A 113495-nucleotide genomic window follows, 5' to 3' on the forward strand; every position below is an offset into this window, starting at 1 on the left:
CGGCTATCTCGAAACTCTGACGGCCTATCTGGTCTCGCCGGCCTACCGCACCATCCCGGCGCTGCTGCTGCTCGTGTTCGTGATGTACATCCGGCCCCAGGGCCTGCTGGGGAGACGCTGAGATGTCCACCTTCTTCACCTCGCGCCTGTTCTTCATCTCGCTCGCGCTCGTCGTCATCGCGGCAACCTTGCCGCTCTACGTCTCCGGATATGTGCTCGGCCTGCTCACCGTTGCCTTCTATTTCGGCGTGTTCGCGATGGCCTGGGACCTTCTGTTCGGTTTTGCCGGCGAAGTGAACTTCGGGCCCACCTTCCTGATCGGCGTCGGCGCCTACACAGCCGGGATCCTGAATGCGCAGTTCGGCTGGTCGGTTTATGCCTGCATCGTGCTTGGCGCGCTCGCCTCGGTGATCGCCGGTCTCCTACTGGCGCTGCCTGCGCTGCGCGTGCGCGGGCCCTATTTCGGCCTGACCACCCTGGTCGCGGTGCTGATGCTGCAGAATTTCATCGTGGTGTTCGCCGATCTCACCGGCGGCGAGATCGGTCTCACCATCCCCGACGTCATCAGCATCGATGCCGGCACCAACTACTGGATCGCGCTCGGCTTCATGACGATCTCCGCGGCCATCCTCTACGGCCTGTCGCAATCGCCGATCGGCCTCGTGCTGCAGGCCAGCGGCCAGGATCCGGTGCAGGCCGGCGCGCTCGGCTTCAACATCGTCAAGCACAAGCTCGCCGCCTTCGTCGTCAGCGCGTTCTTCTCGGGGCTGTCGGGTGCTCTGCTGGTGTTCTATTTCGGCACCGCCTCGGTCGGCACCGTCGTCGACGTCGCGGTCGGCGTGAACGTGATCGTCTCCGCCGTGCTCGGCGGCCGCCGCACGGTGCTGGGCGCGGCACTCGGCGCGATCTTCCTGATCGTCGCCGGCGAATTCTTGAGGCCGACAGGTGAGCTCGCGACCTTCATCGTCTCGGCGGTCGCGCTTCTGGTCGTGCTGTTCTTCCCTGGCGGCTTCCTCGGAGCGGCCCTCTCGCGCGAGGCCCGCACGTGATGGATATGAGGCTTTCAAACCGGGCCGTGCTCGAAGTCCGCGGCCTGACCAAACGATTTGGTGGCCTGACGGCCGTGAAGAATCTCGGCTTCGAGGTCAATGGCGGCGAGATCTTCGGCCTGATCGGGCCGAACGGCTCGGGCAAGTCGACGGCGATGAAGAGCGTGATGGGGATCGAGCGCCCGACGTCGGGCGAGGTGATCTTCGAGGGCGAGAACGTCGCCGGCCTGCCCGCGCATAAGATCGCGCGGAAGGGCTTTGGCATGGTGTTCCAGCACTCGCGGCCGCTGAACCGGCAGACGGTGCTGGAGAATATCCTGGTCGCGCTGCTGCCGGACAGCCTGTTCATGCTGTTCCCGGACAGGGCGCTGGTCGAGCGCGCCAAATGGATCGCCGAGCGCGTCGGGCTCGGTAATGTGATGAACCGCCACCCGCCGACGTTGCCCTTCGCCGACCTCCGCCGGCTCGAGCTCGCCAAGGCGATCGCGCGTGATCCAAAGGTCGTGCTGGTGGACGAGCCCTTCGCCGGGCTGACGCGCGCCGAGGTCGAGATGTTCTCGAACCTGATCCGCAGCTTCCGCGACGAGGGTCGCGCGGTGATGCTGGTCGACCACAACGTCAAGAGCGTGGCCGCTCTCGTCGACCGGGTGCTCGCGATGTATCTTGGCGAGGAGATCGTCACCGGCAGGGCTGACGAGGTCATGAAGAATGCGACCGTGCGCAGGGTCTATCTCGGCGGCGCCATCGAGACCCATGCGCGGCCCGAGACCAGCTTCAAGGACAAGGTGCCGCTGCTCCAGGTCGAGAATGTCAGCGTGTTCTACGGCAAAGCCCAGGCGCTGGAGAACGTCTCGATCCACGTCCACGAGGGCGAGTTCGTTTCCGTGGTCGGCCTCAACGGCGCCGGCAAGACGACGCTATTCAACACCATCTCAGGCTTCCTCCCCTATAGCGGCGAGATCGTGCGCGGTGGCGAGAAGCTGCGCGGAACGAGCCCGGCGAAGATCGCGCGCAGCGGCCTCGTTCACTGCCCGGAATCGCGCGAGCTGTTCGGCGAGATGAGCGTTCGCGAGAACCTCGACCTCGGTGGTCAGCATCTCTCCGACGAGAAGCGCGCCGCGCAGCTTGCCTGGCTGTTCGAGCTGTTCCCGATCCTGAAGGAGCGCCAGGGCCAGCTCGCGCAAACTCTGTCCGGCGGCGAGCAGCAAATGCTCGCCATTGGCCGCGCGCTGATGATGCAGCCGCAGATCCTGATCCTGGACGAGCCGACGCTGGGTCTTGCCCCCGTCATTCTCGAGTTACTCTCCAAGGCGCTGACGAAGCTGCGGCAGACCACGGCTATCACGGTGCTGCTGGGCGAGCAGAACGTGACCTTCGCGCTGCCACATGCCGACCGCGTCTATGTGCTGGAGCATGCAAGGATCGTCTGGGAGGGTGATCCCGGTCGCTTCGCGGCGGAGGCCGGCGCCGATTTTCTTTGAGTGCGTCAACATCAACAAGAACACGGAAAGGGAAACGACCATGCAATCCTCAGTTCTCGGCAGCAGCTTGCTCGCCTCCGCGCTGGCGCTGTGCCTCGCCGCACCCGCCTACGCGCAGTCGAACGGTCCCATCAAGATCGGCGTCATCGCCGAGGTCCAGTCGATCGCCGGCGCGGCGACGCCAGGCGGCGCGCAGATCGCTGCCGACGAGATCAACGCCAAGGGCGGCATCCTCGGCCGCAAGGTCGAGATCGTCACCTACGACAACAAGAGCTCGTCGGCGGACTCCGTGCGCGCCTTCCAGCGCGCGGTGAGCGAGGACAAGGTGTCCGCGGTGATCGCAAGCTACATCAGCGAGGTCGTGCTGGCGCTGGAGCCGTGGGCCGCGCGGCTGAAGATGCCGCTGATCACGCCAGGCGCCGCCTCGAACGAGATCACCAAGGCGATCCACAATGATTACGAGAAGAACAAGTACACATTCCACGGCTATCTGACCTCGGCCGCGCAGGCCCAGCTCGTCTGCGACGCCGCCAAGGACCTCCTCGTCGACAAGCTCAAGTTCAAGACCGTCGCGATCATGAGCGAGGACGCGGCCTGGACCAAGCCGCTCGACGTCGGCTACGAGGCCTGCCTGCCCAAGGCGGGTCTCAAGGTCGTCGAGCACGTCCGCTTCTCGCCTGATACCACCGACTTCACGCCGATCTTCAACAACATCGAGAGCAAGAAGCCCGACGTGATCGTCACCGGCATCTCGCATGTCGGCGTGCAGCCGACCGTGCAGTGGAAGAACCAGCAGGTACCGATCCCGATGTTCGGCATCAGCGCGCAGGCGTTGAGCCCGACCTTCTGGAAGGACACCAATGGTGCCGCCGACGGCATCCCCTCCCTTGCGGTGGCGACGCCGGACGTTGCGGTGACCTCGAAGACGAAGCCGTTCGCTGCGGCGTTCAAGGCGAAGTACGGCAATCCCCCGGCCTATACGGGCTACACTGCCTATGACGAGGTCTACATCATCACCGACGCGATCAAGCGCGCCGGCTCGACCGACCCCGACAAAATGGTCGCCGAGCTGGAGAAGACCGACTACGAGGGCACGATCGGCCAGATCCAGTTCTACGGCAAGAACGACGAGTTCACCCACGGCATCAAGTCCGGCCCCGGCACCGTCACCGGCCTCGTGTTCCAGTGGCAGGACTCCAAGCAGGTCGTGGTCTGGCCCGAGAGGATCGCCGAAGGCAAGATGAAGTTTCCAAACTTCGTGAAGCTGTCCCAGTAGTCGGCTCGCCGATGTCGGCCCATCGCTTCCCGGGGAGCGGTGGGCCGTTTCGTTGTCTTTCGCAGCTGCGTTGTGGCGGCGCCCATCGACCTTGGGCGATGTTGACTTTACGCATTCCCCTCCCAATACTTCGAAAAAAACCACCAATCGTAAGATGGTTTTGAGGGAGGATAGGATGTCGACTTCACGCAGGCAGCTGCTGAAGAGCTCGGCGGCTGCCGCCGCCGCACTCAGCCTCGATTGGACACGGGCCCAGGCGCAAGCCGAGACTCTACGCATCGGCCTGATCTACGACCTCACCGGCCCCTTCGCCGCGGGCGGCTCGGTCGCTTCGTCGATCGGCGCACAGATCGCGATCGATCTCGTCAACGAGAAAGGCGGTATCGGCGGCAAATACAAGATTGCTCCGGTCGCCGCGGATTCCCAGAGCAAACCCGACGTTGCGATCAACGAGGCCGAACGGCTGATCAGCCAGGAGAAGATCGACATCCTCAACGGTGTCTATGCGAGCTCGCATGCGGTGCCGCTCGCGGCCAAGGTCGAGCAGCAGAAGAAGATCCTCTGGATCACGACCGCGGTCTCGACCGCCGTGTTCAAGGATAAGAACCTGCAATACGTGTTTCGCGCGCAGATCCATTCGGATCAGTACGGGCAGGCCTTTGCAAGCTTCATCAACGAGCATGCGAAAGCCAAGCTCGGCATCGACCCGAAGGAGGTCAAGGTCGCGCTGATCCACGAGGACGGCCCCTACGGCGTCGGCGTCGCCACGGCCGACGAAGCCTATGCCAAGCAGGCCGGCATCCCGGTGGTGCTGCGCGAGGGCTATTCGGCATCGGCGCCGGACCTCTCGGTGCTCGTCACGAAGATCAAGCGCGCCAAGGCCGACGTGATCTCGCATGCCGGCTACAACCCTGATATCACCCTGTTCCTGCGCCAGGCGCGCGAGAGCGGCCTGCGCTTCAAGATGCTGTTCGGCGCCGGTGCCGGCTACAGCCAGCTCGACAAGCTGCGCGCCACCTTCGGGGCCGATATCGACAATTTCTGCAACATCGATCCGGTGCCGGCGCAACTGCTCGACCCCGCCAAGCTCGCGCCGGGCATGGGCGATCTGATCAACGCCATGGTCACGCGCTACAAGGCCAAGACCGGTGCGACCGACGTGCCGCCACACTGCTCGATGGGCTTCAACCAGACCTGGGTGCTGCTCAACAACGTGCTGCCGGTCGCCAAGGAGAAGTACGGCAGCTTCGAGCCCGAGGCCATCCGCAAAGCGGCGCTCGACGTCGACATCCCCGTCGGCGGTACCATCCAGGGCTATGGCGTGAAGTTCTTCCCGCCGGGCACGCCGCTCTCCGGCCAGAACGAACGCTCGACACCGGTGGTGATGCAGAATGCCGGCGAGCACATCTCGGTGGTGTGGCCGACCAATATCCGCACACAGGACCCGGTATTCCCGCTGCCGAAGGGATCGACCTACGCGGCGTAAGGCAGGCTGCGGCGACAAGCTTTGCCCTGCCCTGGAGGGGAGGGCAAGAGAAGCGCACCACTACAACACCACCCTTCGTCCCGCCTCCGCCGCCCAATAGCCGGCGTAGTTCACCTTGATCGTCTCATAGGCCAGCGCGAGGTCGGCGAGCGGCTGGCGCCCGGTCACGACGCATTCCATGAAATCCTGGATCTCCTGCAAGTACCCGCGCGTCCATTCCTCCTCGAGACAGACATACTGCCAGCCGGTCTTGCGATCGACTTTTTCGGTGATGTAGACGCCGGCGAGCTTTTCATCGCTGGTCTGGTAGCTCATCAGATGGGTGTTCGGCGTGATGTTGGCGAACAGCGAGCCGCCGCTCGTATAGGTCTCGATCAGGTTGCGCACGCCGCCCATGATCATGTCGCCGGAGAACACGGTGGCCTTGGTGCCGTCGGAGAAGGTCGCGGTGAGCGTGCCCCAGTCCTCGACATCGATGGGATTGGCTTTGATGTAGCTGCGCTCTTCGGGCTTGAGGCCGGCGGTGACGTTGCCGACATCGCCGGTGACGCTGGCGACGCGGATGGTCTCGCTGCGCGCCTTCGCTTCGACCTGCTTGAGATACAGTACGGCCGAGAGCGGATGGCAGCCCATCCGGATCAGCGAGCCGCCGCCGGTCATCGCCCATTGCGCGGCATGGGCGGCGTGCGAGCCGGAATGGCTCTCCTCGCCCTTCATGAACAGGATCTTGTCCTTGGTCGCCTTGATGATCTCCGCGGTCTTGGTCACCGCCGGCGCGTAGATCCAGTCCTCGGCATACATGAACAGCTTTCCTGTCCGCTCGATCGCGGCGCGCGTCGCGTCCATCTCTTCCAGCACGCGCTCATACATCAGCGCCTTCGGCACGTGCCTGCCGATGGGCTGCTCGTCGCCCTCGCGGCCGAAATAGCCGGCGAAGGGCTTTTCGCAGATTACATGCTTGCCGGCCTGCATCGCGCCGACGATCATCCCGGCATGGAGATTGGGCGGCGTGCAGATGTCGATGACGTCGAGATCGACGTCCGCGATCAGATCGGCGAAGTTGCGATGGACGCGCGGGATGTTGTGTCGAACAGCGAATTCAACAACGTGGTCGCCACGCGCCGCAACCGCCGCAACCTCGACGTCCACGCCATAGACGCGGCGGAAAGCATGCATGTGCAGCTCCGACACGAAGCCGCAGCCGACGAGTCCTACCCTGATCCTGGCCATGGTGCCCCCTTGCTTTGGGCGGCACTATAGCGCGCTCAGAAGCCTATTCCACCGAGACCCGCACCACTCCCGCGCTCATCATGCCGAGCGCGCGGGCGGCCGGCACCGAGAGATCGACGATCCGCCCGCGGATGAAGGGACCGCGATCGTTGACGCGGCACTGGATCGTGCGTCCGCTATAGGACACCTTGAGCACGCTGCCGAACGGGCGCGTGCGATGGGCGCAGGTCAGCTCGCCGCCTCTGCCGGCCTTGCTGTACCCGTAGTACGAAGCAAGCCCGCTTTCGGCGTGGGCAACAGAAAAGGCAAAAAGCAAAAAGCTGGCCAGAGATAGCAATAGCGTCATCTGCGCTTGCACGGCACCCTCCCGGTTACCCTGCCTGGCGCTGCAAACGTCGCTTTGTTCCCTCAGGTTCCGGGAACCCTGCCGGGAAGTGCCCCGCGGGGGATCACACTTTGTTACTGCCGGTGAAACACCAACGTGCGGACCTCGATGCTTTCGCGCGGCGCTGCATCTGCCGGCGTGGTCGGATCGACGAACGCGGTATGCGGCCCGAAGCGGGTGCGGCCGTCGGTTGCGGAATCGTAGCACTTCAGCAGCAGCGCCTCGTCCGGCGTCATCTCCGGGAAATAGAACCAGCGGTGGTTCGGATTGTATCTCACCGAATAGATCTCGCCGCGACGGTTGGGATAGATCAGGTCAGAGGCGACGAGATCGTCGGGAGCGACCGTCGTGCCGTCGGCCATCGCGAGCGGGGAATCGCGCAAGGGGCCGCGGATCGGCCGCCAGAGATTGATCACCTGCACACGGCCCTTCAGCAGCTCCTCGGCCTCGTCAGGCAGATGCTCGCGCACGCGATTGACGCCGGAGACGGCGGTCTGGTCGACATGAACGCGCGTCGCCGGCTGGCGCGGGCCGGCGTCTCGGATATCCGCAGCACCCTCGACACGCTTGCGCACGGTGTGGTCGAAGATGAAGGCCCGATCCGCCTTCAGCGTAGCACGCAGGAATGCCTCCACGGCGGGATAATAGACCGCCCTCACCTCTTCGTCGTTGTAGAAATCCTTCACCTGGGTCGGGTGACGCACCAGCGCAAAGCCTTCACGATCGAGCGAGAAATTCTGCGCAATCAGCCGCCCGTCGAAGATCGGCACCTGATGCGGCTCAGGCAGCGACGTGCTCTTGGGCTCGCCGGGCGGCGGGTCGAAGGCGTAGGTACGCGGCTTGCCCGATGTCGGCGCGAGATAGTTGAGTTCGGCAGTGACGAAGGGAAGCGATTCGATTTTCGTTTCTTGCAGGCCCATGGCCAGTCTCCCGATGTGGTCGTCGGATTGATTTTTGCGGGAGTTCACCGCGTCGCAAGAGGTGCGATGCAAATAGCAATGAGGCTGCTGTCGCGAGCGCTATATACAGGAGGATTGTTTCGAGGAACGCGATTGGGCTGGAAGTTGTCTTCCCGCTTCACGGATGCTCGAGCGCTTGAGAGGTCTCGTGCCCCGACGCAGCGCATCACCAAGTGGTGCGCTGCTGAGCCGGGGCCCATCTAACCGGACGCAATCTGTGCGCCATGGGTCCCGAGCCTGCGCAGCAGCGTTTCACGCTGCAGCGCGTCCGGGACACGAGAGTGTGCGTAGAGGCTACAACCCCGCCTTCGCGATCGCGCCCGCGAAGGAGCGATCGACGATCTCGGCTGCATCGAGCTTCTGCTTGATCAGGCCCCAGCGGAAATAGAGGTCGATCGTGCTTTGCTCGTCCGCGACCACGCCGTCGTCGATTGGGGCGATCCGGATCTTGGCCCGCGACAACCAGTTCTGCGGCACGGCGGTCGGGATGTTCATCAGCCTGCCCCAGGTCGCGGCGTAGCTATCGACGTTGCTCAGCGACCAGGCCCGCGCTGCGGTGAGACGTCGAACGAAGTCGGCCAACTCCCCTCGCTTGTCGCGGATCGCGTCTGGCCGCGCCACCTGAAAACTCAGACCCGGCGTCAGGCCCTCTGAGGTGATGATCCGCCGCGATTTGAACAGCACCTCCTCCTGGCTGACATAGGGCTCCCAGGTTGACCACGCATCAACGGAGCCTTGCATGTAGGCAATCTTGGCGTCCGAGGGCGCCAGGAATGCGATCTGCACGTCGCTCGCAATCCAGCCGTTCTTCTCCAGCGCGGCGAGGATCAGCTGATGGCCGATCGAGCCGCGGCCGGTGGCGATCTTCTTGCCGCGCAGATCGGCGAAACTCCTGATCGGTGAGTTCTCCGGCACGATGATCGCGAGGCCCTCGCGCGTCTGCCGGATGGCGGCGATCGCCTTGACCGGCGCGCCGGAGGCGGCGGCAAAGGTGAAGGGCGCGTCACCGACGAGGCCCGTCTCGATTGCACCGGCGCTGAGCGCCTCGAGCAGTGGAGCTGCCGCCGGAAACTCCCGCCACTCGATCTTGTAGGGAACGTCCTTGAGCACGCCGGCCGCCTCCATCACGGCCTGTGCATTGCCCTTCTGGTCGCCCACACGCAGGGTGGTTTGTGCCGCCGTCAGCCCGAACGAACCGAGCAGCAGCGCGCAGGCCAGCATGAGGCGGATCATTCCGCAGCCTCGCCGCGAACGGCCTGACGCTTGGCAATCAGCTCGCGCGTCAGCGGGATCAGCTCACGGCCATATTCGATGGCGTCGAGCAGCGGGTCGAAGCCTCGAATCAGGAAATGTCTGATGCCGAGATCGTAATAGTCGCCGAAGACTTCGGCGACCTGCTCGGGGGTACCGACCAGCGCGGTTGTGTTGCTGTTGGCGCCGGTGAGTTTTGCGATCTCGGTCCAGAGCCGCTTGTCGATGCGGCTGCCCTGGTCGGCGAGCGCGAGAAGGCGCCGCGCACCGGCAGTGGCATGGCCGTCCGCGGGCTTGCGGTAGCCGGTCTTGTCCTGGAGCGCGGTGGCGCGCGTCAGAATCTCCTCGGCCTTCTCCCAGGCCTGCTTTTCAGTCGGGGCAATGATCGGCCGCACCGACAAGCTGAAGCGCGGCGTCGGCCGGCCCTGCCTCACCGCGGCGTTATGGACGCGCGAGGTCACATCGCGCACCTGCGCGTAGGATTCGCCCCACAGCGCAAAAGTGTCGGCGTGCTTGCCGGCGACGTCGATCGCCGCATCCGAGGCTCCGCCGAAATAGACGCGGATGCCTTCGGGACGATACGGCTTCACCTGCGAGAAGGCGTTCTCGACCTGGTAGTACTTGCCCTTGTAGGTGAATGGCCTGTCGCTTGTCCATTCCAGCTTGAGCACGTCGAGAAACTCGGAGGTCCGCGCGTATCGCTCGTCCTTGTCGTCGAGCGTGTTGCCGTCCTGCCGGAGTTCGGTGGCATTGCCGCCGGTGATGACATGGATCGCGACCCTGCCGCGAGAGAACTGATCGAGCACGGCGAACTGCCGCGCCAGCAGCGTCGGCGCGGTGAAACCGGGCCGCTGCGCGATCAGCACGTTGAGGCGGCTGGTCGTGTTGAGCACGTGCTGGGCTACCTGGAGCGAATCGGGCGTCGTCGAATGAAACGCCAGCAGCGCACGATCGAAGCCGGCGTTCTCGTGCGCCTTCGCCACCGTCTCGATGTGGGTCGGGTTGAGAACCGGTCCTTCGCGGACGATGGTCTCGGACGAATTGTTGTTACTGATGAAGCCGATGAACTCGATCGACATGATCGTCTCCCTGTTGATGTCCTAGAGGCCCAGTGCAGCGCGGCCGAGGCCGACGCGCGTGGAATCGTCCTGTGGCGTGTGCACGCGACCGCACAGGACGTCGCGATAGTGCCGCTCCAGCGGATTAGTACGGCTGAGACCGTGATTGCCGGTTAGCGATAACGCGTCCTCGACCACGGCGACGGCATTGTTGGTCACCGTCAGCTTGACGGCATTGGATTCGCCGGCGCAAAGCTCGACGCCCTCGTCGACATCGCGGGCGAACGTGTCGATCAGCCGCGCATTGACCGCGAGCCGCGCCTCGATCGCGCCAAGAGTCTCCTGCGCGCGCGACAGTGTTGCGAGCGGCGCGCCCAGGCTGGCCGGCACGCGCTGTTTCAGGAATGTGATCAGCCAGTCGCGTGCGGCGCGGGCGACGCCGTCATAGATCGCGGCGACGAAGACGGCATGGACGGCCACCTGTGTAATGTCGGGCGCGCGCCAATCCGCCGGCTTGCGCACGTCGATCTCGGCGTCGCGCGGGATCACGACGTCCTCGAAGATCACGTCGTGGCTGCCGCTGGCGCGAAGGCCGTGGTGGTCCCAGGTTTCGACGATGCGTGTGCCCGGCAAGCCCGCCGGCACCAGGAACTGACCGACGCGCGGCTCGGCCTCGTCGGTCCGCGCCCAGACCAGGTACCATTTCAGGATCGGCGATCCCGTCGAATAGATCTTGTGGCCGGTCAGGCTCCAGCCGGTCTCGGTTCGACACACAATCGTCGCTGGCAGGCCGCCGCGCGCCGGTGAACCGAGCTCGGGCTCGACGCGCAGCGCGTTGATCAGAGCGAGGCCTTCCACGCTCTCGCGCGCAAGCTTGCGCGACAGCCGCGCCGGCCAGGTCGGGCTGCGTGCCATGACGAGATGATTGATGTAATGCATCGACAGCACCAGCGCGGTCGACGGATCGGCCTTGGCGAGAATGCCGAGCACGCGCGCGGCATATCGGGCGCCAGCACCGGCCCCGCCATGGACCGCTGGCACCGTCAGCGACAACAAGCCCGCCTCCGACAGCTCGCGAAAATTCTCGAAGGGAAAGCTGCCGGTGCGGTCGTGCTCGGCGGCGCGCGCGGCAAAGCTTGCCGCAAGCGTCTCGGCACGGGCGACGTAGTCGGGCTCGCTACGGACCGTGCGGTCCTCGGCTACGGACGTCACCATGTGGCATCCAACCCCAGCAAACCAAGGATCTGGCGACGCAGATCGGCCAGATACGGATCGCCGCGATGGCGCGGATATGGGCGGTCGACGCGGATGTCGGCCTTCACGCGCGCGGGACGATCGCTGAAGACGATGACCCGGTTGGCAAGCACCAGCGCCTCCTCGGCGTCGTGCGTCACCAGCAACGTCGTAAAGCCCTTGCGCTGCCAGAGCGAGACGAGCTCGGCCTGCATGGTGATGCGGGTCAGCGAGTCCAGCTTTCCCAGCGGCTCGTCGAGGATCAGGATCTTGGGATCATTGACCAGCGCCCGCGCGAGCGCGACGCGCTGCGCCATGCCGCCGGAGAGCTGGTGCGGGTAGGCCTTGCGGAAGGAGGACAGCCCGACGAGATCGAGCGCGGCATCGACGCGGTGACGCTGACTCCTGAGGATGCCCTGGGCCTCGAGCCCCAGCGCCACGTTGTCCCAGACCGACCGCCAGGGAAACAGGGTCGGATCCTGGAACACGACCACGCGCGAGGGATGTGGACTTCTGATACGGTCTTCGTCCTCCCGCAGCCTCCCCGCCTTAGGTTTGTCGAGTCCGGCAACGAGCCGCAGCAAGGTCGACTTGCCGCAGCCGGAGGGGCCGAGCAGCGCGACGAACTCGCCGGGCTCGACCGAGATGCTGACGTCGCTCAGCACCGGCAGCTCGGCACCGTCGATGTCGAAGGCATGGCTGACCTGCTCGATGTCGAGCGCCGCGCCGGCGGCCGGATGCGTGGCAATTTCGGCTAGAGCTGCGGCTACCATTTCACGGTCCCCTTCTGCCAGACCAGCAAGCGGTCGCGAATCGAAAACAGCAGTGTGATCGCGCCGGAGCAGAGCAGCGACATCACGATCAGCGCCGCATACATGTTGGCGTAGGCGGCCCAGCCCTGCGCCCATTGCAGGTACCAGCCGAGCCCGGCCTTGACACCGATCATCTCGGCGACGACGAGCACGGCAAAGGACGCGCCGAGCCCCATGAACAGGCCGACGAAGACGTGCGGCAATGCGGCGGGGATCGCGACCTTCAACACCAGGAAGGACGGCCTTGCGCCTAGTGTCCGCGCGACGTCGTAATAGGCGTTGCTGACGCTCGCGACGCCCGACCAGGTCAGCACGGTGACAGGAAAGCCCGTCGCCAGCGCGATCAGGAAGGTCGAGGCGCTCCAGCTCGACGGGAAAGTGAAAAAGGCGATCGGCAGCCAGGCGGTCGCCGGCAGCGGACCGATGAAGCGCAGGACCGGGTGCACCCAATAGCCGACCGCACGCGACCAGCCGATCGAGATGCCGGTCAGAAAGCCGATCGTCGCGCCGATCAGATAGCCGCCGAGTTGAAGTTTCACGGACGCAAAGACGCTGTCGAGCAGCTTTGGCAAGTCATCGGTGTAGACTTCGATGATCGCCTGCGGCGGCGGAAAGAACGGCAGCGGCAGCCAGGCGAACTTTGCGGTCGCGACCTCCCACACGGTCAGGAAGGCACCGAGCGCGACCAGCCACGGCGCCCGCTTGTGCAACGCCTTTCCCGCTGCCCCAAGATAGTCGACGCCGACGGTTCCGAACAGCGCGATCGCCGCGATGACGAAGGCGGCGATGCCGAGCGAATGCGTGCGCGACCAGTCGCCGACGTCCTCCCACCACAGGCAGGACAGGCCGAAAGCGATCCACGCGATGCTGGCGAGAACGCCGACGCCGGAGTCCCGGATCCAGATCGCCAGCAGCGGCGCGCGCGAAAGCCGCGGCGCGCCGGAGGCAAGGCCGTCAGACAGCGAATACGTCGACATAGATGCGCTCCGCGAATTTGGCGGTGTCGGTGCTTTGCTTGAAGACCTGCACGCTCTTGAGATCGTCGGCATAGGCCTTGAGCTCGCGCTTCAAAGTCTCGCCGACGGGATGATGGTGGTGGGTGTGGTAGCGCACCATGCCCTCGATATCGGCGAGCGTCGCCGCCTTCGGCGCGTAGGGCTGGAACGACTTCGCCGCGATCGTCGCATTCTGCGAGGTGAACATCGCGGCATCGAGCAGCGCCTGGGTAATGGCGCGCGCGACTTGAGGTTCTTCGCGCACGAGCGAGCCGCGCAGGCCCAGAATGCAACAGCTCTTCTCGCGGTACTCCCCGTCGAGATTGGAGGCGACCTCCTTGTACTGCGTGTCCTTGAGCCAGAGATAGGCGAGCGGGTCGGACGACAGGAACGCCTGCACCTCGCCCTTCTCCACGGCGACGTTGAGCAGATTGCCGGGATAGGCACGCCAGTCCACGTCCTTGACCGGATCGATACCGAGCTTCGCCAGCTGGATCGAGAAGAAATTCTTGTCGGGACCCGCGAGATCACCGACCGCAACGATCTTGCCCTTGAGGTCGGCGAGCTTGGCGACGCCGGAATCGGTGCGTGACAGCACGCGCATGCAGCCGCCGTGGGTGCCCGCGGCGATCTTGACGTCAAAGCCCTGTTCCAGCGGCTTCAGCCAGCGCAGCGCCATGCCGAGGCCGGCATCGCTCTTCCCTGTCGCGATCGCCTCGAGCAGCTGATCGGTCGAGCCGGAATAGTTGACGAGCTCGACGTCGAGATTGTGCTTCTGGAAGAAGCCGTGCTCGATGGCGACTGGCACCGGCGCGAGGCAGACCGCGCCGGCATTCCACGACAGTTTCAGCTTGCGCGGCGCGCCGGTGAGCGCGGGCGCGTCGGAGGCCGTACGGCACAGCGGAAACTCCGAGAAATCGACGCCGGGCGCGACGACGCGCGGTGCAAAGGCCTGTGCTGCACCAAAGGCGCCGAGCGGCGCGGCGAACGCCGCAGCCAACCCCGCCTGGAGCAAATGACGCCGGTCAAGGCTCGATTCTCCGCGCTCGCTATCTTTGTCCATCAGCCCCGCTCCTGAGTTGGCACAGCTCCGCCGTTTGCACAACGCATTGCGTTGCGCATGTTCCGTACGGAGATGCGTTGAGAGAATGTTCTTCGTCGGCGCTTCCTGCGCCGCGTTGATGCGATGCGCAAATCATGCGGCGTGCGAGCCGCATCGTCAATGAAATGGAATTTCGAATGTGACGCGAAGCGAAGTCATTCTCTCCATCGGCGCGAGCGGGAACGATGAAAGGATTTTCGCTGTAGCATCGTCATGCAAAGCGGATCACGACTCCATCGCTTGCTTCATCCGTACGCATTTTCCGCTACGCAAGCCGCGCGTTCTCGAAAGCCTCGCTTCGTTGAAAGGTCTTTGCCGATCGCGCACGCAATACGGTTGGCCATTTCATTGACGACGCATTGCGTGCTCATAGACTTGAACATCCCGCTGCATCATTCGCTCACACATCATGAGCCAAGCAACCAGACGGATCCCAATGAGCATCAACTCCCAAGACCATTCCATCACGCGCCGGCTTGCGGCCTCGCTGCTGGCCGCCGCCATCACCTTGGCGACGGCGGCTGCATCGATCGCCGACACCGTCGTGCTGCGCGTCGGCGACCAGAAGGGCGGCAACCGCTCGCTGCTCGAGATCTCCAGCTATGCGAAGGACCTGCCCTACAAGATCGAATGGTCGGAATTTCCCGCGGCCGCACCGATCCTGGAGGCGCTCAACGCCGGAGCGCTCGATGTCGGCTACACCGGCGATCTCTCGTTCCTCTCGGTCTATGCAGCGGGCGCGCCGATCAAGGCGATCGGCGGCACGCACTCGGACGCGAAGACGCAGGCCATCCTGGTGCGCCAGGATTCGCCGATCAGGTCGGCCGCCGACCTCAAGGGCAAACGCCTCGCCGGCACACGCGGCGGCTGGGGGCAGTTCCTGATCGACGCGACGCTGGAGAAGGCGCAGATCAGGCTCGAGGATGCGACCTTCGCGCCGCTCGGCCCCGTCGACGCAAAGATCGCGCTCGTCGCAGGCTCGATCGACGCCTGGGCGGTGTGGGAGCCCTACGTCTCGTTCGCGACATTGAAGGACAAGGCCCGCGTGATTGCCGACGGCGAGGGCCTGACGCCGACCATCACCTTCATCGTCGCCTCCGACCACGCCATCGCGACCAAGCGCGCGGCGGTGCAGGATCTCGTGCAGCGTTTGAACAAGGCGCGGCTATGGTCGCTCGATCACCTCGGCGAATACGCCAGGAACACGGCCGAGCTGACCAGGCTACCGGAGGACGTGCTGCTATCGGCCTACACCGCGCAGCGCACCAGCCCGATCGTGATCGACGATAAATTGGTGAAGGAGGTGCAGGAGGCCTCCGACCGCTCCACGCGTTACGGCATCCTGCCGAAGAAGCTCGACGTGAGCCAAGCCGTCGACCGCAGCTTCACGGCGGCGGCCGCGGGATCGAACTAAACGATATGACCTTTGAACTGAGCCGCGCGCTCGGTGCACCTCTCCCGCTTGCGGGAGAGGTCGCGGAGCGAAGCGACGCGGGTGAGGGCTCTCGACTCTTGGGGGTTCTCGCTAGAGGAAACACCCTCTCCCCGGCCCTCCCCCGCAAGCGGGGGAGGGAGCGCACCGTGTTCGCGGCAACAGGCAAATCCAACAAAGCAAAGGGCGGCCGAATGCGCGGGCTTCGCCTCAAGCCCGGCCCATTGCATCTCGCCGCGATCGTGCTCATGCATCTCGCATGCATGAGCTTGATCGTGTGGCTCTCGTTCTAGCCGCGGCGCTCACCAATATCTGTAATAGTGCCGGCGATAGACCCGGTACGGCCGGTAATAGCCATAGCTGTAATACGGGCGGTAGGGCCGATAGTATCGCGGATAGGCATAGCCCGGTCCGTAGCCATAGCCGTAATACGCGGGAGCATAACCATAGCCGTAGCCCGGATATCCGTAGCCGCCATAATACGGGCCGCCATAATAGCCATAGCCGTACGGCGCGCCGCTGGCGATGGCGCCGCCGATGATCGCGCCGGCGGCGAGACCACCAAGGGCAAATCCCCAGCCGCCACCGCGCCAATGCACCTGCGTGACATCGTCGCCGGCCGCTGCCTTCATCGTCGCAACGTTGGTCGGCATCGGGCCCGCCGCGGCCTGCCCGATTTGGCCTGCCATGACCACGCCGGCCAACGAGCAGGCAATTGCCGTCTTCCAGATCCTCATCGTCTTACTCCCTGTCTGACCTTTGGCTTGGAAAAGGATCGCAGCGTCATGATCGGGCATCCTTGCGCCAAGTCAAAGCCTTGAATTTCAAAGCCTGGAATTTGCGTGCACCGCACAAGACGCATGCCTCCGTTCTGATCAACCGGTGCTCGGCGAAGCTCGGCGACCGCGCCTCGTGCGACACCGGTGCGACGGCGCCTGAGGTCCGAACACCCGCAAAGCATTAAGCTTCCCGTGCTTTCGCAACCAACAACCACCTTCACGATTTACTATTCGTGCCATTACTATCGGTTCCAATGTGCGCGGCCGGGAGGCTTCTCGCGAGCGCCAGAGTTGTGGGAGGACGACATGAGTGCCGCGAGACCTGAGCCGCTTGCCCGTCAGGCACTGGCGTTCGTCCTGGCTGGCGGGCGCGGCAGCCGGCTCCTGGAACTGACCGACCGGCGCGCCAAGCCCGCAGTCTATTTCGGCGGCAAGTCCCGCATCATCGATTTCGCGCTGTCGAACGCGGTGAACTCGGGCATCCGCCGCATCGCGGTTGCAACCCAATACAAGGCGCACAGCCTGATCCGGCATCTCCAGATGGGCTGGAACTTCTTTCGCCCCGAACGCAACGAGAGCTTTGATATCCTTCCCGCCAGCCAGCGCGTCTCCGAGACCATGTGGTATGTCGGCACGGCCGACGCGGTGTACCAGAACATCGACATCATCGAATCCCACGCCTGTCGCTTCATCGTGGTGCTGGCCGGCGACCACATCTATAAGATGGACTACGAGGTGATGCTCCGCCAGCATGTCGAGAGCGGCGCCGACGTCACCGTCGGCTGCCTCGAGATGCCGCGGGCAGAATCCTCGGGCTTCGGCATCATGCATATCGACGAGAACGGCTGGATCCAGCAATTCCTGGAGAAACCGAAGGATCCGCCGCCGATGCCGGGCAAGCCGGACGTCTCGCTCGCCAGCATGGGCATCTACGTGTTCGACGCGAAATTCCTGTTCGACCAGCTCAAGCGCGACTCCGAAGACCCGAACTCGAACCACGATTTCGGCAAGGACATCATCCCCTACATCGTCAAGAACGGCCGCGCGATGGCGCACCAGTACTCGACCTCCTGCGTCCGCTCCGGCAGCGACACCCGCGCCTATTGGCGCGACGTCGGCACGGTCGACGCCTATTGGGCAGCCAATATCGACCTCACCGACGTCGTGCCCGAGCTCGACCTGTTCGATCGCGCCTGGCCGATCTGGTCTTATGCGGAGATCACGCCGCCGGCGAAATTCGTTCACGACGAGGAGAGCCGGCGCGGTCAGGCGGTGAGCTCGCTGGTCTCCGGCGGCTGCATCATCTCCGGTGCCTCGCTGCGCCGCTCGCTGCTGTTCACCGGCGTGCGCATCAACTCCTATGCCAATGTCGAGAACGCCGTGATCATGCCCTATGTGAATGTCGGTCGCGGTGCCCACTTGAGGAACGTCGTGATCGACCGCGGCGTCGAGATTCCGGAAGGCCTCGTCGTCGGCGAGGATCCCGAGTTCGACGGAAAGCGCTTCCGCACCACCGAGCAGGGCATCTCGCTGATCACCCAGCCGATGATCGACAGGCTCAATACATGACGCCTGTTCGCGTCCTCGCGGTCGCCTCTGAAGTCTATCCCCTCGTCAAGACCGGTGGCCTTGCGGATGTCGCCGGCGCGCTGCCGGTTGCGCTGAAGGCGCATGGCGTCGAGATGCGCACCTTGATGCCCGGCTATCCCGACGTGATGCGCCTGGTGTCGGGCGCGGAGGAACTCCGGCGCTGGCCGGACTATTTCGGCGGCCCCGGACGGCTGCTGGCAGGCTCGCATGACGGGCTCGATCTGTTCGTGCTCGACGTGCCGCATCTCTATGCCCGGCCCGGCAACCCCTATGTCACCCCCGAGGGCATCGACTGGCCCGACAATGGCGTGCGCTTCGCGGCGCTGTCGCGCATCGCCGCCGATATCGGCCACGGCCTCGTTACAGCGTTCGTGCCCGACATCGTGCACGCCCATGACTGGCAGGCCGGGCTGGCGCCGGCCTATCTGCACTATGACGATCGCCCGCGGCCAGGCACCGTGATGACCATTCACAACATGGCCTATCAGGGCAAGTTCGCTCCCGGGCTGATCGGATCAATCGGCCTGCCCTGGCACGCCTTCAACGCCAGCGAACTGGAATATTTCGGCGGCATCAGCTTCTTGAAGGCAGGCCTGCGATTCGCCGATCGCATCACCACGGTCTCGCCGACCTACGCGAAGGAAATCCAGAGCGACGAAGGCGGCATGGGGCTCGGCGGTCTGCTTCGTGAACGTTCCGGCGTCCTGAGCGGCATCCTCAACGGCATCGACATATCGGTGTGGAATCCGCAGGAAGATCCGCACATCGCATACCGCTTCGGCGCGGAGGACCTCTCGTCACGGGCCGCGAACAAGGCGGTGCTGCAGCAGCAGTTCAATCTCGATTCCTCCGACGAGGCGCCGCTGCTCGGCGTCATCAGCCGGCTGTCCTGGCAGAAGGGGCTCGATCTCCTGCTCGAGGCCATTCCGACCATTTTGCGCGAGGGCATGCAGCTCGCACTGCTCGGCAGCGGCGACCGCGATCTGCAGGATCGCTATCAGGCTGCGGCCCGCGCCAATCCCGGCCGGATCGGCGTCGTGATCGGCTACGACGAGATTCTGGCGCATCTGATCCAGGCCGGTTCGGACGCCCTCGTCGTTCCTTCGCGGTTCGAGCCGTGCGGCCTGACCCAGCTCTGCGCGCTGCGCTACGGCGCCGTGCCGATCGTCTCCCGGGTCGGCGGTCTCGAGGACACCATCGTCGATATCGGCGAGGCCGATGCGTCGGGCCACGACGCCACGGGATTCAAGTTCGGCCCGGTGACGGCGGATGCCCTCGCCGGCACGCTGCGCAAGGCCAACACCGTCTTCCACGACAAGCTGACCTGGCGCCGGCTGCAGCGAAGCGGCCTTGCGACCGACGTCTCCTGGCGCAATCGCGCCGGTGACTATGCCGCGCTCTATCGCCGCCTCATGACGGCCCGCGCGTGAGGCATGGCCGAATCCATGCTATAGAGCCGGGCATGGACCCCTTCGCGATCAAGCTGCTCGGCTTTGCCGCCGCAACCTGCACCACCGTCGCCTACGCGCCGCAGTTCATCAAGGTCTGGAAGACCCGCTCGGCGCGCGACATCTCGCTCGGCATGTTCCTGGTCATGGTGCTGGGCCTGGCGCTCTGGCTCGTCTACGGCCTGCTCTCCGGCGATGCGCCCCTCGTCGCCGCCAACGCCGTCACCATGCTGCTCGCCGGCGGCATCCTGTTCATGAAGCTGAAATACGGGTGAGGTCTTCCTCGCCTCTCCCCGCAGGCGGGGCGAGGGAAAGATCAGTCACCCGAACACATACGACGCCATCACCACGTTCGCGACCTCGTCGACGAAGACGCGGCGTCCGACGTCGCTGCCGGCAGCACCAGCCGCCACCATCAGCGGCAGCAGATGATCCTCGCGCGGATGTGCAAGACGCGCGCTCGGTGCATTCTCCCAGTCGACCAGCATCGCGTTGCGGCGCGCCGCATCCGGGCTGCTGATTGCCTCGTTCAGATAAGCCTCGAAATCATACGAGACGGGCCTGGACTCCGGCCGGTTGAAGCCGCGCATGTTATGATAGGTGAGCCCGCTGCCGATGATCAGGATGCCGGCGTCGCGCAGCGGAGCGATCGCCTGTCCCACTTTGATGTGCTCGGACGCATCGTAGCTCGATTTCAGCGACAGCAGCACGATCGGCATGTCGGCGTTCGGATACATCAGCCCGAGCGGGACGAAGGTGCCATGGTCAAAGCCCTGGTTGGAATCTTCGCGGCAATCGAGACCGGCGCGCGCGAGCTGCGCCTTCACCTCCGCGGCGAGCTCCGGCTTGCCGGGCGCCGGATATTTCAGGTGGTAGGTATGCTCGGGGAAACCGTAGTAGTCGTAGACCATCGGCGGATGCGGCGAGCTGGACACGGTGAAGGCATCGGCCTCCCAATGTCCGGTGATGACGAGCACGGCCTTCGGTCGCTCCGGGAGAAGCTGCGGCAGCCGGCCGAATTCCTGCGCAGTTTTCGCATATTGCACCCGCCTGTCCTCCATGAACGGCCAGGGACCGCCGCCGTGGGACAGGAAGAACGTCGGAAATCGAGTCATGGATGCCGGCTCGTCTGGTTCGCAACATGCGCGTGCATAGCCGCGCGATCAGGGCGAGCATAGGCAAACCTGCATGGTTAGCAAGCCGTTAACGATTTGCCGCTCAGAATCCCCGGCGTGGCCGAAGGAGTCGGCCTCAAGATAAGTGAGACGTGAGATGAGGAAGTTTGCGCTGGGGGACGTCGTCAACAGTGACAAGGGCCGCCGTGGTGTCGTCCGCGCCGCCTTCAAGTCCAGGGACGGCCAGCAGTTCTACGCCGTCGAGAAGGACGGCGCGATGGACTATCTGGAGGAAGACCGGCTGAGCCTGGCGCCGCGCGTCGAGCTCGCCGCGTAACTCCAACTCATTTCCTGCCCTCACCTGCGAGCCGGTCGAGACGCTCCGCCAGCGGATCGTCGTCGCTCGCGATGCGGTCGTTCGTGATCAGCAGCAGGCGATCGCCGCCCGCCGCGTCCCAGCGTGGCAGGTCGGGACCGTTGGGATCGCCGCTTCTCGCGAAATTGATCCAGTAGGCGCGCATGCGGCTCGCGACCGCGCGATCACGTCGAGACAGGATGCCTGCGCCGGGCACGCCTTCCGCACCGAAGATGAACTGCAACTCCCGCCCGCGGCCACCTTCCGGATCCGCGCGCCGAGCCTCCGGTACATAGACGAAGCGATAGCGAAACGCCGGCGCACCGCTCGCAACGTGCAGGCGAGCCAGCAATCGCGCCGGCTCCGAGAAGACCTTGTCGGTGTAGAACCTTGCCGCGAGATCCGAAGGTCTGGCAAGGTCCGGATAGAGCTTGCGCAGTTCGTCGCCGGCAATGCCGGACGAGGCAAGCTCCTCCTCGAGATCGGACTCATTGTCGAAGCCCGTCTCGTCGTCGTTGGAGCCGATGATCAGGGGAATGCGGCTTTGATGTCCGGCCGCGAAGCCCAGGGCGATATCCTCGGTCGCCAGACGCCCATCCATGATCGGCACGAAGCTGCGCGACGATTTCTCCAGCAATTGCTTTTCGGCGGCCAGCAGCCGCCGCGGCTCGGCTGCGCGCAAATCCGCCTCTCCTCCAAGCGCGGCCGCAAACTGCCGGCCCACCGCCTGCGCCTCTTGCACTGAGCGCAGGCGCGTCCGACCAGGCACCGATTGCAGAATGGCTTTCTGGAAGAGGTCGCGTGATTGCGCAGACAGCATCAGGAGCGCGATCGACGTCGCGCCTGCATCGCGGCCAAACAAAGTGACGTTATCGGGGTCGCCGCCGAAGGCCGCGATATTGTCGTGCACCCAATGCAGCGCGGCAATCTGGTCCATCAGGCCGTAATTTCCGCCGCTATCCGAAAGCGCGGGCTGAGCGAGCCAGCCGAGGGCGCCGAGGCGATAATTCACGGTGACCACGATGAGGCCCGCCTGCGCCAGCCTGGCGCCATCGAACAGCGGATCGCTGGCCGTGCCCGAGACGAAGGCGCCGCCATGGATGAACACCATCACCGGCAATGGGCCGTCGACCCCGAAAGGACGGAACACGTTCAGCGTCAAGCAATCCTCGCTCGAGTCCTGCAGCGACGGTTGAAGGCACGGCGCAGCATAATTGTAAGCGGTGCGCATTTCCGAGCTCTCGGTCGTCGGCTGCGGCGGGCGCCAGCGCAGCGCGCCGACCGGCGGCGCCGCGTAAGCCAGCCCCTTGAACGATGCCACCTCGCCTTCCACGGCCCCGAGCATCTGCCCTTCACGCGTCAGCGCGAATGGAAACTGTCCGACCGGCTGAGCCACAGCCGATGGTGCGCAGCACAGGACTGCGCAAGCCGCAACAAGTGCAAGCAAAGACCGCATCTTCGAAGATCTCGATGAAGGATCCCGGGCAGGTTATGTCCAGGGCCGTCAGCGAGGCAAGCCTTGCGCCCGCGCCTAGCTGCCTTTGCCCATCAACTCCGCCAGCGCGCGACGCGCAATGATGCCGAGCTCGCCGAGCGTGGAGTGGCCGGACTGCGCCGCGTCGATCAGGCGCTCGGCGATGAACCTGCGGCTGTCATGATCGCCGCCATGCGGCAATTGGCGGCACGTCTCCTCGAGGACGACGTCCATGTTCGCTTTGGTTCGCTCGCTCAACTCTGTCATGACGCCCGGTCGGTACGCGTGGCTTGTAAGCGCAAGCATACACGGACGGATACGCTCTGATTACCCCGGGCTATCACGGCCATTGTGCATCGCGGTGCGTGTGATGCCTCAAACATTCGCGCGGTCACGCTGCCGCCGCAAACGACCACCCTGGGATTGCATTTGCTCTAATGACAAGCTGAACCTGCGGCGATAGCCTGCCGGCAAAACAAAACATACGGGAGGAATACCATGCCTGACGCAATGGTTGTCACACGCGTCTCAGACGAGCGCGGAACCGCTCAGCAGGTCGACGTCGCCGTGGTCGGCGCCGGATTTGCCGGCCTCTATCTCTTGCACCGCCTGCGCAAGGCCGGCTTCTCCACGGTCGCCCTCGATGAAGCCGGCGATGTCGGCGGCACCTGGTACTGGAACCGTTACCCGGGGGCGCGCTGCGATATCCAGACCATCGACTACAGCTACAGCTTCGACCCGGAGCTCGAGACCGCCTGGACATGGTCGGAGAAATACGCGACCCAGCCCGAGATCCTGCGCTATCTCGGCTTCGTCGCCAACCGCTACGGTCTGAGGCGCGACATCCGTTTCAAGACCAAGGTCACCGAAGCCAGATGGGGCGATGCGTCCGAGCGCTGGCAGCTCACGACCGACAATGGCGCACCGGTCTCCTGCCGCTATTACATCATGGCCACCGGCTGCCTCTCCACGCCGAAGCCACCGGAGATCGACGGCGTCAAGGACTTCAAGGGCGAGGTCTATTTCACCGGCCGCTGGCCGCATGACGGCGTCAACCTCGCGGGAAAACGCGTCGCCGTGATCGGCACGGGTTCGTCAGCGATCCAGTCGATCCCGCTGATCGCCGAGCAGGCCGCACATCTCACCGTGTTCCAGCGCACGCCGAACTTCGCGTTGCCCGCGCATAACGGTCCGGCGCCGTCGGACCGCATGAGCCTGCTGCAGGGCGATCGCGCCGCCTATCGCGAGCAGGCACGCCAATCGATGGCTGGTGTGCCCTATCCTCAGCAGACGGTCGTGAGCTGGCAGCTCACCGATGCCGAGCGCCGCGCGCGGTTCGAGGAAGCATGGGGCAAGGGCGATCTCGTCTATATCCTCACGCAGCTCTGGGCCGACCAGGCCGTCGATCTCGATGGCAACAAGATCGTTCAGGACCTGATCCGCGAGAAGATCCGCGCCGCCGTCAAGGACCCCGAGACCGCTGCGGCGCTCACGCCGGACGATCATCCGTTCGGCGCAAAACGCCCCTGCCTCGACACCAACTATTACGCCACCTACAACCGGCCGAACGTCACGCTCGTCAATCTACGCCAGGAGCCGATCAAGGCGATCACCGCAGGCGGCATCACGACGGCCAGGCGCAGCATCGACCTCGACGTCATCGTGTTCGCGACCGGTTTCGACGCGATGACCGGCGCGATCCGCGCCGTGCACCCGATCACCGGGCGCGGCGGCAAGTCGCTCTCCGACCTGTGGGCGAAGGGACCCGAGACCTATCTCGGCCTCACGGTCGCGGGCTTCCCGAACTTCTTCATGATCACCGGCCCCGGCAGCCCGTCGGTGCTGTCGAACATGGCGGTGTCGATCGAGCAGCATGTCGACTGGGTCGTGGATCGCCTGGCCGCGCTGCGCGAGTCCGGCTTCACCACGATCGAGCCGACCGAGACGGCGCAGGCCGGCTGGGGCCGGCACATGGCGGACTGTTCGACGCTGACGCTGCACCGGCTCGCCAACACCTGGTACACGGGCGCCAACGTCCCCGGCAAGGTCCAGGGACTGATGCCCTATACCGGCGGCGTCGGCCCCTATCGCAGCATCTGCGACGAGGTGGTCAGCCGCGGCATGCTCGGCTTCAGGCTCACCGGACCCTACGTTGCTGCGCAATGCAATGACGGCGAGGTGGTACGGCTACAGCCGGACGTGCGGCTGGTGCTGAACCTGCTCGCATCGCTCAACCTGCCGCCGATCGAGTCGATGGGCGCCGAAGGCGCGCGCGCCTTCGTCAACGAGTTCAACAAGAGCCGCCCGGCAGGACGGCCGATCGGCGAGATCGTCGACGGCACCCTGCCCGGCGCCGACGGTCCGCTGCCCTATCGCGTCTACAAGCCGGCAACGCCCGGGCCGCATCCGGTCGTGGTCTATTTCCACGGCGGCGGCTGGGTGCTCGGCGACGAGCAGTCGGACGAGCCGTTCTGCCGCGACATGGTGCGGCGAACCGGCATGATGTTCGTCAGCGTCGGCTATCGCCACGCGCCGGAGCATCGCTTTCCGGCGGCCGCCGAAGACGGCTATGCGGCAACGCGCTGGATCGCCGAGCACGCCGGCGAGCTCGGCGGCAAACCTGGTGCGGTGCTGGTCGCGGGCTGGAGCGCCGGCGGCAACGTCGCAGCCGTCACCTGCCAGCTCGCGCGCGATCGTGGCGGGCCCGAAATCGCGGGCCAGCTCCTGATATGCCCGGTCACGGACTGCACCTTCGATCGCCCGTCCTACAACGACAATGCGACCGGCTATTTCCTGACGCGCTCGCTGATGTACTGGTTCTGGGACCTCTACTGCTCGCCGGCCGATCGCACCGATCCGCGCGTCTCGCCGCTGCGCGGGAAGGTCGAAAGGCTGCCACCGGCCTTCGTCGTCACCTGCGAGTTCGATCCGTTGCGCGACGAGGGCGTCGCCTATGCCGAGGCGATGGCCGCAGCCGGCGTTTCGGTCGGGCAGCTCAGGGCGCGCGGCCATTTCCACTCATCCTTCACCATGGTCGATGTGGTGATCACCGGGGTGCCAGGCCGGGTGCAGATGGCCGAAGCCTTGCGCCGCTTCGCCGGGCTCCCGCCGGAGGTCGGCCGCGGCGACGAGCACAGCAGCGGCCAGGCCAGCCTCAAAATCGCGGCGGCAGCGAGCTGATCGCGACGAGACGGGAACCTTTTCCCGGCTGCCGCGTTCAGCGCTTGTGACATTGAGATGCAGCGATAGATGTGGGCCCCGGCACGCAAGTCCGCGTGCTGGGGCGCTTCTTGCGTGAGGCGAGTGCGATGGGGGATGCGATTGCGCGTTCAAAGGTCGATTTTGGTGCGCTTGCGGTGCTGCATAAATGGCCGTCGCTTGCAAACCAGCGCCGGCCGGACCGGGAGTCGTACCAGATAAGCGAAGGCACCCTCGACGAGTGCATCTCGGCCTTCATGGAGAAGCCGGCGACCACCCGGCATCTCTACGAGATCCGGACGATGCCGCAGCCGCCACTCGTGACGGAGATCCTCTCGCCCGAGCACGTCACCGAGCTATCGCGGTTGAGAGAATTTCTCTGACGGCGCTTTGCAGGCACGCGCGCAGGAACCTTCATCCGGTCTTTCCCGTTGTCAGCGATCGGAAGCCAAGGCGTGAGCGCCTCAGATGCTAGAAGCTGGCATACTCTCACCTGTCGTGCCCTATGGTGCAGACCAGACTCTGTTCGTGGTGATCGATCGCCTCGACCGGGCGACCGAAATCCGCATTGAGCGGAGCGATCTCGAAACCACGATCGACGAACTCGTCGCCGGCTGCTTCAACGATCCCATCAAGGTGATTTCGTTCAACACGCTCGAGCATTGGATGAAGGACATCTCGGCCGATGTCGCTGGCGAGATAAAGGCGCGCTGCGACATCGACGGCGTGATGCTGCCCGATTATCTCAGCGACTTCGTCGAGAGCCATCCCTGAACCGCGCGCGGCCCCGATGATGTCGTCATCCTCGTGCATCGCCGGGATGACGCCGGGAAGAAGCTCCGCGCCGAACGACGTGGCGCAATGCGCTCAGGGCACGGTTTGGGGGGAACGATTGCCGTGGTGCTTGCCGGCGATGACCTCGATCTCGCGACGGCGTTCGCCCGCGAAGGTCAGGAGCTTTTCGATCGTCAGCGTATCCGTGATCCGTTTGGCGAGCCGCTCGGCGCGCGCAGCCTGATCTTCGAGATAGTGGATCGTGTTCAAGCGCCGCCTCCCCCAAAGCCCCGAATTGCGTGGGCAGCCATGGTGCTCGAGAAGCAGCTAACAGCGGGTTAAGCGCGTCGCGTTGGTCTCGATCAATCGCGCCCTATTGCACGACCTCGAGCCTGACATTGGTGATGCCCTTATCGACCATGCCGAGCGCCTCGGCCGCGGAAGGGGTGATGTCAACCACGCGCCCGCGAACATAGGGGCCGCGATCGTTGACCCTGACGGTGACGAAGCGGCCGGAGGAGGTATCGGTGACCCGCAGCTTGGTGCCGAACGGCAGGGTCGGATGCGCCGCGGTCAGCTCGTTCTTGTCGAACTTCTCGCCGCTCGCGGTTTCCGTATCCGAATAGAAGCTGGCGACGCCGTGCGAGGGGGTCTGCCTGGCGTCACGGTCCGGGGCACGCGCCCGGCTGATCGGGCGTGGATGCAGCGCCGCCACCCTGTGCGGCCGCTCGACCGCGACATGCCGGCTGGAACCGGCGAAATCGGCCTTCTGGCGACCGACCGGCGCTTGCGCGCAGGCGGCGAGCGATGCTGCGACGACGACGGCGAGCACCAGCCGGCATGAGGTTGCGAAGGAAATCCGGGCAGTTTCGGCACGTGCAATGCGAGACATGGTACGCCCTCCGAACAGCCGGATTTTCCGTCGGCAATGAGGGCAGAACCTTGTCGGAACAAAAGCGGCTCTGGGGCCGCGGCCGTTTCACGATCAGCTGTGATGATTCCACCACAGTGGCGTGTCCTGAATCGGAACCGAGCCGGCGCGCGAGGCGGCGAGATCAGGCGCTTTACCAGAGGCTGGCGAGCGCCAGACCGGATTGCGTTCTGGCGACGATCAACTGTCAGCCTAAGGCAAGATCCGGAAAAGTGCGCAGCTGTTTTCCGAAGAGATCATGCTTAAACAACAACCTAAGGCGTGATGACGATTCATCCTGATCGCATCGCGCTTTAGTGCCTCAGTATTGCGGCTCGTACATCTCCGACTGGACCAAAGCCTTCACGTCATTCGGTGCAGGTCCGTCTGCGAGCCCACGCTGATAGGCGACGTCGGCAACGGCCGCAGCGATGCGGACCGAGACCTCGCGGATGCGCGGCAGTGCCGGATAGAGACTGCCTTGCACGAGGTCCTCGTTGCCGACGCAATCGGCAAGCGTATGGGCCGCCGCCATGAACATCTCGTCGGTGACGAGGCGCGAGCCGCTGGCGATCACGCCGAGGCCGACGCCGGGAAAGATGTAGGAATTGTTGCCCTGGCGCGGCACAAAGGTGCGCCCGTTGAGCGTGACCGGATCATACGGACTGCCGCACGCAAACAGCGCGCGACCCTCGGTGTAGCGATAGGCATCCTCCGCCGAGCATTCGGCTTTCGACGTCGGGTTGGAAAGTGCGAACACGATCGGCCGCTCGTTGAGCTCGGCCATCGTCTTGAGCACGTCGGGCGTGAAGGCGCCGCCAACCGCAGCAACGCCGATGATCGCCGTCGGCTTCAGTGTCCTGATCGCGGTGAGGAAATCGGCGATCGGCGCCTGGTCGGTGTGGGCATAGCGGAGCTTGTGACCGGAGAGGCCCTCGCGGCCGCTGACGACGAGACCACGTGAATCCACCAGCCAGTTGCGGCGGAGCGCCTCGGCCTCGGTGGCGCCCTCCGCCATCATGGCGGACACCACGAGATCGGCGATGCCGGTCGCGGCCTCGCCCGCGCCGAGGAACAGGATGCGCTGATCCCTGAGCTTGCCGCCGGAAATGCGCAAGCCCGAGAACAGGCCTGCGAGCGCCACCGCCGCGGTGCCCTGGATGTCGTCGTTGAAGACGCAGGCTTCATCCCGGTACTTGTGCAGCAGCTTGAAGGCGGAGTGATTGGCGAAATCCTCGAACTGGATCAGCACGCCCGGAAACGTCTTTCGCGCAGCCTGTATGAACTCGTCGACGAAGCTGTCATAGGCCTCACCGGTCAGCCGCCGCTCGCGCAGGCCAATATAATACGGATCATTCAACAGCTCCTCGTTGTTCGTGCCGACATCGAGCACGATCGGCAGGCACAACTCGGGATGCACACCGGCGCAGGCCGAATAGAGCGAGAGTTTTCCGACCGGGATGCCCATGCCGTTGGCGCCGAGATCCCCGAGACCAAGAATGCGCTCGCCGTCGGTGACGACGATCAGCTTGGCCGGATAAGGCCAGTTCTTCAGAAGCTCCGCGATCTGGCCGCGATCGCGCGAGGAGATGAACATGCCGCGCGGCCGCTGGAAGATCAGGCCGTATTTCTGGCATGCAAGCCCGACCGTCGGCGTGTAGATGATCGGCTGAATCTCGTCGATATTGTCGACGACGACGCGGAAGAACAATGCCTCGTTGCGGTATGCAGCGCGTTCAACGCGACATATTTTTCGAGGTCGGTCGGAAGCGCGCGCAGGTTGGTGAGAACTCGCTCGGCCTGGGTCTGCATCGTCAGCACGCAAGGCGGCAAGAGGCCGCGCAGGCCGAGCGTCTCCCGCTCCGCTTCCGTGAAGGCAGTCCCCTTGTTGAGCAAGGGATCCGCAGCAGCGTCATGCCCTGCTGCGGATTGGACGATGTCGGTTGGGTAACGACCCGGGCAGGCCTATTCACGAATTCCCCCAAGGAGCTTGTAGTTGAATCGCGGACATTGTCGGCCAGCGCTCCATCCAGATCAAGGACGGAGAGGACTCGGGAATGGACTATGATCTCGCACCGCAGCGAGATTTTCGCGAACGGCTGGCAGTTGCGCTCGAAAAGGGTCAACGGCGCTGCTCCGGCTCAACGTCGGCCGCCTCCACGATCGGCCACCATTTCGCCGTCTCAACCTTCTGAAAAGTGGCCATGTTCTCGCACCTGGATGCAGACTGAATGCTGCCGCATCCGTAGAGGCAAGCGGGAAGTTTGGGAGACCTGCTTATCCAGCCGCCCGCCGCGGCGTCAGGCTGGCAGTGCTATCCGCCGGTGGCCCGATATGCATCAAGATGGTCTGGGTGGCGGATGCGACCTCGATACCGTTCTGCTGGAAGCGCAGCTTCATGCGCCGGTTGAATTCGCGCTGGACCGGCCAGCGACCGGCCTCGGTGCAGCGGATCTGGCCGACGATCGACACCATCGCGCCATCGACCTTGTCAATGCCCCACAGTTCGAGGTCGCCGCGGATTAGTGCGCGGAATTCCGGTTCGCGGCGCATCTCGTCGACGATATCCTTCAGCATCTGGCCGGCACGGTCTGTGTCCTCCTTGTAGGCGACGTTGACGCTGACGGAGGCGTTGCCGGCGCCGCGGCTGGCATTGGTGATGGTCGTGACCGCGCTGAACGGTACGATGTGCACGGCACCGTCACCGGCGCGCAGGCGGATGGTGCGGATCGAGACATTCTCGACCACGCCCGAGAGCCCCGAGACGCTGACATTGTCCCCGACCTGGACCGTGTTCTCCAGCAGTAGGAACAGGCCGGTGATGAGATCCTGCACCAGCTTTTGCGAACCGAAGCCGATCGCGATGCCGACGATGCCGGCGCCCGCGAGCAGCGGCGCGACATTGACGCCGATCTCGCTCAGCGCCGTGAGGCCGACGACGGTTGCGATCAGACAGAGCAGCGCCGTGCGCAGCATCGGCTGGAAGGTGCGCAGACGCGCGGCGCGGGCATAATGGCCGTCCCGGGACAGTGTATTGATCTGACGGTCCAGCAGCGCGTTGCTGGCTTCCCAGATCGCAGCTGCGATTAAGACGGCAAGGCCGATCGTCACCACGGCGGAGATCAGCCGGCTGCCGATCTGGCCGCCGTAAAACCAGACGATGGCGTCGACGCCCCAGACTTCGAGCACGGCGACGAAGCCGATGAAGGCGATCACCCCGGACACGATCTTGCGCAGCAGCGGCAGATAGCGGTTGGCGCGGATCTCGAGGCCAGGAAAGCGCTGCAGGATCTCCGGCTTGATGCGGAAGCCGCGGTCGATCAGGCTCAGCGTCACCATGATGACGACGCGCGTGACCAGCGCCACTGCGATGGTGCCGACGAAATATTGCAGCAGCAGCGAATAGCCGTTGCGGATGTTGAGCGCCCACACCGCCCATAGCGCAAGGTCCAGCGCGATGGCAAGATAATGCCAGCCGCCGGCGATCCGGTTGCGCAAACGGGCCGCAATCCCCTGCCGCTCGGCCGGCGCGCGAATGGCGTCGGCGACCTGGCGGCGGCATTGCAGGATGATGACGACGATGAAGAGGTGCACGATCAGCATCACCATGCGCAGCAGTGCGGCGTAGCCGGCGCGGTGCAGGCCGAGCAGCAGCGCCACGTTGGCAAAGGCGATGCCGGAGACACCAACGCCGACGATGCGGCGGGCCCAGATCTCGATATAGGCGGCGGTCTCGGCGCGCACCGGAAACAGGCCGAACGGCCCCGCCAGCGCCCGGACCATGCAGATGAGTCCGCGCGAGAACGCGTAGGCATTGATGACTGCGAGGATCACGAGGCGAACGGTCGTGGGCTCGCCGATCTCAGTCCCGAGCAGCGCCGTGGCAACGCCCACGAAGACGAACACGGGAAGCAGTTCAAGGACGATGCGGCCCAGCACGAAAGGCAGCCGCAGCAACAGCTGCCAAATCCGCGCGAGGCTGTGACGGCGCTTGTGCAGTTCCGGCTCGGGGGTGACTTCAACGACCGATGGCGGCGGATCGGCAATCGGCAGCGTCTGGGTTGGCAGGCGCGCCGTTTGTGGCACGCGCGCTTCCAGGAAGGCCACCGGACGCCGGATCAGGCGGAAGATCACCCATTCCGCGCAAAAGGCAGAACCGAACACCAGCGCCAGCTTCCAGGCGATCTCGATCAGGAGGTTGTAGGCGGCGGGATCGTTCGCGGTCCGCATGATCCAGTAGTAGAACGCCGGGAAGTGCGTGAGCGTCCGCGCCATGCCGGCGATCTGACCCGAGATCTCGCCGATCTCCTCCGACACCGTGAGCAGGAGCTGCGCACCGAGACCGTCGGCCGAGAGCGGGATCGGCGATTTTGGCTCGGGCGCGGGTTGCTGCGGACCGGACGCGTTGGCGATCGCGCGGAGCGTGTCGATCATCTGCGCGCGCTTCTTGTCGTCCTGAAGAGTTTCCAGCGCGCGCTTCGCCTCGTCGGGCGACAGTGGGGCAGCGCTATTTACCGCCAGCGGAGACGGCTCGGCACGGGCGCCGGAGAGAGATGGAATCGTGAGGAGGAGAGCGGCGAGGAGCGCCGCGGCCAGCTTATGCGACACGAGGATTCCCTGGAAATATGAATGCGCCAGCGGCGTCGGGGCCATCACCGACGAAGCACATACATCATGTCGGATTGCCGCTATTCGCCCCGACCCTGTGTCGGAAGTTGGCCTTTGAGGCGACATTCTCTTGGCATTTGCCGCAATGCAAGATCAGGAGCCGGCGTCGGCGAAACACCGCGCACGCAAGAACCTCCGCGCGCGCAAAGGCCTCTCCCGTCATTGCGAAACGACGGCGAGGAGGGGAAGCAAGGAATGTGATGAAGGCTCATCGCGGCGGCCTTCGTCACGGCCATCAGACGCGATCGGTGTGATGAGAAATACAGCGCCGGGAAGGTAGGGGCTTTGCCTCACTGATGCAGCCCGCTAAACCTTGTCCCGGCGTGCCGTTCGCGGTTTTTGCCGCTATGCGATAGTCCGAACGAGCTCCATCGCAATTAACGCGGCTGGATTTGCGGAGGTGGCGTCATAGACCTCCCCTTGCTCATGAGGTGGACGTTGCGTGTCGCTTGTTTGCGACCCTCGGCATGGTCCTCCTGCGACACAAAACTGTCAAGCGGGATCAAAGGCGCAAAGGATCACAATTGAACGCGCGAGTTCCTTGGACGGCCGCGCCCGATCGTGAGTTGCAGCACCTCGCAATCAGGAGCACTCGCGCGCCGGGCGAGGACATTGAGCGAGACAGCCGGCACGGTGACACCATGCCACTGTTTTGCCCGACGACGCAAACGGATTTCGCAAAATCCGCATCACGGATGATGGGCCCGATAAGCCATTGATCCCGCTATGCCCGGCTACTGTGCATGGGGTTGTTTTCGCGGTTTTGTCGATGGCCGGCCTAGAGAAACATCTCCGCGAGGTCGACCGTCGAGGCCTTTCCGATCTGGTCGAAGTTTCGCGCCAGCCAGCTTCGCGCCGCCGCGCGGCCCTCGTCGCGCAGGCGGCACAACAGGCTCCATTCGGGATGGAATTGCGTGGCCGTGCCGAGCTCCGACATCAACGCGTCGTTGCCGATCCAATGCATGTACATGCGGCTGTGCTTGTTGCTGTCGAGTTCGCCGTCGTCGATCAGCCGGGTGGCGAAAGCGATCGCGCGCATCTCGCGCATCAAGGACGAATTGAAGCTGATCTCGTTGATGCGGTGGAGGACGTCCGCGGCACTGGCCGGCAGCTCGTCGCGCCGGATCGCCGTCACCTGCACGATGACGACGTCGTGACTGCCCTTGCGGTAGATCAACGGATAGATCGCGGGATTGCCGAGATAGCCTCCGTCCCAGTAATGCTCGCCATCGATCTCGACGGCCTGGAAATAGGGCGGCAGGCAGGCTGAGGCGAGCACGGTTTCCGCCGTCAGCAGCGGGCTCTGGAACACCTTGATCTTGCCGGTGCGGACGTTGGTGGCGTTGAGAAACAGCTGCGGCGCCTCGGGCGAGGAATTGAGCCGGTCGAAATCGACCACGCGCTGCAGCAGCGCTCGGAGCGGATTGAAATGAAACGGATTGAGCAGGTTCGGCGGCAGCGTGTGTGTCAGCGTATGGATGAATGCGTGGACCGGATGATATTCCGGCGGCAGCTTCAGGGCCTGGATCCACTGGTTCAACGGCGACATCAGATCGTACGCCATGTCCATGCGCGACACTTCGTACCAGAATGCGCGCAGGCTCTCCCGCGCGGCCTCAGCGCCTCCATGCGCCATGCCGGAGGCCATCGCCACCGCATTCATCGCGCCGGCACTGGTCGCACTGATCGCCTCGATCGCGAGCCTGCCGTCCTCGAGCACCTGGTCGAGCACGCCCCACACGAAGGCGCCGTGCGCGCCGCCGCCCTGGAGCGCGAAGTTGACGTCCTTGCAGTTCGTGGTCCCGCTGGCTGTCACTTTGCTTGCTTCTTGCCTCCCGCCCCTTCTTTCTCCAGCGCCTGGCGCACCTGCTTGAACTCTTCCAGAGAGCCCCTGTCGGCGCTGGGGAAGCGCAAGTCGAGCTTTTCGAGCGCCGCGTTGATCACCGAGCCGATCACGACGCGGGCGAACCATTTGTGGTCGGCGGGCACGACGTACCAGGGCGCGTGGGGCGTCGCCGTGTGGCGGACGATGTCCTGATAGACCGCCTGGTAGCGCGGCCACAGCGCGCGCTCCTTGATGTCGTCCATCGAGAACTTCCACTGCTTGGCCGGATCCTCCAGCCGCTCGAGAAAGCGCTTGCGTTGCTCTTCTCTGGAGACGTTGAGGAAGAATTTCAGCACGACGGTGCCGTTGCGGCAGAGATAACGCTCGAAGGCCGAGATGTCCTCGAACCGCTCCTTCCAGATGTGCTTGGTCACGAGCTTTGGCGGCAGCTTCTCCTTGGCGAGAATCTCCGGATGCACGCGCGTCACCAGGCATTCCTCGTAGTGGGAGCGGTTAAAGATGCCGATACGCCCGCGCTCGGGCAGCGCGATCATATGGCGCCAGAGGAAATCATGGTCGAGCTCCTTGCTGCTCGGTGCCTTGAAGGCATGAACCTCGCAGCCCTGCGGATTGATGCCCTCGAAGATCGCCTTGATCGCAGAATCCTTGCCGCCGGCGTCCATCGCCTGGAACACGATCAGGAGCGACCAGCGGTCCTGCGCGTAAAGCTTCTCCTGAAACTCGATCAGCCGCTTCTTGTTCGAATCGAGGACCGTCTGCGCCTTCTCCTTGTCGAGATCGCCCCTCTCGTCGGTCTTGTGGTCCTTGAGGTGAAACTTGCCCGAACCATCGTGGCGGAATGGCGAGATGTAGCGGTCAAGTTCCTGGGCGAGCGATTTGGACGACTTCTTGTTCATGAGCGCGGGGCACCTTGCGTTGCGGCTTCAATCGGTCGAGCAAGCTACCAAGGATGCCCTTGGGAAGAAATATGATGAAAAGGACGAGCAGCACGCCGTAGACGAGGTTGTCCCAGCCGACCGCCTTGGTGCCGAAGCCGATGCGCAACGTCTCGGCCAGCAGAATGGTGATGATGGCGCCGACGGTCGGACCGAGCGAGACGAACAGGCCGCCGACGATGGCCGCGAACACCATCTGGAGCGATACCGCGATGCCGCTCACCGTGTCGGGCGTGATGAACATCTGGTACTGGCAGTAGATCGCGCCGGCAAGCGCCGTCATCAGCGCGCTGAGCAGCGTGATCTTCAGCTTCTCCGCAGTGACATCGACGCCGGCCGCAGCCGCGGCGTCCTCGTCCTCCGAGATCGCCTCCAGCGCATAGCGGGCCATGCTGCGATCGACCCAGTGCCAGACCACGATGCCGAAAAGCCAGATCCCGAGCGCGATCAGGTACCAGGTCGTCTTGTCGTCGAATTGCAGCGCCAGCAGCTTGTTGCCTGAGGTCCGGTTCGGCGTGTAGCCCAGCGAGCCGCCTGTGTAGTCGCGCGTCGCGGTGATGACCTGGAGCACGATGCCTGACAGCGCCAGCGTCACCAGCACGAAATAGTGGCCGGTGATGCGAAAGCGGAAACAGGGATAGCCGACGATCAGCGCCAGCGCGCCGGCCGCCACCATGCTGATGGGAATGCCGATCCAGGGCGACAGGCCGAGATGATTCCAGAGCAGCGCCGTGACATAGGCGCCGATCCCCATGAAGCCGCCATGGCCGAGCGAAACAAGGCCGAACCGGCCCATCATCGACCACGAGGTGTAGGCAAACGACCAGATCAGGATCAGCACCAGAATGTGCAGATGATAGGGATCGCGATAAACGAAGGGCAGCGCGACCAGCGCCGCCAAGCCTATTCCCCAGGCCGCAAGCCGCCCCTGCCCTATCATCGGCGCCTCACAAGCAGGCCCGCGGGCCGGATGAACATCATGACGATGAAGAAGGCAAAGGCGAGCACATAGCCCCATTCGAGATCGGAGAACAGGCCGCCGAGCGAGATGATCTCGGCGAAGACGAAGGCGGCGATGAAGCCGCCGATGAAATTGCCGAGGCCCCCAAGCACGCAGATCAGGAAGGTGATCGGCCCGAACGACAGGCCGAGGAACGGATGCACGTCATATTGCAGCACCAGGAGGCAGGCGGCGAGCCCGGCGAGCGCGCCGCCCAGCGCCGAGGTGATCAGATAGATCCGCCGGGTGTCGACGCCCATCAAGGCCATGATCTGCCGATCCTGGGAGATGGCGCGGATCGCAGTGCCGGTGAAGGTGCGCGTCATGAACAGATAGACGGCGACCATGCCGACCAGCGCGGCCACGAACGAGAGCAGTCGTGCGTAGCTGAAATTCATGTCGCCGAAGGCCAGCACCGGCAGGCGGATGCCCAGATTGCGGAAGTCGATGCCGAAGGCGACCGTGGCAAAGCTCTGCAGCACGAACAGCACCCCGCCGGTCGCGAGCAGCTGGTTTATCGGCGGCGCAGTCAGCAACGGCGCGATCACGAGATAGTGCAGCGCCGCGCCAAGCACCGCGACCAGCAGGATGGTGAGCGGCGCGGCGACGAAATAGCTGATCCCGTAGTACTGCACCATGAAATACATGCCATACATGCCGATCATCACGAGCTCGGCATAGCAGATCCACGTGACGTCGATGACGCCGAAGATCAGATTGAGACCTAGCGCGAGCAGCGCCAGCACGCCGCCGAGCAGGATGCCGTTGATCACGGCCTCCAACAGGTAGATGTCGAAAATGTCCAGGAATGCCTGCATGCCCGTCACACCCCGAGATACGCTTCCTTGACCGTGTCGCTCGCCAGCATCTCAGCCGAGGTGCCGGACGCCCTGATCGTGCCCGCCTCGATCAGATAGGCGCGGTCGACCACCTTCAGCACCTGCTGCACGTTCTGCTCGACGATCAGCACCGTCAGGCCGCTGGCGCGGATCCGTTTCACCAGCTCGAACACCTGCTGCACCACGACCGGCGCGAGCCCCGCCGAAGGCTCGTCGAGCAGCAGCAGCTTTGGATTGGACATCAGCGCACGACCGATCGCGCACATCTGCTGTTCGCCGCCGGACATGGTGCCCGCCATCTGGTGGCGGCGCTCCTTGAGGCGCGGAAACAGCTCGAACACGACTTCGAGCCGCTCGGCATAGTGCCCCCGCGCCTCTTTCATAAAGGCGCCAATCTTGAGATTGTCATCGACTGTGAGCTGCGGAAACAGCCGGCGGTTCTCCGGCACATGCGCGATGCCGAGGCTGACGATCTTGTGCGCCGGCGTCGCCACGACGTCGACACCTTCCATCCTGACTGACCCGCGCGAGGGACGGATCAGGCCGGAGATGACACGCATCAAGGTGGTCTTGCCCGCGCCGTTCGGGCCGATGACGCCGACCGCCTCGCCGGCCCTCACATCGAGGGCGACGTCGAACAGGGCCTGGAAGGTGCCGTATCCGGCATTGACGCCGCGAAGCTCCAGCATCGGCTACCCTCCCGCCCGGCGGCGCGCTTCGGCGGCCGCGGCCTGCGTGGTCTCGGCATCGGTGCCGAGATAGACCTCGATCACGCGCGGATCGCCGGCAACGGCACTGGGAAGCCCCTCAGAGATCTTCTCGCCGTGATCGAGCACCATGACGCGGTCGACGACGCGCATCAACACGCCCATGATGTGCTCGACCCAGATGATAGTGATGCCGAGCTCGTCGCGGATGTTGCGCAGCATGTCCGCGGCCTGATCCATCTCGGCCTCGTCGAGACCGCCGAGGCTCTCGTCGGCCAGCAGCAGCTTCGGCGCGGTGGCGAGCGCCTTGGCCAGCTCGAGCTTCTTCAGCCCTGCTGCGCCGAGCCCATCGACGCTGGCATGGCGATCGGTGGGCAGGCCGACCATGGCAAGCGAGCGCTCTGCCGCCTCTTCCGCCCTGGCGCGGCTGTGGCGGCCCTGGCCGTAGAAGCCGGCAAGCGCGACGTTCTCGAAAATGGTCAGGCGGCGGAAGGGGCGCGGAATCTGGAAGGTGCGGCCGATGCCGCTGTTGATGATCCGATGCGGCGCGAGGCCCGCGATCTCGTGGCCGCCGAACAGGATCGAGCCCGATGTCGGCGCCAGAGTGCCGGAGAGCATGTTGAAGATCGTGCTCTTGCCCGAACCGTTGGGGCCGATCAGGCCGAGGATCTCGCCCTCGTCGACCTTGAACGATACGTTGTTCACGGCGGTGAAGCCGCCGAACCGCTTCACCAGCCCGTTCACTTCCAGCACCGCCGCTCTCCGCCGCTACTGGTTGCTGTAGGTGGTGCCTTTCGGCAGCGGCAGCACCGCCTCGCGCTGCGCCTGGCTCTTGGGCCACACCACGTAGGATTTGTCGTCGACGTACTGGATCACGACGGGAAACGAGCGCTCGTTCTGGCCGGCGATTGGCGAGCCCTCGCCGTGGAATTTGACGCCAAAGCCGAGCATGGTGCCGCCTTCGGGTATGTCGGTGTCGAGTGCGGCCTTGCGCAGGGAGTCGGGATCTATGCCGCCATATTTCTTGATCGCTCGCGGCAGTACGTCGGTGAGGAATAGGTAGGTGTTGGACGCAGCCATGCCGACGTGAGCCGAACGTATGGCGACGCCCGGCTTGCGCTTGTCGAACTCCTCGCCAACCGCCTTGATGATCGGCGGAAGCTTCGGATCCATGCTCTTCTGGTTGGCGAGCCAGATCGAGATCGGATCGGTGTTGAAGAAGTAGTTTACATCGGCGCCCAGGCCTTCTTTCAGCTTCTCATAGACCCCGTAGCCGGCGCCATGTCCCACCAGTGCACCGAACTTCAGCCCTTGTTCGCGAGCTTGCCGGAGTAACAGAGTGATATCGGGATTGTAGCCGGTGTGGAAGATCACATCCGGCTTGGCCCGCTTCAGCTTGGTGACTAGCGCAGACAGATCCGGGGCCGTGGCCGAATATCCCTCCCTCAGCACGATGTTGAAGCCGGCCTTCTTGGCACCGGCTTCATTGCCTTTGGCGACGTCGACGCCGTAGGCGCCGTCCTCATGGATGATGGCGACCCGCAGGTCCTTCGGATCCTTGCCCAACTTTTCCTTCGTGTTCTGCGCGATGAAGTCCATCGTCATCATGCCGAACTGATCGCCGGAGGCCTGCGGCCGAAACACGTATTTGTAGTTCTTGTTCTCCAGCACCGCGGACGAAATGCAGGTCGTGATCCACATGAACTTCTTCAGCTGCTCGACGCGCGCTGCCACCGGCACGCACTGCGCCGAGGAAAAGAAGCCGAGCAGCATGTCGACCTTTTCCTGCTCGATCAAACGGATCGCTTCATTGATTGCGACGTCCGGCTTGCTCTGAGCATCGGCATAGATCGCCTCGATCTTGTAGCCCTCGACATCCCTAGCGCTGTACTGATCCAGCATGATTCTTGCGCCGGTATATTGCAGCTCCGAGCCGCCGCCGGCGAGCGGGCCGGTCAGATCATAGATGACACCGATCTTGATCTTCTTCTCCTGAGCCTGGGCGGACGCCGCCAGGCCCGTCGCGGCAATCGCGACCAACACCCCGCGTACCAAACGGATAGCCATGCGCAGGCGCATCAGAACCTCCCTGGACGATTGTGTATCGCAGTCTTGTTGCTTTTGCTTTTTGCCCATCACATGGGCTGGGCGCGGCGATGTCAAGCCTCGCGCATCAGCGCGACGCGAACTGGCGCTCGACGAAGGCCGTGACAAATCGCGGCATGGACGGCCTGAGATCACCCATGTCGCGCACGAGATGAATGGCCGACAATTCAGGCTCGTCGTCACGTGCGAGATTGGCTTCGATCCGGGCACGGGCCTCTTCGCCCGGCATGTCCAGGTTGAGGATCTGAATCATCGCAATCGCACGGCCGGAGACGACGCAGTGCCAGTCCGCCTCCGCCGCGTAGTCGTCGGCGGTCAGCCCGGTCTCTTCCGCGATCTCGCGGACGACGCTGCCGGGAACGTCGAGGGCGCCATCCCTGACGTCCCCGAGGTCGGGCGTGCCCGAAGGGAAATAGATGCGGCCGGCATTGGCAGTGTGCTGTGCCATCTCGCCCATGATGAAGGCGTTGTCGGTCGTGCGTAGCGCACCCATGCCGAAACCGTTGAACACGGCTGTATCGGGGAAGCCCCAGTCGCGCCAAGCGAGGAAGCTGGCGAAATCGGTCTCGAAATAGGTCGCGGCGAAATGGTTGCCCGTGAACACGGGATCGCGCCCAAGCAAGACACGGCCGTTCCAGATCTTCGGCCGCTCGCGCTGCTTTTCGGCGAAATGCGCCGCGATCTCGGCGCGCCGTTCCTCCGCGAACGGCCAAACGATCGGCCGCACCGCAAGTTCAAGCGTCGTGACGCGATGAATGACAGGTGACGTCATGACCGGGCGACTATCACGCCTTCGCGTCGGCTATTTGGCATTCCCCGTGGTCTTCTTGGCCTGATCGACGAATTTGTTGGTGAAGGTCTTGCTGACGTCGATCTTGGCGTTGGCGACCTCGGGCGAGCCGACGCTGAACACCGCGAGCACGGCGTCGGCGCCCTTCGGGTCCATCTTGCCGGTTTCCGAGAACATCGGGATCGTGTTCTTCAGCGCGGCGAGATAGAGGTCCTTGTTCTTGCCGACCGTCTCTTCCGGCATCTTCGCCATGATCTCCTCGGGGCTGTGCGAATGGATCCAGGCGAGCGTGGCGAGGATCGCATTGGTGAGCGCCTGCGTCTCCTTCTCGTGGCCGTTGATCCAGGCCGCGGTCGAATACAGCGCGCCCCCCGGGTATTCGCCGCCGAACGTCTCGAGCGTGTCCTTCTGGGTGCGGGTGTCCGAGAGGATGCGAAGATCCTTGTGGCTGCCCTGAAGCACGGTCACCGAAGGATCGAGCATCACGGCCGCATCGATCTGGCCCTGCTGCATGGCGGCAACCGCAGTGGCGCCAAGGCCGACGCCGATCACGGCGGTCCCGGCGGGATCGAGCCCGTTCTTCTTGAGCATATATTTGAGGAAGAAGTCGGTGGAGGAGCCGGGCGCGCTGACACCGACCTTCTTGCCTGCGAGATCCTTGACCGACTTGATATCATTGGTGCGCGAGGGCGCGACCACCAGCACGAGGCCGGGGTAACGGTCATAGACCACGAAGGACTGCAGCTCCTGCTTTTTGGCCGCGAGATTGACGCAATGGTCGAAATAGCCGGAGACCACGTCGGCGCTGCCGCCGAGCACGGCCTTCAGCGCGTCCGAGCCGCCCTTGAGGTCGACCAGCTCGACATTGAGGCCCGCCTTCTCGTATTCGCCGAGCTGCTTGGCCAGCACCGTGGGCAGGTAGCACAGGCAGGAGCCGCCGCCGACCGCGATGGTCACCTTGCTTTGCGCCGCGGCAAGCGAGGTGGTGAGCGTCAGCGCGAGCAGCGCGCCGGCGAGCCTGGCAATCGTATTCTTCATCGGTTTCCTCCGTTCGGCCGGCGGCACCATAGAGCAGCGGGATGGGCTTGAGAAGCACTCCTGGGTGGGCTGGCCGCCGGCCTTTCGACGCAATCGCATGCGGCAGACAAGAACGATTCCCGATGAGGAGGATCAAGACGCCGCCGAGGGCGCCTGACGACGTCACGTTGCCGAATTGAGGCCTCGCGATTAGGCTCGCGCCGACGCGCGGGCCCGTTTCGTGAATTTCGCCGCTAGATCGAGCGCGCCTGCTTCCGGATCTCGTTCGCGATCGGCCTGAGGGTGTCTGTCGGAAGCTGGCCGACGAGGGTATAGCCGAGGCCGTCATCTATCCAGGCAAAACCCGCGACGTTGCCGGACGACTGCGGCATCATCGGCGCATCCTGATTGCGGCTGCTCATCGGACGCGTCAGCACCACGAGGCGATCGCCGCGATCGTCGTCGTACATGAACATCGCGGCCGGACCGTGCGAGGTAGCGACCAGGCGCCCGCCCATCAGCCGATAGCCCGAGACGGAGAGGTCCGGTACCTTGACCGGCTGTCTCAGCCGGTTGGAGATCCATTGCGTGAGCTCTGCCCTGTCGGCCGCCCGTATCTCGACCGGGCGCACGCGATCCGGTGCGTAGACGCCATAAGTATAGGCTGCTTCATTGGCCAACGCGGATAGTCCGTTCGAACTGTCCTGCACTACGCTGCGCATCGTCCATCCGCCGAGGCCTCCGATACCTAGAAGCAACATCGCAGCGATTGCCCGCCACGCCCGCGGGGGACGGCGCTTCCGGCTCTCGATGATGTGCGACAGGTTCAATTCCGCGGGCAATGGCTCGTCGGCGATTGACGCGAGCGCGCCACGCAGCTGCTCGCGCTGGTTGGCGAAGTCCGCAACGCGGTTGGCGACATCCGGATGCTGGTCCAGATAGGATGCGACCTCGGCGCGACGCTCGGGCTCGAGCGCCTGGTCCACGTAGGCGTGGAGATCATCCTCCGTGATCGGCCGCTGGCTCATTTCAAGCTCCGCAATGCGACGACGTTCCTCGGCCCCACCGCATCCATCTCCTGCTGCAACCGCTCCCGTGCGCGCGACAGGCGCGACATCACGGTGCCCACCGGAACGCCGAGAACTTTCGCAGCATCCGCGTAGGAGAGATCCTCGACTGCGACCAGCAGCAAGACCGCCCGTTGCTCTTCCGGCAGCCGTGCAAGCTTGCTCAGGACGTCCCGGTAGATCAGTCTTTGTTCCTGCGCTGCCGCACTGACAAGCTCCTGCTCACCCGCATCGTCGATCGGCATATGCCTTCCCCGCGCCGTGGCTTGGCGGAATTGCGTGATCGCCAGATTGTGAAGGATGGTGAAGAGCCATGCGTGGACGCTGCCATCGCGCCGCTGATGCCAGCGGCTGACGGCGCGCTCCAGGCAGTCCTGGACCAGATCGTCAGCCGCCGCGCGATCGCGCATGAGCGCACGCGCATAGCGGCGGAGCGCGGGGATCAGCGGCTCGACCTGAACCAGCATATCCTTCATGACGCGCTCGGCCTCATCTCGGTTGATGCCTGCCGAACGTCATCGCGCCTCGATTTGAATGACGTCGCCCGGCATGGCCGCGTCGCCGGACGCAATCACCAGATATCGCTTGGCAGCCGCGGCAGACTGGTCGACGATCTGCCGGATCGGACCGGCCGCGTTGACGATGGCCGATCCGGCCGGATTGGTCATGAACGCCGCCAATGGCTGCAGCGGCCCGCTTCCATCGCCATGGTCCGCCAGCGCCAGCACATATTTCTGCCTGGGCTGAAGTCCCGTCACCGAAGCCTGCAGGACCTGTATCAGGCCCTGATCGAACAACGACACGCTGGTCGGCGCTTGGCCGCCCCCCGCATCACCCTTCGATACAAGCGCGAGATGAGCAACCTGGCCGGCAACCCCGAGAGCCTGCAGGTTTTTGCGGTCATCCGGGTCAGCCGCGGCGTTCGGGACATAGGCGATCGCCTGCGGCGCCTGGCCGATCGGAACGTTCGCGATTACCTTGTTGGTTGCCGTATCGATAGCCGCAAGCGCGTCGGCATTCTCCAGCCCGACATAGATGCGAGTCCCGTCGCCGGACGGCCACACACCGTGCGGAAGACTACCGACCGGGATCGTCGCGACCTGCGAGAAGTCGTCGGTTCGGAACACCTTCACTTCGTTCAGGCCACCGACAGTGACATAGGCAAACGTGCCCTTGGCCGTATGCGCGAAGTTGACGTGATTTGTGATCGGGCCGGTTTCAATGGTTTTGATCGCATTGAACGGCGGCCTTGCGTTGAACACTTGGGTCCGGCCCACGTCTTTCAGCGTGAACCACACTTGGTTCCCATCCGGCGTCGCCGCGATGTTCGGGCAGAATGGGCTCTCCTGCTTCACCCTCGCGATGATCTTGTGCTCGGCAACAGCGACCACGTCAGTCTCGGGATTGAAGGACGAGCAGATGTAGCCATACTTGCCGTCGGGTGAGAAAATCTGCATGCCGGGCCCGTTCGGGGTCGTGATGCGGGTCTTCTCCTTGAAGCTGGTCGGGTCGATGACCGAGATGTAGTTTTCGCCGCGAACGGTGACCCACACCTCCTTGCCGTCCGGCGTGTAGAACGCCTCGTGTGGCGACCTCCCGACGTAGGTCACGTGCTTGACCGCGTTGGTCGCGGTATCGATGAAACTCACGGAGTTCGAACCGATCGAGACCACGGCGAGCGTCTTGTGATCCGGCGAGAACCCCATGCCGTGCACGAGGACCTGGCCCTTGTAGAGCGGGCTAAAATTGCCGGGTTGCGGGTCGCCCAGCCGGATCACGCCGAGCAGCTTGTTGTCGACGGGGTCAGTGACCGAAACCGTATTCGAGAATTGTTCTGCGGCGTACACGCGGTCGTGGTGGCTGATCGGAATATCGGGGGCGGACAGCGCGCCCGGTGCCTGCCCCGCCCAAGCAGCGGATCCGCCCGCAAGCATCGTGGCGGCCAGGAAAATGCTTCTCACAACCCTGCATTTCGATGTGCTCATGTATGTCGCTCCTACTTCTTCATTCCGGCGGGCATATCCATCTGCATGCCCGAATGTTGATGAACGTTGGCCACCGGAGCGGATGCCGGTTGCGTCGGAGCAGGTGCGGTGTCCGAGGCCGGCTCGCCTAGGGCTAGCTTCATGGCCGCGATCTCCTGCATCTGATCGACAATGATTTCCTGAGCGATGCGCCGCAGCTGCTCGTTCTTGCCATAGCGCAATTCGATTACTGCCATGTCGATCGCGCCCTGATGATGCGGATTCATCATTGCGACGAAATCGCGATCGACGTCGCCGGTCGGCTTGACCGCCATGTCGTTCATCATCTTGGTCATAGCGGCTTCATTTTCTTCCAGAAATGCCCGCTCCTCCGTGCTCAGCGCGGCCGGCGGGCTGGCCGGATGGGACTCATGCGCGAACGCGAGCGGTGGCACAGCGAACGCGAGGAGAATGCGCGCGGCGAGGAACGCCGCGCCGAAGCCGGACCGGCGCCATCGACATCTGGCTGAGAGCGCCGCTACGGCGCAGCGAAACTGTGACGGGTACATCAAGAACTCCCATGCGGGTGGTCGCATGGGGGTTTGACGCGCGGCGGCGCCTTCTATTCCGGCCCGCCGATCACATAAATGTCAGCGCGCGACGAGGCGGCTTAACCACGCCCATCCGACGCGGTCGGCCGCCACACCAGCAGCCGCCGCTCCATCAGCGTGACGCCGAAGTCGATCAGGATGACGAAGGCCGAGAGCACGAACATGCCGGCGAACACGCCGGCAACGTCGAACACGCCCTCGGCCTGCTGGATCAGATAGCCGAGCCCCGCCGCCGATCCCAGATATTCGCCGACGACGGCGCCGACCACGGCGAAGCCGACCGAAGTATGCAGCGAGGAGAACATCCACGACAGGGCCGACGGCCAATACACGTGCTGCATCAGCTGCCGCTCGCTCATGCCGAGCATGCGACCGTTGTCGAGCACCGTGCGGCTGACCTCTTTCACGCCCTGGTAGACGTTGAAGAACACGATGAAGAACACCAGCGTCACGCCGAGCGCGACCTTGGACCAGATGCCGAGCCCGAGCCACAGCGCGAAGATCGGCGCCAGCACGACGCGCGGCAGTGCGTTGATCATCTTCACGTAGGGGTCGAACACCGCGGCGACCAGCGGCTGGCGCGCGAACCAGAAGCCGACCAGCACACCGCCAAGGGATCCGATCACGAAGGCGAGGATCGATTCCGCGAGCGTGATGCCGAGATGCTTCCAGATCACGCCGGAGGAAAACCACTTCACGATCTGGCTGAACACGTCGACAGGATTGGAGAAGAAGAACGGCGGCAACAGGATCTTGCCGAAGACCGGCACGGTGGCGAGCAATTGCCAGAGTGCGAGGCAAACGATGGCGACCAGGATCTGCAACGCCAGCAGCGTCACGCGCGACATCAGACCGCCTCCGCCGCCTGGGTGGATTGCGCGTAGCCCTTCATCACCTCATCCTTGAGCACGCTCCAGATCTCGCGATGGAGCGCATGAAACTCCTTGTCGAGCCGCACCTCGAAGATATCGCGCGGGCGCGGCAAGCTCACGCGCCAGTCGCCGATGATGCGCGAGGACGGCCCGGCCGACATGATCACGACACGGTCGGCGAGCGCGATCGCCTCTTCCAGATCGTGGGTGACGAACAGCACGGCCTTGCGGTCGGCGTTCCAGAGATCGAGCAGCAGGTTGCCCATGACCTGACGGGTCTGCGCATCGAGCGGCCCGAACGGCTCGTCCATCAAGAGGATCTTGGGATCGCGGATCAGCACCTGGGCCAGGGCGACGCGCTTGCGCTGGCCGCCGGAGAGCATGTGCGGATAGCGGCCCGCAAAGGCACCGAGGCCGACGGAGGTCAGCCATTTTTGCGCTTGCGGCAGCGCATCAGTGCGCGGCGTGCCCTTGATCTCGAGCCCGATCGCGACATTGTCCAGCGCGGTCTTCCAGGGGAACAGCGCGTCGGCCTGGAACAGGTAGCCGGCATCCCGGTTCAGCCCCGCCAGCGGCCGGTCGAAGATCCGGACGCTGCCGGCGGCGGGCTTGAGCAGCCCTGCCGCAACGTTGAGCAGCGTCGATTTCCCGCAGCCGGTCGGGCCGACGATGGCGACGAACTCGCCCTGGGCGACCATGAGATGAGCCTTCTCGACCGCCGTATAGACCCGCCCGTCCCCGAGGCGGAACGCGACCTTTGCATCTTCCAGCGCCACCGCCATGGGCGTCGTCATGTGCTTCCTCCGAATTCAAGCCGATGCCTTAGCCGCTCGCGCGGCCAAGTTCAATCAAGGGCCCAAGCGTGCTACGCATGAGGCCCGTCACCCCGCCCCTCAGAGGCAACCGAGCCGAGCGCACGTCTGATGTCGTCCAGTCCCATGATTGGCTATGCACACGCCACCAAGAGCTTCGGCTCCCTCAAGGCTCTGGACGATGTATCGATCGAGATCGCCGAGGGCGAGTTTGTGGCGATCGTCGGCGGCTCGGGTTCGGGCAAGACAACGCTGCTGCGGCTCGCCAATCGGCTGACCGAGGCCGACGGCGGCACCATCACCGTCGAGGGCGCGGACGTGAGAGACGTCGATCCGGTCGCGCTGCGGCGGCGGATCGGCTACGTCTTTCAGAGCGGCGGGCTGTTCCCGCATTTGAGCGTCGCCGACAATATCGGTATCACACCGAGACTGCTGGGTGTCTCGGCGGCGGATATCGCGGCGCGTGTCGACGAGCTGCTCGAGCTGGTGCAACTCGACCGTGCCGCGCATCGCGACCGTCTGCCGGAAGCGCTCTCCGGCGGCCAGCGTCAGCGCGTCGGCGTAGCGCGGGCGCTTGCCGCAAGGCCTCGCATCGTGCTGATGGACGAGCCGTTCGGCGCGCTCGATCCCCTCACCCGCGATGCGCTCGGCGACGACTATCGTTCGCTGCATCGCAAGCTCGGCCTGACCAGCGTGATGATTACTCATGACATGACGGAGGCTATCTTGCTCGCCGACCGCATCGCAGTGATGCGCAACGGACAGCTGCTCGCACAGGGCACGCCCAATGAGCTCGCCAAGAGCGGCGACGCCTACGTGCTTGAGCTGCTGCGCACGCCGCGGCGCCAGGCCGAGCGGCTGAATGCGCTGCTGCCGAAGAGCGGTGCGGCATGAGCCTCCTCGCCGATCCACGCTGGGGCGAGGCGCTGGCTCATCTGCCCGATTATCTCGGAAACCATGTGCGGGTGAGCCTTGCCGCACTGGCGCTCGGTCTCGCCGTCAGCCTGCCGCTGGCCATCCTCACGCGCAATCGCCCGGCGCCGCGCGGTCTCCTGCTCGCGTTCGCCAGCATCGTGCAGACCGTGCCTGGACTGGCGCTGCTTGCGCTGTTCTATCCGCTGCTGCTCGCGGCGGCCTCGGTCGCGCTGGCCTGGTTCGGCGTCTCCTTCTCCGCTTTCGGCTTCCTGCCGGCGATGCTGGCGCTGGCGCTCTATTCGATGCTGCCGGTGCTCCGCAACGGCATCACCGGGCTCAACGGCATCGATCCCGCGCTGATCGAAGCCGCCAAGGGCGTCGGCATGACCGGGCGTCAATCGCTTCTGATGGTCGAGCTGCCGCTGGCGCTGCCGGTGATGATGGCGGGCATCCGCACCGCCGCTGTGTGGGTGATCGGCACCGCGACGCTGTCGACGCCGATCGGGCAGACCAGCCTCGGCAATTACATCTTTGCCGGGCTCCAGACCCAGAACTGGGTTTTCGTGCTGTTCGGCTGCCTGGCCTCTGCCCTGCTCGCGCTCGCTGTCGATCAACTGCTCGGCCTGATCGAGAACGGCCTGCGTCGTCGCAGCGGTCTGCGCGCAGCGCTCGGCTGCGCCGGGATCGCGGCCCTCCTTGCTGCAACGCTGGTGCCGACGATGGGGCGCTCCTCGCAGGGCTACGTCGTCGGCGCCAAGACATTTGCCGAGCAATATGTGCTGTCGGCGCTGCTCAGGGACTGTCTCCAGGTCTCCGGCCTGTCCGCGACGGCGCGCTCGGGCCTCGGTTCGAGCGTGATCTTCGGGGCGCTGAAGGCCGGCGACATCGATCTCTATGTCGACTATTCCGGCACGCTTTGGGCCAACCAGCTGCATCGCACCGACATCAAGCCCCGCACCGAGTTGCTCGCGGAACTCAAGACGGCGCTCGCCAAGGACAACATCACCCTGCTCGGCGACCTCGGCTTCGAGAACGCCTATGCGCTGGTGATGCCGAGGAAGCGCGCCGAGGCGCTCGGCATCCGCACCATCACCGATCTCGCCGCACACGCATCGACGATGTCGATTGCCGGCGACTACGAATTCTTCTCGCGGCCCGAATGGGCGGCCCTGCAAAAGAATTACGGCCTTTCGTTCCGCGCCCAACGCCAGATGCAGCCGGATTTCATGTATGCGGCCGCTGCCAGCGGCGAGGTTGACGTGATCGCCGGCTACACCAGTGACGGCCTGATCGCGAAGTACGATCTCGTCGCACTCGACGATATCAGGCACGCCATTCCGCCCTACGACGCCATCCTGCTGCTCGCGCCGAAACGCGCCCGCGACGAGCGATTGCAGGCGGCGCTGCGGCCGCTGCTCGGCAAGATCGACATCGCCACCATGCGCGAAGCGAATTTGCGCGCCAGCGGCAACGACGCGAATTCGTCGCCGGATGTGGTGGCGAAGTGGCTGTGGGGCAAGGTGGGCAAGCAGTAGATTCGCGGCAAGCCCCGTCCTCCTGAGGTGCGAGCTGCGCGGTGCATAGCACCGTGCGGCGAGCCTCGAAGGATACGGCCGCGATGCAGCCGGGCCGTACATCCTTCGAGGCCTCCGCTACGCTCCGGCACTTCAGGATGACGGTAACAAAAAACTACAATCCCCTGATCATCCCCGCGTCGATCAGCAGCCGGTTCAGCCGCCGCGCCTCGGCGCCGTCCTTGCAGCCGTAGAAGATGCCCTTGCAGCGGACCATGATCTCCTTCTGCTCGGCGAAGGACGGGTCGAGCGGAATGCCGGCGGCTTCCTGGATCACCAGCGGCAGATAGGGGCCGTCGATCGTGTCCATCACGGCCGCGCTCTTCAGCGGCTCGAAATTGACGGCGTCGATCGCATAATAGGTCGCGTAGAGACGCGGATCGTAATTGTCCAGCTTCTTGCCGAGAGCGCCCTCGTCGAGCCCGGGCTCGAGGATCTGCGGTGCGAATTCCGGCTGGTGATCGCCGTAGCGCACGATCAGGAAGGGCTCGCCCGGAAAGTTCTTCTTCAGCCCGGCGACGAAGACCTTGTACTGCTCGGCGCTCATGGCCTGCCGGCGCAGATATTCGTCGATCGACGGCGCATTGCCCGGCGCGCGCCAGGTTGGCAGCAGGTCGGGGCGGAAGCGCGTCTCCCAGGGGAAATGATTGGCGCCGAGATAGATGAAGGTGAACAGCGGCTTGTTCGGCGGCTGCTGGCCCATCAGTTGGAGCGCCTCGTCGTAGAAGAAGCTGTCGGGTTCGACATCCTTCGCGCCGAGGTCTTTCGAATCGAGAAAGCGCTCGATGCCGGTCGTCATCTGGAAGCTGCGCGCGCCCATGAAGCCGCCATTGGCGGGATAGAGCGACAGCGTGTCGTAGCCACAGCGGCGCAGCGCCAGTGGCAGGCCGCGCTCAACCCGGCTCGATGCAATGCGCGTCACGAAATAGGCGAAGCGTCCGAACGAGCGCGACGAGAGCCCCGCGAGCACGTTGTATTCGGTGAACCAGCTCGGTCCGCCATTGCTCTCGGCCAGGAACGTGCGCTGCTTGCCGTCCCAGGACTTGAAGTGGCTGCCATAGCCCTGTGGCACCTTGATGCCCTGCGCCGTGCGGATGTCGAAGCTCGATTCATCATGGATCATGATGATGTTCGGCCGGCGGCCGGCCGGATGGCAGGCGTCGACCAGCGGCACGTTGAGCCGTTCACTGCTCGAAGCGGCCGCCTCCATGAGGCCGTACTGCGCGAAATCCGACACCGCGCTGACGCCCGAGCGGAAGAATTTCGAGAGATAGCCGTCGTCGTAATAGCTGCGCCAGGCTTCATCCGGATGGTAGAGCGAATACCCCACAAGCCCGGCGAGGCAGGCGAGCTTGCAGGCCAGCGCCGGCAGACGGCGGACGCGGAACGGGTCGAGCCACCATAGCGAATACATCAACGGCAGCGTGACCAGGCCGGCCAGAATCACCGACCAGCGCAAGTTCGGGAAGATCGTGAACAGGAACGCGACGGTGTCGCGGTCGATCATCATCAGGTCGATGAAGTTGACTGTCATCTGCACGACCGCGTGCTTGAGCTGTGACAGCAACACCAGCACGACGACCATGGTCAGCGACAGTGCGCCCGAGAGCGCCGGCCGCCGCAGCAGCGTGATCCAGAAGAAGTTCAGGGTACCCCAGGCGAGCGCAAAGGACAGGCGCGAGCCGAAATCGGTCTCGGTCTTGTACATCAGCGCGAGAGCAGCGAGATGCGGCGCTGCGACCGCGAGCAGGCGCCAGATGCCGAGCGCGGCGACGCTCGCCAGCACGGCGGTCGCGGCAGAAGGACCTGGATTGGGCGCGGACGCCATCGAAAATACGCTGAACTTCAAGTCCGGCCCTGTGACACGTCTGACCGGCCGGTCAGGGCGTCCGGCGCAGCCGGAAGCCTGCACCGTGTCATAAAACTGTAACGGAATGGTCAAGGACAGGCAACGCGCGGGGCGGCCCGGCCTTCGCTTAATGTTAGCGAGCGGCGAAGCTGCTACGGCTTGGCAACGCCTGCGACGAACAGGTCGAGCCCCTCGTGCGCCACCCGCTCGATTTCACGCTCCTCCAGGCGCCAACGCCATGGGCGAAATGGCTCGTGGTGGAGACGATATGGAGATGCGCGGGATCGCGCCGTGGCCCAGCGCCATCTCGAACTTGTCACGAAAGCGCCGCTGCGCCCCCTTCGCCACGGCCATCAGGGCGTCGCGCTTTTCGGGAGTGCCGCAACGGCGCTCCCGGCGACACTGCCGCCCGGCACGCGGCCTCACGGACGGAGATCTCTATTCCCTCCGCCGCGAGTTGCAGCGCAGCATCGAATCAGCACGCGGCAGCGGCAACACGGCCCCGATCAGGTGGCGCATCGGCTCCGGCGGGATCTGATGGCGTACCTTGGGACCCGCCGCGGTCAGCGCTCGATCACGATTTCGGCGATGCGCTCGGCCGGTATGCAGCGGCCTGGCCCTCAGTGGACGCGAGATGAGAATGCGGATGAAGAGCCGAATCCTTGCCCCCTGAAGACGCAGAGGTTTTGATGTTCGGAATGCAGGGAGAAAGTGAGACAAACGCCGCAATACCAAGAATGTGGTTTAAAAGTCGGTTCTTCGCGTTCAGGCTGCGCGTCAACCCGCGAAGAAATTGAACGAAGCAGCAATGCTTCGGGCGGGACAGAAAGAGCGAGACCACTGTTTGCGATCTCGCTCGATCATAGCCGCGAAGATTTAAGATTTGGTTTGGCGAGCAAGGTTGCGTTTCGTCCGTCATCCGGGGCGCGCTTTAGCGCGAACTCGGAATCTCGATCCACAACCTCTGGATTCCGGGTTGCGCTTCGCGCCCCCGGAATGACGGCGTAGCCGTCAGTTCTTGCTCTTGTCGACCAGCGCGCCCTTCTTGATCCAAGGCATCATGTCGCGCAGCTTGGCGCCGACTTCCTCGATCGGGTGCGCGGCGAGCTTGGCGCGGGTCGCCTTGAACGAGGTCTGGTTGACCTTGTTCTCGAGCATCCAGTCGCGCGCGAACTTGCCGCCCTGGATGTCGGCAAGAACCTTCCGCATCTCCTTCTTGGTCTCGTCGGTGATGATGCGCGGACCGGTGACGTACTCGCCGTATTCGGCGGTATTGGAGATCGAGTAGTTCATGTTGGCGATGCCGCCTTCATAGATCAGGTCGACGATCAGCTTCACTTCGTGCAGGCACTCGAAATAGGCCATCTCCGGCGCGTAGCCGGCTTCGACCAGGGTCTCGTAGCCGCCCTTGATCAGTTCGACCAGGCCGCCGCAGAGCACGACCTGCTCGCCGAACAGATCGGTCTCGCACTCTTCCTTGAAGGTGGTCTCGATGATGCCGGCGCGGCCGCCGCCGATGGCGGAGGCGTAGGACAGGCCGAGGTCATGGGCGTTGCCCGAGACGTCCTTGGCGATCGCGATCAGGCAGGGCACGCCGCCGCCGCGCTGATACTCCGAGCGCACGGTGTGGCCGGGGCCCTTCGGCGCGATCATCAGCACGTCGAGATCGGCGCGCGGATCGAGCAGGTTGAAGTGAACGTTGAGGCCGTGGGCGAACACGAGGGCCGCGCCCTTCTTCATGTTGTCGTGCAGGTGCTCGCGGTAGATGTCGCCCTGAAGCTCGTCCGGCGTCAGCATCATGACGAGGTCGGCCCATTTGGCGGCTTCGGCGACTTCCAGCACCTTGAAGCCGGCAGCTTCCGCCTTCTTGGCCGAGGCCGAACCCTTGCGCAGTGCAATGGCGACTTCCTTGACGCCGGAGTCCTTCAGGTTGAGCGCATGGGCGTGGCCCTGGCTGCCATAGCCGACGATGGCGACCTTCTTGCCCTTGATCAGGTTCAGGTCGGCGTCGCGATCGTAATAAACACGCATGGTCGTTTCCTCGTTCAGGGCCGAAATCGGCCAATGGTCAGTGTCCGAAGGGTGAAATTTGCGGATTTCGGGGGCTGTCTAGAGCATTTTCAGCCCTGAGGGAAACCCGTTTCTGCATGGAAATCCGCGACATCATGCATCCGTGAAAACGGGGTAGAGGGAAGCGAGCAGCAGGACCGCCATCAGGATATTGAAGGCGCGGACCAGCCGCTCGGAAGTCAGGACCGGCCGTAGCGCAGTGCCGAACAGGGCCCAGACCACGGTCGAGACCGTGCCGACGACGAGGCTGATCACGGTCTGGATGACGATGTTGAGCGGGAATTGGGCGATCGCGGCATAGGCGGTGATGGTGCCGATCACGATCACCCAGCCCTTGGCATTGATCCACTGGAACATGGCCGCACCCCAAAAGGTCATCGGGCCGCGAGCCTTCTCCTCGCCGGGCCTGGCCGGACCGGACAGCGCGATCACGGCGGCCAGGTAAATCAGGTAGGCGGCGCCGGCATATTTGAGGATGGTCTGGAGGATCGGATAGGCCAAGAACACGGTGCCGAGCCCGAGGCCGACGGCGGCGATCATGAAGGCGAAGCCGATGACGATGCCGACGATGTGCGGGATCGTGCGCCGGAAGCCGTAGGTCAGGCCGGAGGACAACAGCATGATGTTGTTCGGCCCCGGGGTGAAGTACATCACCACCATGAAGGCGAGGAAGGCGTAGAACAGCGAGTAGGTCATATTCGCCTCACGCAGTCTTCGGCACGACTTGCGGGCGCTTCGCCAGCACCATCACGGCGATGCCGCCGATCACGGTCAGCATGCCGGCGAGGCGCAGGGGTCCGAACCGCTCGCCGAACACGATGCTGGAGGCGGCCGAGCCGACGAACGGCACCAGCAGCGCGAACGGCACCACTTGCGCGGCGGGATAGTCGCGCAGCAGGCGGCCCCACAGCCAATAGGCGATGCTGGTGGAGATGCCGCCGAGCATCAGCACGCAGAGTGCTGACGTCAGCGACATGTGGGTCAGCGACGTCCAGGTCGGAGCCGGCCCATTGGCGATCAGCGCCAGCACGAGCAGCGGCGCCGCCGACGCGAGACATAGCCAGGCGAACAGGTCGAACATCGGCACGCCGCGGGCGCCGCGCAGCAGGAGATTTCCAAGGGCGAAGCTGAGCGGCGAGATCATCAGCACAGCGAATGCTGCGACGCTGAAATCATAGCCAACGGTGCCGCAGATCATCAGCAGGCCCGCCGCGGCAACGATGATACCCAGCGTCTGCAGCGGCGTCGGCCGCTCGCCGAATGCGAGCGCGGCAAAGCCGATGGTGAACAGCGCCTGGCTTTGCACCACGACGGAGGTCAAGCCCACCGGAACGCCATGGGCGATGCCATAGGCCTGGCTCAGGAACTGGCCGAGGAACAGCGTGAAGCTGATCGCGATCAGAAGCGACCAGGCAATCTTCGGCTTGCGAACGAACAGGCAGGGCACCGCGGCAATGGTGAATCGTAGTGCCGTCATCAACTCCGGCGACAGTTCGTCGAGCGCGATTCGGCTTGCCACGAAGGCAAGTCCCCAGATGATCGCCACCGTGACGGCAATGAGGATGTCGGCGGGCTTCATTATCGTTTCCGGTCCTGCCCGTTCGGACAGCCCTGTTTGTTGTTCTGGTCTAGCCTTGCTCGCCGGCTTTCGGTTTCCGCAGCAGATATGTGCCGTGCATCGGCGCGTGGTAATCGGCCGAGACCAGAGTGAAGCCGACGTCCGTCAGCATCCGCTCCATCACCCAGCCGAAGGTGGAATATTCGTCGCGCATGTGGGTCACCACGCCCTCGCGGGAAAAATCGTGGTTCTTGATCTGGAAATCGGCCCATTGCTCGACGTCACGCTCGACGGAGTCAGGCATCGACACATAGACGATGTCGCGCAAGTAAAAGCTCGCCCCCGGTTTCAGCGCGCGATAGATCCGCGACATCGCCACCGCCTTCCAGAAATCCGGCAAATGGTGCAGCGTGAACTCGCTGACGATCAGATCGTAGGACTCCGGGCGGTAGGCGAAGCTGAGCAGACCTGCCGACTGGGTACGCACCGGCGCCTTGCGGTCGCGGGCGTAGATCTCGGCGAGCGCGAGCATCGCCGGCGAGATGTCGATGGCGTCGACTTCCGCGCCCATCAGCGCGGCTTCGGTGGCGAGCACGCCGTTGCCGCAGCCGATATCGGCGATACGCCAGCCGCGCTGCACACCGAGCATTTTGAGCGCGGCGCGCGCCCGCAGATCGGCATCGTCATGGTTGTCGTAGATCGACGCCACCGCGGGCTCGATCCCCATCCGGTTCCGCTCGTTGTAGTACCAGTCGCGCGCCAGCATGGTTCACATCCCTTCAGGCCCGCGACCGATCGCGGCGACGCCGGTGCGCGACACCTCGACAAGGCCGAGCGGGCGCATCAGGTCGATAAATTGATTGATCTTGTCCGTATTGCCTGTGATCTCGAACACAAAGCTCTCGGTGGTGGCGTCGATCACGCGGGCGCGGAACGCATCCGCCAGCCTGAGCGCCTCGACCCGGTGCTCGCCCTGCCCGCGCACCTTCACCATCGCCAGCTCGCGCTCGATCGAACGCTTCGTCAAGGTCATGTCGACGACTCGGTAGACCGGAATCATGCGATCGAGCTGGTGCTTGATCTGCTCGATCACCATCGGCGTACCCGTGGTGACGATGGTGATGCGCGACAGATGCTTCTGGGCCTCGGTCTCCGAGACCGTGAGGCTCTCGATGTTGTAGCCGCGCCCCGAGAACAGGCCGATGACGCGGGCGAGCACGCCCGGCTCGTTCTGCACGAGCACCGCCAGCGTGTGCGTCTCGTTGGGATCGTGGCGGTCCTCGATGAAGTAGGCGGATGCGGGCTGGTTCATTGTCGTCCCCTCTTGACTCTCCATCACGCCATCGCTGGCGCGTCCGTCCCGACCCAACGGCGGAACAGATCGAAATCGATGTTGCCCCCGGACAGCACGAGACCGACGCGCTTGCCCGACAGTCTTGCCTTTTCCTGAAGTGCCGCAGCGAGCGCGGCAGCGCCGGCGCCCTCGGCGAGATTATGTGTATCGGTCCAGTAGGCGCGGATCGCTGCAGCGACTTCGTCGTCGGTGACCTGCACGATGCGCGAGGCGCCCCTGCGGATCAGGGCGAACGCATCCGGGTCTGGAATGCGCGTCGCCATGCCGTCTGCGAGCGTATTGCTGGTTTCGGTCGTGACGATCTTTCCGGCCGCGAACGACAGCGCGTAGGACGGCGCCTCGGTCGATTGCACACCGACGATCTCGATCTTCAGACCCAGCAGGTCGCGCGCCATGATACAGCCGGAGATGCCGGAGCCCTGCCCAATCGGCACGTAGAGGATGTCGAGGTCAGGTGCGGATCTGAACAACTCGAGCGCATAGGTCGCGACGCCGAGCACGAGATCCGGATGGAACGAAGGCACCATGTGCAGACCGGTAAACTGGGCGCGCCGCTGGGCCTCTTCGGCGGCCGCCTGGAAGTCGTCGCCATGCTCGACCAGTTCGGCACCAAACGCCTTCATGGCGCGGTTCTTCTCGACCGAATTGCCCCGCGGCACGTAGATCACGGCAGGAATGCCGTGACGAGCTGCGGCAAAGGCCAGGCTCTGGCCGTGATTGCCGCGCGTCGCCGAGATGATGCCGCGCGTATTCGGCCGCTCGCGCTTGAGCCGGTCGAGATAGACGAGGCCGCCGCGCACCTTGAACGCGCCGATCGGGGTATGGTTCTCGTGCTTGACCAGAACTTGCGTGCCGAGGCGTTCAGCGAGCAGCGGCCAGGCATGCGCCGGCGTTGCCGGCACGGCCTGCCCCACGATCGCACATGCGTGCTCGAGCTCGTTCAGGTCGAACATGGCTTCACACCAGCGCCTTGCCGCCGGCGAACGCCTTCGCCGTGGCTTCATCGTTCGCCTGCTCCGGCAACAGCATCTCGTTGTGCGCCTTGCCGGAGGGAATCATCGGGAAGCAGTTTTCCAGCGCGGCGACGCGGCAGTCGAACAGCACGGGGCGCTTGACCGAGATCATTTCCTTGATGGCGCCCTCGAGATCGACAGGCTTGTGCACTTGGAGGCCGACGGCGCCATAGGCTTCCGCGAGCTTGACGAAATCCGGCAGCGCTTCCGAATAGGAATGCGACAGGCGGTTGCCGTGCAGCAGCTGCTGCCACTGCCGCACCATGCCCATGTACTGGTTGTTCAGGATGAAGATCTTTATGGGCAGCTCGTACTGCACTGCCGTGGACATCTCCTGCATCGTCATCTGCACCGAGGCATCGCCCGCGATGTCGATGACGAGACTGTCGGGATGGGCAACCTGCACGCCGACCGCCGCCGGCAGGCCATAGCCCATGGTACCGAGACCGCCCGACGTCATCCAGCGATGCGGTTCCTCGAAGCCGTAGAACTGCGCCGCCCACATCTGATGCTGGCCGACCTCGGTCGTGATGTAGGTGTCCTTGCCGCGCGTCGCCTCGAACAGGCTCTGGATCGCGTGCTGCGGCAGGATAACGTCGTTGCTCTTTTTGTAGTAGAGCGAGTTGCGGGCGCGCCATTGCGCGATCTGCTGCCACCACGACTTGATGTCGGGCTTCTTCGCCTCCGCCTTGAACACCTGGAGGATGTCACCGAGGATGTTGCCGCAATCGCCGATGATCGGCACGTCGACGCGGATGTTCTTGTTGATCGAGGACGGGTCGATGTCGATGTGGATCTTCTTCGAGCCCGGCGAGAACGCATCGACGCGGCCGGTGATGCGGTCATCGAAGCGCGCACCGACGCAGAGCATGACGTCGCAATCATGCATCGTCATGTTCGCCTCGTAGGTGCCGTGCATGCCGAGCATGCCGAGCCAGTTCTTGCCCGACGCGGGATAGGCGCCGAGGCCCATCAACGTCGAGGTGATCGGAAAACCGGTAACCTCGACCAGTTCGCGCAGCAGCTTGGTCGCGTCGGGGCCGGAATTGATGACGCCGCCGCCACTGTAGATCACGGGACGCTTGGCATTGGCCAGCAGCGCCACGGCCTTGCGGATCTGCGTCGCATCGCCCTTCACGCGCGGCGCATAGGAGCGGTGCACGTCGGACTTGCGTGGCGGATGATAGGTGCCGGTTGCGAACTGCACGTCCTTGGGGACGTCGACCAGCACGGGACCCGGCCGGCCGGAGGTCGCCACGTAGAAGGCCTCATGCAGCACTTTCGCGAGATCGTTGACGTCGCGCACCAGCCAATTGTGCTTGGTGCAGGGACGGGTGATGCCGACAGTGTCGCATTCCTGGAAGGCGTCGTTGCCGATCAGATGGGTCGGCACTTGGCCGGAGATGCAGACCAGCGGGATCGAGTCCATCAGCGCGTCGGTGAGCGGCGTCACCATGTTGGTGGCGCCGGGACCGGAGGTCACCAGCGCAACGCCCGGCTTGCCGGTCGAACGCGCATAGCCCTCGGCGGCATGGCCTGCGCCCTGCTCGTGGCGGACCAGGATGTGCTGGACCTCGCTCTGCTGGAAGATCTCGTCATAGATCGGAAGCACGGCGCCGCCGGGATAGCCGAAAATGTCGGTCACGCCGTGATCGATGAGCGCGCGGACAATCATCGCGGCGCCGGTCATCTGGTTCGGGTCGTGGCTCTTGTCGCTCATTGGCTTGCTCCGGATGCGCTGTTGTCAGCGGCTTCGTTCGTGTCGGGTTCGGAAAATAAAAAAGGCCCCGAAGAGGGCCCATGCACACCGCCTGTCTTGTGGATGGCAGCTAGCCACCCCCGGCGGTGTGCCTGGGTACGACGGCGATAAGGAGTTTGGTAATAATGTTACGCATGGCAGGCGCTCGGCTTCCCAAAGGTTGCGCGAAACATAGCGGCCAAAGCCCGGATGTCAAGGCAATGCGGCCATTCCCACGCGATTTTGCCAGTGTAGCCCTGTTCCCCGGGTTCGGCGAGAGGTAAATTCGAGCCCCCGTCACAAATCCGCGTTAGTCGGAAGCCCAGCGCGCGTTCACGACCGCCGCGAGCCAACTCCTCGCCCCCTCCGGCCTGACCCATTCGAATTCCGGCAATTGGTGCCGGAACCAGGTGAATTGCCGCTTGGCGTAGTGGCGGGTGTCGGCACAGCCGATGTTGGCGGCCTCCTCCAGGCTGAGCTCGCCGCGCAGATGCCGGATCAGTGCCGGCACGCCATGAGCCTTCATCGCCGGCAGCAGCGGATCGAGGTGTCTGGCGGCGAGCCGCTCGACTTCGCTCAAAGCGCCGGCTCCTAGCATGGCGTCGAAGCGGGCATCGATGCGGGCGTAGAGCTCGTCCCGCTCAGGCGCGAGAAACAGCGCGCAAAAGCTGTCCTTCGGCAGCAGCGGTGGCTGTCCCTCCCGGTGCCAGTCGAGCAGTGAACGCCCGGTCGCCTCAATCACCTCGAGCGCGCGCGCAATCCGCGTGCGGTCGCGCAGGTTCAATCGCTCGGCTGCGGCCAGGTCGCGGCGCGCAAGTTCCGCGTGCAGCGCCTCGACGCCGTTCCGCTCCAGCCGTTCCCTCACGTCCTCCCGCACCTCGGCCGGGATTGGCGGCACCACGGAGAGGCCGGCCGTCAGAGCCTTGAAATAGAGCCCTGTGCCGCCGACGAAGACCGGCAGACGGCCTTGAGCCCTTGCTTCATCGAGCGCCTTCGCCGCGTCGCTGACCCAGGCGCCCGCCGAAAAATTCACGGCCGCATCGACATGGCCATAGAGGCGATGCGGCACGAGCGCCTCGTCCGCCGCTGGCGGCCGCGCCGTGATGATGCGGAGGTCGCGGTAGACCTGCATGGAATCGGCATTGATGACGATACCGCCGGTGGCGAGGGCAAGCTCGAGCGCCAGCGCCGACTTGCCGCTGGCGGTCGGGCCTGCGATAAGCACGGCCTTGCTTGAATGCCCCTCGCTCACGAAACCCTCAATGTCCCTCGTTGCCACGCTGATCTGCAACCCTGACAATCCCGCGCTCGACTCGACCGTCGTCGACGGCGCCCGCGCCGTGCTGCCACAGGCGGCGCCGGCGCACTGGCTGTTCGACGGGGTCGCGGTCGACATCCCCTTCGGCACCGACAGTAACCTCAGAGGCGACCGTCACGCCATCGAGCAACGGTTGCGCGAGCTCCGCGGCGACCTGCCCATCGATATCGTCGTGCAGCCAGTCGGCGCCCGGCGCAAGAAGCTTTTTCTCGCCGACATGGATTCCACCATGATCGGCCAGGAATGCATCGACGAGCTCGCCGATTTCGTCGGGGTGAAGGCGCATGTCGCCGCCATCACCGAGCGCGCGATGCGCGGCGAGATCGAGTTCGAGCCGGCGCTGCGCGAGCGCGTTGCGCTGCTCAAGGACCTGCCCACAAACGTGGTCGACGAGGTGCTGGCCAGGCGCATCACGCTGACGCAGGGCGGCAGAACACTGGTCGCGACCATGCGAGCGAACGGCGCTTACACCTGCCTCGTCTCCGGCGGATTCACGCTGTTCACGACCGCGATCGCCGCCAAGATCGGCTTCCAGGAGAACCGCGCCAACGAGCTCGTGGTGCGCGACGGCAAGTTCACCGGCGAGGTGAAGGAGCCGATCCTCGGCCGCGCGGCAAAGCTCGCGACGCTGGTGGACTTGATGGAGTCGTTCGATCTCGACGACATCGACTCGGTGGTGGTCGGCGACGGCGCCAACGATCTCGCGATGATTCAGGCGGCGGGGCTCGGCGTGGCCTATCATGCCAAGCCCGCGGTGGCCGCGGCCGCGGCGGCGCGGATCGATCACGGCGATCTCACCGCGCTGCTCTATGCGCAGGGGTATCGACGCGACGAGTTCGTCGAGGGCTGACACAATCGTCGTTCCGGGATGGTGCAAGCACCAGACCTCAGGTGCGCAATCGCGCACCAGGGAACCTCCAGATTCCGGGGTCGATGCTTCGCATCGCCCCGGAATGACGGATGCAGTTACTGCACACTCAGTGCGACGAAACGCAGCTCGCCGTCGCCGTTGGAGACCAGCAGCAGCACCGACTTCTTGCCGTCCTTCTTGAGCTGATCGACCCGCTTCTGGATGTCGGCGCCGCTCGACACCGCTTCCTGCGCGACCTCGACGATGACGTCACCGGCCGAGAGGCGCTTCTCGGCCGCGTCTGAATTGGCGTCGACATTGGTGACGACCACGCCCTTGACGCTGTCCTTGATCTTGTAGCGCGTGCGCAGATCCTTGTTGAGCGCTGCGAGGTCCAGGCCAAGCGCCTTCTGCGTCACCGGCTTCTCGGGCGCGGGCTCGTCGGTCTTCACCGCGGCCTGCACCTTTTCGGGGTCCTGGAGGCGGCCGAGCGTGACCTTCTTGGTCTCTTCCTGTCCCTTGCGGATGATGACGACGTCGACCTCCTTGCCGACCGCCGTGTCGGCGACGACACGGGACAGGTCCTTCGGATCCTTGACGTCCTTGCCGTCGAACTTGACGACGACGTCGCCGGGCTCGATGCCGGCGGGCTTGGCCGGGCCCTTGTCGTCGACGCCGGCGACCAGCGCACCGCGCGCCGGCTTGATGTTGAGACTCTCGGCGATCTCGTCAGTGACGCTCTGGATGCGCACCCCAAGCCAGCCGCGGCGCAGCTCGCCGAACTGGCGGAGCTGATCGACGACGCCCACCACCGTCTTCGACGGCACGGCGAAGCCGATGCCGATGGAGCCGCCGGATGGGGAGATGATCAGCGTGTTGACGCCGATGACGTCGCCGTCGAGGTTGAATAGCGGACCGCCGGAATTGCCGCGATTGATGGAGGCGTCGGTCTGGATATAGCTGTCGTACGGCCCTGAGGAGATGTCGCGGTTCTTGGCCGAGACGATGCCGGCCGTCACCGTGCCTCCGAGGCTGAAGGGATTGCCGATCGCGACCACCCAGTCGCCGAGGCGCAGCTTGTCGGAGTCGCCGAACTTGACCGCGACCAACGGCTTCGGCGGCTTGATCTTGAGCACGGCGAGATCGGTCTTCTTGTCGACGCCGACCAGCTCGGCCTTGATCTTGGTGCCGTCGTTGAGGATGACGTGAATCTCGTCGGCGTCCGCAATGACGTGGTTATTGGTGACGACGACGCCTGACGTATCGATGATGAAGCCGCTTCCGAGCGAGTTGGTCTTGCGTGGGGGGTTGTTGTCGCCGCCCTTGCTGCCGCCACCGGGGCCCCGGCGGTTCTTGAAGAAGTCGTCGAAGAACTCTTCGAACGGCGAGCCGGGCGGCAGTTGCGGCATGGTGTTGCTGCCGCCGCCGCCCTTGGCGTCGACCGTCTGGGACGTCGAGATGTTGACGACCGCGTCGATCACCTTCTCGGCGACGTCCGCGATGCCATCCGGTCCGCGCGCATGGGCCGGCGTGCCGAACGCGCTGAAAGCACTGACGGCGAGCGCGGCCAGCCCAATTCGCACACCAAGTCGCACGCAACGGCGCGAGCCGGACGGGGCAGTGGTGGCAGCGGTCATTGTGATCTCCAGACAAAGGGATTCGGCGCCAGACTGCGCTCGAAGGGGGGCACGACGCAAGCGCGGAGCTTAATGGCCTCAAGACCCCGACAATACGACGAAAACCAGTCTGTCGCCTTCACTTTGGCGTTGGCCTGATGCCCTAAATCGGGCGCCGGATAACCCAGATCAGGACCAGGCCGGCCACGGCCGAGCCGATCCCAACCGCCCGCAGGACGTTGTCCGGCGTAGCGATGGCGCTCTTCATGGCTTTGCGCATCCAGTTGGGACTGGCCGCGAACATCAAGCCTTCAAGCACGAACAGGATGCCTAGGCCGATGAGGAAGTCGGCGAACGCAATGGACCTCATCGGAATGGAACCTCCCGCTATACTGTTCTTGTCTGGACAAAGGGCGGCCAGACCGGCCGCCCTTGTCTAGCTTACGGCTTCGCCGGCGTCTCATTTGCCGTCTTGCCGGACGGATTACTGAAGTACCGGAAGAAATCCGAGTCCGGCCGCAGCAGGAAGCGGGTGTCGTTCGAACGAAGCCCGTTCTCGTAGGCCGTCATTGACCGGTAGAAGGCGAAGAAGTCGGCGTCCTTGCTGTAGGCTTCCGCAAACAGGCGGTTGCGCTCGGCATCGCCCGCACCGCGGGTCTGCTCGGCCTGCGAATTGGCCTCCGCGACGATGACGGTGGCCTCGCGGTCGGCCCTGGACTTGATCTCCTGCGCCTTCTGTCCACCCTGAGCACGGAACTCGGCGGCCTCGCGCTCACGCTCGGTCTTCATGCGCTGGTAGACCGCCTGGCTGTTCTGCTCCGGCAGGTCGGCACGGCGGATCCGGACGTCGACGACCTCGATGCCGTAGCCGTCGGCCTCGCGATCCAGCTGGTCGCGGATGCGCAGCATCAGCTTCTCGCGGTCGTCGCGCACCACGTTGATGAAGGTGACCTCGCCGAGCACGCGGCGCAACGCCGCGTTCAGGAGCGTGGTGAGCTGGATGTTGGCAGCCTGGATCGAGCCGATGCTCTGATAGAAACGCAGCGCATCCTTGATGCGGTAGCGCGCAAAGGCGTCGACGACGAGCCGCTTCTGGTCGGATGCGATCGCCTCCTGCGACGGATTCTCCAGATCGAGGATCCGCTTGTCGATGTTGATCACCGAATTCCACGGCGCCTTGAAATGCAGGCCGGGTGTGGTGACGACGTCGACGGGCCGGCCGAACTGGAGCACGATGGTCTGCTCGGTCTGCTGTACCGTGAACAGCGACATGTAGCCGACGATCAGGACCAGGAGCAGCCCGAGCAGAGCGACGAAACCTGTAACCGGAGACCTCATCGGCTGCCTCCGCTCGACTGCGGACCGGTGGTAGGCGGCCGCTTGGTCGTCAGTTCGGGAAGCGGCAGATAGGGCACGATTCCCTGCCCCGAGGCGCCGCCGTCATAGACGAGCTTGTCGGCGCCGCCGAGGACGCGCTCCATCGTTTCAAGATAGATCCGTTCACGCGTCACGTCGGGCGCCTTCCTGTATTCCTCGTAAACTTTCAGAAAGCGCGCGCTCTGGCCCTTGGCCTCTGCGACCGCCTGCTCCTTGTAGCCTTCGGCGGCCTGAAGGATCTGAGCTGCACGTCCGCGCGCCTGCGGCACCACCTGGTTGGCGTAGGTCTGCGCTTCGTTCTGCAACTGCTCGAGATTGGCGCGCGCCGCCTGCACGTCGCGGAAGGCGTCGATCACCTGCGCCGGCGGATCCACCTTCTGCATCTGCACCTGGCTGATCTGAATGCCCGCGCCGTAGCTGTCGAGGGTCCTCTGGATCAGTTCATGCACGTTCTGCTCGGTGACGTTCCGCGCGCCGGTCAGGATCGGCTGGATTTGCGAGCGGCCGATCACCTCGCGCATCGCGCTCTCGGCGACCGCCTTCACGGTGCCTTCGGGATTCTGGATGTTGAAGAGGAAATCGCCGACGCCGTCCGGCTTGATACGCCAGAGCACGGTGAAGTCGACGTCGACGATGTTCTCGTCGCCGGTCAGCATCAGGCTCTCTTCCGGCACGTCACGAACCGAGCGGCCGCGCCGCGCCGGATCGTCGATCAGCGTCATGCCGATGGAGATGGTGTTGACGCGCAGCGCCTTGGGCAGCAGCACTGTCTCGATTGGATAAGGCAGATGGTAGTTCAGGCCCGGCTGCACGGTGCGGACATGCTTGCCGAAGCGCAGCACGACGCCGAGCTCTTCGGACTGCACGCGGAAGAAGCCCGACAGCAGCCAGAATGCGACGATCAGCAGGATGATCAGCGTGATGCCGACGCCGGAGAAATAGCCGCCCGGCATGATCTGCTGGAGGCGGTCCTGGCCGCGCCGCAGAAGATCCTCCAGATCCGGCGGCCTCGGCCCGACCGGTTGCGGGCCGGAGCCCCATGGTCCCTTTGGACCCGAGCCCCATGGGCCACCGCCCTGATTCTTCCACGGCATTCGACGCTCTCCTCGGCAGGGTGGAATTGCCCCCGCCCGCTTTGTCCGGTCCGGCTTTATAGGGGACAGGCAGGTCCCTTACAACGCAGCCCGGGTCGTCTTCCGAGCTATGCTCGGGCACGAAAAAGTCAATGTAAACATTGGCGAATGCGGTTAATGGCCTGCCCGCCGACGATATGTCACATAGGAGAAGTCGGCGCTGTCGTCCGGTCCGGCAGGATGACGCATGCGCGCCGTCTCCTCCCACCCGGCCTTGTCGATGTCGAAATGCGTATCGCCTTCGGGCCGCGCATGCACTTCGGTGATTTCGAGACGATCGGCGCGATCGAGCCATTGCCGATAGATCTCGGCGCCGCCGATCACGGCGATCTCAGTGACCGAACGTCGCAGGGCATCGCCGCGCGCGACCGCCTCCGCATCCGCAGCCGACGTCGTGACGACGGCACCAGCGGCACGATAAGCCGCATCGCGCGTGATCACGATGTTGGTGCGGCCCGGCAGCGGCCGGCGCAGGGATTCGAATGTCTTGCGGCCCATGATCACCGGCTTGCCGATCGTGAGCGCCTTGAAGCGGGCCATGTCGGATTTCAATCGCCACGGGATGGCGCTGCCGGCGCCGATGACGCCGTTCTCCGCAATGGCAACGACGAAGACGATCTCCATCAGGGCGTGTTCCCGGCAAGCCGCGTCAGCGCAGGCCCGGTGACGCGGCACAGCGTCCAGTCGTCCATCATGACGGCGCCGAGCGACTTGTAGAACGCGATCGACGGCGCGTTCCAGTCGAGCACCGCCCATTGCAGGCGCGACCAGCCGTTCTCGATGCATTCCCTGGCGAGATAGACCAGCAGCGCCTTGCCGAGGCCCCTGCCCCGATGCGACGGCCGCACGTAGAGATCTTCGAGATAGATGCCGTGGCGGCCGCTGAAGGTGGAGAAATTCGCAAACCACACCGCGAAGCCGACCGGCTCACCGTTCCACTCGGCAATGGCGCAATAGAGTTGCGGTCTTTCGCCGAACAGCGCATCGGCGATATCAGCTTCGGACGCCTCCACCTCGTGCGACAGTTTCTCGTATTCAGCCAGCTCGCGGATGAAATCCAGAACGAGCCCGGCTTCGCCCGGGCGCACGCGGCGGATGTTGAGCGACATAGGCGCTAGACCGCGACTTCCGCCTTGATGTGCGGATGCGGATCGTAGCCGACGAGCTCGAAATCCTCGTATCGGAAGGAGAAGATGTCCTTCACATCAGGATTGATCCGCATCACCGGCAGCGGCCGCGGCGCGCGGGTGAGCTGGAGCCGCGCCTGCTCCAGATGGTTGGAATAGAGGTGGGTGTCGCCGAGCGAGTGCACGAAGTCGCCGGGCTTCAAGCCGGTGACTTGCGCCACCATCATGGTGAGCAGCGCATAGGAGGCGATGTTGAAGGGCACGCCGAGGAAGACGTCGGCCGAGCGCTGATAGAGCTGGCACGACAATTTCCCGTTCGCGACATAGAACTGGAACAGCAGGTGGCAGGGCGGTAGAGCCATCTTCTCGACGTCGGCCGGATTCCAGGCGGTGACGATCAGCCGACGGGAATCGGGAGTGCGCTTGATCATGTCGATGACATTGGCGATCTGGTCGATGCTGCGCCCGTCGGCGGTGGGCCAGGAGCGCCATTGATGGCCGTACACCGGGCCGAGATCGCCATTGGCGTCCGCCCACTCGTCCCAGATGGTGACGCCGTTGTCGCGCAGATATTTGATGTTGGTGTCGCCCTTCAGGAACCACAACAGCTCGTGCACGATCGCCTTCAGCGGCAGCCGCTTGGTGGTCAGCATCGGGAAGCCGTCGGAGAGATTGAAGCGCATCTGGTGGCCGAACACCGAGAGCGTGCCGGTGCCGGTCCGGTCGGTCTTCTCGGCGCCGTCTGAAAGAATCCGCTCGAGCAGGTCCTGATACTGGTGCATGTGCCAAAAACCTTAGGAAAGACGGCAACCTTTGGGGGAGGCGCCGAACTTAGCGGCCACCATCGCGCTGCAACAGCAGCGATTCGCTGCCTGTGGCGATTATACCCGGAAAAATGAGTGTTTCCGGCACAAACGACAAGGGCGGAACCTGCGCCCCGCCCTTCCCTACCTACTCGCTTGACCTTATCGCCTAAGTTGCCGGCTTGAGCACCGGGGTCCACTTCGCGATCTCGCCCTTGACGAGGGTGGCCAGTGATTCGGACGTCCGTTCGGCGGGACTTGGGATAACGCTGCCGAGCTCGAGCAACCGCTTGCGCACGGTCTCGTCATCGAGCGCCTTGACGGCCGCAGCGTTCAGGCTTGCCACGATCGCGGGCGAAGTTCCCTTGGGCGCGAATATCGCGTTCCAGGCCTGCGCCTGGAACTTCGGCAGGCCCGCTTCGGCCGTCGTCGGCACGTTCGGCAGCGACGGATTGCGCTCCGGCGTTGCGATTGCATAGGCCTTGATGGTGCCGGCGTTGATCTGCGGCACGGCGTTGACGATCTGGTCGCACATGTAATCGACCTGGCCCGCCACCAGCGCGTTCATCGCAGGTCCCGTGCCGTTGAAGGGCACGCCGACCGGCTTGATGTCGAGGATCGAGTGCAGCAATTCGCAGGAGACATGCGAAACCGAGCCGACGCCGGCATGCGCGGCGTTCACTTTCTCGGCGTTCGCCTTCACATAGGTGGCGAACTCATTCAGGTCCTTCGGCGGAAAGTCCTTGCGCGCGAGGATCAGGATCGGCGTGCCCGCGAGCAGCGCAATCGGCTCGAAGTCCTTCTCGGGATGGTAGGCGAGCTTCGGATAGAGCGGCACCGATGCGGCGTGCGTGCCCATATGCCCGGTGATCAGCGTATAGCCGTCATTGGCCGCGCGCGCGGCGCGCGTGGTCGCGGTTGTGCCGCCGGCACCGACGACGTTTTCGATGATGATGCTTTGCCCCAGCGTTTGCGCCATGTGCGAGGTGACGATGCGCGCGACGACATCGGTCGGCCCACCGGCCGCGAACGGCACGATCATGGTGATGCTGCGCGTCGGATAGGTCTGCGCCTCGGCCGGTGCAACCAAGGCGCCGAGCGAGGCGAGCGCTGCGGCACATGCGCCCGTGAGCGCGCGAATAAAGGTCATGTCGATCCCCTTGCGATCCCCTTGGTTATCCAAAAAAATGCCGGCCAAGAGGCCGGCATTTTCATTTCACGAAGCCGCCACACAAGTCGATTGGACTTCCGAATGCGGCGCGCCGACGCAGGACGTGGGTCGCCGTTGGGCGGCGACCTCAGTTCTCGGACTCGGTGAACACCTCGTCGCGCTTGGCGCGCAACGTCGGCAGCACCGTAAGAACAAGAAGGCCCGCTGCAACCGCCAGCAGCACCGCCGACAATGGACGCGTCAGGAACACGCTCCAGTCGCCGCGCGAGATCAGCAGCGCCCGGCGCAGGTTCTCTTCCATCAGCGGTCCGAGCACCATGCCGAGCAGCAGCGGCGCCGGCTCGAAATCGTGCTTGATCAGCCAATATCCGACCAGACCGAACACGCCTGCGAGGATGACGTCGACCGGCGCGTTGTTCACCGAATAGATGCCGATCGCGCAGAAGATCACGATCGAGGGGAACATGAGCCGGTACGGCACGCGCAGCAGCCGCACCCAGATGCCGACCAGCGGCAGGTTGATGATGATCAGCATCAGATTGCCGATCCACATCGAGGCGATCATGCCCCAGACGAGATCTGGCTGCTTCTGCATCACCTGTGGACCCGGCACGATGCCGTGAATAGTCATCGCGCCCACCATCAGCGCCATCACTGCGTTCGGCGGGATCCCGAGGGTGAGCAGCGGGATGAACGAGGTCTGTGCCGCGGCGTTGTTGGCGCTCTCCGGACCCGCGACGCCCTCGATCGCGCCGCGACCGAACCGCGACGGGTTCTTGGCCAGCTTCTTCTCGAGCGTATAGGCCGCAAACGACGCGATGACCGCGCCGCCGCCGGGGAGGATGCCGAGGATCGAGCCGAGCACGGTGCCGCGCAGGATCGGCGGCGTCGAGTCGGCCAGATCCTTCCTGGTCGGCATCAGGCCGGTGATCTTCTGCTGGACGAGGTCGCGGTTCATCTCGGCGCCATGGTCGAGATTGCGGATGATCTCGGCAAAACCGAACACACCCATCGCCACCGTCGCGAAGCCGAGACCGTCGGCGAGCTCGGGAATGTTGAAGGCCATGCGCGAGGCACCGGTCTCGATGTCCGAGCCGACCATCGACAGCAGCAGGCCGAATACGATCATGGCGATCGCCTTCAGCACCGAGCCTTTGGCCAGGACCACCGCGAATATCAGGCCGAGCACCATCAGCGAGAAATATTCGGCCGGGCCGAACGCCAGCGCGAGCTTCGTGAGCGGCGCGCCGAGGATGGCAATCAGGACGGTCGCGACGCAGCCGGCGAAGAACGAGCCGATCGCGGCGATCGCCAGCGCCGGGCCGGCGCGGCCCTGCTTGGCCATCTGGTGGCCGTCAATGGCGGTGACGACCGATGTCGCCTCACCGGGTATGTTGACGAGGATCGACGTGGTCGAACCGCCATATTGCGCGCCGTAATAGATGCCGGCGAGCATGATCAGCGCGCCGACCGGCGGCAGTCCGAAAGTGATCGGCAGCAGCATCGCGACCGTCGCAATGGTGCCGATGCCCGGGAGTACGCCGACCAGCGTGCCGACGAGGGCGCCGATCAGGCACATCAGGAGGTTGATCGGAGAGAACGCGACGGCGAAACCGTGAGCGAGGTTGGCAAAGATATCCATCACGCCCTCACTGGTTCAGGAAACGCGGGTACATCGGCATCGGCAGCCCGAGCACGTAGGGAAACAGGATGGCGCAACCGACCGTCAGGCAGGCGCCGACGATCACCGCTTCCAACCAGCGCGTCTCATGCGAGCCCGTCGCCGCGATCATGAAGCTCGAGAAGGCCGTTACCACGAGGCCGAGGGACCGGATCGACAGGGCGAAGAAGAGGATCGCGGCGACCACGAACAGCGGTCCCCGCCAGGAATAATGAGCCATCGCCGGCCCGTTGGTCAGAAGGCCGGTCAGGGCGATGCCGGCGGACAAGGCGACCAGCAGCCCGCCGAACATGCGCGGCGCGGTCCCTGCGCCGAAGGAGAAGCCCCGCATGCCCTGCAGATCGCTCGACGCCCACAGCGCGAACAGGGCGACGGCCATCAGGACGACGCCGCCGACATAATCCTGTGCCGATCGGATCGTCATGAACAGCGTCAGGATCGCCACGGCGAACAGCGGATAGGAATAGATCAGCGCCAGCAGCACCTCGGACGACATCTTCTTGGTGCCGCCGCCGAACGATCCGAATATGGCACTGGGCGCGCCGGCGAGCAGCGCCGTCGCGTGGCCGGTGACGACCGCCGCCGGGCCGCGGCCGGTGCCCCAGCCGAAGATCGTCCCGATCGACCAGATCAATTCGAAAATCTGCGGCGCAATCGCCAGCAGACAAAAGCCGAGCGCTACCTTGGTGTTTCGGGTAGCCGTCGCTGAGTGGCCCATCGTGTCGGCCATGCCTGTCTCCTCCGCGACCCGTAAGTCACGAGCACTGTTGTTTTAAATCCGCTGGAACTGGATCCCCCGCCCCGGATCACTGCCTAGCGATTTTCATTACACAATGCCAGCAAAACCCAACACGCCCCCGGCGAGCAGGAGCCACAGGGGATTGAAGCGCGAGACGGACGCCACCACGGCAACCATTGCGGTCAGAAGCAGTGCAGCAATGCTGCGATCGGTGGACTGGGCCAGGATCAGGGCACTCGCCGCCATCAAACCAATGGAGAGCGGAACCAATGCAGCCTGGATCAGGCCGGGCCAGCGCGATTGGCTCGGGCGATTCAGGAGCCGGCTGACAAAATAGGCAAGCAGTGCCGTCGGCAGGCACATCGCCAGCGTCGCCGCCAGCGCGCCGGGGATGCCCGCGACGGCATAGCCGATTAACGTCACGATAAGCACGTTCGGACCCGGCGAGAGCTGTGCGATCGCATAGGCGTCAGTGAACTGCTTGTCGGTCATCCAGTGATGGACTTCGACCGCAATGCGGTGCATCTCGGGCACCGCTGCCGCGGCCCCGCCGACGGCGAATAGCGACATCAGACCGAAGGTGGAGATCAGCGACCAGATCGGGCTGTGGCTGGTCATGCTGCTACTTTCCGTCGCAGGAAATAAGTGACGCACACACTGACGGGGATCGCGACCAGCAGCACCGCCTGGAGCGGCATGCGGAGCACGCCGATGGCGAGGAACACACCGAGCATCAGGATCGCCGCGAGGGGATCCGCGCGCTTGAGCAGCGGCGTCATCATGCGGAAGACCACCGCGATCAAGAGGCCGACCGCCGCGCATGAGATGCCGGCAAGGATTCGGCGCAGCACCTCGATATCGCCGAAACGGGCGTAGGCGATCGCCAGCGCCGTCATGATCAGCGTCGGCGGCAGCAACAGCCCGGCAAAGGCGGCAACGCCGCCGGCGATGCCGCGCAGCCGCGATCCAAACACCATCGACAGGTTGACGATGTTGGGCCCGGGCAAGAAGTGGCAGAGCGCAAAGGTCTCGTTGAACTCATCCGCCGTCATCCAACGGTGCTGCTCGACGAGCGCTCGCCGGGCGAACACCAGGACCCCACCGAAACCCGCCAGCGACATCCTGGCGAAGGCCAGAAACAACGCGACCAGGCTCGGCGGTGCGGTGGCGAGATCCGGCTCTTGGACAGCCGGTGCTGAATCCGAGGACATGTCAGGAGCTTAGAACGAGGGTCGCTCCGCGGCCAAGACGATCCGGAACCTATCCAAAGGGAACCGCAGCCAATCCGCTCGAAACCCCTGTTTTTCGAAAGCTTTGCGCCCTATATTGGGGATGCCGGTTCGCCGGCTATGGAAATAAACGGTCGTCGCAATAAACCATTCGGACCCGGGGGCGGTACCCGGCGCCTCCACCAAAGCCCACCATCGGGCTAGCCCGGAAGCGGGCTTTGGCGGGGGCGAAATAGGATCGACGAGGGCGTAAAGGGCGTACTTTTTCCCGGTATTGTTCCGCCGTTATCGGGCTACTGCAATAGTTGCCAACGACAACTTTGCTCCGGTTGCTCAGGCTGCGTAACGCAGTTTGAAAGACCACTCTAAAGTCCTAGCGGGTTAAGCTCCGCTAGGCGGGGTTCGGAGGCACCTGGCAACAGAAGCCTCCACTTTAACTCTTCGATTTCTTCCCCGGCGGGGACTCCTGCTCACCCGTCAGGCGCGGTACTATTGCGGCTTGGCGAGTCGGGGCCGGCAGGGTCCGGCTTCGGGGATGCAACAGGACCACCATGGCGACCGATCATATCCGATATGATGTACTGGCCCGCGACGCGCTGCGCGGCGTGCTGCGGAAGGTGCTGACCGATGCCGCGGCCCATGGCCTGCCGGGCGAGCACCATTTCTTCATCACCTTCGTGTCGAGGGCCGAGGGCGTGAAGCTGTCGCCGCGACTGCTCGCGCAATATCCGGAAGAGATGACGATCATCCTCCAGCACCAGTTCTGGGACCTGACCGTGCTCGAGGACCGTTTCGAGGTCGGCCTGTCCTTTGGCGGCATTCCGGAGCGGCTGGTGGTACCGTTCAGTGCGATCAAGAGCTTCCTCGATCCGTCCGTGAAGTTCGGCCTCCAGTTCGACACCTCCGACGTCGCCGAGGTCGCGCCCGAGAATTTGCCGGCGGCGCCCGCGCCATCGGCCGTATCAGTCCCGGCACCTGCCACGGAAGAGACAGAAGCCACCGACGAGCCGCCCCCGCCGAGCCAGGGCGGCGCCGAAGTCGTGCGGCTCGATCGTTTCCGCAAGAAATGATCTAGACTGGGCCCGAGCCCGTCGCACAGGGCCAAACTGCCTATATAGAGAAGCACATGAAAAGGCCGCGCGGCGTTTCGCGCGGCAGAATGGATGTGCTTATGGCCAAAACGACCGCCAAGACGACCCGCCCTTCACGCTCCGCGACCCGCATCGAAACCGACAGCTTTGGTCCCATCGAAGTCCCCGCCGACCGCTATTGGGGGGCCCAGACCGAACGCTCGCGCCAGAATTTTCGCATCGGCACCGATCGCATGCCGGTCTCGCTGGTGCATGCCCTCGGCATCGTCAAGCTCGCCGCCGCGCAGTCCAATCGCGAGCTCGGCCTGCTCGACCAGCGCCGCGCGGGCGCCATCATCCGTGCCGCGCGCGAGGTGATCGAGGGCGAGCTGGATGATCATTTTCCCCTCGTGGTGTGGCAGACCGGCTCCGGCACGCAGAGCAACATGAATCTCAACGAGGTGATCGCCAACCGTGCCAATGAGCTGCTCGGCGGCGAACTCGGCGCCAAGAAGCCGGTGCATCCCAACGACCATGTCAACATGAGCCAGTCGTCGAACGACTCGTTTCCCACCGCGATGCACATCGCGGCCGCGAGCCGCATCAATGCCGATCTCGTCCCCGCCCTCGGGGAATTGCTGCGTGCACTGCGCAAGAAGGAGAAGGAGTTCGCAAAGATCGTCAAGATCGGCCGCACCCACACCCAGGATGCAACGCCCCTGACGCTGGGCCAGGAATTTTCCGGTTATGCCGCGCAGGTCGAAAGCGGCATTGCCCGGCTCAAGGTCGCGGTGAAGGAGCTTTATCCGCTGGCGCAGGGCGGCACCGCCGTCGGCACCGGCCTCAACTCGAAGCCGCGCTTTGCAAAACTGTTCGCAAAGCATGTTGCCCGCATCACGAAGCTCCCGTTCACCAGCGCCGCCAACAAATTCGAGGCGCTGGCCTCGAACGACGCCTATGTGCTCGCGCACGGGGCCATCAATTCGGTCGCGACCGGCCTGTTCAAGATCGCCAACGACATCCGCCTGCTCGGCTCCGGCCCGCGTTCGGGTCTCGGCGAGCTGATCCTGCCGGAGAACGAGCCTGGCTCCTCGATCATGCCCGGCAAGGTCAATCCGACCCAGTGCGAGGCGATGACCATGGTGTGCTGCCAGGTGTTCGGCAATCACACCGCCATCACTGTCGCCGGCAGCCAGGGCCATTTCGAGCTCAACGTCTACAAGCCCGTGCTCGCCTACAACATGCTGCACTCGATCCGCCTGATGGCGGATGCCGCACGCTCCTTCACCGAACATTGCGTCAGCGGCATCCGCGCCGACGAAAAGCGCATAAGCGAGCTGATGCAACGCTCGCTGATGCTGGTGACGGCGCTGGCCCCGAAGATCGGCTATGACAACGCGGCAAAGGTCGCCAAGACGGCGCATGCCAACGGCACGACGCTCAGGGAGGAGGCGCTGCGGCTCGGCTTCGTCTCGGCCGACGAGTTCGACCGGCTGGTACGCCCCGAGAAGATGACCAGCCCGGGATAGATTTCCGAATTCCGATAGCCATCCGTAATGATACGGACCCTCGGGCCTCAGAAATATGCGGTTTTGGGGGAGGGATTTGATTACCGTCAATGTTGCGGCGGGGCGGTGTGTTACGCAGCTCTTCCGCCCTCGGGCGAAATTCATCGTTTGATGGCCCGTGGGGCCGATTGACGAGGACGAGCGAATGGCGATCAAGTCTTGCGGGGCGCAACGTGGCACCCTTTTTCTGAATGTTTCATCCTGCCTAGCGAGGATCTGCTGATGGAGACGCGGCATGGGGAACGTCATCAACCTGAATCGCTTCAGGAAGCGCGTCGAGCGGGAAGCCTCGGCGAAGCAGGCGGACGCCAACCGGGCGAAGTTCGGTCGCACGAAGGCGGACCGGTCGGCAGAGGAGAAGCGGGCGGACCAGGCCAAGGAGCATCTGGACCAGCACCGGATCGATCACGAGGAGCAGCCATGAAGTCGCCCGTCGTGAAACGGTCGATTGTCGTCGCCGGCCACAAGACCAGCGTCAGCTTGGAAGAGGCGTTCTGGAACGGCATGAAGGAGATCTCCGGCCTGCGCAACATGACGTTGTCCGAGCTGGTCGGCGAGATCGACAACAACCGCCAGCAAGGCAATCTGTCGTCGGCGATCCGTCTCTTCGTGCTTGACTACTTCAAGAGCCGCGCCATGGCGGCCCAGCCGGACAAGGTCCCGGCCCAGTAGCCCTCGGGGGGCGCCCGCGACGGCGCCCCGGCTGCAACACTTTAAAATCACTCTAAGGTGCAGTTTCCACGGGTGCGCGCGCTTGACCTCAATGCCCCGCGTTGAAAATACAGGGCATGACCGATACCACTGACACGCGTTCGCACATGCCGCTGGGTCTGGCCCAGCGGGGCTATACCGGCGTCATCCAGCACCTTTCCGCCAAGCAGGCGGGCTCGGCGCTCTCGGACGTCGAGCTCGAAAGCCGCCTGATCGAACTCGGCTTCGTCGAGGGCGCCCGGGTCGAGATCTTGCATGAGGGGCTGGTTGGGCGCGACCCGATCGCCGTGCGGGTCGACAGCATCACCATCGCGGTCCGCCGTCGCGAAGCCATGGCCATCATCGTCGCCTAGATCGCGACGGGACGCCTCATCCCGGGCCCCTGATCACATGGAACTCCCCCTGCTGCATCTCGCCCTGGTGGGCACGCCAAACAGCGGCAAGACCTCGCTGTTCAACGCCCTGACCGGCAGTCGGCAGAAGGTCGCGAATTATCCCGGCGTCACCGTCGAGCGTAAGGAAGGCTTCTTCGTCACCCCCCTGGGACGCCAGGTCTCGGTGGTCGACCTGCCCGGCACCTATTCACTGCGCGGCCGCAGCCCGGACGAGGAGATCACCCGCGACTTCGTGCTCGGCAAGGCCAGCGGCGAGACGGTGCCCGATCTCGTGCTCTGCGTCGCCGACTCCACCAATCTGCGCCTGACCATCCGCCTGCTGCTCGAGCTCAAGCGCACGGGACGGCCGATGATCCTCGTGCTCAACATGTTCGACATCGCGTCCCGCCGCGGCATCACTGTCGACGCGGAGCGGCTCGCCAAGGAGCTCGGCGTGCCCGTGGTCACCTCGATCGCTGTGCGCAAGGGCGGCACGGCCGATCTGCTCAAGCTGACCGATGAGATCTCGGCCAAGCTCGCCACTGAGTCGCAGGAGAACAGCTGGCGTGCGCTCAGCGTCAGCGAATTGCGCGCCACCCAGCGCGAGGCCGACCGCATCATCGCCAACTGTGTCAGCCTGCCTGCCAGGCCCGACACCTGGACCGCGCGGATCGACGCGATCGTGCTGCATCCGGTGGGCGGCCTCATCGTGCTCGCGCTGATCCTGTTCGTGATGTTCCAGGCGGTGTTCGCCTGGGCGCAGCCACTGATGGAGCTGCTCAACTCTGGCTTCGAAGCGCTGGGCGAATTCGTCCAGGCCACCCTGCCCGCCGGCCTGCTCCAGAGCTTCCTTCAGAACGGCGTGATCTCGGGCGTCGGCAGCGTCATCGTGTTCCTGCCGCAGATCATCATCATCTTCCTGTTCATCCTGCTCTTGGAAGATTTCGGCTACATGGCCCGCGCCGCGTTCCTGATGGACCGCATCATGGGCGGCGCAGGGCTGCACGGCCGCGCCTTCATTCCGCTGTTGTCGAGCTTTGCCTGCGCCATTCCCGGCATCATGGCGACGCGCGTGATCGACGACAAGCGCGACCGGCTGACCACGATCCTGATCGCGCCGCTGATGACCTGCTCGGCGCGCATTCCGGTCTACACGCTGATCATCTCCGCCTTCATCCCGGCAAGGGACGTCTGGGGCTTCATCAACCTCCAGGGCCTCGTGATGTTCGGCCTCTACGCCACCGGCATCGTCAGCGCGCTTGCCGTCTCGTTCCTGATCAAGTTCTTCATGCTGCGCGACTATGCGCCGGCGCCGTTCATGCTGGAGCTGCCGGACTACAAGATGCCGCGGCTGAAATCGATCGCGATCGGGGTCTACACCCGGGCCAAGATGTTCCTGCACCGCGCCGGCACCACGATCTTCTCGATGATGGTGCTGATCTGGTTCCTGGCCTCGTTCCCGCAGCCGCCCGCGGGCGCGACCGAGCCAGCCATCGATTTCAGCCTGGCTGCGATGATCGGCAAGGCGCTGGAGCCGCTGCTCGCCCCCGTCGGCTTCAACTGGCAGATCGCGGTCGCCCTGATCCCGGGCATGGCGGCGCGCGAAGTCGCGGTCGCAGCGCTCGGCACCGTCTACGCGATCGAGGGCGGCAAGGAAGCGGCCGAGCAGATCGGCCAGGTGCTGGCGACGAAATGGTCGCTGGCGACCGCGCTGTCGATGCTGGCCTGGTACATCTTCGCCCCGCAATGCGCCTCCACGCTGGCCGTCATCCGGCGCGAGACTGGCAGCTGGACCTGGATGGCCGCGACCTTCAGCTACATGCTGGTGCTGGCCTATACGGCGAGCCTCGTGACGTACAACGTCGCGGTGGCGCTCGGAGCGGGATAGGCCCTCGCCAGATCAAAAATGCGAAAACAACCCCATGCACAGTAGACGGGGGCTGTGAAATCAATGACCTACGGATTATCCTAAATTCACTTGCGCCGTCGAGGCTGAGCAAGAATTGGTTCGTTGGCGGTCCTAGGCCGTAGCGGATGGGGTGATTGCCAGCGGGGACTGAAATATTCGCCAGAAGGTCGCTAGAGCAACCTTTATGCCCTGCAGGAGGGCTGCGAGGGTGCATCGGCAAGGAGCAAGCGTCTTTGCGAGTGCGGCCAGAAACGTGTCGAACCCAAGGATGTTGAGCACGCGAGTGAAGTTGTAGCAAAGCGCCATCAGGCTCCACTCGCCGCGGACCTTGTCGAAGCCGCGGACCAGGAAATGACGATAGCCGGCACGGCATTTGAGCGTGCCAAACGGATGCTCGACGATGCCAGAGCGACGGCGCATCAGTTCGCCTGCGCCTTGCATCCGCGCGCGATGGCGTTCAAGAACGTCTTCATGCTCCCAGCGACCGATCGTCCGGTAGGCTGCGTTTGAGCCGAGGCAGCGGACCTTGAGCGGGCAGGTCCTGCAGATCACTCCACGCGCCGCGTAGCGGATCTCGATGCGGCCACTGGTGTTCTTTTGCCTGCTCTTCATCGGATGTAGCAGTTGGCCGGCGGGACAACGGTAGGTGTCGGATGCACCGTCATAGTCGAAATCCTTGAGGGCAAAGCGGCCTTCCTTCTCGAGCCGAGCGTTGCCCTCCGGCACCGGCACATAGGCCGTGATGCCATCGTCCTCGCAGGCCTTCAGCTCGAGACTGCTGTAATACCCCTCATCAGCCAGCGCCTGGAGGGACTTGACCTCAAGGGCCTTTTTTGCCGCGATGGCCATCGCATGCAGCTGGCCGACATCGCTGCTGTCGTTGACCACCTCGCTGGCGACAATGAGCTTGTGCTTGTCGTCGACGGCGGTCTGCACATTGTAGCCTGCGACCCCCTGGCCGCTCTTGACCAGAAGCCGGGCATCCGGATCGGTCAGGCACAGCTGCGTCTGGCCGCTCTCTTCCAGTCGAGCAAGATCAGCTTGTGCGCGCGAGCGCTTGGCCATCAGCGCCGCGACCTTCGCGCCGATGTCGCCGCTATCTCCGCCGCCGCCGTCGGGCCCATCCTTGCCCGGCTTCCTGGCTTCTGCGGCATCATTGTCCTCAAGGGACTTGCCGTAAGCCTCGATCTCCTGGTCAAGCTTTGCGATCTGATCGGCAAGCCTCTTGCGTGTAAAGACGCTGGCCTTGCTGGCGTCGCCATGGAAAAACGAGCCGTCAATCGCAACAACGCTGCCGCCGACGAGACCGAGTTCGCGCATCAGCAGCACGAAGCTGCGGTTGGCCTCCTTCAGAGCCGCCCAGTTCTCCTTGCGGAAGTTGGCGATCGTTCGATAACCCGGCTTCAATCCCTTCAGCAGCCAGATCAGTTCCAGATTGCGGCCAGCTTCCCGTTCCAACCGACGCGACGACCGGATTTGGTTGATGTAGCCGTAAAGGTACAGCTTCAGCAGATCGGCCGGATCGTACGGCGGCTGGCCGACCCCTTCGGCCTTGCGATCAGCGTGGCGAAAGCCGAGCTTGGCAAGGTCGAGGACGCCAACGAAGCTCTCGATCGCCCGGACCGGGTTGTCCGCCCCGACATAGTCCTCAACCCGCGCAGGAAGCAGACTGAGTTGTTCTCGGCTCTCGCCCGTCTTGAATGTGCGATTCGTCATGAACAGAATCGTACATCAACTCCCCAAAATGCCGAGTTCTTGCTCAGACTCGTCGGGCAAAACAGCGGCATAATGGCACCATCGGCCCGCTACGGCATGGCGACCTTCTCGAAATGCGTCCATCTGGCTCCATCGATCGCTTCGTCACCGAACGACTGACCGCCGAACGACTGCGCGAGGCCGATCTCGCAGATCTCGTCGCATTACATCTCGATCCCGAGGTGTCCCGTCATCTCGGCGGCGTGCGCTCGGCCGAGACAACGAAGAAATATCTCGACGTCAACATGGCGCATTGGGACCGGTATGGCTTTGGGCTGTGGGCGCTGCGAACGAGCGACGGGTCGTTCGCAGGGCGGGCGGGCCTCCGGCACATCCTGGTGGATGACATCGACGAGATCGAGATCGCCTACGCGTTCACGCGCGACCTCTGGGGCCAGGGACTTGCCGGTGAGATCGCGACCACGATGACGCGCATCGGACTGTCACAGCTCGCGCTAACGTCCGTCGTCGGCATCGTGCATGTCGGGAACGGTGCATCCCGCCGCGTGCTGGAGAAATCGAACTACCTTCCCGAGCGGAGCACGAACCGCCACGGCGAGGATGTCGTGATTTACCGCATCCGGCGCTGAGGGCTCCCAGGGGAGCTGGAAGCCGATACGATTGCTATTCTCGAAGCTGAGCCCGGGCAACGGCCCGCTTCGCAAAAAGACCTCGAGGGCCTGCTCAGCCGGCGCGGAGCCGAACGAGCGATCGCGGCAGTGAGGTGAGAAACAGCACGACGCAAACACAAAGCAGGACGATGTCCTTGAACAGGAACTCGCCGGTCAAATTCCACGCCATCGGATCGGATGACAGGCTCCATTTCACGACCCCGGGCGTCGTGAAGAAGAACGACCAGGTTGTCGCGAAGGTCACGATGCCCATGAACGAACCGAGCGCAGACAGGATCGGGCTGAATGCGCCGGCCGCGAGCAGCGCCGCAATCACGAACTCGGAAACACCAAGAAAATAGGCCTCTCCCCTCAAGCCGAACACCGACAGCCAGGAGATGAACGGACTGTTCGTGATGAACTGGGCGATGCCCTCTGCCGATTGGAGCGTGAACTTCTGCATTCCAAACGACACGAAGATGATCACCATGACCCAGCGAAGGATGGCAAGAGGACGATAAGAACCCTCGCCATTCTCGGCGACGTTGAATCCGTTCATGTGACGATTCTCCCGGCTACGCGTTCTTTGATTTGCGAACGAAACGTCCGCTGCAGGCTGTACGGCGGGGGCCCTGCCGCGTTACCGGTGGCACGGGGTTCCGCCGATCACAGCCGCGTGTAATGGGCGTCCCCGTACGAAAACCCTGCCGCGCAGGATGAGCTTGGTCCTACCCGTCCATGGAATATAAACAGGAGCACGATGGGCATCGTCGCTCTCCCGGGCCCGGCCAGTCACTGCGGGTCACTGCGTCCATTCTCCGATTCGCTCTCCGGCTCCGGGATCAGCACGGCCGGTTCGTCATAGCCTTTGCGGCTGCTGTAGAACACCAGCGCGTAGGATGGGTAGAGCGCGAGCGAAACCCATCATTAGCCACCGCGCCGAGCGGACGATGGGTTTCGCTTGCGCTCTACCCATCCTACGGGCTTTTTTACATTTGGACGCAAGGATGAGGCCACCCGGCGAGGCGGCCTCCGGCCGACCTTGGATCGATGTGCCTCAGCCTATCAAATCACTTGGCCAGCTACTTCTGGGCAACTACTTCGTGTAACCCTGGCTCGTACACCACCACATGGCGTCGGCCGAGGTCGAGCCATGCTCAATGACGTATTTTCGGCACGCTTCGTAATTGACGGCGTAACGCTTGGCACACGGGACCGGGGAAATGGTGCCCCCGCTCCAGGAACACTTGTATTGAGCATTGGCTGCCGGCATCGACAGGGTTACGACAGCGAGCCCGACGACGAGAAACGCGAAGGTCTTCATGACTATCTCTCCCAAATCCATGGATTAGCGAGTGATATCGCAAGTAGTACGATAGCATGCTTTCGATTGCGCGAGCTCGACGCATGCCCATTCGGGATCGAAGGGGTGCCTTGCGGAAATGCCGACTCTCACACCTAGGGCGTGGCCTTCGAAGGCGAGACGATGTTCTTCGCGCAGCGACGCGTGCTCTGGCAGGCCGGCGCCGGTCCACCGCTTCCTGCCGGGCCTGATCGAACGCGTTCTCGCCGGCAAGATCAAGCCGGCAAGGTGTTCGACCTGACGCTGCCGCGGTCGGAGGTAGCAAGGATACCGCGCCATGGACGAGCGGCGCGCGATCAAGAGCTTGATTACCGTGTGAAGGGGGACGACGCTCTGCACTCCGTCATCGCGAGCGCAGCGAAGCAATCCAGAATCTTTCCGAGGCGGCAATCTGGATTGCTTCGCTGCGCTCGCAATGACGGCGTGGGAGGCAGCCTACCTGAAATACCCCAGCACGAGATCGACATCCGAGCTGCCTGCGACCGTGCCGTTCAGCTCGGCGTCGATGACGCGACGGCAGGCTTCGACGGCGGCGTGGTCGCCGAGATCGTTGGCGGCTTCCAGCACGAGCCAGGCGGCGTCCACCGACGCCTTGTCCGGTGCTCCGCCGCCGAGATCGGCGGTGACGGCATTGCCCAGGTTCTTCTTGCGGACGGCGGTGCCGAATTGAGGCAACATTGCAAATACTCCCCTTCGAATTCCGGGATGATGCTCAGTACACCCGACTAGTGGACCTGGAGCTCGGGCTGACGGCCCGCCGCATCGGCGCCCGCGCCGGTCTTGCGCGACTGATAGAACTTCAGGATGCTGCGCGAGGTCTCGATCTTGAGCCGGCCGTACTCGCGCTCGTTGTCCTGGAGCTCGCGCGCCGTGATCAGATGATCCTTGGCGCCGAGGAACAAGAGCGACATCGTCGTGTCCCAGGAGAATTCGAGCGCCTTGCACAACACCAGGATCATCTCGCGGTTACGGTCCATCAGCGCGCGCTCGATCACGTCGACGGGCAGCGACGAGAGCAGCGACAGGCCGATCTGCACCTCGTCGAAGCGGTGCTGGCGCGCATAGTTCGAGATGGAATCCTGATTGAGGTTGCCCTGCCGATACTGCGTCGTGACCACGCGCTTGGCGACGAAATAGCTGCGCGAGGACGGGCCGAATTTGGACTGGAGATCGCCGGTGAGTTCGGTCACCGAGCTCTGGATCTGCGCCATCATCTCGGGCCGCTCGCTCTCGAGGCGGCGGCGCACGTCTTCCGACGCCTTCGAGATGAGCTGCTGGAAGATGTGGCGCGGCACGTCCTTGCGCAGGCCAAGCTGTTCGGCGAGAATCGAATCGCCCTCGGCGCGACGGACCATGTGCAACAGGCCCGATCCGGAGAAGCGCGCGCCGTCGTTCCTGGCAACCGACGTCACGACTTCCTGGTTACCGCGCTTGACCAGCACGTCGGTCACCGCTTCGCCGATCGACTTGCGCTGGGCGATCGCGAGCAGGTGCGACTGGCTCTTGGTCAGGGCACTCTCGACCAGCATCTTCTCGTCGAGACGATTGGAGTCGCGCAGCACGGGACCGGCGACCTCGATCTCGTCGTCGAGCGCGAGCTTTTCGATGACGTTGAGCGGCGCGTGATCGCAGGCCGCCATCAGCTCCGAGAGCTGCGCCCGCGCGGCGACCTCGATCTCTTCGGCGAGCCGGCCGATGACCTCGCCGAACGTGGAGATCTCGTCGTCGCTGTAGCGGCCGGTGATCAGAATATCGGTCGCGTGCCACAAAGCCTTCGCCCGGCTTTCGTCGGTGCCGCGCGCGATCGCGTCGTCCAGATCCTGCAGCAGCGATTTCGCCCCGTTCATCTCGATCACCCCAATTCTTGGTAGCCCGTTGGCAGGCCGTCCCGCCGCTCTTGGCGCGACGCCGAATTCCTCTGGGAACCGACGCTAGAGATGAAACGCGAGAATTCAGTAAAATCGGCAAATCAGTTTTGCCGACGAAAATTCATTCAAATGCGAGGGAATGGATTTACCGGTGCGAAAGGTGCGCACTTTCCGTAGGACCCTAATGCCTGCTCCACGTCATGGCCGGGCTTCGTCCCGGCCATCCACGTACGGCAAGGCACGGAGAACGTGGATGCCCGGGACAAGCCCGGGCATGACGACCTTTATGGCCACGGTCGCGCTTGGCTCAACGTCACGGATTCTGCGGCGTCAGCACCAGCGGCGGCTTCGGCCTGGGCCTGGCGGGCGGCGGGCCCGGAGCCGGCTTCACCTCGATCGGCGGCGGCAGAGGCGCGGCCTGCTGGCTTGCGAGCGGCGGGCTTGTGAGTGGGGGGCTTGTGAGTGGGGGGCTTGGCGCGGCGGGAGCGGCCTGCGGCGCCCGCGGCGTCGGCGCGGGCCGCGATTCCACCTTGGGCTTCGCCGGCATGCGGCGCGGATCCTGACCCGGCAGCGGCACATTGGCCGGCGCCTGCTCAGGCGCTGCATCTGGAGACACCAGCGTCGGCAGCGCAGCGGTGGCCGGCGGCGGCTCGCCGCGTTCGATGGCATCGAGCCGACGCGTCTCACGATCGATCGTGCGCACCGCAAGCCATGACGACAGCGGCGTGAGGTCGATGGTGCGGCTCAGCTTGTCGGGGGGCCCTGCCGCGAACAGCTGGATCTCCGGCGGCGCGCCGGAGAGGCCGGTCATGATTGGCGTCAGGCTGGCGCGGATGTCGGCCTGGTCGGCGGGAATGTCGTAGCCTCCGGAGACGATGGCGCGGGCGTTCTTGGCCTCGAGCGGCGTCGCACCGACGCGCAGGCGGCCGTCGCGGATCGTGAACGGGATCTGCGCCGAGGCGATCGCAATGCGCCCCGCCGACAGCGCGGGCTCGACGAGCTGCCGCAGGCGGTTGTCGTCGGCGACCTGGCCGCCGTCACTGGCGCGGATGGCGATCTCGAAGGCGCGCGGATTGAGGCCGCTGATTTCCGCGGATTCGAGCGTCACCGTGCCGTTGCCGGCGAGCGCGCCGGTCAAGGCCGCGACGCTGCGACCCTGGCTGGTCAGCGCCATCTGCACCGAGGCACGCCCCTTGGGCAGCGCGAGGTCGCGATAGCGCAGCGTCGCCGCATCGACATTGCTGAGCTCGATGCGCGCGTTCAGCGCAAGACCATTAGCGCCATTGCGCGCGTCGAGGCTCGCGGACATCTCGCCGCCGCCGAGGCCGCCCTTGAGTGCATCGAATGCGAGCGACTGCCCGTCGCTGCGGATCGTGCCGCCGAAGGGGCGCAGCTCGATGCCGCCCGGCAACGTTCCGCGCAGGGCCTGGAAGGCGACGCGGCCGCGCCAGCCGCTGACGAGCCCCGGACTGAACGGCTCGCCGGACTCATGCCCGGCCGCGCCGATCGCGATTGCGAGCGCCGGCGCAACGTCGAGCGAGTCGAGGCCGACCTCGCCGTCGACGCTTTTCTCCTGATCGAGCATCACCGAAAGATGCCCGCGCAGATGCGAGCCCGCTGCATTGCCGTCGAGATCGTCGAACGTCAGACGATTGCCCGAGAGCGTCAGGCGGGACGACAGGCTGACATTCCGCGTCGATTTGTCGGCCGGGCCGGTGCCGAGCAGCGGCGCCAGATTGACGTTGCGCACGCGCAGGTTCACGTTTCCCTTCGGCTCCGACAGCTCGACGCTGCCTTGCGCATCCGCATCGAGCCCGCCGCCACTGAGCTTTGCGTTCAATTGCAGCGGTCGCCGCCAGGCGCCGCTCAAGTGGCCTTCGAACTGCGAGGCGCCCTCGCCCGCGGCCACGACGCCATCGAGCCCGAGCAGCGCCAGCATCGCACCGGCCTGCGATGACGAGCCCTTCGTATCCAACGTGAAGTCGCTGTTGCGCAACCTTTCGAGGTCGATCCCTCCGATGGCGGCCGCCGGGGTCTGCGCCGCCAGCGTCGCCGTGACCTTGAGCTGCGGCGCGTCGAGGTCGAGCACGATTCGGCAATTGCTGCGATCGGCATGCTCCGTGTTCTTGTCCAGGCTGAGATCGAGCTTGAGACGGGTCGCGCCGGGCAATGACGGGAGCGCATCGACGCGCGCGCGCACCGCGGGCGCAAACGGCTCGATCAGCGCAGCAAGCTCGCGCAGCGAATTGGCCGAGGATTTCAGTGCGAGCTTGCCGGTCGCCCTGGTGCGGTCGAAGCTGCCGCTCGCCTCCGTGGTCACGCCGCTGGCCTGACCGAAGCGCAGTTGCTCCAGCGACAGCGATGCGGGGCTGTAGGAGAGCTTGGCTGCGAACGGCCGCAGCTCCTGTCCAGCGGAGATCGCACGGCCGATAGCGAGCGAGAGTTTCGCCTCTTCCGGCCACTCGCCCTGCGGCCCCGCCAGCGCGCGCACGAAACTCGCAGCGGCATCGAGGTCGAGCCGGTCGGCCTTGAGCTCCGCGTCGATCCGCGAGCCCTTGCTCGCGCCGGTCTGCACGAAGGCGATGCGACCTTCGACGGCGCCGCCGTCGATGTCGGCTTTCAGCCTGTCGATGGCGAGGTGATTGGCGGCGATGGTCACGTCGCCGGCGAGGCGCAGCGGCCGCGTGCTGCGGCGGCCGATCTCGCTGCGACCCTGGAGCCAGGCCACCAGCGTGTCCGGATCGGACGATTCGACGCTGAGCCGGCCGCTGAAACTGTCGGCGCCGGGAGCCGCGCCATTGAGCGAGAGCTGCGTCATGCCGGGCGCGCGCAGCTCGAACCGCCGGAAGGTCCAGGACCGTCCGTCGGTCTGAAGCTCGGCCGCGATGTTCTGAAGCGGACGACCGCCGAGCATGATCTGATCCGCGTTGAACTCGATCTGCGCCGGGATCGGCACCTGCGGGATCGCCGCAAGGCCCGCCCGCAGCGCCGGCAGGACGCGCTGCGGATCGGCATCATCCTTGGCCGTCAGCCTGTCGGCATCGACCTGCCGCGCCGACAGCACCGCGCGCAGCAGCGGCGAGGCGCCGAACCTGAGATCACCGACGCCGCCGAGCTTCAGCGCGGCGTCTTCCGTGCCGAAGCTCGCGTCGATCTGCTCGAATTTCGCGCCGGCCGGATCCGCCTTGAGCCTGGTCGCGAGCTTCCAGGGCGTCGGCCCCGCCTCGCCCGCCTTCTTGACCGCGGGCACGGCGAGCGTCAGCGCGCCGTCGAATTTCGGCTGGCGATTGTCGAAGGCGAGCACGCCTTCGAGATCTGCGAGGATGGCGCGCTCGCCGGGATCGATGTTGAGGTGCAGACGGGTGGCGCTGCCGTCGGCGCTCGGGCCGGAGGAGACGCGGAACGGGTAGCGCACCCCGGCAGCGCTGAAACTGCCGTCGCCCCGCACCGAGCCTGCCAGCGATCGCACGTCACCGGAGAAGGCAATGTCGTTCAATTCCAGCGTCGAGCGGCTGGCGGCGTCATGCAGGGCGATGCGGCCGGTGAGATTCAGCCGTTCGATGGCGAGGGATGCCAGATTGAAGGTGCCGCTCGCGATCGACGGCAAGTCGACCCGCCCGCGCGCATCCAGACCTAGATCGACCGCCATGCCGCCCACCGAAAGCTCGGTGGCGCGCCATTCGCCGCGCATCAGGGAGCCCAGGCTGAACTCGACGTCGAGCTTGTCGGCGCGCAGGCGGCCGAGATCGTTGTTGCCGCCGAAGGTGACCTGGCGCAGCCGCAGCGTCGGCGCCGGCAGCAGCCGCGCGTCGAGCTCGCCCGCCACCCGCACCGGCACGCCGATGATCTTGCCAGCCTCCGCCTCGAACTGGGGCCTGAACTGGTTCCAGTCGATGTAGTAAGGCCCGATCAGCGCGGCCAGCAGCGCAATGATGAAGGCAATCGCCAATCCGAGCAGCGTCGTCTGCACGGGTCTCCCCTCGGCCAAAACCGGCCCGGGCCGAACCTGAGGGCCTCAGGCGCGCCGGAACAGCCCCTTATATAGGGGGAAGTGTGGCGAAGTCACAGCGACTGTTGCGCGCGGAGGTTAACGCTGGCAGGTCTCACCAGCTCGCCGGCAGCCGCTTCAGGCCACGCAGCACGAAGGTCGGCCGCCATTCCGGATTTTCGGCATCGTCGATGCGCAAGTCCGGCAGCCGCCGCAGCAGCGTGGCGATGGCGATCTCGGCCTCGATGCGCGCCAGCTGGGCACCCAGACAGAAATGGATGCCGCCGCCGAACGACAGCGGCTTCACGTTCGCCCGGGTGACGTCCAGCCGGTCGGGCCGATCGGGATAAATCGCGGGATCCCGGTTGGCCGAGCCGAGCAGGCACAGCACGCTCTCGCCCTTGGGAATCTTCACCCCGCCGAGGTCGACATCCTCCAGCGCGACGCGCCCGGTCATCTGCACCGAGGAATCGTAGCGCAGGAATTCCTCGATCGCGCCCTCCATCAGCTCCGGCCGCGCCTTGAGCAGCGCCAGCTGATCCGGATTGCGGTGGAGCGCGAGCAGGCCGTTGCCGATCAGGTTGACCGTGGTCTCGTGGCCTGCGCCGAACAAGAGGATGATGTTGGCGGTGAGTTCCTCATTGGTGAGCTTGTTGCCGTCCTCCTCGGCCTGCACCAGTTGGGTGATGAGGTCATCCCCGGGAGTGCGGCGGCGCAGTTCGAACAGCTGCTGGAAGTACATCTGCGCCATCAGGTTGCCGGCGTTGCCCTGTTTGATCTCCTCCGCAGACAAGGGCACGGGATCAAGCAGCCGCCCGCCGTCGCGCGAGCTCTTGTAGAAGACTTCGCGGTGCTCCTCGGGGATGCCGAGCATGTCGCAGATGATGGTGACGGGCAGGCGGAAGGCGAAATCCTCGATCAGGTCCATGTGGCCGCGATTAATCACGGCGTCGATGGCCTGGTCGACGATCTCCTGGATCCGCGGCCGCATATCCTCGACCCGGCGGGCGGTGAACGCCTTCACCACGAGGCCGCGCAGGCGGGTGTGGTCGGGAGGATCGGCTTGCAGCATCCAGTAGCTCATGCTGCGAAACACCGGCTCCTTCATGATCTCGGGGCCGTAGCGTCGCGTGGTGCGCTCGACGAAATCCTTGCCAAAGCGCTTGTCGCGCATCACGAGGCTGACGTCGGCATGGCGGCTGGTGACGAACTGGCCGAACGGCGTCACATGGATCGGATCGAGGGTGCGCAGCCGGTCGTAATGCGGATAGGGATCGCGGATGAAGTCCGGCGAGAGCGGGTTGAACAGCGGTCCGCCGCCGGCGCCTTGCACGTGCTCGTTCATGGTGACCTCAGATCGGTTGCCGCATGAATCGAATACGCCGGGCAGCCCCTCACGCGCAGCGTAACCATCCCTGAATTATCCAACTAGATACATTGTTGTATCGAGTTGCAGTCTGCCCTAACCTGCGCCGATGTCAAGGGTGAGAACGAGACCGACCAGGGACGACACGCGCGACAGACTGTTCGAGGCGGCCGCGCGCGTGTTCGAACAGGACGGCATCGGCGGCGCCAGCATCGAGGCGATCGCGGCGGCGGCGGGTTTTAGCCGCGGGGCGTTCTATTCGAACTTCAAGAGCAAGGACGAATTGATCATCGCCATGATCGAGGATCATGTCGAGCAGTCGATCCGGCGCAACATGGACATCCTCGCGGAGCACGACAATCTCGACGATTTCATCGCGGCGCTGAAGACAATGGATCGCAGCCGGCAGGATCCGCTCGGCCGCTCGCCTCTCCTCCACATGGAGATGATCCTGTTCGTCGCACGCGCCGAGAAGCGCCGCCCGGAGCTTGCCAAGCGCCTGCGTGCGCGGCGCAAGCTGGTCGCCGACATCGTCGAGGCGACGTTGAAGAGCAACGGGCGCAACGACAATCTGAACCCGCCCTGGATGGCCTCCATCGTGCTCGCGCTGGAAGACGGCTTTCGCCTGCACCGGCTGATCGATCCGGAGACGACGCCGGCCGACAGTTTCCTGCGCGCGATCACGGATCTCAGGCGCAGGACGGGATTGGCGTCGGACTAGCGAAGAGCGACCCGAGTCAGCGAGCTGCGAGATTTGTCGCAGGATCGGACAAGGCATGTCGGCTTTGGGAAAGACGTTTCGATCCGCCCGGCGCCACAAACAAGCCCATCGCTCGAATCCGAAGGTTCCGTTCTGCCTCAGCTCCCGAACGGTGCAGCCACACCGACATCCGTTGTCGATGTCCTGAGGGCGGTCGCCGGTCTTCCGCCCAAGGCGCGCGCGAGCTTTTGCTGGGGCCAATGCGTTCGCGGCACCTATGCCCCCTCGGATCAGGCCAAGGAAATCACCAGGTCCCGCAGCTTCACCATGCCCTCCCGGGTGCTGGCGCGTTTCTCGACGGACGGTGTCTCCGCCAACGCGGTCGATACTGACGGCCGCTCGCTGCGCGGCTTCAGCTTCCGGCTCGGCAGTGGCGATCACCGTTCCGAGATTCTGACCCAGAGCGCCCCGGTTCATTTCGCCAGAACGCCCGACCAGATGCTGGCTTTCCTGCAGGCGCGCATGCCGGGACCGGACGGCAAGCCGGACATGGCCCGGGTCGAGGCATTCTCCGCCGCCAATCCCGAAACGTTGCGCCAGGCAGCCTACCTTGCCGCAAATCCGCCGCCGGCAAGCCTTGCCTGCACGACCTATTGGGGCGTGCACGCCTTTCCCGCAACGAACGCTCGGGGTGAGACACGGTTCATCAAGTTCAAGGTCGCGCCGGTCGGCGAAGAACGCAGGTCGGCCGAGGATGCGACCAAGTCCACCGGCTTGCTGCGCGATCTCGAATCCCGGATCGCGGCGCGCGACGTCAGGTTCAGCGTGATGGCGCTGCTGGACCGTCCCGGCGATCCCGTCATGGACGTGACCATCCGTTGGCCCGACGAGGATGGCCGCGAACCGGTGCGCCTCGGAACGATCGTGATAACGGGCACTGAATCAAACGAAGCGTGCGACGCGGCCGTGTTCAATCCAGCCAATCTTGCCGAAGGCATCGGCCATCCGCCGGACGAGATGTTCGCGGCACGGCGCGCCGCCTACGCCATCTCTCGAAGGTGCCGCTGAGCGGTGGAGTCACGTTTCGCCGTCCGGCACGCCCTGCGCCTCACGGCGCCACATTCCCGGGCTGATGCCGACCAGCGAGGAAAACACCCGGGTGAAGTGGCTTTGATTGGCGAACCCGGCCGATATCGCGATCTCCGCCAGCGACAGGTCGCGCACCGTCATCAACTGCTTGGCCGTGTCCACGCGCTGGCGGAGCAGCCATTGATGCGGCGGCAGGCCGGTGGAGACGCGAAATGCGCGCGAAAAATGACTGACCGAGAGATCGAACTCGGCTGCGATCTTTTCCAGTGAAAGCTTGCCGCGAAGATCGGACTCCAGCCTTTCGCAAGCCCGCTTGACCTGCCAGGGGGCAAGGCCGCCGCGCGCCGGCTCGGCGGCGCGCCGCAATCCGCCGTAGGTCGTCGCGACATGTGCGGTGAGCGCGAGCATCATGTGGTCGATGAAGAGCTGGTTGGCCTCTTCAGGCTGCCGCAACGCCGCCAGGAACGACGCGCCGAGATGGCGGATCGTCACATCGTCATGGCCGACGCCGGGCTGATAGGCGAGCTCATCGATCCGCAGCGCGCCGCTTTGTCTCGCCATATCGTCCAACGCCGAACGGGGCAAATGGAAGAACAGGGAATGGAAGGGCTTGTCGATGACGTAGCGCGGATCGCGTTTCAGGTCGTACAGATAGGTGGCACCGGCGCGGATATCGCGCTTGATCACGCATCGGCCGCGCTCCCAGCACTCGCAATCAGCGAAATCGCGGAATTTGAGGCTGACGAGATAGGCATCCTCCGGGGGCATCGACTCGGAAAGACGCGGGGTGGGATGATCATTGCGGGTCTCGGTGACCGCGAGCTCGGCGCTGCGCAGCGAACGCGTGACCAGAGTTGGCGGCGCATCCTTCAAATGCAAAAACCGTTCGAACTTCTGCGCGAGGACGCCCGCCTGTGCCATGGGAGTGCATCTCAACTGTGAGGAGACTGGGGAGCGGATACGCTACACCAGACCATGTCCAATTATCCGACATCGGCAAGTGACGGTCCAGACTTGCGCGTCGGAACGCTAGCCCCGTGACTCCTCGCCGCAGCTTTCGTCACGAGACGTTTTCACAAGAGATTTCAACGGATTCTGATGCCTCTTGCGCGAGCTCCGTTCAATGCCTCGACAACGCCTCGCCCGCCGATCGTGCATTTGTGAAAGCGCGCGCCTGCTTTGAGCATTCGCCACCGGCTGATCAATCCTGAGACAACGCCGGCCGACAGCTTCCGCGATCACGGAGTTGCGGCGTCACATGCCCTCAAATGCCACAAGTGCTCGCAAAGCTGGCACGACTACGTTCGTCGGATCGGCACCGAATAGCGTTTGCAGGAAACGCCATGCGCGACTGGTGAGTTGCAGCCGCTCGCTACTTCTTCTTTGCAGGTCCGAAGTCCGGCTGCCACGCGACTTCCTTGCGGGACGGGGCCGCGGCGATCACCTTGGCCTTGCCCTTCTTCAGCTTCGGAACGAAGACCGCTGCTACTCCGGCCTTGCTTTGACCTCCGGCAAGGGCGGCTTGCGCTCGAAGGGCTTCTTTTTCGGCGGTGCGGGCAGCAATCCTTCCCTGATCGCCTGCTTCCGGGCGAGCTTGCGGGCGCGGCGAATGGCCTCGGATTTCTCGCGGGTCTTTCTCTCGGACGGCTTCTCGTAGGAACGGCGCTGCTTCATTTCCCGGAAGACGCCCTCGCGCTGCATCTTCTTCTTGAGAACACGGAGTGCCTGCTCAACATTGTTGTCTCTGACGAGTACGTGCAATTTGTTCCTCCTGGCCCGGGCTGCGAACGCGACACGTCCTGCACGGCAGCCAATTGCGCAGGAGCTTCATTGCGATTTTTGAGGATAGTGACGGCGACTTTGTCGCGGCTTCGCGCGAGCCGATCTGCCTGTCACGGCGAGCAGCTGGTGGCGTCAACGTGCCCCCTGTCGCGCAGCGCTGTCAATCGATTACGTCCCGCTTGAAGCTCGACGGACACATGCAGGGCACCTCGATCGGAACGGAAGAACCGGCGCGCAGAAAACAAACCGGCTTCGCTCCTTGCAAAACCACGAAAATCATATATGTTGAGGCCGTTCGATTAGCCGCTGTGCCTTGTTGAATGCGCCCGCGGGCTCCTTTTCCAATGTCATCGACGAAGTTGAAGATAGCTGCGTGATTGTCACGCGGGATGCGCTTGTGCGCTTTGGAGAAGAAATGACGACAGGTACAGTCAAGTGGTTCAATGGCCAAAAGGGCTTCGGTTTCATTCAGCCGAGCGACGGTGGCAACGATGTGTTCGTTCACATCAGCGCCGTCGAGAGAGCTGGTCTTGCTGGTCTCGGAGAGGGCCAGAAGGTCAATTTCGAGATCAAGACCGACAAGGTGCGAGGCAAAGCGAGCGCTGAGAACCTGTCGCTGGCCTGATATCGTGGCGCCGTTTCACGGATGTACTGAAATGGCTGCTCCGCCCGCTCAATCCTGGGATTGAGCGGGTTTTGGCCGTTGTGGATCCGGGTGAGCGATGAGCACCAAGAAACCGGCAGAGCCGTCACCCGAAAGCATCGCGCGTTCCGATCGCAAACGCCTGGCCGCCGAAGAGGGCGCGAAGGCGTTGGCAGATGTCGAAAGGCAGGCCATCGAGGTTCGCAAGAACATGGCGCGGCTCCGAGAGGTACGCGAGGCGAAGCAAGCGGCTGATGAAGCTCTTCGAACAGCCTTGCCGGCGCCAGTGCTCAAGAAGCGTTCGAGGAAGCCGGTGCGATAGTCGTATTCAACACCGCCGGCGAAATCTGAAGAGCCGATCCCATGCCGGAGGGTGCAGATCGTGCCTAGAATCAAGCCCGACCACGGAACCATCACGTTCTTTCTCGCGTCCGGCGCCAATCGGCAGATGTGCCGGCTTGCCACGACATTCAACACGCAGAAGCAGGCCTTCAGTTACCTGCAGAAGCATCGAACGGAGTTCGAGCGTATGGCCCGGGCCCGCCTTGCTTCAGGGGACCTCGAAGACGGGATTGTCGTGCTTTCGATGCTCTAAAGCATGATCCGGAAAAGTGCGCAGCGGTTTTCCAAAAGGACCATGCTTGAGCAACAACCCAAAGCGCGATCTCAATTGACCTGTCGAACTCTCTCGCGGAATGAATGTCGCGCTCGAGACGGGACCGCTCGCATCCCGAACAATGATGGCCAGGCCGTCGCTGCCGTCGAACGGCTCAAGCTGCTTGGCAATATCAGCGAGATACGGCGCTGCCTCGATCTTCGCGGGCCGCCGGCTGCCCAGATCCAAACCTTCTTCGTCTACGACGCGCGGTTCCGCATCCCGGATGTCAAACTAGAACTGCGACGCTAGGTCGTCCTCTCGGACTGGCTTCGTCGTTCAGCTTCCCTCGCCAGCCGTTCAGCTTTCAGTCGCTCCCGATTTTCGTGGAAGGCCTGCTCCGCTTTCTCGTAATCAGTCGCGGGCTTCGTCGCCGGCTGTTTGAAGTGGCTATTCGCCTCGTTCGCTGCATGCGATTGGGAATGTCGTCTCATTGCTCCTCCTCCATGTCGCTGGTAGTTCGAATTCCTCCGGTGTCGGCGGCTTCCTGGTGCTCAGCCGATTCTCGGATCGGCTTGCCGCGCTTGGACCGATCAATTCGCACGCGATCGAACTCCTCGGGGCCGTCGAGCAGATCCCGCTTGCGGACCGCCCTATCCTCCGCCGTCGTCCTCGTGTCGCCCATGCGATCGATCGCATCGCCAGCCATTTTGCGAGCGCGCCGCTTCTGGCGATCCGTATCCGTGTACAACGCAAGCCCCAGTTCCACCAAGCGGCTTATTGCCTCGGACAGGCTGGGCTTGTCGCTCTGACAAGCCATCCATGCCGTGATGGCCTTGAGCTGCGGTTGCGAAGGTCGAAGGCCTGCCGCTCGGACGGTGGCGCTGCTTTGTGGTCTTTTCATCGGGCCCATGCCGTTTGCAAACAGGACATGGCGCGGTGCTCCTTCGGCGGATGTCGGGGACCAAATCGCCGGTCGTCAATGCGTTCCTTATCGGCTGCGAATATCGCCCGAGGGCAGCTACGCCGACCGCTTCACCGCATCCCCGCCCGCCGGCGCAAGGTCAAGCCGCGTCAGCATGGTCCTCGCCTGCTCCGCGCAGTGGTCGATCAGCCAGCGCTCGAAGGCGACAGGAGGCAGCGCGGGTGAATAGAGGAAGCCCTGGACGATGTCGCAGCCGAGTTCGGCCAGCGTCTTGCGCTGCCCCTCGGTCTCGACGCCCTCGGCGACCACGGTCATGCCGAGACCCTGGCCGACGCGGACCACCGCAGTTGCGATCGCGAGCGCGCCCGCGTCTTTCTCGATGTCGCGCATGAAACTGCGATCGATCTTCAATTCGCGGATCGGCAGATGCGCGAGCCGGCTCAGGCTGGAATAGCCGGTGCCGAAATCGTCCACCGAGAGGCCGACGCCGAGCTCGCGGATCGCGTTCATCGTCTCCAGCGCTGCGACGCCGTCCTGCATGAACGCGCCTTCGGTGATCTCCAGCATCAGCGCGTCCGGCGGCAGATCGTATTCGGCCAGGATGTCCTTGAGCCGCGCCGCCAGCGTGACGTTGCGGAAATTGATCGGCGACAGGTTCACCGAGACGCAGGGAATGTTGAGCCCTGCGTGGCGCCAGCTCGCCATCTGGCGGCAGGCCTCGCGCACGGACCAAAGGCCGATCTGCTCGATCAGGCCGCATTCCTCGGCGAGCGGGATGAACTTTGCCGGCGAGACGTCGCCCAGCACGGCATCGCGCCAGCGCGCCAGTGCCTCGACGCCATGGATCGCGCCGTCGCAGCTGCGGATCTGCGGCTGGTAGCTGAGACTCAGTGCGCCCTCCGCGATCGCGCGGCGCAGCGCCGCGATCAGGGCCAGCCGCTGCTCGGCGAGCACGTTCATCTCGGTACTGAAGATGCGATGGGTCGAGCGTCCGGCCTGCTTGGCCATGTACATGGCGGCATCGGCCTGCTGCATCAAGGTGTCGATATCGGTGGCGTGATCGGGATAGAGGCTGATGCCGATGCTGGCGGACAACGGCATCAGCTTCGATCCGAGCCGGAGCGGCCGCGCCAGTGCTTCGGCGAGATCGGCCGCGACGCGCTCGGCGTCCTCGGCGTTGCGTTGCGGCAGCAGGATGACGAACTCGTCGCCGCCGAGCCGCCCCAGCATGTCCCCGGGGCTGATATGCTCGCGCAGGCGCTGCGCGAGTTGAACCAGGAGCTCGTCGCCGGCGGCATGACCGAGCGTGTCGTTGACGTCCTTGAAATGATCGACGTCGAGGAAGGCCAGCGCGACGTGGCTGCCGGTCGGGCACGCATCGATTGCGGTGGTGATCAGGTGCCGCAGTTGGGCGCGGTTCGGCAGGCCGGTGAGGATGTCGTGATAGGCGAGCCGCGCGATCTCGGCGCGCGCCTCCTTGCGCTCGATCGCGAAGGCGCCGAGATTGACGCAGGCCTCAACGATGCGCCGGTGCCAATTGCTCGGCTCACGCGGCTCGCGGTAATAAAAGGCGAAAGTCGCGATGACGCGGCCGTCCTTGGCCTTGACCGGGGTCGACCAGCAGGCGCGCAGGCCGATCGCGAGCGGCATCGCCTTGTAAGGCTGCCAGCGCGGATCGGTGTCGAGATCGGCCGCCAGAACCGGCGTACCGTAGAAGGCCGCGGTGCCGCAGGAGCCGACATTGGGACCGATCGCGATGCCGTCCAACGCGCGGGAATAGTCCTCAGGCAGGCTGGGACCACCGAGCGGATGGATCAGGCCGGCAGCATCGACGTGGAGCAGCGAACAGACGGCGTCGGGCGCGATCTCCTCGACGCGGCGGCACAGCCGGTCAGCGATCTCGCCGATCGGCACCTCGTCGGCGAGTGCGCTCATGATGAGTTGCTGAAGCGAACGCAGCTGCTTGGTCTCGGTGATGTCCTCGAGCAGCGCGAAGATATGCTTGACCCGGCCCTTGCCGTCGCGGAAGACGTCTATCCGCGCGGAGACCCAGATCTCCTCGCCGTCCTTGTCGTAGACGAGTACGTCGGCCTCTCCACGCTGGCCGCCACGCATCAGGCGCGTGACGAGCTTCGCGAGGGCCTTGCGATCGGTGTGACGACCGGCAACGAGCTCGGCGACGGGGCGACCTGCGGCCTCCTCGCTGGTATAGCCGAACAGCGCCGTGAACGCCGAATTGACGTAGACAATGTTCTGCTCGACGTCGGTGACGATCACCGCGCGGTTGGTCTGGTCGGAGACGGCGTGGAACAGCCCGATCCTGACGCGTCGCTCCGCATCAAGAGTGACATCGCGTGCGAACACGATGCGATGGGTCGCGCCGGCAATCGTCGTTGATGACATCGCGACCTGCACCTTGATACGACTGCCGTCGCGCCGCACGAGGCTGATCTCTTCGCGGAAGTCCGCGGTCGCGCCGGCCTCGAGACATTTGAGGGTGAGAACGGCGGCGTTACGGCCGAGCACCTCGGTGGCAGCGAACTTCCAGATCCGCTCCGCGGCAGGGTTGAAGTGCGTGATGCGATGCGCGTCATCGACGACGACGATACCATCGTCGGCGCGTTCGACCGCGACGCGCAGCACGTCCGGCATTTCGATCGCAAGACAATCGGAGGCAGGCATCGTTAGACCCGGACGTCATCGGGAAGAAGTGGCACTGAACCGACGCTAGCGCTCCGATGGTGTCCAAGACGTTCTTGCAGGCCCGCAGCGCCACGCCAAGACACGACATGCTTAACGTTCTCCAAAGAAGGAACGAACAATGCCGTGATTGAGAAAACCTACTCCGCAGTGCCGCCGGGGAGCTTGTGCAGCCGGCCGGCCACGGCCCGCACCTTGCCGGGGGCCGCCCGCCAGATCGCGAACGCCGACAGTCCGCTCATGACCGTCGCGATGGCAAAGGCAAGCGTGTAGTCGCCGGCACGATCATAGAGGAAGCCTGTCACCCACGGTCCGGCCGCACCACCCGCCAGCGCCGCAAGCATGATCGTGCCGAAGATGCTGCCCTGATGCTTGCCCTGGAAAATCTCGAATACCACCGCCCCCATGATCGAGGTGAGGCCGTAACCGAGCGCGCCTTGCACGAAGACCATCACGTAGACCAGCCACAGCGACGGCTGGAATTTCAGCGCCATCAGCGCCGCAAAGCAGATCGCAAAGCCCGCGCAGCTGATCGCCCACACCCATTCTCGCCCGATCCGGTCGGAGACATGGCCGAGCAGGATCTGGCCGGGAATACCGAGCAGGCTGACCATGCCGAGTGCCCACACCGCAACGCTGGGGCTGAAGCCGATGTCGAGCAGGAACTTGGTCTGGTGCACCTGCACCGCGTACCAGATGTAAAGGCCGCAGAAATAGCCGAGCGCGATCCACCAGAAACGCGCGGTCGCGACGGCTCGCTTGAGCGTCCAGTCGATGCGGACCCAGACCGGATCGACGACGTTGGAGACCGGCCGGGCTGCGCCCCGCACCGGGGCGGCATCGCCGTCCGGTTCAAGGCCGATGTCCTCCGGGCGCTTGTGCAAGAGCAGATTGACCGGCGCCAGCACCATCAGGACGAGCAGTCCCATCGCGGTGCAGGCGGTGCGCCAGCCGGTCTGCTCGATCATGTGCTGCACCCAGGGCAACAGCGTCACCGAGCCGATGCCGACGCCGGCGAAAGCGATACCGATGGCGAAGCCGCGCTTGCGGATGAACCAGTTCGGCAGGAACAGCGACTGGCCGGAATAGCCGAGACAGACGCTGCCCGCACCGACCATGACGCCGATAGTGACATAGAGGTGCCAGGGCGCGCTGGTCAGCGGTGCCAGCAGCAGTCCGCCACCCATCAGCACGACACCGAGCTCCATCACCGCGCGCGGACCGGCGCGATCCATCAGGCGGCCGATCAGCGGGCTGACCACGCCCGACACCACGAAGCCGAAGGAGAAGGCGCCGGCCGTGACGCCGCGCTCCCAGCCGAATTCGGAGATGATGGGCGGAAAGAACAGCGAAAAGGCGGTACGCGCGTTGACGCCAATGGCCATGGTGACGAAGGTCACGGCGACCACCACCCAGCCGTAGAAGAACGGAAGCCGCATGTTGTGCTGTTTCATCCCTAGACGTTCCTTCGGATCATCCGGGGATGCTCTGGTCAAGCGCTTTTTCGCGCATGCCACTTTGAGCCGCAGCGCAACCGCGCCTGGGAGCGGTGTCCCCGCGGCCATCCTTCGAGAGGCCCGCTTGATGCGGGCTCCTCAGGATGAGGACAGAGTGTGTGGCAGCAGTTCAACAGGCACCGGTGCTGCTTAGCCTCATCCTGAGCTCAGCGCGGCGGTCGTTTCGAAGGACGAGGCGCGCGCTCAGGCGGCATCGAGCTGTGAGGATTTGACCGGCGCGTCGAACAGGATCCGCTCGATCGGCTGCGGGCGGCCGAACAGATAACCTTGCGCAAAATTGACGCCGAGCGCCTTCAGCCGCTCGAACTCCTCGGACGTCTCGATGCCCTCGGCCGTGACCGACATGTCCAGCCCGCGCGCCAGTGTCACGATCGCGGAAATGATGGCGGAGCTGCGCGGCTGATGCGTGAGGTTGCGGATGAACGACTTGTCGATCTTGATCTTGTCGAACGGGAACGCGGTCAGGTAGCTGAGCGACGAATAGCCGGTGCCGAAATCGTCGAGCGCGAGCTCGATCCCGATGCTCTTCAGCCGCTCCATGAAGGCGTGGTTCTCGGCGGCGCGCTCCAGCAGCACGGATTCGGTGATCTCGATCTCCAGCCTCTGCGGCGGCAGGCCGGAATCGGCGAGCGCCGCGCAGATCATTTCGAACAGCTCGGCTTCCTTGAACTGGATCGGCGACAAATTGATGGCGACCATGAGATCGCAGGGCCAGCCGGCGGCGTCCGCGCAGGCGCGGCGCAGCACGAATTCGCCGAGCGGCACGATCAGCCCGGTCTCCTCTGCAAGCGAGATGAACTGGTCCGGCGGGATCAGTCCGCGCGTCGGATGCCGCCAGCGCACCAGCGCCTCGAAGCCGCGCCGTACGCCGCCGAGGGCGTCGACGAACGGCTGGTAGTGCACCTCCAGCTGGCACTGCGCGATGGCGTCGCGCAGATCTCCCTCCAGCGTGTTGCGGGCCTCCAGCTCGGCCGACATCGCCTCGTCGTAAATGGTGAAACAGTTGCGGCCCGCCGATTTCGAACGGTAGAGCGCAAGATCCGCCTTCTTCAGGAGCTGCTCCTGATCGCTGCCGTGGTCCGGCGCGATCGCGATGCCGATGCTGGTGCCGATCTCGACGCGGTGTCCCGGCAGCAGGAATGGTTCGCTCACGAGCTTGGCGATCTGCGCCGCCAGCTCGGTCGAGCAGGCACGTTGATCCTCGCCGGCTTCCTGGATGATGGCGAATTCGTCGCCGCCGAGCCGCGCCAGCACGTCGTTGGCGCGCATTGCGGATTTCAGCCGCTGCGCCACCTGGCGCAGCAACGCATCGCCGGCTGCGTGACCAAGTGAGTCGTTGACGTTCTTGAAGCGGTCGAGGTCGAGCATCAGGATCGAGAAGGGCAGACCCGTCACGTCCGACTGCCTGTTCATCTCGTCGAGCCGGGTGAGGAAGAAGGCGCGGTTCGGCAGTCCGGTGAGTATATCGGTCTGGGCAAGCTCGAGCACGCGCCGGTTCGCCTGCGACAGCCGCCGCGAATTGCGGCTTGCGAGCATCAGATAGGTCGACAGCGACAGCGTCAGCAGCATGCCGACAATCAGCACCGCGCCCGCGCGATCGTAAGTCGTAGCCAGCGGACCGCCGGCGGTTGGAACCGCCCGCACCTGCCAGTCGGCATCGCCGATCTTGAGACTGCCCGACCATTGCACGGCCCGCGCGATGTCTTCCATCGACCGCGGCGCGGCGGCGGACGACGAGTAATCCGGCAGCGTTTCCTCCAGGTTGGCGATCTCCGCCGTGAAGGGCGGGTAGATATTCATGCTGACCGCGGGGCTTGCTCCGGTGGTCACGCGAATGGAGTGGATCAGCAGCGGCAGGTCGAAGATGCCGACCACGAAGCCGGCGAGATTGCGGCGCCGGTCCGCGATCTCCTCGCGTGACGTGCCCTTGGCGTAGACGGGAATCGCGACGAGGACGTCGGGCACCCGGCCGCCCCCTTGCTTCGGCTCGAAGAGGCGCGTGCGAATGGCTGCGACGCGATCGTTGTCGCGGGCGCGCTCCAGCACCGCCCGGCGCTCCGGAACCGTCGCGTAGTCCATGCCATAGACCGACGAAGTCTTCGGCCGAGTCGAGTAGAACACCGGAAAATACTCGTCGCTCTGCGGCGCGACGGCGAAGCCGTCGCCCTGGAGCGACTTGATACGATAGCCGGATACGCCGTCGGTGATCGCCGCGGCCTCGTATTCCGCGCGCTCCTTGCGGTTGACGCGCGGCAGCCAGGCAATGCGCAGCATGCCGGGATGTCGCTCGAACAGGCGGGCGCTGAAGGTCTCGAATTCGCTGCGGGTGACTTCGTCGCTGGTCGATTCGAACAGCGTGCGCAGTGCGAGCAGCCTGGAGATGTACTCGTTCGTGCCGTTCTGCATGACGGTCGCTTGGGCCGAGGCCGCGTTCTCGAACTCGATCCGATTGACGCGATCTTCCCACCGCGCTACGGCAGCAGCGCCCACGATCGAGAACAGAAGGCCGATGCCGACCGCAACGAGCGCAGGGCGATAGAGCCCGAGCAGCGGCGCGGCACGCCACCATCCCCTCATACGCCCCCGATCCTGATCGTTCTGATCGCGACCGCTCATCTTTGATCCGCAAATCCCCATGGGTACGGCGGCCCGAACTTCTGGTTGAGCCGCCGGCGCGACTATCGGGCCAGGATCGGGGTTAAGAACTGCCCAATTTCGGAAACCGGACCGCTGCGCATCGCGCGGCTTAGTTAACGATTGCCCCGAAAGTTGCGGCAGAGTGGCAATAACTTACCGGTTTTCCCCGGAGTCTTACGGACCGTCGACGGGCACAAATTAGCGTCCTGTTTAGCCCGCTCGACCTATCGTTTCCGCAACGCCTCCTACATCCGGCAAGCATCCTCATGGCACGATCGCCGTTCGCGACCTACGTCGGCTTGACCATTGCGCTGCTCGCCGCAGCGACGCATTCCGCCAAAGGCGACGAAGTCGGCGTCGGCGAAGACGCGATCCTGTTCGGTCAGGCGGCAGCGCTCGAGGGCCCCTCCTCCACGCTCGGACAGCGCATGCGGCAAGGCATCGTCGCGGCGTTCACCGAGATCAACGCCAAGGGCGGCATCCACGGCCGCAAGCTTCAGCTCGTCAGCCGCGATGACGGCTACGACCCCGACCGTTCGGTGACGCAGACGCTGCGCCTGATCGAGGACGACAAGGTGTTCGCGCTTATCGGCGCGGTCGGCACGCCGACCGCCATCGCGACGATTCCGATCACCAGCACCAGGAACATTCCCTTCATCGGCCCCTTCAGCGGCGCCGAATTCCTCCGCGACCTCGAGCTTCTCAACGTCGTCAACATCCGCGCGAGCTACGGCGCGGAGGCCGAGGCCTGGGTCAAGCACCTCACCGAGGATCGCCGCTTCACCCGCATCGGCATCTTCTACCAGGACGATTCCTTCGGCCGTGACGGTCTCCTTGGCGTCAAGCGCGCGCTTGCGAGGCGCGGCCTCGAACTCGCCGCCGAGGGCACTTTCGAGCGCAATACCCGCGCGGTCGCCGCAGCCTTGCGGGTGATCAAGCGCGCCGAGCCCGAAGCCATCGTCATGGTCGGGACCTATGGTCCCTGCGCGGAATTCATCAAGCTGGCGCACCGCGGCGGCTTCTATCCGGCCTTCGTCAACATCTCCTTCGTCGGCGCCAACGCGCTCGCGGGGGAGCTTGGCCCGGACGGCGAGGGCGTCATCGTCTCGCAGGTCGTGCCTTTTCCCTGGGACCGCTCGCTCAAGCTCGTCGCCGACTACCAGGCGGCGCAGCAGGCGTTCGATCCGACGCTGACACCGGACTTCGTGTCGCTCGAAGGCTATATCTCCGGCCGCCTCGCGGCCGCGGCGCTGGAAAAGGCCGGACCGAAGCCGACACGCGCAAGCCTGTTGCGCACCATCAACGATATCGGCCGTTTCGACATCAGCGGCACCACCGTCACCGTTGGCCCGCGCATGATCGACGCGCCGCCGAAGGTGTTTTTGACGGTGATCCAGAAGGACGGGTCGTTCAGGGCGGTGGATCGGCTCTAGGGCTGCGATAGCGCATGCAAGTGCTGGAGGACGTCATGCCCGGGGCTTGTCCAGGCTTGTCCCGAGCATGACGATGTGGAAGCTTCAGTGCGCCGAGCGCCAGATCCGTCGCTTCACGGCCGCCGCGTCCACCGATCGGCATTGACGGCGCCTTGAGGGACCTCGCCTTTGACGATGGCCTCGACTTGCCGCACAGTGTCCAGCGACTGGTATTCGATCGCCTGCGGCGTCAGCCCGCCGACATGCGGCGTGGCGATCACGTTGGACAGCCTCGCCAGCTCGGGCGTCGGCATCTGGTCGGGAGCGCGGCCGACATCCATCGCCGCGCCGGCGATGCGGCCCCCGCGCAGCGCGCGCGCCAGTGCGGCTTCATCGACGAGATTGCCGCGCGAGAGATTGACGAAGACGGCATGCCTCTGCATGCGCGACAGCGCCGCTTCGCCGATCAGGTTCTCGGTCTGCTCGTTGGCGACGGCGAGGCAGACGACGTAATCCGATGCGGCGAGCAGCTCGTCGAGCCCGACCTGGCGAATGGCGCTGTCGCTGACGGTCGCGAAGGGATCGGCGACCAGCACCTCCATGCGCAGCACTTTTGCCACTTCGGCAAGATAGCGCCCGATGCTGCCATAGCCGATGATGCCGATTCGGCTGCCGGCGAGCTGGCGGCCCATCCGCGCCTCCGCCTTGCGACCGGCCTGATAGTCGGCAGTGGTCCGCGACACCCCGCGGGAGAGATCGACCATGAAGCCGAGCGCGAGCTCGGCCACCGCCTGCACGAAGCCGGGTCCGGCGCGAGTCACGAGCACGCCGGCCTCCGAGGCCGCTTCCACGTTGACGTTGCGGATGTCGACGGCGCAGCGGACGAACGCCCGCAGGCGCGGCAATTGCGCAAAGATCTCGCCGCGGCCCTCGGTCATGCGATCGGCGACGATGATGTCTGCGTCCTTGGCGGCGCGTACCAGGCCGGCTGCGTCCAGCGGGTCATCGCCCTCGTGCAGGATCACCTCGGCGGCCGCGCGCAGGCCGTTCAGGCTGCGATCGCCATAGTAATTGCGCCGCATCTCCGGGGTGTGAGCCAGCAGGACCTTCACGGCAGCCCCCTTCAGTAGCCGAATGCCCGCGGCAGCGCGGTCGAGAGCCACGGCACGAAGGCGATGACGAGCAGGCAGAGGAACAAGAGGCCGAGATAGCCCATGATCGGCTTCACGGTCTGTTCGATCGGCACGTTACCGATCAGGCAGGCGCCGTAGAGGCCAAGTCCCAGCGGCGGCGCGAACAGGCCGATGCCCATGGCGATGACGAGCACGACGCCGAAATGCAGGGGATCGACGCCGAGCTGCACGGCGACCGGCAGCAGCAGCGGCCCAAAGATGATCAGGGCGGCCGCGCCTTCCAGCACCGAGCCCATCACGATCAGCACTGCGATCGCCAAGAGGATGAACAGCCAGACGCCCGAGGTCTTGGACAGGCCGAGCATGAAGTCGCCGACCGCATGCGGCACCTGCTGCAAGGTCAGCGTGAACGCCAGCGACTGCGCGGCGGCGACTATGAACAGCACGAGGCCTGCGCGCGTCGCCGCCTGCACGAAACTGTGCGCTGCCGATTTGAAGCCGAGCTCGCGGAACACCACGCTGCCGACGACGAGCGCATAGGCCACCGCGAAAGCCGATATCTCGGTCGCGGTGGCAAAGCCGCTCTTGAAGCCGAAGAAAATCATGAAGATCAGGCCGAACGAGGCGATCGCGCCGCTCCACAGACCCGACACCGGCATTTGCGGCTCGACATCCTCCGCCTCCGCCGGCCGCTTGCCGAAGATGATGGACACCGCGATCAGTACCAGCGCCATCAGCGCCGACGGCAAGAGACCCGCGACGAACAGGCCGCCGATCGACAGGTTCGCCACGAAGCCGAGGATGATCAGGTTGATGCACGGCGGAATGGTCTCCGCCATCACCGCGGAGGCTGCGAGCAGCGCCACCGCGCCGCCGGGGTTCTGCTTCGAGCGTCGCGCCGCCGGGATCAGCACCGAACCGACCGCGGCGACGTCGGCCATCTTCGAGCCGGAGATGCCGGAGAACAGCACCATCGAGGCCACCATCACGACGTTCAGCCCACCGCGCATCCGGCCCACGGCGCGCTGCAGCAACTCGATCAGCCGCACCGACATGCCGTTGGCTTCCATGAGATAGCCGACCAGGATGAAGAAGGGGATCGCGAGCAGCACGAAGTTGTCGATGCCGCGTGCCATCTGCTGGGCGAAGATGACGCCGGGCAGCGCGCCCTCGACCCAGATGAAGATCAGCGCGGCGAGCGCCAACGCAAATCCGATCGGCAAGCCGCCGAACAGGGTGGCGAAGAAGCCGGTCAGCATCAGCATGCCCGCCGACGGCACCGACGACGGCGACAGATGATCCCAGGCGAGATAGAGGCCGGTCACGGCGATGATGGCAACGAGGCCCCTGACGATCTCGGGGAGCGGCCTCGCGCAGAGATGATCCATCGCGAACACCGTCATGAACAGCGCGCCGATGCCCATCGGATAGAAGGTCAGCTCCAGCGGCAGGCCGGAGCCGGTGGTCTGCCCCGACGTCAGCGAGCCCAGCTTGACGGCGTTGTAGGCGACGTAGCCGGAGATCACCACGATCAGCAGCGCGCTGGCGGCATCGACCAGTGTGCGCAGCCGCACCGGCAAGAGATCGCGGAAGAACGACACACCGACATTCTCGTCGCGCGCGAGCGCGCTCGCCGCGCCGAAGAAGGCCGAGCCGACCATCAGTCCGCGAGCAACGTCGTCGGACCATTCGACCGGCGCGTTGAAGAAGAAGCGCAGCAGCACGGAGGCGCACACCACCACGAGATCGGCGGCCAGCAGAATGGCCGCGATCGCATCGCTGAGCCGAAGCAGCAGGACGATGCTGCCGTGGCGGCCGCCCGAGAGGGGCACGGCAGCTGTCATGGTCATGTCAGGCTTGGGTCGCGCGGATGATGTCGATGACGGCCTTTGAGCCAGGCCGCGCCTTGATGAAGTTCTCGGTCTGCGGCTCCACGCGCTTCTTGAACGCCTCGCGGTCGCATTCGGCGACCGTCACGCCCTTCTCGGTCAACGCCGCAAGCGCCTCCTTCTCGACCACGAGTCCATGGGCTCGGGTGTCGGCCGCGGCCTTCTTGGCGGCATCGAGGAAACCCTCGCGCAGCTTCGGATCCATGCGATTGTAGGTCATGTCGCTGAAGTAGATCGCGAGCGGCGAAAAATTGTGCTGCGTCAGCGCGTAGAACTTCGCCGTTTCGAAGAACTTGCTGGCCAGGATGGTCGGCGGATCGTGCTCGAGCCCATCGAGCACGCCGGCCTGCAACGCCGTGTAGATCTCGCCGAAGGCGAGCGGCGTCGCGGCCGCGCCCATCAGGCGCAGGCATTCGGTGATAACGGGATTTGGCAGGGTGCGGATCTTGAGGCCGGCAAGATCCTCCGGCGTCTTCACCGGCTTCTTCGCCAGCACGCTGCGAGAGCCGAAATTATAGGCCCAGGCGATGATGCGGATGTTGCCGCCCTTGAGCAGCGCATCCTCGATCGGCTTGGCGGCGCCGGCATCGAACGCCTTGGTCTGCTGCGGGAAGCTCGAGAACAGGAAGCCGAGATCGAAGGTGCCGACCAGCGGCACCAGGTTGGCCGAGATCGATGAGCCCGACACCATGAGATCGATCACGCCGAGCTTCACCGAATTGATGACGTCGATTTCCTGGCCGAGCTGGTTGTCGGGGAAGAAGGTGACCTCGACCTGCTCGCCGAGCCCGTTGCCCTTCAGGTTCTTGACGAGATTGTCGTAGTAGACGCGGCCGTTGGCGTATTTGGGATCGTTCGGCAGCGAGGAGGAACACTTCAGCTTCAACGTCGCAGCTTCCGCGCGGCCGATGATAGCGGGAGAGAGCACCAGGCCGGCGGTGGCCGCCGCCGACGACTTGATGAACGCGCGACGGTTCACGGGCACGATGGTCATTGAGCGGTCTCTCCCCGATTCTTTTTGTTCGATGCGGTCGTTGCCGCAGCCAGTTGCGCGGACTGTATGGCCAAAGCGACAGCACAGGCAAGCATGGCGCCGGCCATCGCAGAACGGCGCGAGACGCCTGCCCGCAGTCCACATGCAGAGCAAAACGACGACGAATCCCCGGGGATTCCTTGCGGTGGTCGGCCTGCGGCCCGCTCTGCGAAAGACATCCTTTCGCGAGGACATGGCATCAATCCAATTGGAGCATGGATCAATGCGCGATTCACATGGATGAACTCGGAACGATGCTGTTCCGCTCCGGCAGATACCCTGCCCCATTTTGCCGCGGCCCCTGCGTGATCCAGCGCACAGACGGCTCGTGGCGCAGACGTAGAAAAAGTGACATCATCGCACGCATTGCCGATCGAGGTGACACCATGCGTCGTCCGACATTTTCCAATTTTCTGCTTGCATCCGGTCTTCTTGCGCTCACGCAGTTGATGACGCCGACCGGCGCCGCCGCCGAAACGCGGCTTGCACTGGTCATCGGCCAATCCGCCTATCGCGCCGTGCCGGAGCTGCCCAACGCCGCCAACGACGCCAAAGGCATGACGGAGCTGCTCGGCAACGCCGGCTTCACCGTCACCACCGCGGCCAATCTGGCGCAGAACGAGATGCGCGCGGCGATCTCGGATTTCGCCGGCAAGGTCAGTGCCAGCGGCAGCGATACCGTCGCGCTGGTGTTCTATGCCGGCCATGGCCTGCAGATCGACGGAGAAAATTATCTAGTGCCGGTCGATCTCGACCCCAAGCGTGAGGCCGACATTCCGCTTCAGGGCGTGCGGCTCAACGACCTGCTCAACACGCTCGGCGCGCTGCCGACGCGGGCGCGCATCTTCATGCTCGATGCCTGCCGCAACAATCCGTTCCCCGCGCTCAGCGGCGCCGGCCACGGCCTTGCGATCGTCGACACCAAGGCGGGCGCGCCCGGCTCGTTCATCTCCTATTCGACCTCGCCCGGAGCCGAAGCCGAGGACGGCAACGGCACTGACAGCCCCTACACGGCGGCCGTGCTGACGGTCGCCAAGGAGCCCAATCTGCCGATCGAGGAGATGTTCAAGCGCATCCGCGTCGCCGTGGCGCAATCGACCGACGGCCGGCAGATTCCCTGGGAGAGCTCGTCGTTGACCACCGACTTCAGGTTCTTCGGCGAGGGCAGCGGCCAGACGTCTTCCCTTCCAGGCACAGATTCGATGGCGCTTGCCAGCGGCACGCGCAGCCTCGAGGACTGGCGCAAGGAATTGCAGGGCAAGCCTGCCCCGGTCGCCTATGAACTCGTGATCACCGAGGACACTGTGCCCGCTTATCAGGCCTATATCGAACTCTACGCACAGGACGCCCGCACGCCGCGCCTGCGCACAGTGCTCGAGCGGCGGCGGCAGATGCTGGCCTGGGAGCGCGCGACCGCGATCAACACACGCGCCTCGTTCGAGGCTTATCTGCAGAACTGGGACAACAGCGATCTCGCGGCAACCGCGCGCAGGCTGCTGCTCCGCGTGCAGAACCGCAACTACGCCTTGCCCGTGGCCGCCGCGACAACGCCCGTCGCGGTCGCGATGACGCCGACCTGCCCGTGCTCGACGCCGTCGCCGCCGGCAACGCCCGTCAACCCGAACGTCGCGCCCGCCATCAAGAAGCGCGTCGACGAGACCCCGCCGAAGCGCAAGGTGGTCGAGACGCCGCCCAAGCGACGACCGCCGTCTGACCAGGTGATCTACGAGCGCGCTCCGCCGCCGGATCGCGGCCCGCCGCCCGAGGCTGTCATGCAAGGCATCGGCGTCGGTGTTGGTATCGGCCTCGGCGTAGGAATGGGCAGCCGCGGCGGCGACCATTATCGCGGCGATTACCGCAGGTACTGAGCCGGTCCGTCACAAACACGACATCCGCGCTCGCGCCAAGCGCGCGAGCCATGCGACAGGGCCGGATAATCCCGCTGCACGGCCTCGCGAACCCAGCCCGCCTGGATCGCGCGCGACAATACCTGCGCGGCCTTGATGTCGTCAGCCTTCATGCAGAGGTAGACGATGCGACGCACCGCATCGTCGCGCATCAGGTCGTCGAAAATCTTCATCGCGATCTCCATCGCGGCGCGGGCCGCGCGTTCATAGCGCTCGCGCTCACGCTTGCCGGTCTGCCCGGAACCTCCGACGTTTTCGGCGCTTGCCCTCGCGGCCTGGCAGATGTTGCGGATCTGGTCGGCCGCCTCGATGTCGCCGATCGGCGCCTGGACCGGCTCATCCCAGATGTCGGCCGGCTGCCGCCTTGCGAACCACTTCATGATTGCCCCACCCGTGATCTTTGATGGCTCGCAGCGTTCAGGAGATGCGGCGCGGCCCGATCGCCTCGAACTGCGCCTTCTGCTCGTCGTTCAGCGTGGCGTAGAAATCATCGAGCGCCGCGCGCACCGACTTGATCCCGTCCAGCATCACGTCGAGCCGCTTGCGGATCGCGGCCATGCGTGCCGGCGGTGTCATCACGTCATTGGGCTCGCAGGCCGCCTTGAGCGATGCGCTGACTCTGGCGCTGGTATCCTGGAGCACCTGCAGCGCCGCACGCTGGGTGTCGTTGGGATGCAGCCTCTCCTCGATCGTGGCGCCGGGCCAGTCGAACGCCGCGGACGCGCTGCAATTCTGCACCGACGACCGGCCCGCATTGTTCGATGCCGTTGCACGACGCTGATCGTCAGCCAGCGCATTGAAGCGCGCCTTCTGCTCGTCGTTAAGCGAACCATAGAACGTGTCGAGTGCGGGCTGGACCAGATCGACCGCCTTCTGCATGGCTTCGACACGCTGCTGCATCGCCGCGAGCCGGCCGGGCGCTGTCGCTGCGGCCTGGGTCGGACAGGACGTGCGGATCAGCGCCGCCGCGTCGACCGAGGCATTGCCGAGCGCGTCGAGAGCGGCGATTTGCGCATCCGTCGGCTGCACCGCGGCCGCGATCTGATCGATCGGCAAACCGACGATGGCGCGCCGGTCGCTGCCGCAGAGCTGATCGAGCGATGCGCTGCGCGCCCGCCGTCGTCCCTGGGGCTGCTGCGGCAGATAGGCCGACAGGCGATCATAACCATAGGGGCCGAAGATGCCGGCGTAGATGTCGGGATAGCCGTAGCCCCAGAAGCCGAGCCCGTCGCCCCAGATCGTGTAATCATAGAAGTCGTTGTAGGCGAACGGCCAGAACAGCGGCCCGACCCAGCCATAGCCACCGCCCGGGTGCTGCCACCATCCGCTGCTTGCGCCGCTCCAGCCCGCCAGTGCGGCTGCGGCCGCGAGTTGCGCGCGGGCTGCCGGATTGCTGATCAGCCGGCCATTGCGGAATGCGCTGGCGTTCAGGGCATTGCGGAAATCCGCAGGGCGGATCGCTGCATTGCGGATTTGACCGAAATTCGGGCCGCCACGTCGGGCACCGGTGGTGAACCGCATTCCGCGATGATGCCCGCCGCCATGTGCATGCCCGCCGCCGTGACCGCGGAAATGGCCGCCGCCGTGATGACCACCGCCATGCCCGCCTCCGTGGCCACCGCCATGCCCGCCTCCGTGGCCGCCGCCATGTCCGCCTTTCGCCAGCGCCGCGCCAGCCAGCATGCAGGCAAAAGCCACCGCCGCAATTCCAATGACCGGTCGCACCGTCGCACCCTCCCGCGCAAGCCCTGCCATTGAGGCATCGGAACTTGGCGGGAATTGGAACCGACGAGATTGCCGAAAGTTCCCGATGCCTTGCGGCGCAGGCCTTATGCCTCCGGCACGATCTTGCCGGGGTTGAAGATGTTGAGCGGGTCGAGCGCCTTCTTCAACGCCCGCATCGCGTCGAGCGCCTCGGGGCCGAGCTCGGCCTCGAGATATTTCTGCTTGCCCTGTCCGATGCCGTGCTCGCCGGTGCAGGTGCCGTCCATCGCCTGCGCGCGCTCGACCAGGCGATGCATGAACTCCTCGCCGCGCGCCATCTCCTCGGCGTCGTTGGTATCGCAGACCAGCGAGCAGTGGAAATTGCCGTCGCCGACATGGCCGACGATCGGCGACAGCAAATTGAGACGCTTGAGATCCTCCTCGGTCTCGCTGACGCAGTCGGCGAGCCGCGAGATCGGCACGCAGACGTCGGTCGCGACCACGCCGATGCTGTCGCCGGGCCGCAGCGCCTTCACCGACCAATAGGCGTCGTGCCGCGCCTGCCAGAGCTTCGTGCGGTCCTCGGGCTTGGTGGTCCAGGAGAAATCGCCGCCGCCGCATTCCCTTGCGATCTCGCCAAACGCCTTGGACTGCTCGCCGACCTCGATCTCGCTGCCATGGAATTCCATCAAGAGCAGCGGCGTCTCCGGCAGCGTCAGCTTCGAATAGGCGTTGCAGGCTTTCACCTGCGCGGCATTGAGCAGCTCGATGCGCGCGACGGGAATGCCGGTCTGGATCGCCAGGATCACGGCCTGGCAGGCCCCGTGCACGGTGTCGAACGAGACCGCGCCCGCCGCGATCGTCTCGGGGATGCCGCGCAGGCGGATGGTCAATTCCGAGATGATGCCGAGCGTGCCCTCGGCACCGACGAACAGATGCGTGAGGTCGTAGCCGGCCGACGATTTCTTCGCGCGCGTGCCGGTGGTGATGATCTCGCCGTCGCCGCGCACCACTTTCAGCGCCAGCACGCTGTCGCGCATGGTGCCGTAGCGCACCGCATTGGTGCCGGAGGCCCGGGTCGAGGCCATGCCGCCGAGCGAAGCATCCGCGCCGGGATCAATCGGGAAGAACAGGCCCTGGTCGCGCAGATGCTCGTTCAGCGCCTTGCGGGTGACGCCGGGCTGGATCACGCAGTCGAGGTCCTCGGCATGCACCGCGAGGACCTTGTTCATGTCGCGCAGGTCGATCGAGATGCCGCCCGCGGGCGCGTTGACCTGGCCCTCGAGCGAGGTGCCGGTCCCGAACGGAATGACGGGGACGCGGTTCTTGGCGCAGATCCGCACCACGTCCTGGATGTCGGCGGTCTCCTGCGCCATCACCACGCCATCAGGCGGCTGATTGGGGATCCAAGTGGTGGTATGGCCGTGCTGCTCGCGCACGGCCTGCGAGGTGATGAGGCGGTTGCCGAAGCGTGCGGCAAGCTGCTCCAGCGCGCTTGCGAGGGCTTTCGGCTCCGGCCGCGGCGGATTATTGGTGATGGTCGTACCCACGGAATTCCTCCCGACAGAAGAACCGTGGCAAAGGACATAAAGCCGGTCAAGTCAAGCGACCGGACGCATAGCTAGGGAATGAAGCATGCCGGAGACTGCCGCCACCGCCCCAAACGCCGAGCCGTTCCGTTCGTCGATCATGCAGATCGAGCCGCAATGGATCGACTATAACGGCCACCTCAACATGGCCTATTACAACGTGATGTTCGACCGCGCGATCGACCAGCTCTGGCTCGAGCTCGGGATGGGGCCGACGTACATGACGGAGCGAGGCAACTCGAGCTTCACCGCCGAGTGCCATGTGCGGTATTTGCGCGAAATCCATCTCGGCGATCCCGTGCAGATCTTCGTCTGGCTGCTGGAGGCCGACGACAAGCGGCTGCACACGTTCGAGGAGATGCGGCACGCGTCAGAGGGCTGGCTGTCGGCCACGTCCGAGAACATGTCGCTGCACATGGACATGACGGCCCGGCGCGTCGCGCCGTTTCCGCCTGACATCCGCGAGCGTATCGCTGGGGTCACGAAGGCCCACGGCGCCGTGCCGCGGCCTGAGGGCATCGGCCGGAGCGTGGCGATGCCCGCGAAGAAATAGCAATTCGGACGCCGCCTGATCGTGGTTCACCTCTCCCCGTCGGGGAGAGGTGAACACGCTGCGCTATATCCGGTTGCGACCGCGCGCCAGGCCGACCACGGCCGAGACCAGGAACAGGACAACCGCGATGAAGAAGATGATCTTGGCGATCTCGATCGAAGCGCCAGCGATACCGCCGAAGCCAAGGATGCCGGCGATCAGTGCGATAACCAGAAACGTCACAACCCAGCCTAGCATGGTCAAACCCTCGTCTTGATGTTGTCTGCGTCGACGCGGCTGGCCGCGCCACCTGCCCTGACAATCTCGACGCGGGAACGATGGTTCCGGCCCATGCGGGAGCGAAATTCGCGGCCCGTGCTGGAACAAATCGGCCTGCCGCGCACGTGGAAAACCTGCCCCCGGCGCCCCATATAGGCTCCAATCCCTGGTATGAAGGCTCCCTTCCGTCACCCCGCGGTGCCATCGTGGGGCCAATGATTCGCATGACCGAGCCGAGCAAGATCACAAGCGTACCCGACCACCAGCCCGCAGCCGGCGGCATCGCCGCGCGTGCGCGCGCCTCGGTGGGTCCGAAATACCTCTCCGGGCTCAATCCGGAGCAGCGCGAGGCGGTGGAGACCCTGGACGGCCCGGTCCTGGTGCTGGCCGGCGCCGGCACCGGCAAGACGCGGGTCCTGACCACGCGCATCGCGCACATCCTGAGCCAGGGCCGCGCCCGTCCCGCCGAGATCTTGTCGGTGACCTTCACCAACAAGGCCGCGCGCGAGATGAAGCACCGGCTCGGCCAGATGCTCGGCCATGCCGTCGAGGGCATGCCGTGGCTCGGCACCTTCCACTCCATCGGCGGCCGCATCCTGCGTTTCCACGCCGAGCTGGCGCAGCTCAAGTCGAACTTCACCGTGCTCGACGTCGACGACCAGGTCCGGCTGCTCAAGCAACTGCTGCAGGCCGAGAACATCGACGACAAGCGCTGGCCGGCACGGATGCTGGCCGGCCTGATCGACGGCTGGAAGAACCGCGGCCTGATGCCGTCGCAGGTGCCCTCGGGCGAGGCCGCTGTCTTCGCCAACGGCAAAGGCGGCAAGCTCTATGCGAGCTACCAGGAGCGGCTGAAGATCCTGAACGCAGCCGATTTCGGCGATCTCTTGCTGGAGAACATCCGGATCTTCCGCGAGCACCCGGATATTCTCCGGCAGTACCAGCAGCGCTTCAAATACATTCTGGTCGACGAGTACCAGGACACCAACGTCGCGCAATATCTGTGGCTGCGGCTGCTGTCGCAGGCGCCGTCTTCCAACTCGTCATTGCCGGGATTGACCCGGCAATCCATCGATTCTTTGCAAGATGGATCACCGGGTCTCGA

At 64.7% G+C, this 113495-nt stretch carries 106 protein-coding genes, 1 other RNA gene and 1 pseudogene (2 of these 108 cut by a window edge); 34 read left to right on the forward strand and 74 right to left on the reverse strand.

Translation table 11 applies throughout. From position 1 onward, the window contains the following. The 5 genes from ABIG06_RS02995 to ABIG06_RS03015 form a co-directional block, all read left to right on the forward strand. Positions 1-121, forward strand: the 3' portion of a protein-coding gene (locus ABIG06_RS02995) for a branched-chain amino acid ABC transporter permease (RefSeq protein WP_370134126.1). It extends 755 nt beyond the left edge of the window; 121 of the gene's 876 nt are visible here — the last part of the coding sequence; the start codon falls outside the window, past its left edge; it ends in the stop codon at positions 119-121. 1 nt (position 122) lies between these two features. Next, complete coding sequence (locus ABIG06_RS03000) at positions 123-1049, forward strand: branched-chain amino acid ABC transporter permease (protein WP_370134127.1); 927 nt, start codon at positions 123-125, stop codon at positions 1047-1049. Continuing rightward, the gene (locus ABIG06_RS03005; RefSeq protein WP_370134130.1) at positions 1049-2530 is read left to right on the forward strand and encodes an ATP-binding cassette domain-containing protein; all 1482 of its coding nucleotides are present in this window, start codon (positions 1049-1051) and stop codon (positions 2528-2530) included. The genes ABIG06_RS03000 and ABIG06_RS03005 overlap by 1 nt, the downstream gene beginning before the upstream one ends. A 40-nt stretch (positions 2531-2570) precedes the next feature. Continuing rightward, complete coding sequence (locus ABIG06_RS03010; protein ID WP_124159892.1) at positions 2571-3806, forward strand: ABC transporter substrate-binding protein; 1236 nt, start codon at positions 2571-2573, stop codon at positions 3804-3806. A gap of 175 nt (positions 3807-3981) precedes the next feature. Next, positions 3982-5292, forward strand: coding sequence for an ABC transporter substrate-binding protein (locus ABIG06_RS03015; RefSeq protein ID WP_370134133.1), 1311 nt, complete (start codon positions 3982-3984; stop codon positions 5290-5292). Between the two features lie 60 nt (positions 5293-5352). Here the strand turns inward: ABIG06_RS03015 and ABIG06_RS03020 are convergent, their stop codons facing one another. The 9 genes from ABIG06_RS03020 to ABIG06_RS03060 form a co-directional block, all read right to left on the reverse strand. Next, positions 5353-6522 carry a Gfo/Idh/MocA family protein gene (locus ABIG06_RS03020; RefSeq protein ID WP_124159894.1) on the reverse strand — a complete coding sequence of 390 codons (1170 nt, stop codon included), beginning with the start codon at positions 6520-6522 and terminating at the stop codon, positions 5353-5355. 43 nt (positions 6523-6565) lie between these two features. Beyond that, positions 6566-6880 carry a septal ring lytic transglycosylase RlpA family protein gene (locus tag ABIG06_RS03025; protein WP_124159895.1) on the reverse strand — a complete coding sequence of 105 codons (315 nt, stop codon included), beginning with the start codon at positions 6878-6880 and terminating at the stop codon, positions 6566-6568. 101 nt (positions 6881-6981) lie between these two features. Further along, a complete protein-coding gene (locus tag ABIG06_RS03030) occupies positions 6982-7827 on the reverse strand; it encodes a CmcJ/NvfI family oxidoreductase (RefSeq protein ID WP_370134136.1) in 846 nt (281 codons plus the stop codon). 333 nt (positions 7828-8160) lie between these two features. Continuing rightward, a complete protein-coding gene (locus ABIG06_RS03035; RefSeq protein WP_124159897.1) occupies positions 8161-9099 on the reverse strand; it encodes an ABC transporter substrate-binding protein in 939 nt (312 codons plus the stop codon). After that, positions 9096-10196 (reverse strand): LLM class flavin-dependent oxidoreductase, encoded by a 1101-nt coding sequence (locus tag ABIG06_RS03040; RefSeq protein ID WP_370134139.1) that lies wholly within the window; start codon positions 10194-10196, stop codon positions 9096-9098. The genes ABIG06_RS03035 and ABIG06_RS03040 overlap by 4 nt, the downstream gene beginning before the upstream one ends. 21 nt (positions 10197-10217) lie before the next feature. Next, positions 10218-11390 carry an acyl-CoA dehydrogenase family protein gene (locus ABIG06_RS03045; protein ID WP_370134141.1) on the reverse strand — a complete coding sequence of 391 codons (1173 nt, stop codon included), beginning with the start codon at positions 11388-11390 and terminating at the stop codon, positions 10218-10220. Next, positions 11384-12181, reverse strand: coding sequence for an ABC transporter ATP-binding protein (locus tag ABIG06_RS03050; RefSeq protein WP_370134144.1), 798 nt, complete (start codon positions 12179-12181; stop codon positions 11384-11386). Before ABIG06_RS03050 ends, ABIG06_RS03045 begins: the two co-directional genes overlap by 7 nt. Continuing rightward, a complete protein-coding gene (locus ABIG06_RS03055; protein WP_370134146.1) occupies positions 12175-13197 on the reverse strand; it encodes an ABC transporter permease in 1023 nt (340 codons plus the stop codon). The genes ABIG06_RS03050 and ABIG06_RS03055 overlap by 7 nt, the downstream gene beginning before the upstream one ends. Beyond that, positions 13175-14278 (reverse strand): ABC transporter substrate-binding protein, encoded by a 1104-nt coding sequence (locus tag ABIG06_RS03060; protein ID WP_370134148.1) that lies wholly within the window; start codon positions 14276-14278, stop codon positions 13175-13177. Before ABIG06_RS03060 ends, ABIG06_RS03055 begins: the two co-directional genes overlap by 23 nt. A 475-nt stretch (positions 14279-14753) precedes the next feature. Between ABIG06_RS03060 and ABIG06_RS03065 the strand changes: the two genes are divergently transcribed. Then, positions 14754-15731 (forward strand): ABC transporter substrate-binding protein, encoded by a 978-nt coding sequence (locus tag ABIG06_RS03065; RefSeq protein ID WP_370134151.1) that lies wholly within the window; start codon positions 14754-14756, stop codon positions 15729-15731. 320 nt (positions 15732-16051) lie between these two features. On the opposite strand, the gene ABIG06_RS03070 is transcribed toward ABIG06_RS03065, so the two are convergent. Beyond that, complete coding sequence (locus ABIG06_RS03070; protein ID WP_124159903.1) at positions 16052-16486, reverse strand: hypothetical protein; 435 nt, start codon at positions 16484-16486, stop codon at positions 16052-16054. A 348-nt stretch (positions 16487-16834) separates the two neighbouring features. On the opposite strand from ABIG06_RS03070, the gene glgC reads away from it, so the two are divergent. Genes glgC through ABIG06_RS03085 form a run of 3 tightly spaced genes read left to right on the forward strand, consistent with a single transcriptional unit; the run spans position 16835 to position 19841 of the window. Continuing rightward, positions 16835-18097 carry a glucose-1-phosphate adenylyltransferase gene (gene glgC, locus ABIG06_RS03075; protein ID WP_124159904.1) on the forward strand — a complete coding sequence of 421 codons (1263 nt, stop codon included), beginning with the start codon at positions 16835-16837 and terminating at the stop codon, positions 18095-18097. Beyond that, positions 18094-19548, forward strand: coding sequence for a glycogen synthase GlgA (gene glgA, locus ABIG06_RS03080; protein ID WP_124159905.1), 1455 nt, complete (start codon positions 18094-18096; stop codon positions 19546-19548). Before glgC ends, glgA begins: the two co-directional genes overlap by 4 nt. Positions 19549-19580: 32 nt before the next feature. After that, positions 19581-19841, forward strand: a complete 261-nt coding sequence (locus ABIG06_RS03085) for a SemiSWEET transporter (RefSeq protein WP_024339661.1) — start codon at positions 19581-19583, stop codon at positions 19839-19841. Positions 19842-19886: 45 nt separating this feature from the next. Here the strand turns inward: ABIG06_RS03085 and ABIG06_RS03090 are convergent, their stop codons facing one another. Next, positions 19887-20681 (reverse strand): DODA-type extradiol aromatic ring-opening family dioxygenase, encoded by a 795-nt coding sequence (locus tag ABIG06_RS03090; protein ID WP_370134154.1) that lies wholly within the window; start codon positions 20679-20681, stop codon positions 19887-19889. Between the two features lie 157 nt (positions 20682-20838). Here ABIG06_RS03090 and ABIG06_RS03095 point away from each other — a divergent pair, with 157 nt between their 5' ends. Next, positions 20839-21018, forward strand: a complete 180-nt coding sequence (locus tag ABIG06_RS03095; RefSeq protein WP_124159907.1) for a hypothetical protein — start codon at positions 20839-20841, stop codon at positions 21016-21018. 7 nt (positions 21019-21025) lie between these two features. Here the strand turns inward: ABIG06_RS03095 and ABIG06_RS03100 are convergent, their stop codons facing one another. Then, the gene (locus tag ABIG06_RS03100; RefSeq protein ID WP_124159908.1) at positions 21026-22492 is read right to left on the reverse strand and encodes a carboxylesterase/lipase family protein; all 1467 of its coding nucleotides are present in this window, start codon (positions 22490-22492) and stop codon (positions 21026-21028) included. Positions 22493-22567: 75 nt separating this feature from the next. Further along, on the reverse strand, positions 22568-22816 hold the full coding sequence (locus tag ABIG06_RS03105; RefSeq protein ID WP_370134158.1) for a hypothetical protein: 249 nt from the start codon (positions 22814-22816) through the stop codon (positions 22568-22570). 192 nt (positions 22817-23008) lie between these two features. On the opposite strand from ABIG06_RS03105, the gene ABIG06_RS03110 reads away from it, so the two are divergent. From ABIG06_RS03110 to ABIG06_RS03120, 3 genes are all read left to right on the forward strand, one after another. Beyond that, positions 23009-25690 carry a flavin-containing monooxygenase gene (locus ABIG06_RS03110; protein ID WP_370134159.1) on the forward strand — a complete coding sequence of 894 codons (2682 nt, stop codon included), beginning with the start codon at positions 23009-23011 and terminating at the stop codon, positions 25688-25690. Between the two features lie 128 nt (positions 25691-25818). Beyond that, positions 25819-26091, forward strand: a complete 273-nt coding sequence (locus ABIG06_RS03115) for a hypothetical protein (RefSeq protein WP_124160091.1) — start codon at positions 25819-25821, stop codon at positions 26089-26091. A gap of 85 nt (positions 26092-26176) precedes the next feature. After that, positions 26177-26482: a hypothetical protein gene (locus tag ABIG06_RS03120; protein WP_370134161.1), complete on the forward strand. Its 306-nt coding sequence runs from the start codon at positions 26177-26179 to the stop codon at positions 26480-26482. A gap of 93 nt (positions 26483-26575) precedes the next feature. Here the strand turns inward: ABIG06_RS03120 and ABIG06_RS03125 are convergent, their stop codons facing one another. From ABIG06_RS03125 to ABIG06_RS03135, 3 genes and pseudogenes are all read right to left on the reverse strand, one after another. Beyond that, positions 26576-26752, reverse strand: a complete 177-nt coding sequence (locus ABIG06_RS03125; RefSeq protein ID WP_370134163.1) for a hypothetical protein — start codon at positions 26750-26752, stop codon at positions 26576-26578. Positions 26753-26855: 103 nt separating this feature from the next. Beyond that, positions 26856-27374, reverse strand: coding sequence for a septal ring lytic transglycosylase RlpA family protein (locus ABIG06_RS03130; RefSeq protein WP_370134165.1), 519 nt, complete (start codon positions 27372-27374; stop codon positions 26856-26858). Positions 27375-27714: 340 nt separating this feature from the next. Continuing rightward, positions 27715-29330 (reverse strand): annotated as a pseudogene (locus tag ABIG06_RS03135) (NAD-dependent malic enzyme). Positions 29331-29449: 119 nt separating this feature from the next. Between ABIG06_RS03135 and ABIG06_RS03140 the strand changes: the two are divergent. Further along, positions 29450-29587: a hypothetical protein gene (locus ABIG06_RS03140; RefSeq protein WP_370134166.1), complete on the forward strand. Its 138-nt coding sequence runs from the start codon at positions 29450-29452 to the stop codon at positions 29585-29587. Positions 29588-29669: 82 nt separating this feature from the next. On the opposite strand, the gene ABIG06_RS03145 is transcribed toward ABIG06_RS03140, so the two are convergent. From ABIG06_RS03145 to ABIG06_RS03220, 16 genes are all read right to left on the reverse strand, one after another. Further along, a complete protein-coding gene (locus ABIG06_RS03145; protein ID WP_370134168.1) occupies positions 29670-32000 on the reverse strand; it encodes a mechanosensitive ion channel domain-containing protein in 2331 nt (776 codons plus the stop codon). 838 nt (positions 32001-32838) lie between these two features. After that, a complete protein-coding gene (locus ABIG06_RS03150) occupies positions 32839-33876 on the reverse strand; it encodes a patatin-like phospholipase family protein (protein WP_370134170.1) in 1038 nt (345 codons plus the stop codon). Beyond that, positions 33873-34802, reverse strand: a complete 930-nt coding sequence (locus tag ABIG06_RS03155; protein WP_370134172.1) for a polyphosphate kinase 2 family protein — start codon at positions 34800-34802, stop codon at positions 33873-33875. Before ABIG06_RS03155 ends, ABIG06_RS03150 begins: the two co-directional genes overlap by 4 nt. Then, complete coding sequence (locus ABIG06_RS03160; protein WP_370134174.1) at positions 34762-35781, reverse strand: branched-chain amino acid ABC transporter permease; 1020 nt, start codon at positions 35779-35781, stop codon at positions 34762-34764. Before ABIG06_RS03160 ends, ABIG06_RS03155 begins: the two co-directional genes overlap by 41 nt. Continuing rightward, on the reverse strand, positions 35778-36659 hold the full coding sequence (locus ABIG06_RS03165; RefSeq protein ID WP_370134177.1) for a branched-chain amino acid ABC transporter permease: 882 nt from the start codon (positions 36657-36659) through the stop codon (positions 35778-35780). Before ABIG06_RS03165 ends, ABIG06_RS03160 begins: the two co-directional genes overlap by 4 nt. Before the next feature lie 5 nt (positions 36660-36664). After that, positions 36665-37369 carry an ABC transporter ATP-binding protein gene (locus ABIG06_RS03170; RefSeq protein WP_370134179.1) on the reverse strand — a complete coding sequence of 235 codons (705 nt, stop codon included), beginning with the start codon at positions 37367-37369 and terminating at the stop codon, positions 36665-36667. A gap of 3 nt (positions 37370-37372) precedes the next feature. Further along, complete coding sequence (locus ABIG06_RS03175; protein WP_124159919.1) at positions 37373-38140, reverse strand: ABC transporter ATP-binding protein; 768 nt, start codon at positions 38138-38140, stop codon at positions 37373-37375. 15 nt (positions 38141-38155) lie between these two features. Then, on the reverse strand, positions 38156-39466 hold the full coding sequence (locus ABIG06_RS03180) for an ABC transporter substrate-binding protein (RefSeq protein ID WP_124159920.1): 1311 nt from the start codon (positions 39464-39466) through the stop codon (positions 38156-38158). A gap of 94 nt (positions 39467-39560) precedes the next feature. Continuing rightward, a complete protein-coding gene (locus ABIG06_RS03185; RefSeq protein ID WP_124159921.1) occupies positions 39561-40265 on the reverse strand; it encodes an NUDIX hydrolase in 705 nt (234 codons plus the stop codon). Positions 40266-40295: 30 nt separating this feature from the next. Next, positions 40296-41321, reverse strand: coding sequence for an ABC transporter substrate-binding protein (locus ABIG06_RS03190; RefSeq protein WP_199751439.1), 1026 nt, complete (start codon positions 41319-41321; stop codon positions 40296-40298). A 233-nt stretch (positions 41322-41554) separates the two neighbouring features. Next, entirely contained in the window at positions 41555-42328 is a 774-nt protein-coding gene (locus ABIG06_RS03195; protein ID WP_370134183.1) for an anti-sigma factor family protein, read from the reverse strand. Further along, on the reverse strand, positions 42325-42843 hold the full coding sequence (locus ABIG06_RS03200) for a sigma-70 family RNA polymerase sigma factor (RefSeq protein WP_370134184.1): 519 nt from the start codon (positions 42841-42843) through the stop codon (positions 42325-42327). Before ABIG06_RS03200 ends, ABIG06_RS03195 begins: the two co-directional genes overlap by 4 nt. A 39-nt stretch (positions 42844-42882) precedes the next feature. After that, entirely contained in the window at positions 42883-44352 is a 1470-nt protein-coding gene (locus ABIG06_RS03205) for a YncE family protein (RefSeq protein ID WP_370134187.1), read from the reverse strand. 11 nt (positions 44353-44363) lie between these two features. Further along, positions 44364-44900 (reverse strand): DUF305 domain-containing protein, encoded by a 537-nt coding sequence (locus ABIG06_RS03210; RefSeq protein WP_199751440.1) that lies wholly within the window; start codon positions 44898-44900, stop codon positions 44364-44366. A 101-nt stretch (positions 44901-45001) separates the two neighbouring features. Then, entirely contained in the window at positions 45002-45790 is a 789-nt protein-coding gene (locus tag ABIG06_RS03215; protein ID WP_370134189.1) for an ABC transporter permease, read from the reverse strand. After that, positions 45790-46608 (reverse strand): ABC transporter ATP-binding protein, encoded by an 819-nt coding sequence (locus ABIG06_RS03220; protein WP_370134192.1) that lies wholly within the window; start codon positions 46606-46608, stop codon positions 45790-45792. Before ABIG06_RS03220 ends, ABIG06_RS03215 begins: the two co-directional genes overlap by 1 nt. A gap of 129 nt (positions 46609-46737) precedes the next feature. Between ABIG06_RS03220 and ABIG06_RS03225 the strand changes: the two genes are divergently transcribed. Then, entirely contained in the window at positions 46738-47520 is a 783-nt protein-coding gene (locus ABIG06_RS03225; protein WP_370134194.1) for an ATP-binding cassette domain-containing protein, read from the forward strand. Further along, the gene (locus tag ABIG06_RS03230; protein ID WP_370134197.1) at positions 47517-49076 is read left to right on the forward strand and encodes a glycine betaine ABC transporter substrate-binding protein; all 1560 of its coding nucleotides are present in this window, start codon (positions 47517-47519) and stop codon (positions 49074-49076) included. The genes ABIG06_RS03225 and ABIG06_RS03230 overlap by 4 nt, the downstream gene beginning before the upstream one ends. A 154-nt stretch (positions 49077-49230) precedes the next feature. On the opposite strand, the gene ABIG06_RS03235 is transcribed toward ABIG06_RS03230, so the two are convergent. The 9 genes from ABIG06_RS03235 to miaA all read right to left on the reverse strand — a co-directional run bounded on the left by ABIG06_RS03235 (position 49231) and on the right by miaA (position 59949). After that, positions 49231-50943 carry a sulfatase-like hydrolase/transferase gene (locus ABIG06_RS03235; RefSeq protein ID WP_370134200.1) on the reverse strand — a complete coding sequence of 571 codons (1713 nt, stop codon included), beginning with the start codon at positions 50941-50943 and terminating at the stop codon, positions 49231-49233. Positions 50944-51975: 1032 nt separating this feature from the next. Beyond that, the gene (gene ilvC, locus ABIG06_RS03240; RefSeq protein ID WP_027577255.1) at positions 51976-52995 is read right to left on the reverse strand and encodes a ketol-acid reductoisomerase; all 1020 of its coding nucleotides are present in this window, start codon (positions 52993-52995) and stop codon (positions 51976-51978) included. Between the two features lie 132 nt (positions 52996-53127). Beyond that, positions 53128-53730, reverse strand: coding sequence for a LysE family translocator (locus tag ABIG06_RS03245; RefSeq protein WP_124159932.1), 603 nt, complete (start codon positions 53728-53730; stop codon positions 53128-53130). Between the two features lie 7 nt (positions 53731-53737). Further along, positions 53738-54613, reverse strand: a complete 876-nt coding sequence (locus tag ABIG06_RS03250) for an EamA family transporter (protein WP_124159933.1) — start codon at positions 54611-54613, stop codon at positions 53738-53740. 49 nt (positions 54614-54662) lie between these two features. Continuing rightward, positions 54663-55358 (reverse strand): class I SAM-dependent methyltransferase, encoded by a 696-nt coding sequence (locus ABIG06_RS03255; protein WP_124159934.1) that lies wholly within the window; start codon positions 55356-55358, stop codon positions 54663-54665. A gap of 3 nt (positions 55359-55361) precedes the next feature. Next, positions 55362-55904, reverse strand: a complete 543-nt coding sequence (ilvN, locus tag ABIG06_RS03260) for an acetolactate synthase small subunit (RefSeq protein ID WP_061879307.1) — start codon at positions 55902-55904, stop codon at positions 55362-55364. Between the two features lie 23 nt (positions 55905-55927). Continuing rightward, positions 55928-56899 (reverse strand): threonine dehydratase, encoded by a 972-nt coding sequence (locus ABIG06_RS03265; RefSeq protein WP_370134205.1) that lies wholly within the window; start codon positions 56897-56899, stop codon positions 55928-55930. A gap of 4 nt (positions 56900-56903) precedes the next feature. Next, on the reverse strand, positions 56904-58679 hold the full coding sequence (locus tag ABIG06_RS03270) for an acetolactate synthase 3 large subunit (protein WP_124159936.1): 1776 nt from the start codon (positions 58677-58679) through the stop codon (positions 56904-56906). A 328-nt stretch (positions 58680-59007) separates the two neighbouring features. Then, complete coding sequence (gene miaA, locus ABIG06_RS03275) at positions 59008-59949, reverse strand: tRNA (adenosine(37)-N6)-dimethylallyltransferase MiaA (RefSeq protein WP_370134208.1); 942 nt, start codon at positions 59947-59949, stop codon at positions 59008-59010. A 10-nt stretch (positions 59950-59959) separates the two neighbouring features. Here miaA and serB point away from each other — a divergent pair, with 10 nt between their 5' ends. Then, positions 59960-60865 carry a phosphoserine phosphatase SerB gene (serB, locus tag ABIG06_RS03280; protein ID WP_370134209.1) on the forward strand — a complete coding sequence of 302 codons (906 nt, stop codon included), beginning with the start codon at positions 59960-59962 and terminating at the stop codon, positions 60863-60865. A gap of 116 nt (positions 60866-60981) precedes the next feature. Here the strand turns inward: serB and ABIG06_RS03285 are convergent, their stop codons facing one another. The 12 genes from ABIG06_RS03285 to ABIG06_RS03340 all read right to left on the reverse strand — a co-directional run bounded on the left by ABIG06_RS03285 (position 60982) and on the right by ABIG06_RS03340 (position 71723). Further along, positions 60982-62502: a Do family serine endopeptidase gene (locus ABIG06_RS03285; protein ID WP_370134212.1), complete on the reverse strand. Its 1521-nt coding sequence runs from the start codon at positions 62500-62502 to the stop codon at positions 60982-60984. A 142-nt stretch (positions 62503-62644) separates the two neighbouring features. Beyond that, positions 62645-62851 carry a DUF2065 domain-containing protein gene (locus tag ABIG06_RS03290; RefSeq protein ID WP_028177121.1) on the reverse strand — a complete coding sequence of 69 codons (207 nt, stop codon included), beginning with the start codon at positions 62849-62851 and terminating at the stop codon, positions 62645-62647. 71 nt (positions 62852-62922) lie between these two features. Next, on the reverse strand, positions 62923-63819 hold the full coding sequence (gene hflC / locus ABIG06_RS03295; protein WP_124159939.1) for a protease modulator HflC: 897 nt from the start codon (positions 63817-63819) through the stop codon (positions 62923-62925). Then, positions 63816-64952 (reverse strand): FtsH protease activity modulator HflK, encoded by a 1137-nt coding sequence (hflK, locus tag ABIG06_RS03300; protein WP_370134214.1) that lies wholly within the window; start codon positions 64950-64952, stop codon positions 63816-63818. Before hflK ends, hflC begins: the two co-directional genes overlap by 4 nt. Before the next feature lie 153 nt (positions 64953-65105). After that, positions 65106-65615, reverse strand: coding sequence for a dihydrofolate reductase (locus ABIG06_RS03305; protein WP_370134216.1), 510 nt, complete (start codon positions 65613-65615; stop codon positions 65106-65108). Further along, complete coding sequence (locus tag ABIG06_RS03310; protein ID WP_370134218.1) at positions 65615-66100, reverse strand: GNAT family N-acetyltransferase; 486 nt, start codon at positions 66098-66100, stop codon at positions 65615-65617. Before ABIG06_RS03310 ends, ABIG06_RS03305 begins: the two co-directional genes overlap by 1 nt. Positions 66101-66105: 5 nt before the next feature. Beyond that, positions 66106-66900, reverse strand: coding sequence for a thymidylate synthase (locus ABIG06_RS03315; RefSeq protein WP_370134221.1), 795 nt, complete (start codon positions 66898-66900; stop codon positions 66106-66108). Positions 66901-67090: 190 nt separating this feature from the next. Continuing rightward, positions 67091-68071 carry a tripartite tricarboxylate transporter substrate binding protein BugD gene (locus tag ABIG06_RS03320; protein WP_370134222.1) on the reverse strand — a complete coding sequence of 327 codons (981 nt, stop codon included), beginning with the start codon at positions 68069-68071 and terminating at the stop codon, positions 67091-67093. Positions 68072-68219: 148 nt separating this feature from the next. Then, positions 68220-69734, reverse strand: a complete 1515-nt coding sequence (locus ABIG06_RS03325; RefSeq protein WP_199751442.1) for a tripartite tricarboxylate transporter permease — start codon at positions 69732-69734, stop codon at positions 68220-68222. Positions 69735-69741: 7 nt separating this feature from the next. Then, positions 69742-70503 carry a tripartite tricarboxylate transporter TctB family protein gene (locus ABIG06_RS03330; protein ID WP_124159946.1) on the reverse strand — a complete coding sequence of 254 codons (762 nt, stop codon included), beginning with the start codon at positions 70501-70503 and terminating at the stop codon, positions 69742-69744. A 96-nt stretch (positions 70504-70599) separates the two neighbouring features. After that, on the reverse strand, positions 70600-71130 hold the full coding sequence (locus ABIG06_RS03335) for a chromate transporter (protein ID WP_370134224.1): 531 nt from the start codon (positions 71128-71130) through the stop codon (positions 70600-70602). After that, a complete protein-coding gene (locus tag ABIG06_RS03340; RefSeq protein ID WP_370134227.1) occupies positions 71127-71723 on the reverse strand; it encodes a chromate transporter in 597 nt (198 codons plus the stop codon). Before ABIG06_RS03340 ends, ABIG06_RS03335 begins: the two co-directional genes overlap by 4 nt. 84 nt (positions 71724-71807) lie before the next feature. On the opposite strand from ABIG06_RS03340, the gene ssrA reads away from it, so the two are divergent. From ssrA to feoB, 7 genes are all read left to right on the forward strand, one after another. Further along, positions 71808-72174, forward strand: a transfer-messenger RNA (tmRNA) gene (ssrA, locus tag ABIG06_RS03345). A gap of 118 nt (positions 72175-72292) precedes the next feature. Then, positions 72293-72811, forward strand: coding sequence for an SspB family protein (locus ABIG06_RS03350; protein ID WP_370134228.1), 519 nt, complete (start codon positions 72293-72295; stop codon positions 72809-72811). Between the two features lie 89 nt (positions 72812-72900). Continuing rightward, positions 72901-74340, forward strand: a complete 1440-nt coding sequence (gene fumC, locus ABIG06_RS03355) for a class II fumarate hydratase (protein ID WP_124159950.1) — start codon at positions 72901-72903, stop codon at positions 74338-74340. Between the two features lie 274 nt (positions 74341-74614). Next, positions 74615-74803, forward strand: coding sequence for a DUF4169 family protein (locus ABIG06_RS03360; protein WP_124159951.1), 189 nt, complete (start codon positions 74615-74617; stop codon positions 74801-74803). Beyond that, complete coding sequence (locus ABIG06_RS03365; protein WP_025038043.1) at positions 74800-75051, forward strand: ribbon-helix-helix domain-containing protein; 252 nt, start codon at positions 74800-74802, stop codon at positions 75049-75051. The genes ABIG06_RS03360 and ABIG06_RS03365 overlap by 4 nt, the downstream gene beginning before the upstream one ends. Positions 75052-75167: 116 nt before the next feature. Beyond that, complete coding sequence (locus ABIG06_RS03370) at positions 75168-75443, forward strand: FeoA family protein (protein ID WP_319328367.1); 276 nt, start codon at positions 75168-75170, stop codon at positions 75441-75443. Positions 75444-75480: 37 nt separating this feature from the next. Then, positions 75481-77352: a ferrous iron transporter B gene (feoB, locus tag ABIG06_RS03375; protein ID WP_124159953.1), complete on the forward strand. Its 1872-nt coding sequence runs from the start codon at positions 75481-75483 to the stop codon at positions 77350-77352. A gap of 132 nt (positions 77353-77484) precedes the next feature. On the opposite strand, the gene ABIG06_RS03380 is transcribed toward feoB, so the two are convergent. Next, complete coding sequence (locus ABIG06_RS03380) at positions 77485-79089, reverse strand: IS1182 family transposase (protein WP_370134232.1); 1605 nt, start codon at positions 79087-79089, stop codon at positions 77485-77487. 131 nt (positions 79090-79220) lie between these two features. Between ABIG06_RS03380 and ABIG06_RS03385 the strand changes: the two genes are divergently transcribed. Next, positions 79221-79718, forward strand: a complete 498-nt coding sequence (locus tag ABIG06_RS03385; protein WP_370140776.1) for a GNAT family N-acetyltransferase — start codon at positions 79221-79223, stop codon at positions 79716-79718. Between the two features lie 94 nt (positions 79719-79812). Here the strand turns inward: ABIG06_RS03385 and ABIG06_RS03390 are convergent, their stop codons facing one another. The 6 genes from ABIG06_RS03390 to ABIG06_RS03415 all read right to left on the reverse strand — a co-directional run bounded on the left by ABIG06_RS03390 (position 79813) and on the right by ABIG06_RS03415 (position 88303). Continuing rightward, positions 79813-80298: a YkgB family protein gene (locus tag ABIG06_RS03390; RefSeq protein ID WP_124159954.1), complete on the reverse strand. Its 486-nt coding sequence runs from the start codon at positions 80296-80298 to the stop codon at positions 79813-79815. Between the two features lie 537 nt (positions 80299-80835). Then, on the reverse strand, positions 80836-81063 hold the full coding sequence (locus ABIG06_RS03395; protein ID WP_124159955.1) for a hypothetical protein: 228 nt from the start codon (positions 81061-81063) through the stop codon (positions 80836-80838). Positions 81064-81537: 474 nt separating this feature from the next. Beyond that, complete coding sequence (locus ABIG06_RS03400) at positions 81538-81780, reverse strand: hypothetical protein (protein ID WP_124159956.1); 243 nt, start codon at positions 81778-81780, stop codon at positions 81538-81540. A gap of 47 nt (positions 81781-81827) precedes the next feature. Beyond that, complete coding sequence (locus tag ABIG06_RS03405) at positions 81828-82949, reverse strand: DUF2336 domain-containing protein (protein ID WP_124159957.1); 1122 nt, start codon at positions 82947-82949, stop codon at positions 81828-81830. A gap of 334 nt (positions 82950-83283) precedes the next feature. Next, positions 83284-86940, reverse strand: coding sequence for an AsmA family protein (locus ABIG06_RS03410; RefSeq protein ID WP_370134236.1), 3657 nt, complete (start codon positions 86938-86940; stop codon positions 83284-83286). Positions 86941-87073: 133 nt separating this feature from the next. After that, positions 87074-88303: a cytochrome P450 gene (locus ABIG06_RS03415; RefSeq protein ID WP_370134237.1), complete on the reverse strand. Its 1230-nt coding sequence runs from the start codon at positions 88301-88303 to the stop codon at positions 87074-87076. A 130-nt stretch (positions 88304-88433) separates the two neighbouring features. Here ABIG06_RS03415 and ABIG06_RS03420 point away from each other — a divergent pair, with 130 nt between their 5' ends. Continuing rightward, positions 88434-89045 (forward strand): TetR/AcrR family transcriptional regulator, encoded by a 612-nt coding sequence (locus tag ABIG06_RS03420; protein ID WP_124159960.1) that lies wholly within the window; start codon positions 88434-88436, stop codon positions 89043-89045. A 183-nt stretch (positions 89046-89228) separates the two neighbouring features. Next, complete coding sequence (locus tag ABIG06_RS03425) at positions 89229-90092, forward strand: catalase (protein WP_370140777.1); 864 nt, start codon at positions 89229-89231, stop codon at positions 90090-90092. 9 nt (positions 90093-90101) lie between these two features. Here ABIG06_RS03425 and ABIG06_RS03430 read toward each other — a convergent pair whose 3' ends face one another. After that, on the reverse strand, positions 90102-91034 hold the full coding sequence (locus ABIG06_RS03430; protein ID WP_370134240.1) for an AraC family transcriptional regulator: 933 nt from the start codon (positions 91032-91034) through the stop codon (positions 90102-90104). A gap of 564 nt (positions 91035-91598) precedes the next feature. After that, the gene (rpsU, locus tag ABIG06_RS03435; protein WP_124159962.1) at positions 91599-91874 is read right to left on the reverse strand and encodes a 30S ribosomal protein S21; all 276 of its coding nucleotides are present in this window, start codon (positions 91872-91874) and stop codon (positions 91599-91601) included. 436 nt (positions 91875-92310) lie between these two features. On the opposite strand from rpsU, the gene ABIG06_RS03440 reads away from it, so the two are divergent. The 3 genes from ABIG06_RS03440 to ABIG06_RS03450 all read left to right on the forward strand — a co-directional run bounded on the left by ABIG06_RS03440 (position 92311) and on the right by ABIG06_RS03450 (position 93133). Beyond that, complete coding sequence (locus ABIG06_RS03440; protein WP_124160095.1) at positions 92311-92520, forward strand: cold-shock protein; 210 nt, start codon at positions 92311-92313, stop codon at positions 92518-92520. A gap of 97 nt (positions 92521-92617) precedes the next feature. Next, entirely contained in the window at positions 92618-92860 is a 243-nt protein-coding gene (locus tag ABIG06_RS03445; RefSeq protein ID WP_124159963.1) for a transcriptional regulator, read from the forward strand. A 51-nt stretch (positions 92861-92911) separates the two neighbouring features. Then, positions 92912-93133 (forward strand): hypothetical protein, encoded by a 222-nt coding sequence (locus ABIG06_RS03450; RefSeq protein WP_124159964.1) that lies wholly within the window; start codon positions 92912-92914, stop codon positions 93131-93133. Here ABIG06_RS03450 and ABIG06_RS03455 read toward each other — a convergent pair. The 5 genes from ABIG06_RS03455 to ABIG06_RS03475 form a co-directional block, all read right to left on the reverse strand. Continuing rightward, positions 93089-93382, reverse strand: coding sequence for a hypothetical protein (locus ABIG06_RS03455; protein WP_199751444.1), 294 nt, complete (start codon positions 93380-93382; stop codon positions 93089-93091). The genes ABIG06_RS03450 and ABIG06_RS03455 overlap by 45 nt on opposite strands. A gap of 241 nt (positions 93383-93623) precedes the next feature. After that, positions 93624-94046 carry a hypothetical protein gene (locus tag ABIG06_RS03460; RefSeq protein ID WP_424578071.1) on the reverse strand — a complete coding sequence of 141 codons (423 nt, stop codon included), beginning with the start codon at positions 94044-94046 and terminating at the stop codon, positions 93624-93626. 108 nt (positions 94047-94154) lie between these two features. Continuing rightward, positions 94155-96740 (reverse strand): EAL domain-containing protein, encoded by a 2586-nt coding sequence (locus tag ABIG06_RS03465; RefSeq protein WP_370134246.1) that lies wholly within the window; start codon positions 96738-96740, stop codon positions 94155-94157. A gap of 158 nt (positions 96741-96898) precedes the next feature. Continuing rightward, positions 96899-98197, reverse strand: coding sequence for an MFS transporter (locus ABIG06_RS03470; protein WP_124160096.1), 1299 nt, complete (start codon positions 98195-98197; stop codon positions 96899-96901). 261 nt (positions 98198-98458) lie between these two features. After that, positions 98459-100891, reverse strand: a complete 2433-nt coding sequence (locus tag ABIG06_RS03475) for a bifunctional diguanylate cyclase/phosphodiesterase (RefSeq protein WP_370134249.1) — start codon at positions 100889-100891, stop codon at positions 98459-98461. Positions 100892-101178: 287 nt separating this feature from the next. On the opposite strand from ABIG06_RS03475, the gene ABIG06_RS03480 reads away from it, so the two are divergent. Beyond that, on the forward strand, positions 101179-102345 hold the full coding sequence (locus tag ABIG06_RS03480; protein WP_370134251.1) for an ABC transporter substrate-binding protein: 1167 nt from the start codon (positions 101179-101181) through the stop codon (positions 102343-102345). 113 nt (positions 102346-102458) lie between these two features. Here ABIG06_RS03480 and ABIG06_RS03485 read toward each other — a convergent pair whose 3' ends face one another. The 3 genes from ABIG06_RS03485 to ABIG06_RS03495 are packed head-to-tail and all read right to left on the reverse strand — an operon-like array spanning position 102459 to position 106340. Continuing rightward, the gene (locus ABIG06_RS03485) at positions 102459-103436 is read right to left on the reverse strand and encodes an NAD(P)-dependent oxidoreductase (protein ID WP_370134254.1); all 978 of its coding nucleotides are present in this window, start codon (positions 103434-103436) and stop codon (positions 102459-102461) included. Positions 103437-103447: 11 nt separating this feature from the next. Beyond that, a complete protein-coding gene (locus tag ABIG06_RS03490) occupies positions 103448-105301 on the reverse strand; it encodes a TRAP transporter large permease subunit (protein ID WP_370140778.1) in 1854 nt (617 codons plus the stop codon). Between the two features lie 7 nt (positions 105302-105308). Then, positions 105309-106340: a TRAP transporter substrate-binding protein gene (locus tag ABIG06_RS03495; protein ID WP_124159972.1), complete on the reverse strand. Its 1032-nt coding sequence runs from the start codon at positions 106338-106340 to the stop codon at positions 105309-105311. 425 nt (positions 106341-106765) lie between these two features. Here ABIG06_RS03495 and ABIG06_RS03500 point away from each other — a divergent pair, with 425 nt between their 5' ends. Next, positions 106766-108247: a caspase family protein gene (locus tag ABIG06_RS03500; RefSeq protein WP_370134256.1), complete on the forward strand. Its 1482-nt coding sequence runs from the start codon at positions 106766-106768 to the stop codon at positions 108245-108247. On the opposite strand, the gene ABIG06_RS03505 is transcribed toward ABIG06_RS03500, so the two are convergent. The 3 genes from ABIG06_RS03505 to ABIG06_RS03515 form a co-directional block, all read right to left on the reverse strand. Continuing rightward, entirely contained in the window at positions 108232-108666 is a 435-nt protein-coding gene (locus ABIG06_RS03505) for a hypothetical protein (RefSeq protein ID WP_370134258.1), read from the reverse strand. The genes ABIG06_RS03500 and ABIG06_RS03505 overlap by 16 nt on opposite strands. A gap of 37 nt (positions 108667-108703) precedes the next feature. Then, positions 108704-110011 carry a Spy/CpxP family protein refolding chaperone gene (locus tag ABIG06_RS03510; RefSeq protein WP_424578072.1) on the reverse strand — a complete coding sequence of 436 codons (1308 nt, stop codon included), beginning with the start codon at positions 110009-110011 and terminating at the stop codon, positions 108704-108706. A gap of 104 nt (positions 110012-110115) precedes the next feature. After that, positions 110116-111540, reverse strand: coding sequence for an FAD-binding oxidoreductase (locus tag ABIG06_RS03515; protein ID WP_370134261.1), 1425 nt, complete (start codon positions 111538-111540; stop codon positions 110116-110118). An 85-nt stretch (positions 111541-111625) separates the two neighbouring features. Between ABIG06_RS03515 and ABIG06_RS03520 the strand changes: the two genes are divergently transcribed. Next, positions 111626-112132, forward strand: a complete 507-nt coding sequence (locus ABIG06_RS03520; RefSeq protein ID WP_424578073.1) for a thioesterase family protein — start codon at positions 111626-111628, stop codon at positions 112130-112132. Positions 112133-112195: 63 nt separating this feature from the next. Here ABIG06_RS03520 and ABIG06_RS03525 read toward each other — a convergent pair whose 3' ends face one another. After that, a complete protein-coding gene (locus tag ABIG06_RS03525; protein ID WP_008556598.1) occupies positions 112196-112369 on the reverse strand; it encodes a DUF1328 domain-containing protein in 174 nt (57 codons plus the stop codon). 236 nt (positions 112370-112605) lie between these two features. Between ABIG06_RS03525 and ABIG06_RS03530 the strand changes: the two genes are divergently transcribed. Further along, a protein-coding gene (locus ABIG06_RS03530) for an ATP-dependent helicase (protein WP_370134265.1) crosses the window boundary here: on the forward strand, positions 112606-113495 show its 5' portion. It continues 1690 nt past the right edge of the window; only the first 890 of its 2580 coding nucleotides appear in the window; it begins with the start codon at positions 112606-112608; the stop codon falls past the right edge of the window.

The sequence above is a fragment of the Bradyrhizobium sp. USDA 326 genome (assembly GCF_049739485.1).
Taxonomy (GTDB): Bacteria; Pseudomonadota; Alphaproteobacteria; order Rhizobiales; family Xanthobacteraceae; genus Bradyrhizobium.

Excerpts from the sequence above, each read along its gene's own strand:
- ABIG06_RS03050 (WP_370134144.1), bottom strand. The coding sequence starts at position 12,181 with ATGGTAGCCGCAGCTCTAGCCGAAATTGCCACGCATCCGGCCGCCGGC.
- ABIG06_RS03165 (WP_370134177.1), bottom strand. The coding sequence starts at position 36,659 with ATGCAGGCATTCCTGGACATTTTCGACATCTACCTGTTGGAGGCCGTG.
- ABIG06_RS03045 (WP_370134141.1), bottom strand. The coding sequence starts at position 11,390 with ATGGTGACGTCCGTAGCCGAGGACCGCACGGTCCGTAGCGAGCCCGAC.
- ABIG06_RS03215 (WP_370134189.1), bottom strand. The coding sequence starts at position 45,790 with ATGTCGCGCGTGACGCTGCTGGCGTTGCAGATCCTGGTCGCCATCGTT.
- ABIG06_RS03030 (WP_370134136.1), bottom strand. The coding sequence starts at position 7,827 with ATGGGCCTGCAAGAAACGAAAATCGAATCGCTTCCCTTCGTCACTGCC.
- ABIG06_RS03480 (WP_370134251.1), top strand. The coding sequence starts at position 101,179 with ATGGCACGATCGCCGTTCGCGACCTACGTCGGCTTGACCATTGCGCTG.
- ABIG06_RS03445 (WP_124159963.1), top strand. The coding sequence starts at position 92,618 with ATGAGCACCAAGAAACCGGCAGAGCCGTCACCCGAAAGCATCGCGCGT.
- ABIG06_RS03380 (WP_370134232.1), bottom strand. The coding sequence starts at position 79,089 with ATGACGAATCGCACATTCAAGACGGGCGAGAGCCGAGAACAACTCAGT.
- hflC (WP_124159939.1), bottom strand. The coding sequence starts at position 63,819 with ATGAGGTCTCCGGTTACAGGTTTCGTCGCTCTGCTCGGGCTGCTCCTG.
- ABIG06_RS03285 (WP_370134212.1), bottom strand. The coding sequence starts at position 62,502 with ATGACCGCTGCCACCACTGCCCCGTCCGGCTCGCGCCGTTGCGTGCGA.
- ABIG06_RS03020 (WP_124159894.1), bottom strand. The coding sequence starts at position 6,522 with ATGGCCAGGATCAGGGTAGGACTCGTCGGCTGCGGCTTCGTGTCGGAG.
- ABIG06_RS03200 (WP_370134184.1), bottom strand. The coding sequence starts at position 42,843 with ATGAAGGATATGCTGGTTCAGGTCGAGCCGCTGATCCCCGCGCTCCGC.
- ABIG06_RS03220 (WP_370134192.1), bottom strand. The coding sequence starts at position 46,608 with ATGACGACGCCCATGGCGGTGGCGCTGGAAGATGCAAAGGTCGCGTTC.
- hflK (WP_370134214.1), bottom strand. The coding sequence starts at position 64,952 with ATGCCGTGGAAGAATCAGGGCGGTGGCCCATGGGGCTCGGGTCCAAAG.
- ABIG06_RS03105 (WP_370134158.1), bottom strand. The coding sequence starts at position 22,816 with ATGCTTGCGCTTACAAGCCACGCGTACCGACCGGGCGTCATGACAGAG.
- ABIG06_RS03330 (WP_124159946.1), bottom strand. The coding sequence starts at position 70,503 with ATGGCCGACACGATGGGCCACTCAGCGACGGCTACCCGAAACACCAAG.
- ABIG06_RS03460 (WP_424578071.1), bottom strand. The coding sequence starts at position 94,046 with ATGGGCCCGATGAAAAGACCACAAAGCAGCGCCACCGTCCGAGCGGCA.
- ABIG06_RS03070 (WP_124159903.1), bottom strand. The coding sequence starts at position 16,486 with ATGAGGATCTGGAAGACGGCAATTGCCTGCTCGTTGGCCGGCGTGGTC.
- ABIG06_RS03255 (WP_124159934.1), bottom strand. The coding sequence starts at position 55,358 with ATGCTGGCGCGCGACTGGTACTACAACGAGCGGAACCGGATGGGGATC.
- ABIG06_RS03110 (WP_370134159.1), top strand. The coding sequence starts at position 23,009 with ATGCCTGACGCAATGGTTGTCACACGCGTCTCAGACGAGCGCGGAACC.
- ABIG06_RS03400 (WP_124159956.1), bottom strand. The coding sequence starts at position 81,780 with ATGTTGCCTCAATTCGGCACCGCCGTCCGCAAGAAGAACCTGGGCAAT.
- ABIG06_RS03305 (WP_370134216.1), bottom strand. The coding sequence starts at position 65,615 with ATGGAGATCGTCTTCGTCGTTGCCATTGCGGAGAACGGCGTCATCGGC.
- ABIG06_RS03475 (WP_370134249.1), bottom strand. The coding sequence starts at position 100,891 with ATGAGCGGTCGCGATCAGAACGATCAGGATCGGGGGCGTATGAGGGGA.
- ABIG06_RS03170 (WP_370134179.1), bottom strand. The coding sequence starts at position 37,369 with ATGCTGGAGCTTCGCGGCGTCAATGCCGGATACGGCACCTTCCAGGCC.
- ABIG06_RS03090 (WP_370134154.1), bottom strand. The coding sequence starts at position 20,681 with ATGACTCGATTTCCGACGTTCTTCCTGTCCCACGGCGGCGGTCCCTGG.
- ABIG06_RS03155 (WP_370134172.1), bottom strand. The coding sequence starts at position 34,802 with ATGAACAAGAAGTCGTCCAAATCGCTCGCCCAGGAACTTGACCGCTAC.
- ABIG06_RS03035 (WP_124159897.1), bottom strand. The coding sequence starts at position 9,099 with ATGATCCGCCTCATGCTGGCCTGCGCGCTGCTGCTCGGTTCGTTCGGG.
- ABIG06_RS03415 (WP_370134237.1), bottom strand. The coding sequence starts at position 88,303 with ATGAACGAGCACGTGCAAGGCGCCGGCGGCGGACCGCTGTTCAACCCG.
- ABIG06_RS03245 (WP_124159932.1), bottom strand. The coding sequence starts at position 53,730 with ATGACCTACTCGCTGTTCTACGCCTTCCTCGCCTTCATGGTGGTGATG.
- ABIG06_RS03195 (WP_370134183.1), bottom strand. The coding sequence starts at position 42,328 with ATGAGCCAGCGGCCGATCACGGAGGATGATCTCCACGCCTACGTGGAC.
- ABIG06_RS03005 (WP_370134130.1), top strand. The coding sequence starts at position 1,049 with ATGGATATGAGGCTTTCAAACCGGGCCGTGCTCGAAGTCCGCGGCCTG.
- glgA (WP_124159905.1), top strand. The coding sequence starts at position 18,094 with ATGACGCCTGTTCGCGTCCTCGCGGTCGCCTCTGAAGTCTATCCCCTC.
- ABIG06_RS03060 (WP_370134148.1), bottom strand. The coding sequence starts at position 14,278 with ATGGACAAAGATAGCGAGCGCGGAGAATCGAGCCTTGACCGGCGTCAT.
- ABIG06_RS03505 (WP_370134258.1), bottom strand. The coding sequence starts at position 108,666 with ATGAAGTGGTTCGCAAGGCGGCAGCCGGCCGACATCTGGGATGAGCCG.
- ABIG06_RS03420 (WP_124159960.1), top strand. The coding sequence starts at position 88,434 with ATGTCAAGGGTGAGAACGAGACCGACCAGGGACGACACGCGCGACAGA.
- ABIG06_RS03495 (WP_124159972.1), bottom strand. The coding sequence starts at position 106,340 with ATGACCATCGTGCCCGTGAACCGTCGCGCGTTCATCAAGTCGTCGGCG.
- ABIG06_RS03390 (WP_124159954.1), bottom strand. The coding sequence starts at position 80,298 with ATGAACGGATTCAACGTCGCCGAGAATGGCGAGGGTTCTTATCGTCCT.
- ABIG06_RS03185 (WP_124159921.1), bottom strand. The coding sequence starts at position 40,265 with ATGACGTCACCTGTCATTCATCGCGTCACGACGCTTGAACTTGCGGTG.
- ABIG06_RS03085 (WP_024339661.1), top strand. The coding sequence starts at position 19,581 with ATGGACCCCTTCGCGATCAAGCTGCTCGGCTTTGCCGCCGCAACCTGC.
- ABIG06_RS03360 (WP_124159951.1), top strand. The coding sequence starts at position 74,615 with ATGGGGAACGTCATCAACCTGAATCGCTTCAGGAAGCGCGTCGAGCGG.
- ABIG06_RS03470 (WP_124160096.1), bottom strand. The coding sequence starts at position 98,197 with ATGCGGCTTCCGTTCTTCTACGGCTGGGTGGTGGTCGCCGTGACCTTC.
- ABIG06_RS03340 (WP_370134227.1), bottom strand. The coding sequence starts at position 71,723 with ATGTCCTCGGATTCAGCACCGGCTGTCCAAGAGCCGGATCTCGCCACC.
- ABIG06_RS03405 (WP_124159957.1), bottom strand. The coding sequence starts at position 82,949 with ATGAACGGGGCGAAATCGCTGCTGCAGGATCTGGACGACGCGATCGCG.
- ABIG06_RS03065 (WP_370134151.1), top strand. The coding sequence starts at position 14,754 with ATGAGCATCAACTCCCAAGACCATTCCATCACGCGCCGGCTTGCGGCC.
- ABIG06_RS03270 (WP_124159936.1), bottom strand. The coding sequence starts at position 58,679 with ATGAGCGACAAGAGCCACGACCCGAACCAGATGACCGGCGCCGCGATG.
- ABIG06_RS03140 (WP_370134166.1), top strand. The coding sequence starts at position 29,450 with ATGGACTATGATCTCGCACCGCAGCGAGATTTTCGCGAACGGCTGGCA.
- ABIG06_RS03370 (WP_319328367.1), top strand. The coding sequence starts at position 75,168 with ATGACCGATACCACTGACACGCGTTCGCACATGCCGCTGGGTCTGGCC.
- ilvC (WP_027577255.1), bottom strand. The coding sequence starts at position 52,995 with ATGCGTGTTTATTACGATCGCGACGCCGACCTGAACCTGATCAAGGGC.
- ABIG06_RS03120 (WP_370134161.1), top strand. The coding sequence starts at position 26,177 with ATGCTAGAAGCTGGCATACTCTCACCTGTCGTGCCCTATGGTGCAGAC.
- serB (WP_370134209.1), top strand. The coding sequence starts at position 59,960 with ATGTCCCTCGTTGCCACGCTGATCTGCAACCCTGACAATCCCGCGCTC.
- feoB (WP_124159953.1), top strand. The coding sequence starts at position 75,481 with ATGGAACTCCCCCTGCTGCATCTCGCCCTGGTGGGCACGCCAAACAGC.
- ABIG06_RS03015 (WP_370134133.1), top strand. The coding sequence starts at position 3,982 with ATGTCGACTTCACGCAGGCAGCTGCTGAAGAGCTCGGCGGCTGCCGCC.
- ABIG06_RS03265 (WP_370134205.1), bottom strand. The coding sequence starts at position 56,899 with ATGTTCGACCTGAACGAGCTCGAGCACGCATGTGCGATCGTGGGGCAG.
- ABIG06_RS03235 (WP_370134200.1), bottom strand. The coding sequence starts at position 50,943 with ATGGCGTCCGCGCCCAATCCAGGTCCTTCTGCCGCGACCGCCGTGCTG.
- ABIG06_RS03000 (WP_370134127.1), top strand. The coding sequence starts at position 123 with ATGTCCACCTTCTTCACCTCGCGCCTGTTCTTCATCTCGCTCGCGCTC.
- ABIG06_RS03100 (WP_124159908.1), bottom strand. The coding sequence starts at position 22,492 with ATGCGGTCTTTGCTTGCACTTGTTGCGGCTTGCGCAGTCCTGTGCTGC.
- ABIG06_RS03230 (WP_370134197.1), top strand. The coding sequence starts at position 47,517 with ATGAGCCTCCTCGCCGATCCACGCTGGGGCGAGGCGCTGGCTCATCTG.
- ABIG06_RS03095 (WP_124159907.1), top strand. The coding sequence starts at position 20,839 with ATGAGGAAGTTTGCGCTGGGGGACGTCGTCAACAGTGACAAGGGCCGC.
- ABIG06_RS03335 (WP_370134224.1), bottom strand. The coding sequence starts at position 71,130 with ATGACCAGCCACAGCCCGATCTGGTCGCTGATCTCCACCTTCGGTCTG.
- ABIG06_RS03525 (WP_008556598.1), bottom strand. The coding sequence starts at position 112,369 with ATGCTAGGCTGGGTTGTGACGTTTCTGGTTATCGCACTGATCGCCGGC.
- ABIG06_RS03180 (WP_124159920.1), bottom strand. The coding sequence starts at position 39,466 with ATGCGCCTGCGCATGGCTATCCGTTTGGTACGCGGGGTGTTGGTCGCG.
- glgC (WP_124159904.1), top strand. The coding sequence starts at position 16,835 with ATGAGTGCCGCGAGACCTGAGCCGCTTGCCCGTCAGGCACTGGCGTTC.
- ABIG06_RS03430 (WP_370134240.1), bottom strand. The coding sequence starts at position 91,034 with ATGGCACAGGCGGGCGTCCTCGCGCAGAAGTTCGAACGGTTTTTGCAT.
- ABIG06_RS03290 (WP_028177121.1), bottom strand. The coding sequence starts at position 62,851 with ATGAGGTCCATTGCGTTCGCCGACTTCCTCATCGGCCTAGGCATCCTG.
- ABIG06_RS03350 (WP_370134228.1), top strand. The coding sequence starts at position 72,293 with ATGGCGACCGATCATATCCGATATGATGTACTGGCCCGCGACGCGCTG.
- ABIG06_RS03325 (WP_199751442.1), bottom strand. The coding sequence starts at position 69,734 with ATGGATATCTTTGCCAACCTCGCTCACGGTTTCGCCGTCGCGTTCTCT.
- ABIG06_RS03160 (WP_370134174.1), bottom strand. The coding sequence starts at position 35,781 with ATGATAGGGCAGGGGCGGCTTGCGGCCTGGGGAATAGGCTTGGCGGCG.
- ABIG06_RS03010 (WP_124159892.1), top strand. The coding sequence starts at position 2,571 with ATGCAATCCTCAGTTCTCGGCAGCAGCTTGCTCGCCTCCGCGCTGGCG.
- ABIG06_RS03115 (WP_124160091.1), top strand. The coding sequence starts at position 25,819 with ATGGGGGATGCGATTGCGCGTTCAAAGGTCGATTTTGGTGCGCTTGCG.
- ABIG06_RS03365 (WP_025038043.1), top strand. The coding sequence starts at position 74,800 with ATGAAGTCGCCCGTCGTGAAACGGTCGATTGTCGTCGCCGGCCACAAG.
- ABIG06_RS03040 (WP_370134139.1), bottom strand. The coding sequence starts at position 10,196 with ATGTCGATCGAGTTCATCGGCTTCATCAGTAACAACAATTCGTCCGAG.
- ilvN (WP_061879307.1), bottom strand. The coding sequence starts at position 55,904 with ATGAACCAGCCCGCATCCGCCTACTTCATCGAGGACCGCCACGATCCC.
- ABIG06_RS03190 (WP_199751439.1), bottom strand. The coding sequence starts at position 41,321 with ATGAAGAATACGATTGCCAGGCTCGCCGGCGCGCTGCTCGCGCTGACG.
- ABIG06_RS03225 (WP_370134194.1), top strand. The coding sequence starts at position 46,738 with ATGTCGTCCAGTCCCATGATTGGCTATGCACACGCCACCAAGAGCTTC.
- ABIG06_RS03315 (WP_370134221.1), bottom strand. The coding sequence starts at position 66,900 with ATGCACCAGTATCAGGACCTGCTCGAGCGGATTCTTTCAGACGGCGCC.
- ABIG06_RS03395 (WP_124159955.1), bottom strand. The coding sequence starts at position 81,063 with ATGAAGACCTTCGCGTTTCTCGTCGTCGGGCTCGCTGTCGTAACCCTG.
- ABIG06_RS03210 (WP_199751440.1), bottom strand. The coding sequence starts at position 44,900 with ATGTACCCGTCACAGTTTCGCTGCGCCGTAGCGGCGCTCTCAGCCAGA.
- ABIG06_RS03520 (WP_424578073.1), top strand. The coding sequence starts at position 111,626 with ATGCCGGAGACTGCCGCCACCGCCCCAAACGCCGAGCCGTTCCGTTCG.
- ABIG06_RS03320 (WP_370134222.1), bottom strand. The coding sequence starts at position 68,071 with ATGACCTTTATTCGCGCGCTCACGGGCGCATGTGCCGCAGCGCTCGCC.
- ABIG06_RS03250 (WP_124159933.1), bottom strand. The coding sequence starts at position 54,613 with ATGAAGCCCGCCGACATCCTCATTGCCGTCACGGTGGCGATCATCTGG.
- ABIG06_RS03490 (WP_370140778.1), bottom strand. The coding sequence starts at position 105,301 with ATGACAGCTGCCGTGCCCCTCTCGGGCGGCCGCCACGGCAGCATCGTC.
- ABIG06_RS03310 (WP_370134218.1), bottom strand. The coding sequence starts at position 66,100 with ATGTCGCTCAACATCCGCCGCGTGCGCCCGGGCGAAGCCGGGCTCGTT.
- ABIG06_RS03440 (WP_124160095.1), top strand. The coding sequence starts at position 92,311 with ATGACGACAGGTACAGTCAAGTGGTTCAATGGCCAAAAGGGCTTCGGT.
- ABIG06_RS03465 (WP_370134246.1), bottom strand. The coding sequence starts at position 96,740 with ATGCCTGCCTCCGATTGTCTTGCGATCGAAATGCCGGACGTGCTGCGC.
- ABIG06_RS03055 (WP_370134146.1), bottom strand. The coding sequence starts at position 13,197 with ATGTCGACGTATTCGCTGTCTGACGGCCTTGCCTCCGGCGCGCCGCGG.
- ABIG06_RS03130 (WP_370134165.1), bottom strand. The coding sequence starts at position 27,374 with ATGTCTCGCATTGCACGTGCCGAAACTGCCCGGATTTCCTTCGCAACC.
- fumC (WP_124159950.1), top strand. The coding sequence starts at position 72,901 with ATGGATGTGCTTATGGCCAAAACGACCGCCAAGACGACCCGCCCTTCA.
- ABIG06_RS03205 (WP_370134187.1), bottom strand. The coding sequence starts at position 44,352 with ATGAGCACATCGAAATGCAGGGTTGTGAGAAGCATTTTCCTGGCCGCC.
- ABIG06_RS03500 (WP_370134256.1), top strand. The coding sequence starts at position 106,766 with ATGCGTCGTCCGACATTTTCCAATTTTCTGCTTGCATCCGGTCTTCTT.